The following is an 85,854-nucleotide window of genomic DNA, read 5'->3' as shown; positions in this document are numbered from 1 at the left end:
TCTGGCGTTGACTTTTGGCACGCTGTTGAGTTCTCAAGGAACGGTCGCTTCCTTTGTACTCACCCTCTCGGGCTTTCCTCCGGGCTTCCCTTCGGTGTTTCCGACTCTATCAGATCTTTTTTCGATCCGATTTCCTCGGTGCTTTCCAGGTTCTCGCTCTCGCGTTTCCCTTTCCGGCGGTTCCGACTCTATCAGATCCTTTCGGCGTCTGATTCCCAGTCAGAGGGGGGCTTGTCTTCCCGGCTGTTGGGCCGTTCCGACGAGTGAGACTTTAGCGGATTCCCGGCCTCCGAGCTAATCGGGGGCCACGTCCTTTCGAACGTGGATTCCTCATTTCGCGAATACGCACGGCAAAGCACACGACGACGTATCGCCGAGGGCTGCTAGGTACTTGCGGAATGGCTGTCCGGGGACCGACCGGGGTCGGCGCTCACGTCGGACAACTCGGAGAACACTACGTATCGGGTTGGGGTGTGTCAACTCGCGGTGGAACGGGACCCCGCGGGCGTATCGTGGCCGGCATGACGACTACGCGTACGTGCACCCAGCAGTGGTGGGCCGCCTGACGGCGGCCGCGCTCACGTACGCGTTCAACGGCCGCCGCCTCGGCGGCCGTTCGCGTTTCTCCCTCCTGAGTCCCTGAGGGCCGGCCGCCGGGACGGCGGCCTCGACCAGGAGGTGGAGAGGGAATGACACGGGTCTTCAGCGGGATCAAGCCGACCGGGCACCTGACACTGGGGAACTACCTGGGGGCCATGCGGCAGTGGGCCGCGGTGGACCAGCACCGGGCGGACGCGCTGTTCTGCGTCGTCGATCTGCACGGGATGACCGTCGACCACGATCCGGCGCGGCTGCGCAGGCTCACCCGGCAGGCGGCCACCCTGCTGCTGGCCTCGGGGCTGGATCCGGAGCTGTGCACCGTGTTCGTGCAGAGCCATGTCGACGAGCACACCCGGCTGTCGTACGTCATGGAGTGCGTGGCGACCGACGGGGAGATGCGGCGGATGATCCAGTACAAGGAGAAGGGCGCGGGCGAGGGGGCGCGGGGCCGGGGGGTGCGGCTGTCCCTGCTGACGTATCCGGCGCTGATGGCGGCGGACATCCTGGCGTACGGGACGGACGAGGTGCCGGTCGGGGACGACCAGGCGCAGCACGTGGAGCTGACCCGGGATCTGGCGGTGCGGTTCAACCAGCGGTACGGGCACACGTTCGTGGTGCCGAAGGCGACCGTGCCCACCGTGGCGGCACGGGTGATGAACCTCCAGGACCCGACCTCGAAGATGGGGAAGAGCGACGACTCCGGGCCCGGCATCGTCTATCTGCTCGACGAGCCGGACGTGGTCCACCGGAAGGTCATGCGGGCGGTGACCGACAGCGGGCGGGACGTCGTGTACGACCGGGAGGAGCGGCCCGGGGCGGCGAATCTGCTGGAGATTCTCGCTGCGTGCACGGACGGGAACCCTGAGTCACTCGCAGCCGTTCACGAGTCGTACGGCGCTCTGAAGCGGGCCACCGCGGAGGCGGTGGTGGAGACGCTCAGGCCCCTGCGGGCCAGGCACAAGGAGTTGTGCGCCGATCCGGGACAGGTGGAGGAGGTGCTGCGGCATGGTGCGGAGAGGGCACGGGCGATCGCCCGGCCGATCGTCGATACCGCCTATCGGGCGATCGGGCTGTTGCCGCCGGGTGCCTTCACCGGGTCGGTGGGCGCGGCCGGGCCCGCGTTGAACGCGGCGCGGTAGGCGCGGGGGCTGGTGGCGAGGCGCGCTGCGAAGTGCTGGCGCATCGTGACCTCGCTGCCGAAGCCGGCGCGGCGGGCGATCTAGGGCATGGGCAGGTCGGTGCGTTCGAGGAGTTTCTGCGCGGCGGCGAGGCGCTGGTCGAGGAGCCAGCGGAGCGGTGTGGTGCCGGTCTCCGCGGTGAAGTGGCGGGCGAAGCTGCGCGGGGACATGCCGGCGTGGGCGGCCAGGCCGGTGACGGTGAGCGGTTCGTGCAGATGGCGCAGGGCGTGTTCGCGTACGGCGGCGAGGGTGTCGGCGTCGCGGTCGGCGCGGGGTGTGGGGTGCTCGATGAACTGGGCCTGGGTGCCGGTGCGGAAGGGGGCGGTGACCATCGAGCGGGCGATGGTGGCCGCGGCCTCGGCGCCGTGGGTCCGGCGGACCAGATGGAGACAGAGGTCGATGCCGGCTGCCGTACCGGCGGCGGTCCAGATGTTGTCGTCCTCGATGAAGAGGGCGTCGGGGACGACGGTGACGTGGGGGTGACGGGTGCGGAGGAGGTCGAGCAGGTTCCAGTGGGTGATGGCCCGGCGGCCGTCGAGGAGGCCGGCCTGGGCGAGGGTGAAGGCGCCCCCGCAGAGGGCGGCGAGGGTGGTGCCGCGGGTGTGGGCGCGGCGGAGTGCGTCGAGGACGGGGGTGGGTGCGGGGGTGAGGTGGTCGTCGAGGCCGGGGACGACGACGAGGTCGGCCCGGTCCAGCCAGGCCAGGGTGCGGTCGGGGTGGAGGGCCAGGCCGCCGCGCATGGGGATGGGGGTGGTGCGGTCGGGGGCGACCCTGCGCAGGTCGAAGGCGGGGGCGCCGCGGTCGGTGCGGTCGGTGCCCCAGACCTCGGTGATGACGGAGACGTCGAAGGCCCGGATGCCGGGGAAGGCGACGAGGGCGATGCGCTCGGCGGGGGCGATGGTCGGCACGTGTGGCAGTAAACCATCGATCGCTGGCTTTCGGCGCTCTGGGGAGGGGTGGGTCAGGGCGGCAGGATCGCGGTCATGGGAAACGACACGGAGAGCGGGGCGGTCGCCGTCGCCGCGGACGCGGCGCTGGTGGTCATCGATGTGCAGAAGGGCTTCGAGGAGCTCGGCTTCTGGGGGCCGCGGAACAACCCCGGGGCGGACGACAACATCGCCGCGCTCATCGACGTATGGCAGGGGACCGGGCGGCCGGTGGTGTTCGTACGGCACGACTCGTCGAAGCCGGGGTCGCCGCTGCGCAGCGGGCATGAGGGGAACGACTTCAAGGAGTACGTGGCGGAGCGGAGGGGGAAGGGGGCTGCCCGGGGCGGCGGCGCGGAGCTGCTGGTCACGAAGTCCGTGAACTCGGCGTTCCTGGGGGCGCCGGATCTGGGGGCCTGGCTGGCGGGGCGGGGTGTCGGCCAGATCGTGCTGGCCGGGATCCAGACCAACATGTGTGTCGAGACGACGGCGCGGATGGGCGGGAATCTCGGGTACGACGTGCTGGTGGCGTTCGACGCGACGTACACGTTCGATCTGGCGGGGCCGTTCGGCTGGCGGCTCGGTGCGCAGGAGCTGGCGCGGGCGTCGGCGGTGTCCCTGCACGGGGGCGGCTTCGCGCGGGTGCTGACCACGGAGGAGATCGTGGCGGCCGCGGCGGGGTGAGGGTGGCCGCCCCCGGTCGGGGATGTCAGTCCTTCTTGCCGGAGGCGAGTGCGCGGCTGCGGTCGCGGGCGGCTTCGAGGGCGGCGATGAGGGCGGCCCGTACGCCGTGGTTCTCCAGTTCGCGGATGGCGCTGATGGTGGTGCCGGCGGGCGAGGTGACGTTCTCGCGGAGCCGGACGGGGTGTTCGCCGCTGTCGCGGAGCATCACGGCGGCGCCGATCGCGGACTGGACGATGAGGTCGTGGGCCTTGTCGCGGGGCAGGCCGAGCAGGATGCCGGCGTCGGTCATGGCCTCGACCAGGTAGAAGAAGTACGCGGGGCCCGAGCCGGAGAGGGCGGTGCAGGCGTCCTGCTGGGACTCGGGGACGCGGAGGGTCTTGCCGACGGCGCCGAAGATCTCCTCGGCGGTGGTGAGGTGGGCGTCGGTGGCGTGGCTGCCGGCGGAGATGACGGACATCGCCTCGTCGACGAGGGCGGGGGTGTTCGTCATGACGCGGACGACGGGGGTGCCGGTGGCGAGGCGCTCCTCGAAGAAGGAGGTGGGGATGCCCGCGGCGCCGCTGATGACGAGGCGGTCGGCGGGGATGTGCGGGGCGAGTTCCTCCAGGAGGGTGCCCATGTCCTGCGGCTTGACCGTGAGGATCAGGGTGTCGGCGGTCTTCGCGGCCTCGGCGTTGGTGACCGGGGTGACTCCGTGGCGGGCGCGGAGTTCTTCGGCCCGTTCGGGGCGGCGGGCGGTGACCAGGAGGTCGGCAGGTGCCCAGCCGGCGCGGATCATTCCGCTGAGCAGGGCTTCGCCGATCTTGCCGGTGCCGAGGACTGCGACTTTCTGGCTCATGCGGTTCAGTCTCGCACCGGGGTGCGGGGGGTGTGGTGCTTGTCCGCTGGGCGGGACGTGGGGCGGGGTGCCGGGAGCGGCCGGCGCTAGGGGGTGCGGCGCCGGAGGGTGGCCGCTCCCAGGGTCAGGACCAGCAGGGCGCAGCCGGCGACGATCAGGACGTCCCGGACGAAGGTCGCGGTCATGTCGGTGTGGTGGAGGACCTCGTTCATGCCGTCGACGGCGTAGGACATGGGCAGGACGTCGGAGATGGCTTCGAGGACGGGGTGCATGTCGGAGCGCGGGGTGAAGAGGCCGCAGAGGAGGAGCTGGGGGAAGATCACCGCGGGCATGAACTGGACCGCCTGGAACTCGGAGGCCGCGAAGGCGGAGACGAAGAGACCGAGGGCGGTGCCGAGCAGGGCGTCGAGCAGGGCGACCAGGAGCAGGAGCCAGGGGGAGCCGATGACGTCGAGGCCGAGGAACCAGACGGCGAGGCCGGTGGCGAGGGCGGACTGGAGGATGGCGAGCGCGCCGAAGGCGAGGGCGTAGCCGGCGATGAGGTCGGCCTTGCCGAGGGGCATGGCGAGGAGGCGTTCGAGGGTGCCGGAGGTGCGTTCGCGCAGGGTGGCGATGGAGGTCACCAGGAACATCGTGATGAGCGGGAAGATGCCGAGGAGTGAGGCGCCGATGTTGTCGAAGGTGTGCGGGCTGCCGTCGAAGACGTAGCGGAGCAGGACCAGCATCAGGCAGGGGATGAGGAGCAGCAGCGCGATCGTGCGGGGGTCGTGGCGGAGCTGGCGCAGGACGCGGGCGGCGGTGGCCGTGGTGCGGGAGAGGTTCAGGGCGCGGACAGGTGCGGTGGTGCTGCTCATCGTGCCGTCTCCTCGGTGTCCTCGGTGCCTTCGGTGTCCCCGGTGGTGGCTTGGTCGACGAGGTGGAGGAAGGCGGCCTCGACCGTGTCGGAGCCGGTGCGGGTGCGCAGTGCCTCGGGGGTGTCGTCGGCGAGGATCCGGCCCTCGCGCATGAGCAGGAGGCGGTGGCAGCGCTCGGCCTCGTCCATGACGTGGGAGGAGATGAGGAGGGTGGCGCCGCGGGTGGCGGCGATGGAGTGGAAGAGGTGCCAGAGATCGCGGCGCAGGACGGGGTCGAGGCCGACGGTGGGTTCGTCCAGGACGAGGAGTTCGGGGGTGCCGAGGAGGGCGACGGCGAGGGAGACGCGGCCGCGTTGTCCGCCGGAGAGGTTGCCGGCGAGGGCGTCGGCGTGGCCGGCGAGGTCGACCTCGCCGAGGACGCGGTCGACGTCGGCGCGGCGGGCGGCGGCGGTGCGGGCGGGGTCGAGGACGGCGCCGAAGTAGTCCAGGTTCTGGCGGACGGTCAGGTCGTCGTAGACGGAGGGGGCTTGGGTGACGTAGCCGATGCGGGTGCGGAGGGTGGGGTGGCCGGCGGGGCTGCCGAGGATGTCGAGGGTGCCGGACACCTTGGCCTGGGTGCCGACGATCGCCCGCATCAGCGTCGACTTGCCGCATCCGGAGGGGCCGAGCAGTCCGGTGATCTGGCCGCGCGGCACGGCGAAGTCGAGGCCGCGCAGAACGGTACGGGGCCCGCGCACTGCGGTGAGCCCACGGGCTTGGACGGCCGGAGGCAGGTCGGTTCGGCCGGGGGCCTCGGGCGACTCCGGCGAGTAATTCACCATGTGATGAATAATGCTCGGCGAGGAGAGGAGCGTCAAGGGGAGGCGACGGCAGGCTCCTTGCGAGGACATGGCGGACATGACGCAGGAGCACCCCGCCGGGGAGAGGCACGGGGCAGGCACGGGGCGCTGCTGGACGGACGGCTCCGCGGCAGGGGCGCGCTCGGCCCCGCACACCCGCGGCGGAGCCGGGCGGCGGCGCGTTGACGAAGTCGGCGGCGGCAAGCGCCCGTCGGGCACGCGCGGTCCTCCCGACGGGCGGTTTCACCGCACGGGCCCGATCAGCCCCGCACACCCGCGGTGAAGCGCGGCGCGGCCGCCTGCCGAGAAGGTCCCGGGCCCCCTGGCGGGTGCTTCTCGGCCGCGTTCCACGAGCGGGGAGCCGCCCTGGGTCGGGGTGTTACCTCGCGTCGGTGTTGAGGGCGACGAGGAGCAGGACGTCGTAGGTCTCCTCGATCGTGCCGTCCGGGAAGGACTGGAGGAGGTGGGTGCGTTCCTCGGTCAGGAAGGCGGTACGGCGGTCCTCGGGGGTGACGAGGAACGCGGAGTGGCTGCCGAGGTTGGCGAGGTGGGTGTCGACGGGGACGCGGCGGCTCCAGCGGACCTCGCGGCGGGCGAAGCGGAGCCGTCCGCTGGGGTCGGCGAGGTCCGTGCGGTCGGCGGCCCTGCGTTTCTCTCCGGCGACGTCCACGCCGAAGAAGCCGCCGATGCGACCGGCCTGGTCGGCGATCCAGCCGACGTCGAGGGCGTTCGTGTTCCACCACAGCGCCAGCGCCCCGCCGGGACGCAGCACGCGCAGCGCCTCCGGCACGGAGCGCGCGGGGTCGGTCCAGTGCCAGGCCTGGGCGTAGGTGAGGAAGTCGGCGGTGCGGTCGGCCAGCGGGAGGGCGTTGCCGTTGCCGCGGACGACCGGGACGGCGGGGAGCGTGGCGTGGAACTGCGCCGCCATGCCCTCCCCCGGCTCCACCGCGACCACGTCGGCGCCGCGTGCGTGCAGCAGCGCGGTCGAGATGCCGGTGCCCGCGCCGACGTCGACCACCCGGGCGCCGGTGAGCGAGCGGCCGGCCTCCTCCTCCACGGCGTCGAGGAGGGCGGAGGGGTAGGAGGGGCGGTTCGCGGCGTACTGGGCCGCGGCGGCGTCGAAGGAGCGGGCGCGCACGGCGTGGGAGGCGGCGAGGTGCGGGAGGTCCGGGAGGTTCGACTGGCTCGTGGTCATGCGGCCATGGTCCCGGCACGGGCCGTCGGGAGACAGGGAGTTCGCGGTGGGCCGACCGGCCCGGGTCAGCTCCTGCGCTTCTTCTTCGACGGGTTGCCGGAGCGGCGGGTGGAGCGGCGCCGGTGCTCCTCGACGGCGGTGTCGTACTCGGCGCGGTGCAGCTTCTCGCCGGGGGCCTCGGTGAGGGAGCGGAAGAAGTAGGCGAGGAGGGAGCCGACGAAGCCGATGGCCAGCAGACCGCGCAGGGAGGCCTGGCGTTCGGGGTCGGGGCGCCTGCCGAAGGACTCCCAGGTGTTGCGGAAGGCCAGGGCGCTGCAGATCGCGAACATCACGACGACGAGGACGGTCACGAAGGCGCCGGTGTCGGCGAGCCGCACGCCCTCGTAGGCGAGGCGCAGGACCAGGCAGGAGAGGACCGCGGCGGCGAGCGAGCCGGCGGCGACGGCGATGCGGCGGCCGGTGTAGCCGTCGTCGTGGTGGACCCAGGACGTGCCGAAGAAGCGGAGGGGCTCGGGGCGGGGTCCGCCGGTGGAGCCCGCGGGGGTGTCCGGGGTGCCTGGTTCGTCGCTCACGGGACGATTATGGCGCCGGATGCCGCGGGCCCCGGGTCGGGGTCGCTACGACCGGTCAGGCGCAGCGGTCGGCTATGTAGCCGTCGCTGCCGGTGTTGACGTAGGCGTCGGAGACGTACTCGCCGTTGTCGATGTTGTCCCAGATGTTGGTGGTGCCGTAGTAGCCGGACACCGTCGTACCCGGCGTCTGGCAGAAGATCGGGACCTTGGTGTCCTCAGGGAGTGTGCGGGTGATGCTGTAGCTGGTGCCGGGGCCGCTGCGGACGTTGAGGCGGACGCCCGGGGCGACGGGGTACGTCGCCACGGCGGCGGCCACCGAGGCCGACCCCAGGACCATGAGAAAGGCTCCGGCGGAGCCCGCGAGAAGTACGGAAGCGCGTCTGGCGGGTGTCATCCCGGTCCCCCCTGGACCGGATCAGGAGCAGCGGTCGGCCACGTAGCCGTCGCTGCCCGTGTGGACGTAGGCGTCGGACACGTACTCGCCGTTGCTGATGTTGTCCCAGATCTTCGAGGTGCCGTAGTAGCCGGACACCGTCGTACCCGGCGTCTGGCAGTAGATCGGGACCTTCGCGCCCTCGGGCAGGACCCGGGTGATGTCGTAGCTGGTGCCGGGACCGCTGCGGACGTTCAGGCGGACGCCCGGGGCGACCGAGTAGTAATTCACAGACATGTGCTGCTCCCCCCACTGAACCCATGAAGTGCCATGGAGTCCCGTTGATTCCCCTCATTCGAGCCACGAAACACATGCCGGTAACTCGCACGCGGAGGCTAGCAAGCCGCCTCTGAATCGCACGCGTCATCGACTAGGCTCCGTGCGTCGCGCGCGCGGAGAACAGCACGGGGGTGAACCCATGACGCCACAGCGCAACACCGGAGCGGGAGCGGAAGCGGAACTTCCTGAGTATGCCGGGCACTACCGCCTGGAGTCCTGCCTGGGCTCGGGCGGCATGGGTGTGGTGCACCTGGCCCGCAGCACCTCGGGACTGAAGCTCGCGGTGAAGGTCGTACACGCGGAGTTCGCCAAGGACCGTGAGTTCAGGGGCCGTTTCCGGCAGGAGGTGGCCGCCGCCCGCAAGGTCAGCGGTGCCTTCACCGCGCCCGTCGTGGACGCCGATCCGGAGGCCGCGCGGCCCTGGATGGCCACCCTCTTCATCCCCGGTCCGACCCTCGCCGAGCAGGTGAAGCGGAACGGGCCGATGGCGCCTGCCCAGTTGCGCCGGCTGATGGCGGGGCTCGCCGAGGCGCTGCGCGACATCCACCGGGTCGGTGTGGTGCACCGGGATCTCAAGCCGAGCAACGTGCTGCTCGCCGAGGACGGGCCCAAGGTCATCGACTTCGGGATCTCCCGGCCGAAAGACAGCGAACTGCGGACCGAGACGGGCAAGTTGATCGGTACGCCGCCGTTCATGGCGCCGGAGCAGTTCCGGCGGCCGCGTGAAGTGGGGCCTGCCGCCGACATCTTCGCGCTGGGGTCGGTGCTGGTGCACGCGGCCACCGGGAGCGGGCCGTTCGACTCGGACAGTCCGTATGTCGTCGCCTACCAGGTCGTGCACGACGACCCCGACATCACCGGCGTACCCGAGGAGATCGCGCCGCTGGTGCTGCGCTGTCTCGCCAAGGAACCCGAGGACCGGACGACGCCGGACGAACTGATGCGCGAGCTCAGGTCGTTGGCGGCCTCGTACGACACACAGGCGTTCATACCGACGCAGCGGGCCCTCGGTACCGAGGGCGCCGCGGACCCGGCGGAAACGGAACCGGAGGCGGAGGCGGCGCCGGACGCGTCGGAAGCACCCGCGGACGCGTCGGAGGAACCCGCGGACGCGTCGGCGGGCGGGCCGCCGAAGGGAGCCTCGAAGCGGGGCTCGAAGGAGGGTTCGAAGGACGGGCGGGCGCGGGCGGGGCGCGGGCCGCGTCTCGGCAGACGGGCCGCCGTGGCCGCGGGCGCCGGTGTTCTCGCGCTCGGCGCGGTGGCGGCCCTGGTGTGGAGCACCGGGAGCACCCCGCGACCGGAGGAGAACAGCCCCCGGACCACCGCGGCCGCCTTCGCCGCCTGGCAGGCGAACCCTGTCGGCAAGGGCGCCTCCACCCCCATGTGCGCCGACGGCGACGGGAAGCTGTACTGCAGCGAGGGGAAGGTGACCTTCGCCCTGAACCCGGTGACGGGCGCCGTGCTCTGGCGGCGCTCGGTCGCGGACGCCCGCGGGGACCGGGCCCCGGTGCTCTCCGGCGGGCTCGTCCAGCTCGTCACGGACGAGGCCCGGCGGGTGACGGCGCTCGACCCGGCCACCGGGAAGATCCGCTGGGAGCGCGACCTGCCCGAGAACAAGGGGATGCGGTACGCGGGCGACATGCTGCTGCTCGCCCGCGCGGACGGCACGGTCACCGGAGTGGACAGCGCGACCGGCACCGCCAAGTGGACGAGACCGACCGGGGCCGATTCCACGCCCACGATCGACTTCTTCGCCTCGGACCCGTCGTCGGCGTATGTGACCAGCACCTCCGCGGACGGGACCAGTACCCGGGTCACAGCCGTGGACCCGGCCACCGGGGACGTGCGGTGGGACTCCCGGCTGGACGGCCTGCTGAAGCCGGTCGGCGCCCAGGACGGGGCGGTCTTCCTGCTCGGCGCCGACCCGGTGTACGGCACCGCCGACGCGGTGGTGCGCTACACACCCGGGTCCGGGGCCGCCCGCCGGATCAAGCTGCCCGCGGCCCGCGACGACGCCCGGGCGACGGTGCACGACGGCGTGGTCTACCTGCTGAGCGCCACCGGCTCGCTGGACGCCGTCGACACCGCGGCCGGCAAGCGCGCCTGGCACCTGGAGACCTCCGTCAGCCGGGGCTCGACGCCCGTCGCCGACGACCGGTACGTGTACTTCTCCACCGCCGACGGCCGGCTGATGGCCGTGGACGGGCACACCGGAAAGGCCGCCGGGCAGACCTCGTCCCGCTTCGGACCGGACTCGGGCGGGGTCGCCGCCTCGGTGCCCGCCCCCGTGCTCCTCGGCACCCACGTCTACGCCACCGCCCCCGACGGGACCGTCTTCGGGGTGGACTCGGGGGATCCCGGGGCCTGGTGAGGCCGCGGGGGCGGGGGTGCGGCGAAGGGGCCGCACCCCGGTGTGGGAGGCGGCCCCTTCGGCGGGGTGCGGTGGCGGGTCAGCCCAGCTTGCTGACGTCGCGGACGGCGCCCTTGTCGGCGCTGGTGGCCATCGCGGCGTAGGCCCGCAGAGCAGCGGAGACCTTGCGTTCGCGGTTCTTCGGGGCGTACTCGCCGCCCAGGGCCTCCTCGCGGCGGGCCAGCTCGGCCTCGTCGACGAGGAGCTCGATCGTGCGGTTCGGGATGTCGATCCGGATGCGGTCGCCGTCCTCGACGAGGGCGATGGTGCCGCCGGAGGCCGCCTCCGGGGAGGCGTGGCCGATGGAGAGGCCCGAGGTACCGCCGGAGAAGCGGCCGTCCGTGATCAGCGCGCAGGACTTGCCGAGGCCGCGGCCCTTCAGGAAGGACGTCGGGTAGAGCATCTCCTGCATGCCGGGGCCGCCCTTGGGACCCTCGTAGCGGATGACGACGACGTCGCCCTCGGTCACCTTCTTGTTGAGGATCTTCTCGACGGCCTCCTCCTGCGACTCGCAGACGACCGCCGGGCCCTCGAAGGTCCAGATCGACTCGTCGACGCCGGCCGTCTTCACCACGCAGCCGTCGACGGCGAGGTTGCCCTTGAGGACGGCCAGGCCGCCGTCCTTGGAGTACGCGTGCTCGGCGCTGCGGATGCAGCCCTCGGCCGCGTCCTCGTCCAGCGACGCCCAGCGCTCGGACTGGGAGAACGCCTCGGCGGAGCGCACGCAGCCGGGCGCCGCGTGCCACAGCTCGACCGCCTCGGGGGACGGGGAGCCGCCGCGCACGTCCCAGGTCTTCAGCCAGTCGGCGAGCGAGGGGCTGTGGACCGAGTGGACGTCCTCGTTCAGCAGGCCCGCCCGGTGCAGCTCGCCCAGGAGGGCGGGGATGCCGCCGGCGCGGTGCACGTCCTCCATGTAGTACGTGCGGCTCTTGGCGACGTTCGGGGCGACCTTGGCGAGGCAGGGGACCCGGCGCGAGACCGCGTCGATCTCCGGGAGGCCGAAGGGGACGCCCGCCTCCTGGGCCGCGGCCAGCAGGTGCAGGATCGTGTTCGTGGAGCCGCCCATCGCGATGTCCAGCGCCATCGCGTTCTCGAACGCGGCGAAGGTCGCGACGTTGCGCGGCAGGACCGTGTCGTCGTCCTGCTCGTAGTAGCGGCGGGTGACGTCCATGACGGTGCGGGCCGCGTCGACGTACAGCTGTTTACGGGCCGTGTGCGTGGCCAGGACCGAGCCGTTGCCGGGGAGGGAGAGGCCGATGGCCTCGGTCAGGCAGTTCATCGAGTTGGCGGTGAACATGCCGGAACAGGAGCCGCAGGTCGGACAGGCGTTCTCCTCGATCCGCAGGACGTCCTCGTCGGAGACGTTCTCGTTCGCGGCGTCGACCATCGCGTCGATCAGGTCGAGGGTGCGGACCGTGCCGTCGACCAGGGTGGCCCGGCCGGCCTCCATGGGACCGCCGGAGACGAAGACCGTCGGGATGTTCAGGCGCAGGGCGGCCATGAGCATGCCCGGGGTGATCTTGTCGCAGTTGGAGATGCAGACCAGGGCGTCGGCGCAGTGCGCCTCGACCATGTACTCCACGCTGTCCGCGATCAGGTCGCGGGACGGCAGGGAGTACAGCATGCCGCCGTGGCCCATCGCGATGCCGTCGTCGACGGCGATGGTGTTGAACTCGCGCGGGATGCCGCCCGCCTCGCGGATCGCGTCGGAGACGATCCGGCCGACCGGCTGGAGGTGCGTGTGGCCCGGCACGAACTCGGTGAAGCTGTTGGCGACCGCGATGATCGGCTTGCGGCCGATGTCCGCACCGGGTACACCGGAGGCGCGCATAAGGGCGCGGGCGCCCGCCATGTTGCGGCCGTGGGTGACTGTGCGGGACCTCAGCTCGGGCATCGTCGATCGCTCCTTCAGACAGATAGGGCTGCTATTGAGCGTACGCCCGTCGTTCAGGCCTCGGGACGAGGTGTCCGAAATACGGGACGGGTGTCTCGGGACGGGTGTCTCGGGACGGCGGGGTCGGGGACAGGTCAGGGGCGGGTCAGGGGGCCGGTCGGGACGGTTCAGGGGCCGGTCAGGTGGCCCTGGACCACCGGGGCGATCCGCGACACGATCGTCTCCAGGTCCGCGGAGGCCAGCGGCTCCACCTTGATCACGTACCGCAGCATCGCGCACCCCACCAGCTGCGCGGCCGCCAGTTCGGCGCGCAGCTCCGCGTCGGGCAGGTCCAGCCGTCCCGCGATCCGGCGCAGCAGCTGGGCGGCCATCAGCCGGCGGAAGACGGCCGCGGCCGTGTCGTTGTTGACGGCGGAGCGGACGATCGCGAGCAGGGGCGTACGGGTGGTGGGGTTCTCCCAGACGCCGAGGACGAACCGCGTCAGCCGCTCGCCGACGCCGTCCAGGGGTCCCTCGGCGAGCGCGGCGGGCGCGTTGAGCGCGGGGGCGAGGGCCACCGAGACGGCGGCCTCGAAGATCTGTTCCTTGGTGCCGAAGTAGTGGTGCACCAGCGCCGAGTCCACACCGGCGGCCTTGGCGATGCCCCGGACGGATGTCTTCTCGTACCCGCGTTCGGAGAACTCCTCGCGGGCGGCCCCGAGGATACGGTCCCGGGTGCCGGCGGACTCGGTGCGCGGAGGCCGGCCGCGCCGCCGGACACCGGTGCCGCTCCCGCCCGTGCCGTCCCCGTCGGTCCCGGTGCCGCGGGTTCCGGTCACCGGCGGGGGACCTTCGCGGCCGAGGCCAGGTGCAGGCGGGTGAAGGCGAGGGCCTCCGCGAGGTCGGCCTCGCGCTCCGCGGCGGACAGCGCGCGCCGGGTGTTGACCTCGATGACCACGTGCCCGTCGAAGCCGGTGAGCGCGAGGTGCTCCAGCAGTTCGGCGCAGGGCTGGGTGCCGCGGCCGGGCACCAGGTGCTCGTCCTTGGCGGAGCCGCGGCCGTCGGCGAGGTGGACGTGGCCGAGCCGGTCGCCCATGCGGTCGACCATGGCGAGGGCGTCGGTGCGGGAGGTCGCGGCGTGACTGAGGTCGATCGTGAAGTGCCGGTAGTCGTCCTTGGTGACGTCCCAGTCGGGGGCGTAGGCGAGCATCTCGCGGTCGCGGTAGCGCCAGGGGTACATGTTCTCCACCGCGAACCGCACCTCCGTCTCGTTCGCCATGCGCCAGATCCCCTCGACGAAGTCGCGGGCGTACTGGCGCTGCCAGCGGAACGGCGGGTGCACCACGACCGCGCTCGCGCCCAGCTTCTCGGCCGCGGCCCGGGCCCGCTGGAGCTTGACCCAGGGGTCGGTGGACCAGACCCGCTGGGTGATCAGCAGACAGGGGGCGTGGACGGCGAGGATCGGGATGCGGTGGTAGTCGCTCAGCCGGCGCAGCGCCTCGATGTCCTGGCTGACCGGGTCGGTCCACACCATGACCTCGACACCGTCGTAGCCGAGGCGCGCGGCGATCTCGAAGGCCGTCGCCGTCGGCTCCGGGTAGACGGAGGCCGTGGAGAGCGCGACCTTCGCATCCGGGATACGGACGACGTCCCTTGGTTCTGCCACGAGGGACAGGTTACGGGGTGGGGGTGGGCGGAAAGGGGGCGACTGCGCGCCGTTGTGACCAGGGTCGCGTCGGCGCGCACGGCTCCGTGGTGGCCGGCCGCGCCCCCACCAGGGGGGTGTCTACGAGGAGCCCATGTGGTCCAGGCGCCGCAGGATCACGCCCTCCCGCAGGGCCCACGGGCAGACCTCCAGGTTCTCCACGCCGAAGAGGTCCATCGCGGCCTCCGCCACGAGGGCGCCCGCGACCAGCTGGTTCGCCCGGCCCTCCGAGACTCCGGGCAGGGCGGCGCGCTGGGCGGTGGTCATGGCCCCGAGCCGGGGGACCCAGGTCTCCAGGGAGTCGCGCTTGAGCTCGCGCTGGACGTAGAGGCCGTCGGCGGAGCGGGCCGCGCCGGCGATGCGGGCCAGCTGCTTGAACGTCTTGGAGGTGGCGACCACGTGGTCGGGGGCGCCGATGCGGCTGAACTCGCCGACGGTACGGGCGATCTCGGCGCGTACATGACGGCGCAGCGACCGTATGTCGTCGGAGGTCGGCGGGTCGCCGGGCAGCCAGCCCGCGGTGAGCCGGCCCGCGCCGAGCGGCAGCGACACCGCCGCGTCGGGCTCCTCGTCGATGCCGTACGCGATCTCCAGGGAGCCGCCGCCGATGTCCAGGACCAGCAGCTTTCCGGCGGACCAGCCGAACCAGCGGCGTACGGCCAGGAAGGTCAGCCGGGCCTCCTCGGAGCCGCTGAGGACCTGGAGCTCGACGCCGGTCTCGGCCTTCACCCGCGAGAGGACGTCGTCGGCGTTGCTGGCCTCGCGCACGGCGGAGGTGGCGAACGGCAGCAGGTCCTCGACGCCCTTGTCCTCGGCGGCCTGGAGGGCGTCCTGGACGACGGCGACCAGTTTCTCGACCCCGTCGGGGCCGATCGCCCCGTTGCCGTCGAGGAGTTGGGCGAGGCGCAGCTCCGCCTTGTGCGAGTGCGCCGGGAGCGGGCGCGCGCCGGGGTGCGCGTCCACCACCAGCAGATGCACCGTGTTAGATCCCACGTCGAGGACACCGAGTCTCATGTACGGAACGCTACTGCCACCAGGGCCGGAACCCGTCCTCGGAGCCGTCCCCGAACCCGCCCCCGGCGACTTACCCTGGAGCCGTGCCAAAGACGAAAAAGACGAAGGACCACAAGGGCGCCAAATCTGCCGACGGTTCTTCGCGGGTGAAGCCGCCGAAGACGGCGACGACGTCGAAGAAGGCCCTGGCCGCGGACGAGAAGGGCCTCGACTTCGCGCGCGCGTGGGTGGAGTTCCCTGATCCGGCGGACGACGAGCAGGTGTTCCGCTGCGATCTGACCTGGCTGACCTCCCGCTGGAACTGCATCTTCGGCAGCGGCTGCCAGGGCATCCAGGCGGGCCGCGCGGACGACGGCTGCTGCACGCTGGGGGCGCACTTCTCCGACGAGGACGACGAGAAGCGGGTCGCCGCCCATGTGGCGCGGCTGACGCCGGAGATCTGGCAGCACCACGCGGAGGGCACGAGCGGCGGCTGGATCTCGGAGGACGAGGAGGGCTCCCGCCAGACCCGGCCGTTCAACGGCTCGTGCATCTTCCAGAACCGCCCCGGTTTCGCGGGCGGCGCGGGCTGCTCGCTGCACATCCTGGCGCTGAAGGAGGGCCGCGAGCCGCTGGAGACCAAGCCGGACGTCTGCTGGCAGCTCCCGATCCGGCGCACGTACGACTGGATCGACCGCCCGGACGACACGCGCGTCCTGCAGATCTCGATCGGCGAGTACGACCGCAGGGGCTGGGGTCCGGGCGGCCACGACCTCCACTGGTGGTGCACCTCGGCGACCTCGGCGCACGGCGCGGGCGACCCGGTCTACGTCTCGTACCGCCCCGAACTGACCGAGCTGATGGGCAAGGCCGGCTACGACCGTCTGGTCGAACTCTGCGAGGAGCGCCTGTCGGGCCTGCTCCCCCTCCTGGCCGCCCACCCGGCCGACCCGGCACCCCGGTAGAGCCGCGGGGCCGCCTTTGGCCCACGGCTGTCGCCGCGCAGCGGGCGGGCACCGGGCGGTCTTACGGAGCCGTCGGTGACCCTGTGCCGTCACCGGCCGGAGGGGAGGGCGAGGCCGTAGGGCTCGTGGTGTCCGATGCGGTGGGTGTCGGGGAGGCGGAGGTCGGGGGCTCGCTGGACGAGGGGGTCGGCTCGGCGGTCGCGGAGCCCGTCGCCGTCGGGCCCGGCACGCCCGTGGGCGGTGGCGGCTTCGGCCCCCGGCGCGTCGGCGGCGCCGTGCCGAACCCGTCGATCGACACCACCGCGCCCGCCGGCGCCACCGCCACCCGCGCCGTCCAGTGTCCGGCGGGCTCCCGCAACTGGTCGACGTACACCTTGATCGTGAACGACTCGCCCGGCCGGAGCGTTCCCGACGGACGGGAGAAGTACAGCCAGCCCGCCCCGGTGGACACCGACCACCGCACCTCGGACGGCCCGGACGCGCTGAGCGTGATCAGTGTCGTGTCGCCGTCGTTGTCGGCGCTCACCGCGAGCCGGCCCGCCCCGGCATCCGCCGAACCCGCTCCGGCGACGCTGATCACCTTCACCGAGACGTCGGCCTCGCCGTCCTTCCCGGCGCGCGGCCCGGGTCTGGTGCCGGCACCGCCGGTGTTCCGGCGGCCGCCGCCCCCGTCGCCGTCCAGCGCGTCGGAGCCGGCGGCCTCGCGCGCGGTCGCGGAGGGCCCCTCGTGGCTCTCCCCCGCCGGCGTGCCCCGGTAGGCCGCCCACAGGGCCAGCACCGGCGCCGCCACCACCGTGGCGACGACGGTCGTCGTGACGGCACGCGCGCGCAGCCGGTCGCGGCGGGCCGCGTGGTCCTTGGGGTCCATCGGAAAGCCGCGCCGGTCGAAGCGCGGAACGGCGGCCCCGCGCGCGCGTGGCTGGTGCGCGAGCACCATGTGCAGGGCCGCGCGGGGCGCCTCCAGCACGGGCAGCTCGGCGGGTGTGGTCATCGCGCCGGGCCAGCGCCCGGGGGCCGCGCGCTCGGCGGTACGGCGGCAGCGCGGGCAGTCGTCGACGTGCCGGACCAGTTCGCGGCGCAGGGCGGCACTGAGCACCAGCTGGCTGTCGCCGGTGAGGTGGGACACGCTCGGGCAGCCGCCGGTCTCGACGACGGCGAGGGCCGCGCGGGTGCGCTCGACCTCGCAGGCGGCGGAGGAGAGCAGTTCGCGGGCGACGGCCAGGTCCGTGCCGACGACGGCGGCGACCTCGTGGGCGGCGAGGTGGTGGCGTACCGCGAGTTCGAGCGCCTCGCGCTGCTCGGGGGTGGTGCCGGCGGCCTCGGGCCAGGCGAGCAGGGCGAGTTCGCGGCGCCGCTGCTCCTGGGAGTCGGCGGGGACCGCGGCGTCGGGGGCCACGTGGCGGCCCGCCGCGTGGGTGGCCTGACGTTTCTGCTTGGCCCTGGCGAGGCCGCGCAGACAGGCCCAGCGGGCCAGTGCGTACAGCCAGGCCCGGCGGTCGCCGGCCGCCTCCGGGACGCGCTGGCCCCGCCGCTCGGCGAGGACGAGGACGTCCGCGAGGGCGGCGGTGGCCGCGTCGTGGTCGCACAGCACCGAGAGGCAGTAGGTGAACAGCCCGTCCAGGTAGGGCTCGTAGCGCGCGGGAGGTCGCTGCGCCAGCGCGCGCGCCGCCGTGCGATCACGCGCCGCGCGTGCCTCCCGATGCGCCCGGTGTGCGCCGGTCGTGCGGGCCGAGGTCTCCGGAGTGCTGCTCATCACCCGTGCGACCGTAGGCGGCCCCGTATCGCCCCTTCTGGCGGCTTGAGCACTTTTAATCCGTACGGGTGAAACGATCCCTCATAAGGGGACAGGGGCCCCGAATTCCGTGGCTCGTTCCCGACGGGGATGGCCGGGACCGGTCCACCCGCAGCCGTCACCGGTGCCACCGTGGTCCCGCTGTCAGTGGCGGCGGCTACGGTTTCCGCATGGCCACCCGTACCAAGACCGCGAAGGACCGACCGTCGTACCGCTGCACCGAGTGCGGCTGGCAGACGGCGAAGTGGCTCGGCCGCTGCCCCGAGTGCCAGGCCTGGGGGACGATCGAGGAGTACGGCGCGCCCGCGGTCCGTACGACGGCACCCGGCCGGGTCACCACCTCCGCGGTGCCCATCGGCCAGGTCGACGGCCGCCAGGCCACCGCCCGCACCACGGGCGTCCCCGAGCTGGACCGCGTCCTCGGCGGCGGCCTGGTGCCCGGCGCGGTCGTGCTGCTGGCCGGCGAGCCCGGCGTCGGCAAGTCCACCCTGCTGCTCGACGTGGCCGCCAAGTCGGCGAGCGACGAGCACCGCACGCTCTACGTCACCGGCGAGGAGTCGGCGAGCCAGGTCCGGCTGCGCGCCGACCGTATCGGCGCCATCGACGACCACCTCTACCTCGCGGCCGAGACCGATCTGGCCGCCGTCCTCGGTCACTTGGACGCGGTGAAGCCGTCGCTGCTGATCCTGGACTCCGTGCAGACGATCGCCTCCCCGGAGATCGACGGCGCGCCCGGCGGCATGGCCCAGGTGCGGGAGGTGGCCGGGGCGCTCATCCGCGCGTCGAAGGAGCGGGGCATGTCCACCCTCCTCGTGGGCCACGTCACCAAGGACGGCGCCATCGCGGGTCCGCGCCTGCTGGAGCACCTGGTCGACGTCGTGCTCCACTTCGAAGGCGACCGGCACGCGCGCCTGCGGCTCGTCCGCGGCGTCAAGAACCGGTACGGCGCCACGGACGAGGTCGGCTGCTTCGAACTGCACGACGAGGGCATCACCGGCCTCACCGACCCGAGCGGCCTGTTCCTGACCCGGCGGGCCGAACCGGTGCCGGGCACCTGTCTCACCGTCACCCTGGAGGGCCGCCGCCCGCTGGTCGCCGAGGTCCAGGCGCTCACCGTGGACTCGCAGATCCCCTCCCCCCGCCGCACCACCTCCGGCCTGGAGACCTCCCGGGTCTCGATGATGCTGGCGGTGCTGGAGCAGCGCGGCCGCATCAGCGCGCTCGGCAAGCGGGACATCTACTCCGCGACGGTGGGCGGTGTGAAGCTCTCCGAGCCGGCGGCGGACCTCGCGATCGCGCTGGCGCTGGCCTCGGCCGCGAGCGACACCCCGCTGCCCAAGAACCTGGTCGCCATCGGCGAGGTCGGTCTCGCGGGCGAGGTCAGACGGGTCACCGGCGTCCAGCGCAGGCTCTCCGAGGCGCACCGGCTCGGCTTCACGCACGCGCTCGTACCGGGCGATCCCGGCAAGATCCCGCCGGGCATGAAGGTCCTGGAGGTCGCCGACGTGGGGGACGCGCTGCGGGTGCTGCCGCGCTCCCGTCGCCGAGAGGCCCCACGGGACGCGGAGGAGCGCCGGTAGACTTTGCCCTGGTCTCGCCCGTCCGTACGAACCGCGTGCGGGTGCGGGAGGGCTTCAGAACCTGCGACCGGAGGAGTGCAGTGGCAGCCAACGACCGGGCAGCGGCTCCCGGAAAGTCCGGTGGGAGTGCCGGTTCCGATGGCCTGATGCGCGCCTCGCTGAGCGCCGTGGCTCCGGGCACGTCCCTGCGCGACGGCCTGGAGCGGGTCCTCCGCGGCAACACGGGCGGGCTCATCGTCCTCGGCTTCGACAAGACGGTCGAGACGATGTGCACGGGCGGTTTCGTCCTGGACGTCGAGTTCACGGCGACCCGGCTGCGGGAGCTGTGCAAGCTCGACGGCGGCATCGTGATCTCCTCCGACCTGTCGAAGATCCTCCGGGCCGGCGTGCAGTTCGTGCCGGACGCGACGATCCCGACGGAGGAGACCGGCACCCGGCACCGCACGGCGGACCGCATCTCCAAACAGGTCGGCTTCCCGGTGGTCTCCGTCTCCCAGTCGATGCGGCTGATCGCGCTGTACGTCGACGGCCAGCGCCGGGTCCTGGAGGACTCGGCGGCGATCCTCTCCCGCGCGAACCAGGCGCTCGCGACCCTGGAGCGCTACAAGCTCCGCCTGGACGAGGTCGCGGGCACGCTGTCGGCGCTGGAGATCGAGGACCTGGTGACGGTCCGGGACGTGTCGGCCGTCGCGCAGCGGCTGGAGATGGTCCGCCGGATCGCCACCGAGATCGCCGAGTACGTGGTCGAACTGGGCACCGACGGCCGGCTCCTCGCGCTCCAGCTGGACGAGCTGATCGCCGGGGTCGAGCCCGAGCGGGAGCTGGTGGTGCGGGACTACGTGCCCGAGCCGACGGCGAAGCGGTCCCGTACGGTCGACGAGGCGCTGTCCGAGCTGGACGCGCTCAGCCATGCGGAGCTGCTGGAACTGCAGACGGTGGCGCGGGCGTTGGGATACACGGGCTCGCCGGAGGCGCTGGACTCCGCGGTGTCGCCGCGCGGCTTCCGGCTGCTGGCGAAGGTGCCGCGGCTGCCGGGGGCGATCATCGACCGGCTGGTGGAGCACTTCGGGGGCCTGCAGAAGCTGCTCGCGGCGAGCGTCGACGACCTCCAGACCGTGGACGGCGTCGGCGAGGCGCGTGCCCGCAGCGTGCGCGAGGGGCTGTCGCGGCTGGCCGAGTCCTCGATCCTCGAACGGTACGTCTGACCTCTTGAGCGGTACGTCCGGGTTCGCCCGGCAGCTCGACGGTGGCCGCGGTTCACGTCGTCCCGTGCCCCTCGCGGGGCGCTAGTCGGCCGCCAGGACGAACGACGCCTGGGACTTGCCGAAGCCCGGGGTGGCCGCCTGGAGGAGGTAGGTGCCGGCGCCGGCCGATCCCGCCTCGGGTGTCGCGCACTGGGGGGCGCTGGGCTTGCGGTCCCACTTCAGGGTGTAGGTGATGGCGCTGCCCGCGGGCACCCGGTACCAGCGGCTGCCGGAGGACTTGGGGCAGTCGGCGGAGGACCAGTAGCTGTCGTCCGCGCTGGCCGCGGTGATCGTCAACACCGCGTTCTTCGGGCCGAGGTCGATCTTGCAGTCGCTGGACGACGTGTTCTTCGCGGTGAGTTCGAAGGCCGGCGTCTGCTCCGGCGAGTAGGAGTTGCGGAGGCTCTTGAGGCTCAACGCGACCGACCCGGAGGTGCAGTTGGGCAGGGAGGAGGTCCCCGGCAGGGAGGCGACCGTACCGCCGGACCCCGAGGTGACGTCACCACCGGAGCCGGAGGAGGACCCGGAGGAACCGGAGGAGCCGGAAGAACCCGAGGAACCGGCGGAACCCGACGCACCCGACGACGCGTTGTCGTCCGTACCGCCCGAACCGGAGCCGGAGCCCGAGCCGGACGACGTGCCGCCGCCGCTGGACTCGTCGCGTCCGCCCGGGGCCTGGCTGATCGCCGGTCCGCTGCCGGACGGCCCCGGCGTGATCGTGGACACGGGATTCTTGCCGTTCGAGCCGTCGGCGTTGTTCTTCCCGCCTCCGCCGCCCGTCGTCACCATCCAGGCGATCAGCAGCGCCAGCACGGCGACCACGGACACCATGACGACCCTCCGTCGCCAGTAGATGGAGGAGGGAAGCGGCCCGACCGGATTGCGCAGAGATCCCACGGCCCAAACTGTACGAGAGATCCGTGCACTTCCTCGCCCCACCCGCCGCCCAAACCTCAACTTTTCCGGATCATCATTTCGGCAACTCCCTTCGAGAAGGCCCCTCTTCGTCTCCCGGGACGCCGAACCCGGCCCCGCCGCGGATGACGTCCACCCCAGCCGCCGCCGGACGTGGCAGGATCGGAAGGGCCATGACTGAGAAGCTCCACACCCCTGTGATCGCCTGGTTCGACACCCACGCCCGCGACCTCCCCTGGCGCCGCCCGGAGGCGGGTCCGTGGGGGGTGATGGTCAGCGAGTTCATGCTCCAGCAGACGCCGGTGAACCGGGTGCTGCCCGTCTACGAGCAGTGGCTGGCCCGCTGGCCGCGCCCCGCCGACCTGGCCGCGGAGGCGCCCGGCGAGGCGGTCCGCGCCTGGGGCCGGCTCGGCTACCCGCGCCGCGCCCTGCGGCTGCACGGCGCGGCGGTCGCCATAACGGAGCGGCACGGCGGCGACGTACCCACGGACCACGCCCAGCTGCTCGCACTGCCGGGGATCGGCGAGTACACGGCCGCGGCCGTCGCCTCGTTCGCCTACGGGCAGCGGCACGCCGTGCTCGACACCAATGTGCGCCGCGTGTTCGCACGGGCCGTGACCGGGGTGCAGTACCCGCCGAACGCCACCACCGCCGCCGAGCGCAAGCTCGCCCGTGAGCTGCTGCCGAAGGACGAGGGGACCGCCGCCCGCTGGGCCGCCGCGTCGATGGAGCTGGGCGCGCTGGTGTGCACGGCGAAGAACGAGACGTGCCAGCGGTGCCCGATCTCCGGCGCGTGCGCCTGGCGGCTGGCCGGCAAGCCGGAGCACGAGGGTCCGCCCCGGCGCGGGCAGACGTACGCCGGTACCGACCGGCAGGTGCGCGGCAAGCTGCTCGCCGTACTGCGCGAGGCGCACACCCCGGTGCCGCAGGCGGCGCTCGACCGGGTGTGGCACGAGCCGGTGCAACGCGCCCGCGCGCTGGACGGGCTGGTCTCCGACGGACTGGTGGAGCCGCTCGCGGGCGGTCTGTACCGGCTGCCGCAGGGCTGACGTACAGCCACATCACAGCGGAAGGGGTCGTGTTACGGCCCCGACCGCACGGTAAATCAGCCGATATCCAGGCATACACTCCCGCCCGCTTACCCCGAACCTACTTCCGTTACACAACCGACGGACAGCCGATTGCTACCCGCAGGCTGCTCCGCACAGCCTCGTGACAACCGGTCCGTAGCTTCGTTTCTGTGCCCGCCAGGACCGCGGGACAGCAGGAACTCATGGCTCAGGGCCGGGGACACACGGGGATCGGGAGGCGGTTGATCATGGCGCAGGGCGAGGTGCTCGAATTCGAGGAGTACGTCCGCACCCGGCAGGACGCGCTGCTGCGCAGCGCCCGCCGACTGGTCCCGGACCCGACGGACGCCCAGGACCTGCTGCAGACCGCGCTGGTGCGGACGTACGGCCGCTGGGACGGCATCGCCGACAAGAAGCTCGCGGACGCCTACCTGCGCCGGGTCATGATCAACACGCGGACCGAGTGGTGGCGGGCCCGCAGGCTGGAGGAGGTCCCCACCGAGCAGCTGCCCGACGCCTGCGTGGACGACGCCACCGAACAGCACGCCGACCGCGCGCTCCTCATGGACATCATGAAGGTTCTGGCTCCGAAGCAGCGCAGCGTCGTCGTGCTGCGACACTGGGAGCAGATGTCCACGGAGGAGACGGCCGCCGCCCTCGGCATGTCGGCCGGAACGGTCAAGAGCACGCTGCACCGGGCGCTCGCCCGGCTCCGTGAGGAGCTGGAGGCACGCGACCTCGACGCACGCGCGCTGGAGCGTGAGGAGCGGGAGCGTTGCGCGGCCTGACCGGCGCGGGGCCCAGCAGGAGCCCGGCGAGTGCCCAGGCGGTGATCACGGCGGCGGCCGTGCTCACCGCCCTCGCCCTTTTCGTCGCCGCCTGCGGGACCGGCGGCACCGGCGCCCGTGACGAGGGCCCGGCGCACTCGGACTCGGTCGGCAGCGCGGCGGTCGCCCCCTCCGCGGCACCCGACCCGTCCCAGTCGTACGAGAAGGTCGACGCGGTCGCCCTGGTGAAGGCGGACCCGCAGGTCTCGGCCACGGTCAAGCGCGATCTCAAGCCGTGCGCGGGCGACGAGTACCCGGTCGACGTGACGTACGGCGACCTCACCGGCGGCCCGGTCGAGGACATCGTGGTGAACGTGCTGACCTGCGGAGACGCGGTCGGGATCGGGGCGTACGTGTACCGCGCGGAGAGCGGCGGGTACGAGAACGTCTTCAAGGCCGAGGAGTCCCCGGTCTACGCGGAGATCGACCGGGGCGACCTGAGCGTGACCAAGCAGGTGTACGAGAAGGGCGACCCGGTGTCCAGCCCGTCGGGCGAGAACGTGATCACCTACAGCTGGGTCTCGGGGCGGTTCGCCCAGGAGGACTTCCACCACACCGACTACGGCAACGCCGCGGGCGGCAAGGACGCCACGCCGGTCCCCTCGCCGGCCGGCTGAGCACCGCAGCCCGTACACACGTACCCCCCACCCACGACACGAGAGAGCCGGGATGGCAGACCAGACCCACGTCCTGTTCGTCGAGGACGACGACGTCATCCGCGAGGCCACCCAGCTGGCCCTGGAGCGGGACGGCTTCGCGGTGACCGCCATGCCCGACGGGCTGTCGGGCCTGGCGGCGTTCCGGGCCGACCGGCCCGACATCGCCCTGCTGGACGTGATGGTGCCGGGCCTGGACGGGGTGAGCCTGTGCCGGCGCATCCGCGACGAGTCCACCGTGCCGGTGATCATGCTGTCGGCGCGCGCCGACTCGATCGACGTGGTGCTGGGCCTGGAGGCGGGCGCCGACGACTACGTCACCAAGCCGTTCGACGGCGCCGTGCTGGTCGCCCGGATCCGGGCGGTGCTGCGGCGCTTCGGGCACGCGAGCGGCGGCGAGAAGCCGCACGCGGACGTGGCCGAGGTCTCCGGCGGGGTCCTGACCTTCGGCGAGCTGGAGATCGACACCGAGGGCATGGAGGTGCGCCGGTCCGGGCAGCCGGTCGCGCTCACCCCGACCGAGATGCGGCTGCTCCTGGAGTTCTCCTCGGCGCCGGGGACCGTGCTCTCCCGCGACAAGCTGCTCGAACGCGTCTGGGACTACGGCTGGGGCGGCGACACCCGGGTCGTGGACGTCCATGTGCAGCGGCTGCGGACGAAGATCGGCCAGGACCGGATCGAGACGGTCCGCGGTTTCGGCTACAAGTTGAAGGCCTGAGCGAGGCGGTCATGCGGGGGTTCTCCAGCCGGTACAGGGGTCCGGGACTGCGCACCGGACTCAGATGGAAGCTGAGCGCGGCGATCGCACTGGTCGGCGCGCTGGTCGCGATCGCGCTGAGCCTGGTGGTGCACAACGCCGCCCGGGTCTCGATGCTGGACAACGCCCGCGACCTGGCCAACGAACGGCTGCAGATCGCCCAGCGCAACTACGAGCTGTACGGCAGGGCCAACTTCCCGGACGTCAAGGTCAACGACCCGCGGCTGCCGGACGCCCTGCGCGACAAGGTCGAGGCGGGCCGCCGGGCGACCGACGTCATCGACCTCGGCGGCGGCCCGCCGGACATCTGGGCGGCGGTGCAGGCCAAGGACGGCCGTGTGCTCTCCCTGCACGGCTCCTTCCCGAACCGCAGCAGCAACGTGCTCAAGGACCTCGACCAGGCGCTGGTCATCGGCTCCATCGCGGTCGTCCTCGGCGGCAGCGCGCTCGGCGTGCTGATCGGCGGGCAGCTCTCGCGGCGGCTGCGCAAGGCGGCGGCCGCGGCCAACCAGGTCGCCCAGGGCGAGCCGGACGTACGGGTCCGGGAGGCCATCGGCGGGGTCGTCCGGGACGAGACCGACGACCTGGCGCGCGCGGTGGACGCCATGGCGGACGCGTTGCAGCAGCGTCTGGAGGCGGAGCGGCGGGTGACCGCGGACATCGCGCACGAGCTGCGGACGCCGGTGACGGGGCTGCTCACGGCGGCCGAACTGCTCCCGCCGGGCCGCCCGACCGAGCTGGTGCTGGACCGGGCGAAGGCGATGCGCACCCTCGTCGAGGACGTCCTGGAGGTGGCCCGGCTCGACAGCGCGTCCGAGCGGGCCGAGTTGCAGGACATCATGCTGGGCGAGTTCGTCTCCCGGCGGGTGGCCGCGAAGGACCCGGAGATCGAGGTGCGGGTGGTGCACGAGTCGGAGGTGACCACCGACCCGCGCCGGCTGGAGCGGGTGCTGTTCAACCTGCTCGCCAACGCGGCACGGCACGGCAGGCCGCCGGTCGAGGTGACCGTGGAGGGCCGGGTCATCCGGGTCCGCGACCACGGCCCCGGCTTCCCCGAGAAGCTCCTCGCCGAGGGACCGAGCCGCTTTCGCACCGGCAGCGAGGACCGCGCCGGCCAGGGCCACGGGCTGGGCCTGACCATCGCGGCCGGCCAGGCCCGGGTGCTGGGCGCCCGCCTGACCTTCCGCAACGTACGCCCGGTGGGCGCGCCCGCGCACATCCCGGCGGAGGGCGCGGTAGCCGTCCTCTGGCTCCCCGAACACGCCCCGACGGCCACCGGCAGCTACCCCATGCTTCCCACCCCGCCCCAGCGGAAGGACCGCTGAGGGGCAGGGACAGGGGCAGGGCGGGCAGGGCCTGGGAAGTCAGGTGTGGGCCAGCAGGATTTCTTCGCCCCGGGAGGGGCGGAGTCCGTCCGTGCGGTGGGGGAAGTAGCGGTCGGCGAGTTCCTCCGCGGACACGTGCCGGGTCTCACCGAAGCCGGCCGCCGCGGCCAGCGCCGTGATCCGCTCGGGCGTGTGGAAGCTGAGGAAGGGCGTGCCCGCGGCCCGCGCGCCCCGCACGGCCGCCCGCAGTTGCTCGCGCTGCTCCGGCTCTACCTCCTCGACCGGCCGCAGGAACGTCGTGACCAGCGTCGATCCCGGAGCCAGCCCGGCGATGCGGCGGAGCGTCGCGGCGATGGCGTCCTCGGTGAGGTACATGATGACCCCGGTGGAGGCGACCACGGCCGGCCGCCCCGGATCGAACCCGGCGTCCACCAGCTGCCCCCACCAGTCCCCCTCGAAGTCCACCGGCACCAGCCGCAGCGGCCCCGGCACCCCGTACCCCAGCTCGGTCAGCCGCCGCCGCTTCCACGCCACGGCCCCGGCCCGGTCCGCCTCGAACACCCGCAGCCCGGTCGCGGCGATGTCGTCGGCCCGGCGCTGCGCGAACGTGTCGAGCCCGGCGCCGAGCACGACGTACTGGTCCACCCCGCGCCCGGCCTCCGCCACCACCAGGTCCTCGACGAACCGCGCCCGGGCCACGATGGACGCCCGGATCCGCCGGGTGGCCTCGACGTCCATGTCCGGCCGCCCCCGCCAGTCGTCCCCGGCCTCCGGCCCGGCGAGCCGCAGCCCGACCTCGTCCTCGACGACGTACGGCGGCGCGTCGGCGGCCCGGTGCAGCGCCCGCCACAGCGCGACCCGTACGGCGGTGTGATCGGGGCGGTCGCCCCCGGTGGCCTCGGACATGTCCAGAACTCCTTCGAGAGGTCGGGTTCCGTGCTGCGCCCGGTCGACGGGTACCGGATGCCGTTGTCGCCGAAGCGGGGCCCGGGAGCTGTCAGCTCCCGGGCCCCGTGCGTCGTTCAGGCGGGCGGCCGGCTCAGACGGCCTCGACCACCTGCATCGGCGCCGCCTCGTCCGCGTCCGACTTCTGGGCCCCGCCCCGCAGCGGGATCTCCTTCACGAACAGCGCCGCCACCAGCACCACCACGGCGATCGCCGCGCCGAGCAGGAACGCCGAGTGGGTGCCGGCCGACACCGCGTGCTGGTACGCCTCGCGCACCGCGGCCGGCAGCTTCGCCAGGCTCGCCGCGTCCAGCTGGGCCGACTGCTCGGTGACCTTGGAGCCGAGCGAACCGGCCCGCTCGGACATGACGTCCTTGACCCGGTCGTTGAAGAGCGCGCCCATGATGGCGACACCGAACGAGGAGCCGAGCGTACGGAACAGGGTGGTGGAGGAGGACGCGACGCCCATGTCCCGCATCTCCACGCTGTTCTGCGCGACCAGCATGGTGATCTGCATCAGGCAGCCCATGCCGAGGCCGACGACCGCCATGAACACGCCCGAGGTGAGGCGGGAGGTCCCGGTGTCCATGGTGGACAGCAGGTACAGCCCGACGACCATGAGCGCGCCGCCCGCGATGGGGAACATCTTGTAGCGACCGCTGTTGGTGGTCACCCGCCCGGCGACCATCGAGGTCACCAGCATCGCGCCGAGCATCGGGAGCAGCAGCAGGCCGGAGTTGGTCGCGGACGCGCCCTGCACGGACTGCTGGTAGAGCGGCAGGAACAGCGTGGCGCCGAACATCACGAAGCCGGTGATGAAGCCGATGACCGACATCAGGGTGAAGTTGCGGCTGCGGAAGATGTGCAGCGGCAGGACCGGCTCGGCGGCCTTGGTCTGCCAGTAGACGAACCCGACCAGGGCGACGACGCCGATGGCGATCAGTTCCATGATCCGCGCGGACGTCCAGGCGTACTCGGAGCCGCCCCAGGTGGTGACCAGCACGATCGAGGTGATGCCGAGGGTCAGCAGCCCGGCGCCGAGGTAGTCGATGCGGGACTTGTTCCGCTTCCTCGGCAGGTGCAGGACGGCGCTGATGGCGGCCAGCGCGATCACGCCGAGCGGCAGGTTGATGTAGAAGGCCCAGCGCCAGCCCCAGTTGTCGGTGATGGTGCCGCCGACCAGCGGGCCGCCGATCATGGCGAGCGCCATGACGCCGGCCATCATGCCCTGGTACTTGCCGCGCTCGCGGGGCGGCACGAGGTCACCGATGATCGCCATGACGCCGACCATCAGACCGCCGGCACCGAGTCCCTGGACGGCCCGGAACCCGATCAGCTCGCCCATGTTCTGGGCCATGCCGCTGAGCGCGGAGCCGACCAGGAAGATGACGATGGAGGTCATGAAGGCGCCCTTGCGCCCGTACATGTCGCCGAGCTTGCCCCAGAGCGGGGTGGACGCGGCGGTCGCCAGGGTGTAGCCGGTCACCACCCACGACAGGTGCTCCAGGCCGCCCAGCTCGCCGACGATGGTCGGCATCGCCGTACCGACGATCATATTGTCGAGCATCGCGAGCATCATCGCGATCATGAGCGCGAGCAGTACGACTCGTATGCTCCTCGGCTGTTTCTCCGGTGTGTCCGCCGCTGTCAGGCCGGTACCGGCCGCCTGGGTGTCCGCCATCTCTCCCACTCCCCTTGGCGACCGCTACTTACTTGCCGCCCGGCTAGTTCGTTACACTGGGAAAGGTAGACCTGCCACTAGCCGGTCGTCAAGTAAGTTAATGGGGCGGGCGCCCACGCCGTCCGCCGAGCGGCCGAGCGGCGATTTCGCGGGAGTGCGAGGAGTAAGAGGATGGGCGTCACCATGGACGGCACCAAGCAGCAGCGGCGGGGCAACACCCGGCAGCGCATCCAGGACGTTGCCCTCGAACTCTTCGCCGAGCAGGGCTACGAGAAGACCTCCCTGCGGGAGATCGCCGAGCACCTGGACGTGACCAAGGCGGCCCTGTACTACCACTTCAAGACCAAGGAAGAGATCCTGGTCAGCGTCTTCGAGGACCTGACGCAGCCGATCCAGGACCTGATCGAGTGGGGCAGGGAGCAGCCGCACACCCTGGAGACCAAGCAGGAGATCATACGGCGCTACAGCCAGGCGCTGGCCGGCGCCGAACCACTGTTCCGGTTCATGCAGGAGAACCAGGCGACGGTCCGGGAACTGCGGATCGGCGACTCGTTCAAGGACCGCATGAGCGGCCTGCGGAACATCATCATCGACCCGGACGCGGACCTGACCGATCAGGTCCGCTGCGTGAGCGCGCTGTTCACGCTGCACGCCGGCATGTTCGTCATGCATGACGTCGAAAGCGACCCCCAGAAGCGGCGCGAGGCCGTTCTGGAGGTCGCCGTGGACCTGATCACCCAGGCCCACCGGGGCTCGCACCCCGACTAGAGCCAGGGTTCACACCCCGCTCAGACGGTCACACCCTTGGCGCGCAGGAAGGCGACGGGGTCGATCGCGGAGCCGTAGTTGGGGGTCGTACGGATCTCGAAGTGCAGGTGCGGGCCGGAGGAGTTGCCGGTGTTGCCGGACAGGGCTATGTGCTGTCCGGTCCTGACGACCTGGCCGGCCTTGACGTCGATCCGGGACAGGTGCGCGTACTGCGAGTACTGGCCGTTGGCGTGCTTGATGACGACGGCGTTGCCGTACGCGGGGCCGTCGCCGGCGCCGTTGCCGCCGGTCTTGACGACGGTGCCGCCGTGCGCGGCGACGACCTCGGTGCCGCTCGGCACGGCGAAGTCCTGACCGCTGTGCTTGGCGGTCCACATGCCGCCGGCCTGGTTGAAGGTCGCGGAGAGCGTGTACTTCTTCACCGGGTCGACCCAGGCGGCGGCGCTCGGCGCGGCGGCCGACGCGACCCCCGACCCCACCACGGCCGCCACTCCGACACCGGCGGCCAGGACAGCGGCCCGCTTGCGGAGCGAGGACGTACGGGGGGCACGGAGAGTGGCGCGCAGGGACATCAGAACCTCATGGGCTAGGGAACAGGGAGGCCTTCCGGCGTACCGGCCCGACACGGGCCGCCCACCGGATGGCGCATCCCTTGGTAACCCGCCGACCCGCACCGGCTCAAACACCTCACCTACGAAGGTTCCTAGTAAGAAGTTCGGAAATTGACCCTTTCTTGACACACCTTGCCCTGTTCGGGCAAACCGACCCCGACGTCGGCACCTGAGGCGGAGCGCCGCCCCGAACCCCCCGCCCTCCCCCGCCACACGAATCCACTATCTCCACTAGTAACCGACATTTCACCCGTGCGGTATGTCACCCGCGCCGCCCCTCCGGACCACTTCCGGACCCCCTCCGGGCTCCCCCGCCCCTCTTCCCGGCGCACACCCCTAGCGCCCTACCCGTCGGTAACCCTACGGTTCCCCTCGCGCCACCTGCCTCACTCATCATGCCCCTGACACAGGTACCGCCCGGACGTGAGAGGACACCCCCACCGATGACCGCAAGCTCCTGGACCCGCCGACTGACCGTCACCGCCGTCTCCGTGGCCACGCTGGCCGGGACGGCCGCACCGGCCCGGGCCGCGGCGGAGAGCGGCTCCACCACGGTCGACCACGCCACCTGGCAGCAGGACTGCCAGTCCGTGATGGACCAGGCGCTGCCCTACCTCAAGAGCCGCGTCGCCGCCGCAGCGCCGGGCGAGAAGCAGGCGATCGTCTTCGACATCGACAACACCACGCTGGAGACCGACTACGGCTTCAGCTACCCCCAGCCGGCCAACAAGCCGGTCCTGGAGGTGGCCAGGTACGCCCAGGAGCACGGCGTCGCCCTGTTCTTCGTCACCGCCCGGCCGGGCATCCTCTACCTGCCCACCGAGTACAACCTGACGTACGACGGCTACCAGGTCTCCGGCCTCTACGTGCGCGGCCTCCTCGACCTCTTCAAGGACGTCGCCGCCTACAAGACCGCCCAGCGCGCCGGCATCGAGAACAGGGGCTACGACATCATCGCGAACATCGGCAACAGCGCCTCCGACCTCTCCGGCGGCCACGCCGACAAGACCTTCAAGCTGCCGGACTACGACGGCCAGCTGTCGTGACCCGCCGCTAGGCTCCATCCGTTCGCTGAGATCACGGGGGTGGGCGGATGGAGCCGACGGTACTGGGCGGCAAGCTGGCGTCGAGCCTGATGGGCCCGCTGCTGAGACGGCTGTTCGCGGCCGACGGCCCGGGCGCGGGACTGGTGGACAGGCCGGTACGGCTGAAGAGCCTGGTGTCCTTCCGCGGCGAGAAGCGCGCGCTGGTCGAGCAGGACGTGCACAAGCTCGCCGAGCACCTGGTCCGGCAGGCGGTCGACTCCCCCGGCGAGCCGCCGTTCCGGGCCGACGAACAGCCCGCCGTCGCCCACGCCCTCGCCCGCCGCCTCCTCGCCCTCGGCGACCTGGACATGGACGACGTCCAGGCGGTGCGGCTGGGCCACCGGGAACTGGCCGGGAAGCTGCGGGGCCGGGCCCCCGCGGCCGACGGCCTCTCCGCCGACGCCGGCCACTTCCTCGACACCGCCACGGAGTGGGCCTGCCTCCAGATCCTGGAGTTCTTCACCCGCCGCTCCACCTTCGTGGCCCGCACCCTGGTGGAGCAGACCCGCTCCCAGGCCGAGCTGATCGCCAGGATCGACGAGCTGATCGCCCGCACGCCCCGCCCCGACGCCCGCGACACGGCCTTCGAACGCCGGTACCGCTCCCACGTCGCCGAACACCACGACCACCTCACCATCTACGGCATCGACCTGCGCGACTCCCCCGACCGCTGGCCGCTGGAGGTCGCCTACCTGAGCCTGGAGGCGACGGCCGCCGAGGAGCCCGGCCACCGGCCGGACACCGACGGGCTCGCCCCCGTCACCCGCCGGCTCCCGGCCGAGGAGGCCCTGCGCGGCGACGGCCGCGTACTGCTGCGCGGCGACGCGGGTTCCGGCAAGACCACGCTGGTCCAGTGGCTCGCGGTGACCGCCGCGGGCACCGGCGAGCGCGTCCCGTACGTCCTGCCCCTGCGCACCCTGGTCCGCGCGGGCGCACTGCCCGCCCCCGCCGCCTTCCTGACCGCCTCCGGCTGCCCGTACGCGCCCCCCGAGGGCTGGACCGAGCGCGTCCTGTCCGCGGGCCGGGGCCTGGTCCTCGTCGACGGCCTCGACGAGATCCCGGCGGCGGACCGCCGTCGCGCCCGTGACTGGCTCCTCGGCCTGATCCGCGCCTTCCCGGGCAACCGCTGGCTGCTGACCTCCCGCCCCACCGCCGTACGCCCCGGCTGGCTCGCCACGGAGGGCTTTCGCGAACTGGCGCTGGCTCCCATGCGCCGCGAGGACGTGTCGACCTTCGTCCACCGCTGGCACACCGCGGCCGGGGCCCCCGGGCTGGAGGGCCCGCTCCTCGACTCCCTCCGCACCAAACGCGACCTGGCCCGCCTCGCCACCAACCCCCTGATGTGCGGCCTGATCTGCGCCCTGCACCGGGAGCGCCGGGGCTACCTCCCCACAGGCCGCAAGGAGTTGTACGACGCCGCCCTGGCCATGCTCCTGACCCGCCGGGACCGGGAGCGGGGCATGGGGGCGGTGGACGAGGCGGAGCTGGGCGAGGAGGTGCAGCTGGAACTCCTCCAGCGCCTGGCCTACGCCCTGGTGCTGAGCGGCCGCACGGAGATGGACGTGGAGACGGCCGAGGGGATCGTGGAGCGCCGCCTGCCGTCGCTCGCGCTCTCGGGAGGCCGGCCGGACGCGCCGGCCGTGCTGCGCACCCTGCTGCTGCGCAGCGGCCTGGTCCGGCAACCGGCCGACGGTGTCATGGACTTCGTCCACCGCACCTTCCAGGACTATCTGGGCGCGCGGTACGCGGTCGAGGAGGGCCACCTGGACGTCCTCGCGAGCCACGCGGCCGACAGCCAGTGGGAGGACGTGATCCGCATGGCGGTGGCCCACGCCCGTCCGGGCGAACGCGCCTCGCTCCTACGGCGTCTACTGGCCCACGGCACCCCGCGGCTGACCCTGCTGGCCCTGGCCTGCCTGGAGCACGCGACGGCGCTGGACCCGGGCGTGCGGGCCGAGGTCGAACAACGGGCGGCTGACCTGATCCCGCCGCGTACGAAGGACGACGCGAAACTCCTGGCGCAGGCCGGTCCGTTGGTGCTGGAGCTGCTCCCGGGCCCGGCGGGGCTGACCGACGCGGAGGCCCTGGGCGTCACGGTGACGGCCTCGGTACTGGGCGCGGAGGAGCCGACGGGAGCACTGGGCGTGCTGCGCCGGTTCCGGCACCACCCGGACTTGGACGTCCGACGGCAACTGGTCGGCACCTGGGGGCGGTTCGACACCGAGGAGTACGCCAGGGAGGTGCTCGACGGCCTGGATCGCGGGCAGCTCTTCCTGACCTGCGAGTCGGACGAGCAGCTGGCGGCACTGCCCCGGATGCGACCCTGGGAGTGCCTCGACCTGCGCGGTGAACGCCGGGGCGAGGAGATCCACCTCGCGGTCCCGGCACCCGAGGCGGTGACGGCCCTACAGGTGCGCGACAACCCTCTGCTCCTGGACCTCGGCGCCCTTCTGCCGTTCGCCTCTCTCAACAGCCTGACATTGCTGAGCTGTCCGGCCGCGCGCGGTCTGGCCGCCCTCTCGGAGCTTCCTCTCACCTTTCTCAACTGCGCGGGGATACCGGATCTGACCGGTCTCGGATCGCTGCGCACCCTTGAGCGGCTCTGGCTCCAGCAGGAGATCCCCGCCGGGAGTCTCACCGACCTGCTGCCTCTCGATGCCCCGCTGAAAGCCCTGTTCCTGGCCCACGACAGCACCAGGCGCACCGGTCTGCGCGGGCTGCGGCACTGGACGAGTCTGACAAAGCTGGAGCTCTACTCGCTCAGGGCACCGCTGACAGCCGACGACTGGCAATCCCTGGCCGCGCTCCCGGAGCTGAACGACGTCTCCCTCGATGTGTCGATCGTCAGTGGCCACCCGGAGTCCGTCGAGGCCATGCCCGAGCTGCCGGGGATCGAGACCCTCTTCCTCTCGGTGCTGGACGGGCACGAGGATCTCTCCGTCCTGGCCTCCCGGCTGCCGGGCCTTCGTCAGGTGATCCTGACCGGCCACGCCCACCTGAACCTCTCCGCCGACCCCTACGCCCCCCTCTTCCCGGACGCCACCGTCACCATGACCTCGTTCTGAGCAACGCGAAGGGGCCGGTGCTCCGAAGAGCGCCGGCCCCTTTCTCAGGCGTGACCGCTGAGGGTTACGCCTCCTTGCTCAGGTTGGGGCCCGCTCCGCCGGCCGCCTGCTCGATCGGCGGGACGTCGGGGAGGGAGGACTTCTCCTCGCCGCGGAAGGTGAAGGTCGCGGTGTCGCCCTCGCCCTCCGTGTCGACGACCACGATGTGACCGGGGCGCAGCTCACCGAAGAGGATCTTCTCCGACAGCGTGTCCTCGATCTCGCGCTGGATCGTGCGACGCAGCGGACGCGCGCCCAGCACCGGGTCGTAGCCCTTCTTGGACAGCAGCTCCTTGGCGGACTGGGAGAGCTCGATGCCCATGTCCCGGTCCTTGAGGCGCTCGTCCACCTTGCTGATCATCAGGTCGACGATCCGCAGGATGTCCTCCTGCGTCAGCTGCGGGAAGACGACCACGTCGTCGACGCGGTTGAGGAACTCGGGGCGGAAGTGCTGCTTGAGCTCGTCCGAGACCTTGTTCTTCATGCGCTCGTAGTTGGACTTGGTGTCCCCCGTGGCCGCGAAGCCCAGGTTGAAGCCCTTGGAGATGTCCCGGGTGCCGAGGTTGGTCGTCATGATGATGACCGTGTTCTTGAAGTCCACGACCCGGCCCTGGGAGTCGGTCAGGCGACCGTCCTCCAGGATCTGCAGCAGCGAGTTGAAGATGTCCGGGTGGGCCTTCTCGACCTCGTCGAAGAGGACGACGGAGAACGGCTTGCGGCGGACCTTCTCGGTCAGCTGGCCGCCCTCCTCGTAGCCCACGTAGCCGGGGGGCGAACCGAAGAGACGCGACACCGTGTGCTTCTCGCTGAACTCCGACATGTCGAGGGAGATCAGTGCGTCCTCGTCACCGAAGAGGAACTCGGCGAGGGCCTTGGACAGCTCGGTCTTACCGACACCGGACGGGCCGGCGAAGATGAACGAGCCACCGGGGCGCTTCGGGTCCTTCAGACCGGCACGCGTACGGCGGATCGCCTTCGACAGCGCCTTGACGGCGTCGACCTGGCCGATGACCCGCTTGTGGAGCTCGTCCTCCATGCGCAGCAGGCGGGAGGACTCCTCCTCGGTCAGCTTGAAGACCGGGATGCCGGTGGCCGTGGCGAGGACCTCGGCGATCAGCTCGCCGTCGACCTCGGCGACGACGTCCATGTCGCCGGCCTTCCACTCCTTCTCGCGCTTGGCCTTGGCGGCCAGGAGCTGCTTCTCCTTGTCGCGGAGGGAGGCGGCCTTCTCGAAGTCCTGCGAGTCGATCGCGGACTCCTTGTCCCGGCGGACGGCGGCGATCTTCTCGTCGAACTCGCGCAGGTCCGGCGGCGCGGTCATCCGGCGGATGCGCATCCGGGAACCGGCCTCGTCGATCAGGTCGATCGCCTTGTCCGGCAGGAAGCGGTCCGAGATGTAGCGGTCGGCCAGGGTGGCGGCCTGGACCAGCGCCTCGTCCGTGATGGAGACCCGGTGGTGGGCCTCGTACCGGTCACGCAGACCCTTGAGGATCTCGATCGTGTGCGGCAGGGACGGCTCGGCGACCTGGATGGGCTGGAAGCGGCGCTCCAGGGCCGCGTCCTTCTCCAGGTGCTTGCGGTACTCGTCCAGGGTGGTGGCACCGATGGTCTGCAGCTCACCGCGGGCCAGCATGGGCTTCAGGATGGAGGCAGCGTCGATGGCGCCCTCGGCGGCACCCGCACCGACCAGCGTGTGGAGCTCGTCGATGAACAGGATGATGTCGCCGCGGGTGCGGATCTCCTTGAGCACCTTCTTCAGGCGCTCCTCGAAGTCACCGCGGTAGCGGGAGCCGGCGACCAGGGCGCCGAGGTCGAGGGTGTAGAGGTGCTTGTCCTTGAGGGTCTCGGGCACCTCGCCCTTGACGATGGCCTGCGCGAGGCCCTCGACGACGGCGGTCTTGCCGACGCCGGGCTCACCGATCAGGACCGGGTTGTTCTTGGTGCGGCGGGACAGCACCTGCATGACCCGCTCGATCTCCTTCTCGCGCCCGATGACCGGGTCGAGCTTGGACTCACGAGCGGCCTGGGTGAGGTTCCGGCCGAACTGGTCGAGGACCAGGGACGTCGAGGGGGTGCCCTCGGCAGGGCCGCCCGCGGTGGCGGTCTCCTTGCCCTGGTAGCCGGAGAGCAGCTGGATGACCTGCTGCCGCACCCGGTTGAGATCGGCGCCCAGCTTGACCAGGACCTGGGCGGCGACGCCCTCGCCCTCCCGGATCAGGCCGAGCAGGATGTGCTCCGTGCCGATGTAGTTGTGACCCAGCTGAAGGGCCTCCCGGAGCGACAGCTCCAGGACCTTCTTGGCACGGGGGGTGAAGGGGATGTGCCCGGACGGGGCCTGCTGGCCCTGGCCGATGATCTCCTCCACCTGCTGGCGGACCGCCTCGAGCGAAATCCCGAGGCTCTCAAGGGCCTTGGCGGCGACACCCTCACCCTCGTGGATCAGGCCCAGGAGGATGTGCTCGGTGCCGATGTAGTTGTGGTTGAGCATCCGGGCTTCTTCCTGAGCCAGGACGACAACCCGCCGCGCGCGGTCGGTGAACCTCTCGAACATCGTTAATCGCTCCTCAGAGCGGTCAGGCAGTGGGGGGAACTTCCCCTCCCTGTCCTTCCGCAGCTTAGTCCCGCAAGCGGGGACCGCTCATTCCAACTGCCGACACCGGACCGAGAACCAACACTGCCTCCTGACCCCGAACGCCGACATCTGCTCCAACCCGATGGTGCGAGACGATGTTCCCGCAGGCCAGGCAGTTACCCCTTCCGCCAGTACGCCGATGGCGAACGTGAGACGCCCTCGCCCGCGTGTCGCCCCCTCCCACTAGGGATGTCTTACCCGCTCGCACGGACAGTCCATGCCGTGAGCCCCCGATCCCTCCGCTACGGGCGAACAACCTTGCGTCTCTCCGGACCCTCGTACGCACCCTTTTCCGGCACACTGCGCATTCGCACGGACACCCAGCGTAACTCGGGCGGGGTCGGGGCGGTTGCACTCGGCATGGCTGGCACAGTCCCGTTGGCTGCTTCCACGGTCCCCCACCCCCGTCGTCCGCCCGGTTCCGGCTCCGACGGCGGTTCCGCTTCCGCCGTCGCGCCGGACGGCCGGCGCTCGGGCCGGCTCCGGCACTGGTACGAGAACGATCTGGGCTGGGCGACCGTGCCCGCCGCGCCCGGAGAACCGTTGCTGCTGGTCACGGGCGTGCGTTTCGACGTACTGGACGTGCCGGCCGAGGCGGGAGCGCGGGCGCTGCGGCACCTGGGGGCGGGCTCTCCGGTGGCGGTGCGGGGCGACCGGATGCGGCTGCTGGTGGCGGCGGGCAGCGCGGAGGAGCTGCCGGGGCTGCTGGCCTGGCTGGAGTGGGGTGCGCTGGCCCTGGATCTGCGGGCGCTGGGCGCTCAGGGCCGGATGGAGGCCCCGGCGCGGCCCGAGCCGGTCTGCACGGCCGCCGCCCGGCCGCTCCCGTGCGGCGGGCAGGGCGATGTGTCCCCCGTTGGTCCCGTGCAGGGGGTCGCCCTCTGGTTGCGACCCCCCGAGCCGGGGTGCGAGGTCGAGGCCTCGCTGCCGACGCTGTCGGCCTCGGGGGGCGTTGGGGGCGCCCCCGATCTCGTGCGACTGGTGGACACGGTGGCCACCGAGTGTCACCGCGTCCGCCTGCGGCGCGCGGGCCGCGGACCGGAGAACGGTCAGGCGTTGGCGTCCTCGTAGGCCTGGCGGATCGTCGCCGGGACACGGCCGCGGTCGTTGACCTCGTAGCCGTTCTCCTTGGCCCATGCACGGATCTGCGCGGTGTCCTGGCTGCCGCCGGAGGCCGCACGGGCCTTTCCGCGTCCGCCCGAAGCGCGGCCACCGGTGCGACGGCCACCCTTGACATAAGGGTCGAGAAGACCGCGCAGCTTGTCCGCATTGGCGGTCGTGAGATCGATCTCGTAAGTCTTGCCGTCCAGCGCGAACGTGACGGTCTCGTCCGCCTCGCCGCCGTCGAGGTCGTCGACAAGAAGGACCTGAACCTTCTGTGCCACCGGATTTCCTTTCATCGATAACTTCAGGGCCGGGGGTCCGCGGCGCCCGCCGTTTCGCCGCCCCCCTGTTATATGCAGTACTGCAGTACGTCGGAAAGCAAACCGCTTTTGCGGGAAAAACACAAACCCCCGGGAGAGACCGAGGGGGCTGCTCCCGCCCGGAAACATGCGCGTTTCGGACATAGGGCACCTGGGCAAGGCGGGGTGCCCGAAATAGCGGGCAGATCCCCGCTCATCTCTGCCCCGATCCCTCTTGACGAACCGCGGCGATCACAGATGCAGAAGCATCCGGCTGTTGCCCAAGGTGTTCGGTTTCACTCGTTCGAGTCCGAGGAACTCCGCGACACCCTCGTCATAGGAACGCAACAGCTCCGCGTAGACATCGGTGTCGACAGGCGTCTCGCCGATCTCCACGAAGCCGTGCTTCGCGAAGAAGTCGACTTCGAAGGTCAGACAGAAAACCCGGCGAACACCGAGCCAACGCGCGGTCTCCAGCAACTTCTCCAGCAACTGATGACCGACACCGGCACCCTTGAGGCCGGGCTTCACGCCGAGAGTGCGCACTTCGGCGAGGTCTTCCCACATCACGTGCAGGGCGCCGCAGCCGACCACCTCGGCGTTGTCGTCGCGTTCCGCGACCCAGAACTCCTGGATGTCCTCGTAAAGGGTCACCATGGCTTTGTCGAGCAGGATGCGGTCGCGGACGTACGCGTCAAGGAGGCGGCGCACGGCCGGGACATCGCTGGTCCGGGCCCGCCGGACGGTGATGGCTTTTGCGGTGACTTCGGGACGCATCGCTGACATGAGCGGACGCTATCGCCCGCCGCGATCCGCCACCGAGCCGGGGTTCTCCTCTTCCCGTTCGGGCCGTTCCGGGGTTTCCGGGCCCTGCACGATGCGTACGGCGTCTCTGAGGGCCTGGCGCTGTTCGTCGCTCATCATCCCGAAGAAGGCGACGAGTGCGGCGGCCGGGTTGTCGCTCTGGGACCACGCGTCGTTCATGAGGGCGGCGGCGTAGGCGGCCCGGGTGGAGACGGCCTCATATCGATAGGCGCGCCCTTCGGCCTCCCGCCGCACCCAGCCCTTCTGATGGAGATTGTCCAAAACGGTCATCACCGTGGTGTACGCGATGGACCGTTCCTGCTGAAGGTCTTCCAGGACTTCTCGAACCGTCACCGGGCGGTTCCACTTCCACACCCGCGTCATGACGGCGTCTTCGAGTTCTCCCAATGGGCGAGGCACAGCTCAGAACAATAGTGGGAGATCTCGCCAATCGCGTGCCGGACGTGCACTTTCGCCACCAAAGGCGATCAAAAAGGGCGTACGGCCCGCACGGCACGGGTGACCGTGCGGCGGGCCGTACGCCCTGAGGGGTCCTGCGGGATCAGGCGTCGCCGGCGGTGGGGGCCTGCCGGGCACTCTCCGCGCGCGCGAGGGCGGCGTCGACGGCGGCGTCCTCCTTGGCCTTGGCCGCGCCGCCCTGGGTCTTCACGATCACCCGGACCAGGCCGATGAAGAAGACGGCCATGACGACCGGGGGAACGAGCGCGGAGACGTAGTCCATGGGTCCAGGGTAGCCACGGGGCACCGGGCGAATGGGGCGGGGTGGGCGAACCCCGCCACAACGCCCGCGAGCTGCCGCTTTCTCAGCCGGCGGCGAGTTGCTGCGGAGGCGGGGCGGGGCGGCGCCGGGGGAAGACCTCGCCCGGGGTCGGGATCGGCCGCTTCGGCGCGGCGGGCTCGGGGGCCGCGGGCCGCGGGGCCGGCCGCTCGGCGGGCTTCTCGCGCGGCTCCTTCTCCGGCTCCTGCGCCACACCGCCCGGCAGGGCCGTCAGCCGGGCCCTGGAGACCGGAACGGCGGGCGCCGGTACCCGGCGAGCCCCCTGGGCGAGCCGGGCCCGCACATCGCGCTCGGCGAGGTCCTGGCACCGGTCGAGCAGTGCGGCGGCGCCGGCGTTGCCGCGCAGCGCCCGCAGCGCGGCGAGATCGTCCGGCGTGGGCCGGTGTCCGGCGGCCAGCGCCTCCTCCAGAAGGGTGAGGTAGCCGGCCGCGGTGCCCGGCAGTGCCTCGCGGTACCGGGCGAGATCGGCCACCAGGAAGGCGCGCAGCCGGGCCCCCTCGCGCATCGCCTCGTCGAGCGACTCGGCCAGCCGATGACAGTCCTTGACGTCCTCGGCGGAGGCGGGACCGGGATGGAGGGCGAGGGCGAGAGCACGGCGGAGCACACGCAGCTCCTCCGCACCGAACGCCATGCCGCCGCGGGATCCGTAGGGCGTGGGCATGGACCGAAGATACGCGTAAATCAGACAAACTCGACATAGCGGATGGGGTGTGGCGTCCGCCGTCCACCCGCTCAGCCCTCACACCGGAGGAGGCACGGGGGCGGCGGAGGCGGGAGACCCGCCCCGCGCCGCGCCCCGCCCGCGGCTCACGCCCGCGACACGTTCCGCTCGTACACCAGGCGGAGCCCGACCAGGGTCAGCCACGGCTCGTGCTCGTCGATCACCGAGGACTCCCCCAGCACCATCGGCGCCAGCCCGCCCGTCGCGATCACCGTCACGTCGTCCGGGTCGTCGGCGAGTTCCCGTGCCATCCGGCCGACGACCCCGTCGACCTGCCCGGCGAACCCGTACACGATGCCCGCCTGCATGGCCTCCACCGTGTTCTTCCCGATCACGCTCCGCGGCCGCGCCACCTCGATCTTCCGCAGCTGCGCGCCCTTGACGCCCAGCGCCTCCACGGAGATCTCGATACCGGGCGCGATCACACCGCCGACGTACTCCCCGCGCGCGGACACCGCGTCGAAGGTGGTGGCCGTACCGAAGTCGACGACGATCGCCGGGCCGCCGAACATCTCGACGGCCGCGACCGCGTTGATGATCCGGTCGGCGCCGACCTCCTTGGGGTTGTCGGTGAGGATCGGCACGCCGGTCTTGACCCCCGGCTCCACCAGCACCGCCGGCACGTCGCCGTAGTAGCGCCGCGTGACCTCGCGCAGCTCGTGCAGCACGGACGGCACGGTCGCGCAGATCGCGATGCCGTCGATGCCGTCGCCGAGCTCGTCGCCGAGCAGCGGGTGCATGCCCATCAGGCCCTGGAGGAGCACCGCCAGTTCGTCGGCGGTACGCCGGGCGTCCGTGGAGATGCGCCAGTGCTCGACGATGTCCTCGCCGTCGAAGAGGCCGAGGACGGTGTGTGTGTTGCCGACGTCGATCGTGAGGAGCATGAGGTCACTCCGCCTGGCGCAGATCCAGGCCGATGTCCAGGATCGGCGAGGAGTGGGTGAGGGCGCCGACGGCCAGGAAGTCCACGCCGGTGTCGGCGTAGGCCCGCGCGTTGTCCAGGGTGAGCCGCCCGGACGCCTCCAGCAGCGCGCGCCCGTCGACGATCGCGACGGCCTCCTCGCACTCCATCGGCGTGAAGTTGTCCAGCAGGATCAGGTCGGCGCCCGCGTCGACGACCTCGCGCAGCTGGTGCAGCGTGTCGACCTCGACCTCGATCGCCAGGTCCGGGAAGGCCTCCCGGACGGCCTTGAAGGCCTGGGCGACGCCACCGGCGGCGACCACGTGGTTGTCCTTCACCAGGGCCGCGTCCGAGAGGGACAGGCGGTGGTTGACGCCACCGCCGGCGCGCACCGCGAACTTCTCCAGGGAGCGCAGCCCCGGGGTGGTCTTGCGCGTGTCACGCACGCGTGCCCGCGTGCCCTCCAGCGCGTCCGCCCACGCGCGCGTGGCGGTCGCGATGCCGGAGAGCCGGCACAGCACGTTCAGCGCGCTGCGCTCGGCGGTGAGCAGGTCGCGGGTGCGCGTGGTGATCGACAGCAGCGGCTGCCCGGCCTCGACCCGGTCGCCGTCCTCGACGTGCCGTTCGACCTCGAACTCGTCCGTGCAGACCACGGAGACCACGGCCTCGGCGACCCTGAGCCCCGCGACGACGCCCGCCTCGCGCGCGACGAAGTCGGCGGTCGCCACGGCCTCCTCGGGGATCGTCGCGACGGTCGTCACGTCCAGGCCGCCCGACAGGTCCTCCTGGACGGCCACGTTGGCGATGTCCTCGACCTCGACGGGGTCGAGTCCGGCGGCGGCCAGCAGCTCGGCGAGCGCGGGGTCCAGCCCGCACTCCAGGTACTCCTGCTCGCCGTCGGCCCCACAGGCACAGCCGTCGCCGCAGCCACCGCCGTCGGCGAGGGGAAGGTCGTTGGTGCTCACGTCTGTCACTGCTCCTGTGCTGGCTGATGCGGCCGGGTAGGGGGGAAGTCTGCGGTGTCGGTGGTGCGCACGGCCAGCGAACGGTCCGGATTGAGCCGTACGACGATGTGGCGGCGCCACGCGGTGTCGTCGCGGTCCGCGTGGTCCTCGCGCCAGTGGCAGCCGCGGGTCTCCTCGCGGCGCCGGGCCGCCTCGACCAGCACGCGCGCGACGCACAGGAGGTTGGTGGCCTCCCAGGTGTCCACGCCGGGCTCGGCGGTCTTGCCGTTCTCGTCCAGGGCGTCACGGGCCTCGGTGTGCAGCCGCTGGAGCTGCTCGGCCGCCCTGCGCAGGGACGCGTCGGAGCGCAGGACGCCGGCGCCGTCGGCCATGATCCGCTGGATGGCGAACCGCGCCTCGGCGGCCTGCAACGGGTGCGCGGGCCTGCCGGGGTCCGGGACCGGGACGGGCACGCGCGCGTGGAGGCCGCCACGGGCCCGGGCGGCCGTGATGTCGTCGGCGATGGCCTCGGCGTAGACGAGACCTTCGAGGAGCGAGTTGGACGCGAGCCGGTTGGCGCCGTGCACGCCGGTGCAGGCGACCTCGCCGCACGCGTACAGGCCGGGCACGGTCGTCCGCCCCCGCGCGTCGGTGCGCACGCCGCCGGAGGCGTAGTGGGCGGCCGGGGCTATCGGGATGGGCTCGGTGACCGGGTCGATGCCGTTGGCCCGGCAGGCGGCCAGGATGGTCGGGAAGCGGTGCTCCCACATGTCGGCGCCGAAGTGCCGGGCGTCGAGGTACATGTGCTCGGCGGCCCGCTCCTGCATCCGCCGCATGATGCCCTTGGCGACGATGTCCCGGGGCGCCAGCTCGGCCAGCTCGTGCTGTCCCACCATGAAGCGCACGCCGTCCGCGTCGACCAGGTGCGCGCCCTCGCCGCGCACCGCCTCGGAGACCAGCGGCTGCTGGCCCTCCGCCTCCGGGCCGAGGAACAGCACGGTCGGGTGGAACTGGACGAATTCGAGGTCGCTGACCTCGGCACCCGCGCGCAGCGCCAGCGCCACGCCGTCGCCGGTGGACACCGAGGGGTTGGTGGTCGCGGAGAACACCTGGCCCATGCCGCCGGTCGCGAGGACGACCGCGGGGGCGTACACGGCGCCCACGCCGTCGTGCTGGCCCTCGCCCATCACGTGCAGGGTCACACCGGCCGTACGGCCCTGCGCGTCGGTCAGCAGGTCCAGCACGAGCGCGTTCTCGATCGCGCGCAGGCCACGCGCGCGCACCGCCTCCACGAGGGCCCGGGAGACCTCGGCGCCGGTGGCGTCGCCGCCCGCGTGCGCGATCCGGCGCCGGTGGTGGCCGCCCTCGCGGGTGAGGTCCAGTCCGCCCCCGGAGGACTCGTCGAAGACGGCGCCGGTGTCGATGAGCCGCCGTACCGCGCCGGGGCCCTCGGTGACGAGGATCCGTACCGCGTCCTCGTCGCACAGGCCGACGCCGGCCACCAGGGTGTCCCCGAGGTGCTGCTCGGGGGTGTCGCCCTCGCCGAGGGCCGCGGCGATGCCGCCCTGCGCCCAGCGGGTGGAGCCGTCGTCCAGGCGGGCCTTGGTGACGACGACCGTGCTGAGCCCGGCCGCCTCGCAGCGCAGGGCCGCGGTCAGGCCGGCCACCCCGGACCCGACGACGACCACGTCGGCGGAGATGCTCCAGCCCGGGGCGGGGGCGTGCAGCCGTATGCCGGTGCTGGTGCCTGTGCTGGTGCCTGTGCTGGTCACGAGGCGGCTCCGAGGGTTCCGAAGGTGAGGTGGAGGTTGTCGATCAGCCGGGTCGTCCCGACCCGGGCGGCGACGGCGAGGACGGCCTCTCCGCTGAAGTCGTCGTCGATCTCGGTGAAGTCGGAGGGGTCGACCAGCGCGAGGTAGTCCAGCCGGAGCGGCGGGTCGTGGCGGGCCGCCTCGTCCAGGACGGTCCGCGCGGCCGCGCGGACGGCCGCGGCGGCGTTCGGCACGGCCTTGGCGACCGCGTGCGCGTCGGCTGCCGCGCGGGACTCCCCTATGGCGCTGAGCGCCTCGGCACGCGCCCGTGTGGAGGGCACCTCGCGCGCCCGCGCGCGCAGCGCCTCCTGCGCCGCGTGCCGGTCGCGGCCCGCGAACAGCGCGCGGGACAGCGCGAGCGCCGTGCGCCGCTCGCCGGGCGACAGGTAGCGGTTGCGGCTGGAGAGCGCGAGTCCGTCGTCCTCGCGCACCGTGGGTACGCCGACGATCTCGACGCCGAAGTTCAGGTCCCGCACCATGCGCCGGATCACGGCCAGCTGCTGGGCGTCCTTCTGCCCGAACAGGGCCACGTCGGGGCGGGTGAGGTGAAGCAGCTTGGCGACGACCGTGAGGACGCCGTCGAAGTGCCCGGGCCGCGAGGCGCCCTCCAGCAGGGTGCCCATGGGGCCGGCGGTGATCCGGACCTGGGGGCGGCCGCCGGGGTAGACCTCGTCCGCGGAGGGGGCGAAGACGGCGTCCGCGCCCGCCTGCTCGGCGATCTTCAGGTCGGCTTCCAGGGTGCGCGGGTAGCGGTCGAGGTCCTCGCCCGCGCCGAACTGGAGCGGGTTCACGAAGACCGTGACGACGACCTCGCCGTCCGGGCCCGCGATCTCGCGCGCGGTGCGGATCAGGGTGGCGTGGCCCTCGTGCAGGGCGCCCATGGTCATCACGACGGCCCGGCGGCCGCGGCGCACGCGCGCGTGCAGTTCGTCGGCGGTGTGCAGCAGGGCGGTGCTCATCGGGCGTTCCCCTCGGGGCCGTGGGTGCCGTTCACGCCGTCGGCGCCGTTCGCGAGGACGCCGAGGAGGTCCTCGGCGAGTTCCGGCTTCAGCAGGCCGTGCGCGAGCGCGCGGTCGGCGGTGGCGCGGGCCATGGCCAGGTAGCCGTCGACGGCCTGCGGGGCGTGCCTGCGCAGCTCCGTGACGTGCGCGGCGACGGTGCCCGCGTCCCCGCGCGCGACCGGCCCGGTCAGCGCCGCGTCGCCGGAGCGCAGGGCGTTGTCCAGGGCGGCGCCGAGCAGCGGGCCGAGCATCCGGTCGGGGGCCTCGACTCCGGCGGTGCGCAGCAGTTCCATCGACTGGGCGACCAGGGTGACCAGGTGGTTGGCGCCGAGCGCGAGGGCCGCGTGGTAGAGCGGGCGGTTCTCCTCGGCGACCCACTCCGGCTCGCCGCCCATCTCGATGACGAGCGCCTCGGCGGCCAGCCGCAGCTCCTCGGGCGCGGTGACCCCGAACGAGCAGCCCGCCAGCCGCTGGACGTCCACCGGGGTCCCGGTGAACGTCATCGCCGGGTGCAGGGCGAGCGGCAGCGCGCCCGCGCGCAGGGCCGGGTCCAGCACCCTGGCGCCGTACCGCCCTGAGGTGTGCACGAGCAGCTGGCCGGGCCGGACGGCGCCGGTCTCGGCGAGGCCCGTCACCAGGCCGGGCAGGGCGTCGTCGGGGACGGTCAGCAGGACCAGGTCGGCGCGCTGGAGGACCTCGGCGGGGGGTACCAGCGGGACGCCGGGGAGCATCGTCTCGGCGCGGCGCCGGGAGGTGTCGGAGACTCCGGAGACGGCCACCGGGCGGTGTCCCGCGAGTTGCAGGGACGCGGCGAGCGCGGGGCCCACCCGGCCGGCGCCGACGACGCCGACGGTGAGCCGCGCGGGGCGGTCACTGAGGTCTGGCTGTTGGACTGTACTCACGCGACGGTGGCCTTCCCGTTCCAGTCCGCTCTGGGTACCGGACGATTTCTCGTCATGTTAACGCTATCGGGTTCGGCCCCAGTTGGCTGTCCACAGGCTGTGGGTGACGGGTCACATCGCCGGGACGCACCCGGGGCGGCGGCCGGAGGCCGGACGGAGCGTGGGCCGCCGGGGGCCGGACGGCACACGAGTCGCGCGGGGGCCCGGACGGCGCGTGGGCCGCGCGGGGGTCTGACGGAAAATGCGGGGCCCCGGGGCGACGCGCCACGGCATCATCCACCGCATGAGCGACGACACAGCGACGACCACACCCCAGGACGAGCAGCAGACCGACCCGCTCCCGGCGGAACAGCTGATGCGGGAACGCCGCGCGGCCGCCTACCGGAAGGCCGACCGCCTCCTCGCGCGCACGGGCCTGCGCGCCTCGCTGCGCGAACGGCTCGCGTGGCTCCAGGAGGCGGCACCCGACGTCCACGACCTGGACGAACCGGCGGACATCTACGGCAACGGGATCGTCGAGGCCCTGGAGAAACGCGTCGCCTCCCTGCTGGGAACCGAGGCGGCCGTGTTCTTCCCGACCGGCACGATGGCCCAGCAGGTGGCCCTGCGCTGCTGGGCGGGCCGCACCGGCAACCCGACGGTCGCCCTGCACCCCCTCGCCCACCCCGAGGTCCACGAGCGCGACGCCTTCCGCGAGGTCGCCGGCCTGCGCACGGTCCACGTCACCGGCGAGCCCCGGCTCCCCACCGCCCAGGAGATACGCGACGTGGCCGAGCCCTTCGGGGCGCTGATGCTGGAGCTGCCGCTGAGGGACGCCGGTTTCGTGCTGCCGTCCTGGGAGGAGCTCACGGAGACCGTGGAGGCGGCGCGGGAGCGCGACGCGGTGGTGCACTTCGACGGCGCGCGCCTGTGGGAGTCCACCGTCCACTTCGGGCGCCCCCTGCACGAGATCGCGGGCCTCGCGGACAGCGTCTACGTGTCGTTCTACAAGTCCCTCGACGGCTTCGGCGGCGCCGTGCTGGCCGGTCCGGCGCCGCTGGCCGAGGAGGCGCGGACCTGGCGCCACCGCTACGGCGGAGCGGTCTTCCAGCAGTTCCCGACGGTGCTCGCGGCCCTGGCCGGCCTGGAGCGGGAACTGCCGCGGCTCCCGGACTACGTCCGCCACGCGCGCGTGGTCGCCGCCGGCCTGCGCGAGGGTTTCGCCGCGGCGGGCGTCCCCTGGGCCCGCGTCCATCCCGAGGAGCCGCACACCCACGAGTTCCAGGTCTGGCTGCCGTACACCCCCGAGGTGCTGATGGAGACGGCGGTCCGGCAGGCCGAGGAGACCGGCACCTACCTCTTCCCCGGCTTCTGGGAGGCGAAGGGTCCGGGCCTGGCCATGAGCGAGGTGACGGTGGCCGGGTCGGGCCTGGAGTGGACCGCGGCGGACGTGCGGGCGGCGGTCGCGGACTTCGCGGAGCGACTGCCCCGGCCCTAGGACGCGCCGAGGCGCGCCCAGCGGCTCACCGCGTCGCGGATCCGCCCCCGTGCCGGGCGTCCGGCGACGACCGTGCGGAAGCGCCGGTAGTCGCGTATCTCCCGGGCCGGCCGCGCGCTGCCCGTGCCGGGCGCGGGCGGCGCGGGCTCGTCGTGCAGCCGGGCACGGTAGGTGTCGAGAAGGTGCTGCTGAACGATGCTCATGCCGACCCAGCCTGCGCCGCCTGCGCCCCGAAGTCGCGTCGATTGACGGCCGTCGTCAATCGGCGGGGGCGTTGTCGGTGGCGGGGTGCACGATGGGGACATGAGCGTACGTATCGACATCGCGGGGCTGCGGCCGGAGAGGGTCACGGTCGTGCCCTCGCCGCTGGCCGAGCTCGGCATGGCGCTGCACGCGCTGTCGGAGCCCGGGCACCATCCGGGCCTGCAGGCCTGGGTGACCGGCGTGACCGCCCGGCTGGAGCCGCATCTGGCCGACCGGATGTGCGAGGCGGACTTCCTGTGGCGGTCGACGTTCTCGGACCTGTTCCTGCCGTACGCGGCCGTTCCCGGCGCCGTCCCGGCCGGCACGTTCGCCGAGGAGCTCGACCAGCTGGACAAGCTGACGGACGAGCAGTTCGTGGACGCGGGTCTGGAGTTCACCTGCGCCCAGTCGTACGGCACCCAGGCGCCGCCCCTCCTGTCGGACCCCGCCGTGCGGCGGCGGGCGCTGGACGTGGCGGCCTCGCGCGGTCCGCAGCAGGTGCGCTTCGCCCGGCGGCTGCTGGACGATCCGCCGAGCGTGCGCGCGTGGCTGCGCCGGTTCCTGGAGGACTGCGCCGAGGCGTTCTTCGACGAGGCCTGGGCGCGGCTGCGCCACCAGCTGGCGGCCGACGCCCGGCACAAGACGGAGCTGCTGCGGCGCAAGGGGCTGGCCGAGGCCATGGCCGCGGTCTCGCCCTCCGTGGTGCTGGACGAGGCGGCCGCACGGATCACCGTGGACAAGCTCACCGACGGTCACGCCACGGCCGACGCCGACGGCCTGCTGCTGGTCCCCACGAGCCTGGGCCGGCCCCATCTGATGGTGCTGCACCGCTACGGCTGGCAGCCGGTGCTGCACTACCCGGTCGGCTCGCCGGAGCTGGCCCCGCCCGCGTCGGTGGAGGAGCTCACGCTGCGGATGGCGGCGCTGTCCCATCCCGTGCGGATGCGGCTGTGCCGGTATCTGGCGCGCAGCGCGTACACCACCAGTGAGCTGGCGCAGGTGCACGGCATGTCGGCGCCCGAGGTCTCCCGGCACCTCGGGGTGCTCAAGAAGGCGGGCCTGGTCTCCACGCGCCGCCGCGGGCGGTACGTGCTGCACCAGCTGGACGTCACGGTCGTCGCCCGGCTGGGCAGCGACTTCCTGGAAGGGATACTCCGCTAGGGCCGCCGGGTCCGCCCGGCACCGGCCCGGCCCCCGCTCAGGCCACCCGACCCCCACCCGGCCCCCGCCGGGCCGCCCCGGCCGCACGGGCTCCGTCAGCCGTGGCCGCCGCCCGCCCGCACCAGCCCGGTCTCGTACGCCAGGACGACCACCTGGACCCGGTCCCGCAGCCCGAGCTTGGTCAGGATGCGGCCGACGTGGGTCTTCACGGTCGCCTCGGACAGCACCAGCCGGCCGGCGATCTCGCCGTTCGACAGGCCCTGCGCGACCAGCACCATGACCTCGCGCTCGCGGTCGGTGAGCCGCTCCAGCTCCTGGTGCCGGGGCTCCTTGCCGGCGGACGGCAGCATCGGCGCGAAGCGGTCGAGCAGCCGCCGGGTGGTGGAGGGCGCCACGACGGCGTCGCCGCTGTGCACGGAGCGGATCGCGGCGAGCAGCTCGCCCGGCGGCACGTCCTTGAGCATGAAGCCGCAGGCGCCCGCCTTCAGGCCGGAGAAGGCGTACTCGTCGAGGTCGAAGGTGGTCAGGATGAGCACCTTCGGCGGGTCCGGCTCCAGGCAGATGCGGCGCGTGGTCTCGACGCCGTCCAGCTTGGGCATGCGGACGTCCATCAGCACGACGTCCACGTCGGCGCCCTTCAGCACCTGGAGGGCCTCGACGCCGTCGCCCGCCTCCGCGACGACCTCCATGTCCGGCTGGGCGGCGAGCACCATCCGGAACCCGGTGCGCAGCAGCACCTGGTCGTCGACGAGCATCACGCGGATCGTCATCGGGTCCTCTTCCGTTTCCGTTCGTCTGCTTGCTCCGGTTTTCTCCGGGGCGTGACAGGTGTCAACCGGGGGCGTGCGTCTGTGTCAGTGCGCCGGTTTGAGCGGCAGCAGGGCACTGATGCGGAATCCTCCGCCAGGGCGGGGGCCGGCGTCGAGCGTGCCGCCCACCATGCCGACCCGCTCGCGCATCCCGATCAGACCGTGCCCCTGGCCGTCGGCGCCGCCGTCCTCGTACATCTCGTGCGGAGCGCCCTTGCCGTCGTCCTCGACGAGCAGGCCGAGCCCGTCGTCGAAGTAGACCAGCCGCACGCTGGCGCCCGTGTTCGGGCCGCCGTGCTTGCGGGTGTTGGTCAGCGCCTCCTGCACGATCCGGTACGCGGTCAGCTCGACGCCGCTGGGCAGCGGGCGCGGGGTGCCCTCGACCTTGAAGTCGACCGGCAGCCCGGAGCTGCGGCACTGCTCGATCAGCTCGTCTATCTGTTCGACGTCGGGCTGCGGGACGTACTCGCCGACCTCCTTGTGCTCGCCGGTGCGCAGCACGCCCAGCAGGCGGCGCATCTCGGCGAGGGCCTGGCGGCCGGTGGAGGAGATCGTCTCCAGGGCCTTCTTGGCCTGGTCGGGCGCGGCGTCGAGGACATAGGCGGCGCCGTCTGCCTGGACCACCATGACGGACACGTTGTGCGCCACCACGTCGTGCAGCTCGCGTGCGATCCGGGCGCGCTCGGCGGCGACCGCGACCTTGGCCTGGGCCTCGCGCTCCTTCTCCAGCCGGGCGGCCCGCTCCTCCAGCTGCGCGAAGTAGGCGCGGCGGGTGCGCATGGAGTCGCCGAGCACCCAGGCGAGCACGAACGGGACCGTCTGGAACAGCACGATCGCGATATGGCCGGGGGCGCCGGCGTCGTGCTGCGGCCAGCGGATCTCCGCCAGGGGCGCCGCGCAGAGCCCGGCGTAGAGGCCGAACCGGGACGCCCAGCGGGGGCCGACCGCGGCGTTCGTGCAGACGATCACCAGCATGGCGAAGTTGGCGACGGTCGTCTCCACGTCGAGGACCAGCTGGGCCAGGCCGGTGGCCGCGGCCAGCAGCAGCATCCGCTCGGGGAACCGGCGGCGCAGCGCGACGACGACGGCCATGACGACCGACACCGCCACCAGGGCGGCGGTCGAGCCGTGCTGGTCCCGGCCCTGGTCGAGCCTCCAGGCGCTCGCGCCGGAGAGCCCGAACAGGACGACGGCCCAGAAGCTGTCGACCCATGTCGGGTGCCTGCGGAGGAAGTCATAGAGGCGCTGCACGTAACCCAGAGTAGGGAAGTGTGATAGGTGCAGGGGTCAACCGGAGGGCCGATCCCTGTTCCGCACGTGTACTCCGCAAGGTGGAGAAGGTGATCAGCCGGGCGCCTAGTCTGGCCCGGTGACGGATGAGGCGACGCGTGAGACGGCCGAGGCCACCCGGGGCTGGGGTGCGGCCACCGAAGCGGCCCTGTACGGCCCGGGCGGCTTCTACCGCCGCCCGGAGGGACCGGCCGGGCACTTCCGCACGTCGGTGCACGCGTCGCGGCTGTTCGCCGAGGCGGTGGCCGAGCTGCTGTGCCGGGTCGACGAGGCCCTGGGGCACCCCGAGACGCTGGACTTCGTCGACATGGGCGCCGGCCGGGGCGAGCTGGTCACCGGCGTGCTCGCCGCCCTGCCCGCCGACGTGGCGGCACGCGCGCGTGCGTACGCCGTCGAGATCGCCGACCGCCCGCCGGGCCTCCACGACCGGGTCACCTGGCTGAGCGAGCTGCCGCGCACCATCACCGGCCTGCTCTTCGCCAACGAGTGGCTGGACAACGTGCCGGTCGACGTGGCCGAGGTGGACGCGGCCGGTACGCCCCGGCTGGTGCTGGTCCGGCGGGACGGCTTGGAACTGCTCGGGGAGCGGGTGTCGGGTCCGGAGGCGGAGTGGCTCGCGCGGTGGTGGCCGCTCGGCACGGAGCCGGGGCTGCGCGCGGAGATCGGGCTGCCCCGGGACCGGGCGTGGGCGACCGCCGTCGCCAGCCTGCGCCGGGGGCTCGCGGTGGCCGTGGACTACGCGCACACCAGGAACGCGCGCCCCCCGTTCGGGACGCTCACCGGCTTCCGCGAGGGGCACTCGACGGCGCCCGTACCGGACGGGTCGTGCGACATCACGGCGCACGTCGCACTGGACGCGTGCGCGGCGCTCGACACGGCGCTCCGGCTGCCCGAGGCGCTCCTGCGCACGCAGCGCGACGCCCTGCGCGCCCTCGGCCTGATCGGCGGGCGCCCCCCGCTCGCGCTCGCCTCCACGCACCCCGCCGCCTACGTGCGCGCCCTCGCGGGCGCCGGTGAGGCCGCCGAGCTCACCGCCGCCGGCGGTCTGGGCGACTTCGGCTGGCTGCTCCAGCCGGTGGGCATCGAGAACCCGCTGTCCTAGGGCGCGCGCCGGTCCCGCCCGTCCCCGGCGCGCGCCGGGGACCTCACTTGTCGATGTCGCCCACGACGAAGAACATCGACCCGAGGATCGCGACCATGTCCGCCACCAGCGTCCCCGGCAGCAGTTCGGTGAGGGCCTGGATGTTGTTGTACGACGCCGAGCGCAGCTTCAGCCGGTACGGGGTCTTCTCGCCCTTGCTGACGAGGTAGTACCCGTTGATGCCGAGGGGGTTCTCGGTCCAGGCGTAGGTGTGGCCCTCGGGCGCCTTGAGGACCTTGGGCAGCCGCTGGTTGATCGGTCCCGGCGGCAGGTCGGCGAACCGGTCCAGGCAGGCGTCGGCCAGGTCCAGGGCGTTGTGCGTCTGCTCCAGCAGGCACTCGAAGCGGGCCAGGCAGTCGCCCTCGGTCCGGGTGACCACCCTGAGGGTGTCCTGGAGCTCGCCGTAGGCCAGGTAGGGCTCGTCGCGGCGCAGGTCGAAGTCGACGCCCGAGGCGCGCGCGATGGGGCCGCTCACGCCGTACGCGTGCACCGCCTCCGGGGTGAGGGTGCCGACGTCCCGGGTGCGCCCGCGGAAGATCTCGTTGCCGAGGACGAGGTCGTCGAAGACGCCCATGCGGGAGCGCACGGCGGCGACGGCGGCACGCGCGCGTGCGGTCCAGCCGGCCGGCAGGTCCTCCTTGAGGCCGCCGACGCGGTTGAACATGTAGTGCATGCGCCCGCCGGAGACCTCCTCCATGACGTTCTGGAGCTCCTCGCGCTCGCGGAAGGCGTAGAAGACCGGGGTGATCCCGCCCAGCTCCAACGGGTAGGAGCCGAGGAACATCAGGTGGTTGAGCACCCGGTTCAGCTCGGCGAGCAGGGTGCGCGTCCACACCGCGCGGACGGGCACCTCCATGCCGAGCATGCGCTCGACGGCGAGGACCACGCCCAGCTCGTTGGAGAAGGCCGACAGCCAGTCGTGGCGGTTGGCGAGCATGATGATCTGGCGGTAGTCGCGGGCCTCGAAGAGCTTCTCGGCGCCGCGGTGCATGTAGCCGATCACCGGCTCCGCGGAGACGATGCGTTCGCCGTCCAGCACCAGCTTCAGCCGCAGCACGCCGTGCGTGGAGGGGTGCTGGGGGCCGATGTTGAGCACCATGTCGGTGCTCTCCGCGGCGCCGCCGATCCCGACCGTGGTCTCCGTCGTAGGCGTCATGCGCACAGTCTCCCCTACGTACGCTGGCCTCATGGAAACGGGGAGCGCGGCCGACGCCGGGATGACGGGGACCGAGCCGGTGTGGACGGGACTGCCGCCGGGGCTGCTGCGGATGCGCCGGCTGCTGCTGGTGGTGTGGCTGGGGCTGCTCGCCCTCGCCCTGGGACTGCTGCCGGGCCTGCTCGCGGGTCCGGCGTGGGCGGCCCTCGCGCTGCTGCCGCTGGCCGCGCTGGCCTGGGGCTGGGTGCTGCTCGGCCGCAACTGGCGCTCCTGGCGGTACGCCGAGCGCGCCGACGACCTGCTGATCAGCCGCGGTGTCCTGTGGCGGGAGGAGACCGTGGTGCCGTACGGGCGGATGCAGCTGGTGGAGGTGACCTCGGGACCGGTCGAGCGGTACTTCGGGCTGGCCAGCGTGCAGCTGCACACCGCGGCCGCGGCCACCGACGCGACGATCCCCGGTCTGGAGCCGGCCGAGGCGGAACGGCTGCGCGACCGGCTCACCGAGCTGGGCGAGGCCCGATCGGCGGGTCTGTGACCACGCCGGGCGTCGATGACGCCGTACACCCCCGGCAGGCCGTGGCCGAGCGTCGGCTGCACCCCGTGACGCCGTTCCGGCGGGCGTGGGCGCCGGTCGCGGTGATCACCGGATGGGCGGTGCACGACCCGAACCAGGCCCAGGCCCAGCTGACGAAACTGACCACGTCCATGCTTCTGGGCGGGCTCGTCGCCCTGGTCACGGCGGGCGCCCTGTACGGCCTGCTCACCTGGTGGTTCACCTACTTCGCGGTGACCGACAGCGAACTGCGCATCCGCACCGGGCTGTTCTTCCGGCGCACCGCGCACATCCGGCTGGAGCGGATCCAGGCCGTCGACGTGACCCAGCCGCTCCTCGCGCGCGTGGCGGGCGTCGCCAAGCTGCGCATAGACGTGGTCGGCACCGACAAGAAGGACGAACTCGCCTTCCTGGGCCAGGGCGAGGCGCGTGCGCTGCGCGCGGAGCTGCTGGCGCGCGCCGCCGGGTTCGCGCCCGAGACGGCGCGCGAGGTCGGTGAGGCGCCGGCGCACGAGCTGATGCGCGTGCCCCCGGGCAAGCTCGCGCTCTCCGTGGTGCTGACGGGCGCCACCTGGGGCTCCCTGGCCGCCGCCCTCGTCGTGCCGCCCCTCCTGTGGATGGCCACCCACAGCGTGTGGACGGTCCTCGCCACCGCCCTGCCCCTGATCGGCGCGGCGGCCACGACCAGCGTGGGGCGGTTCGTCTCCGAGTACGACTGGACGCTGGCCGAGTCCCCGGACGGGCTGCGCATCGACCACGGGCTGCTGGACCGCACGCACGAGACGGTGCCGCCGGGACGGGTGCAGACCGTGCGGATCGTGGAGCCGCTGATGTGGCGGCCGCTGCGCTGGGTGCGGGTGGAACTGGACGTGGCCGGGTCGGCGAACTCGGTGCTGGTGCCGGTCGCCCCGCGCGCGGTGGCCGAGTCGGTCGTCGCACGCGTGCTGCCCGGGGTGACCGTGCCGGGCGGGCTGCTGCGGGCGCCGGGCCGGGCCGGGTGGTGCGTGCCGCTGTGGTCGCGCGGGTACGGGCTCGCGGTCACGGACGCGGTGTTCGCGGCGCGGCACGGGCTGCTGCGCAGGCGCCTGGCGCTCGTCCCGCACGCCAAGGTCCAGAGCGTGCGGTTGACACAGGGGCCCTGGGAGCGGCTGTGGCGGCTCGCGGACGTTCATGTGGACACGGGGGCCGACAAGACCGTCACGGCCCGTCTGCGGGGCGCCGAGGAGGCCGCTGCGCTGTTGCGGGAGCAGGCCGAGCGGTCCCGGACGGGGCGCCGGTCGGCGCGGCCGGACCGCTGGATGGCCTGAGCCGGGACACCCCTCGGATGCCCCGGCTCGGGATCGTTGCGTGGCCGGCGGGCGGCCGCGTGGGTCAGGAGGCGGCGCTGTGCAGGCCGCCGACGTTGATCTGCTCCGTCTCGTCGTGCGCGGTCAGGTCGATGACCTGGCCGACACCGCGCGCCTGGGCGTCGGCGGGCTTGAAGTCGGCCTCGGCCTCGGCCTTGTGGAGCGCGAGCGCCTCCTGGCCGACGACGTCCGCGAGGTCCTCGTTGTGCACGGTGTCCAGTTCGCCGGCGGCCGAGTTCTTCTGCGTGCCGAAGAAGTCGAACCCGCCGGTGACCAGCGGACGCGGGATGGGCGCGGCCGGCAGGACGGCCACCGCGGTCGGCACGGTGAAGTGGCCGGTCGGCTTGACGGAGTTGGCGGAGGGGGCCGTCGCGCGGACGTCCTGCTCCGCCGGCGCCGGGGTGGTGTCCTCCGGCTCGGCCACGGTGGTGGCGGCCGTGCGGGCGTGCCCGTCGGCCGCCTCGGGCTGCCCCTGCTCCTCGTCCTCCGCCGCGGACCCGCCCTTGGGCGTCTCGCGCTCGGTCGTCCCGCGCTCGGGCGTCCCGGATTCGGGCGCCTCGGATTCGGCGGCCGCCGTCTCCGCACCGCCGTCGGTGCCGACGGCAGCGCCGGCGCGGGACTGAGCCCCGGCCTCGGAGTCGACGTCGGAGTCGGATTCGGAGTCGGTCTTGGGGGCGTCGCCCTCGTCGAACCGGGCCAGTGCCACCTTGGCCCGCAGGAACAGCTTGGAACCCTCGGCCGAGAAGATCGCGGGAGTCGTCACCTCGACCGTCGTCTCCTCGACCGTCAGCTCCTCGTCGGCCGCTTCGGTCTCCTCGATCACATCGGCGGCGTCGACCGCGTCGGTCTCGTCCGCGGCCGGGAGCTCGTCGGCCGGGGCGGTGGCCTCGATCTCCAGGAGGCGGCGGCCCTCCAGGGCGCTGGCGCGCTCGGTCTCGGCCGTGGCGTAGCGGCGCAGCAGGGCCGCGTGCTCGTTGCGCAGTCCGGCGAGCTCCGCCCGCTTCGCGCGCAGGCGCTGCTCCAGCTTGGTGCGCAGCTCGCGGGACTCCTCGAGGTCGGTCTCCAGCTCGGCGATCCGCTCCTCGTGACGCCACTCGTCGCTCGCACGCGCGCGCGACAGGTCGGCCACATGCTTGCCCGCCTCGGAGTCCCAGCGCCGCATCACGGCGGCACCGACGGCCGCGGTGGCCGCGGCTATCGCGGCAAGGGTGCGCAGCACCGTCGGTTGGGAGAACAACCAGGGGCCGAGAGCGCAGACGAGGGAGACACCGGCGATCGCCGAAGGAGGCAACAGCCTGTGCAAGGGCGGGGAATGACGGTGACGTCCACGTGGCATGGCCAGAAACTTACCGCGCGTAGGCGAATCGTGGTGCCCCGGGCCATAAAAACACGGCGACAACGAAGTCACCGTACGGCGTCGGCCTCGCGCGGATTCAGTGACCGTCCAGTCGGCCGCTGATCCACTGGAGCGCCGCGGGGATCTCGCGGCGCCACGTATTGAAGTTGTGGCCGCCGCTGTCGAGGATGATCGAGGAGATCCGGGTCCGCTTCGTGGCCGCCACGCGCGCGATGAATTCCAGTGTGTCCTTGTAGTTGGTTTCTCCGAGCTTGCTGCTGGTGACCAGCAGGGATGTGTCCGGGGCGGGTTCGTGCCGGAGAAACCACCACAGGTTCGCGCGGTTGCGGAGTTCCCTGTCGCCCTGGAAGAGGTCGCCGGTCGTGGGGTCGGTCGGCGCCTTGTAGGACGCGGAGAGCCCGGCGCCGGCCGCGTACACGCCGGGGTGGTGCATCGCGAGCTTGAGCGCGCAGTAGCCGCCCGTCGAGTCGCCGACGATTCCCCATCCACGGCCGCCCTGACCGCCGTCGACCCGGTAGTGCGCGCGGACGGCCTCGGGCAGGTCGTCGGCGAAGAAGGTCTCGGTGCGCGGGCCGTGCGGGACGTCCACGCACTCGGTGTCCCGGGGCGGCGCGACCGTGGGCCGCAGCATCACCAGGATCGTGGGCCGCATCCGGCCGGCGCGCACCAGGTGCTGCGTGGTGCGCGGGTAGTGCAGCTTGTCGACGAGCGCCCGCGCGGTGCCGGGATAGCCGCTGAGCACGACCACCACCGGGAACGTGCGTGTGCGGTACCGGGGCTGGAAGTACTCCGGCGGCAGGTACACGTACGCGGGCGTGGCGATGCGGGTCGTCCGGCCGACGATGTCGACCTGCTGGATCTGGCCCGCCGTCCGGGGCAGCGAACCGCCCATTCCGTGCACCTCGGAGGTGGACACCACCCGGACCGGACCGCCGGCCGCGTGGTTGACGACGACGCCCTGATCGGTTTCCGTGCCGAACAGGTCCGCCCAGCTCGCGTAGAAACCGAAGGCCTGGTTGACGGCTATCCCGAGGCACCCGAAGAGCGCCAACTGGGTGGCCAGCAAAAGCCCGACACGACCGCTGACGGCACGCCAGTTCCGACGGGCCAGCCGTGGCCACAGCCATACCGTGCCGACGAACAGCAGTACGGCCGACAAGATCGTCAATGCCAGCATCTTATTGCTCGTGAGACCCATGAGCTGCTTCCGCCTGCGCTTTCCCCCGTGACCACCGCTGCTTTCAGCGAGGCTTGCCCCGGGCTTTCCCTGGCCTTTGAACCGGCTTTCCGATGAGGAGTGAACCTCTCCCCCCGAGACACCGTCCTAGAGGGCGCAATGTCGCCGGATGCCCGAATCGGCACCGGAATCAAGGTCTCTCGCAGAACTACGGGATGCGATGTCTGTCAGGATAGATGGGGAAATGTCGGGTGAGGTTCCGAGCCGATCGAGCCGGGCGCGGCGCATAATCCGCGGTCCTCGGCCCGAGGTCGTTCCCGCTCTGGTCGGCAGGGCGTGTGCGGTCGTGGGCGTCCTGGACATCGCGGCGGGTGTGTTCCCGCGCTTCCGTCACAGCCGTATGCACGCCATGGCCGAGGTCCTGCCCGGCGCGCTCGGTCCGTTCGCCGCCGCGCTCTCGCTCAGCGCGGGCGTGCTGTTGCTGCTGCTCGCGCACGGGCTCAAGCGGCGCAAGCGCCGGGCGTGGCGGGCCGCGGTCGCGCTGCTGCCGGCCGGCGCGATGTCGCAGTTCGTGTACCGGCACTCGGTCATCGGCGCGCTGATCTCCCTGGCGCTGTTCGTGCCGCTCGTGATCCACCGCGACGAGTTCCGGGCGCTGCCCGACCCGCGCAGCCGGTGGCGCGCGCTCGCCAACTTCGTCCTGATGAGCGCCGGTTCGCTGGCGCTCGGGCTGGTCATCGTCAGCGCCCACCCCAGGCGCACCATCGGCGACCCGAGCCTGGCCGACCGCATCACCCATGTCATCTACGGCCTGTTCGGCTTCGAAGGGCCCGTCGACTACGAGGGCAACACCTCCTGGACGGTCGCCTTCTCGCTCGGCGCGCTCGGCCTGATCACCGCGGTCACCACCATCTACCTGGCCTTCCGCCCGGAGCACCCCGCCGCGCACCTCACCGAGGAGGACGAGGCCCAGCTGCGCGCGCTGCTGGAGAAGCACGGCGCCCGCGACTCCCTCGGCCACTTCGCGCTGCGCCGCGACAAGGCGGTCGTCTTCTCGCCCAGCGGCAAGGCGGCCGTCACCTACCGGGTGGTCTCCGGCGTGATGCTCGCCAGCGGCGACCCGATCGGCGACGTCGAGGCCTGGCCCGGCGCCATCGAACGCTTCATGGACGAGGCCAAGGCCCATTCCTGGACCCCCGCCGTCATGGGCTGCTCGGAGACGGGCGGTGAGGTGTGGACCCGCGAGACCGGCCTGGACGCGCTCGAACTGGGCGACGAGGCGGTGGTGGACGTAGCGGATTTCTCGCTCGCCGGACGCGCGATGCGCAATGTGCGCCAGATGGTCAAGCGCATCGAGCGGGCCGGCTACGAAACCCGGGTACGGCGCATCCGTGACGTCGGCGAGGCCGAGCTGGAGCGCATCCGGCGGGCGGCCGAGGACTGGCGCGGCACCGACACCGAGCGCGGCTTCTCGATGGCCCTGGGCCGCATCGGCGACCCCGCCGACGGCGACTGCCTGATCGCCACCGCCCACAAGGCGGACGACCGGCCCGGCCCCTACGGCGACCTCAAGGCGGTCCTGCACTTCGTGCCCTGGGGCACCGACGGCGTCTCCCTCGACCTGATGCGCCGGGACCGCTCGGCGGACCCGGGGATGAACGAGCTGCTCATCGCGGCCGCCCTCCAGGCCTCCCCGAAGCTCGGCATCAGCCGGGTCTCGCTCAACTTCGCGATGTTCCGCTCGGCGCTCGCGCGCGGCGAGAAGATCGGCGCCGGCCCGGTGCTGCGCGCCTGGCGCGGACTGCTGGTGTTCCTGTCCCGCTGGTTCCAGATCGAGTCGCTGTACAAGTTCAACGCCAAGTTCCAGCCGCGCTGGGAGCCCCGCTTCGTGGTCTACCGGGCCTCCGGCGACCTGCCCCGCATCGGCCTCGCCGCCATGCAGGCCGAGGGCTTCGTCGACCTCGCCCTGCCGCTGCCGCGCTTCCTGCGCCGCGGCGCCCCGGCCGCCCGCCCCTGCCCGCACCACCCGAGCGAACCGGAGGTACGGGCGGCCTGACCCCCGCCGACGGGCCCGGGTGGGCGCCGCGCTCCCCCTCCGGCCCGCGGCGCCCACCCGGGCCGCGCGGTATCCCGGCAGCGCCCGGGGCCTACGCTGAACGTATGAGCACTCACAGCGGGCGCGGCCTGGTGGCAGGCCTTCCGGCATGGGACCGGTGCGCGGTCATGGGGGTCGTGAACGTCACCCCCGACTCCTTCTCCGACGGCGGCCGCTGGTTCGACACGACGACCGCCGTCAAGCACGGCCTCGACCTGGTCGCGCAGGGCGCCGACCTGGTCGACGTCGGCGGCGAGTCCACCCGGCCCGGCGCCACCCGCGTCGACGAGACCGAGGAACTGCGCCGGGTCGTCCCGGTCGTCCGCGGCCTCGCCTCCGAAGGCGTCGTCGTCTCGGTCGACACCATGCGCGCCTCCGTCGCCCGGCAGGCCCTCGCCGCCGGCGCGGCCCTCGTCAACGACGTCAGCGGCGGCCTCGCCGACCCCGGCATGATCCCCGCCGTCGCCGAGTCCGGCGCCCCCTTCGTCGTCATGCACTGGCGCGGCTTCCTGGAGGGCGGCAACGTCAGGGGCGTGTACGACGACGTGGTCGCCGAGGTGCTCGACGAACTGCACACGCGCGTGGAAGCCGTCCTCGCCGGCGGCATCGCCCCCGACCGCGTGGTCGTCGACCCCGGCCTCGGCTTCTCCAAGGACTCCGGGCACGACCTGACCCTCCTCGCCCATCTCGACCGGCTGCACGCCCTGGGCCACCCGGTGCTCGTCGCCGCCTCCCGCAAGCGGTTCCTCGGCCGGGTCCTGGCCGGGCCCGAGGGGGCGCCCCCGCCGGCCCGGGAGCGCGACGCGGCCACGGCCGCCGTCTCCGCGCTCGCGGCGCACGCCGGCGCGTGGGCGGTGCGCGTCCACGAGGTGCGCGCCACGGCGGACGCCGTACGGGTCGCGCGCGCCGTCGAGGGGGCTCGCGCGGAAGGCAACGCGCCGGGCGCGCACAACGCGTCGCACGCCCCTTCGAAGAGCGCGCACAACGCGTCACGCGCTCCTTCGAAGAGCGCGCACAACCGCCCGCACGACACCTCCCACGGCGCAGAAGGAGCCCGGTGAGCGCCCCCCACATCGACGTCGAGCAGGTCGAGGCCGCCAACACGGCCTTCTACGAGACACTGGAGGCCGGTGACTTCGAGGCGCTGTCCGGCCTCTGGCTGACCCCCTCCGACCTGGGGGTCGACGAGGAGTACCACGACCCGGCGGACACCGGAGTGATCTCCTGCGTGCACCCCGGCTGGCCGGTGCTGACCGGCCGCGGCGAGGTTCTCAGGTCGTACGCGCTGATCATGGCGAACACCGACTACATCCAGTTCATCCTCACCGACGTGCACGTCTCCGTCACCGGTGACACCGCCCTGGTGACCTGTACGGAGAACATCCTCAGCGGGGGCCCGGCGCCCGAGGGCGGACAGGGGCTCGGTCCGCTGGTGGGGCAGCTGGTCGTCGCCACCAACGTGTTCCGGCGCACCCCGGACGGCTGGAAGCTCTGGTCCCACCACGCCTCCCCGGTGCTGTCCGAGAGCGACGAGGACGAGGACGACGACACGCGCGCGTGAACAGGGGCGATCCCTTCTGTCCGCTTCTGCCACCTCCTGCCCTGTCTCGCCCTCTCACGGACCAAGAAGTGGCTGGAATCACGAACTCACCGGTAGGTGCGGGTACCGGCCCGTGAGCCGTGGGGTTCTCCAGGGGAAACGCGCGATGAACCCTGCCGTCCGGGGCGAACGGCCGTGCTCCGCACCCCGGCGCTGTCAGTGCCCGCAGGTAGATTCATGGGTGGCCGGTCCACCGCCCGCACGCGGTGCGGCCCCGCCGTTTCCGACGATTGCAGGAGTGATTCGCGTGGATCGTGTCGCGCTGCGCGGCCTGAAGGCCCGCGGGCACCACGGCGTCTTCCCCAAGGAACGCGAGGAGGGCCAGACCTTCATCGTAGACCTCGTCCTCGGGCTGGACACCCGGCCCGCGGCGGCCGACGACGACCTGGCGAAGACCGTGCACTACGGCATCGTGGCCGAGGAGGTCGTGGCCGTGATCGAGGGGGAGCCGGTGAACCTGATCGAGACGCTCGCCGAGCGGATCTCCCAGGCCTGCCTGAAGCACGAGGGGGTACAAGAGGTCGAGGTCCGCGTACACAAACCGGACGCGCCCATCACCGTCCCGTTCGACGACGTCACCGTCACCATCACCCGGAGCCGAGTATGACCGCATCCTCCCTGCGGGGTCCCAGCGACCCGACCGTACAGCCGGTGCCCGCCTCCGTCGTCGAGCAGGTCGACGCCGCCGACACCACCCTCTCCAACCCCAAACGGGCCGTGGTCTCCCTCGGGTCCAACCTCGGCAACCGCCTGGAGACGCTCCAGGGCGCCATCGACGCCCTGGAGGACACCCCGGGCGTCCGCATCAAGGCCGTGTCGCCGGTCTACGAGACCGAGCCGTGGGGCGTCGAGCCCGGCAGCCAGCCCTCGTACTACAACGCGGTCGTGGTGCTGAAGACCACCCTCCCGCCGTCCTCCCTGCTGGAGCGGGCGCACGCGGTCGAGGAGGCCTTCAACCGGGTGCGGGACGAGCACTGGGGCCCGCGCACCCTCGACGTCGACATCGTCGCGTACGCCGACGTCGTCTCCGACGATCCGCAGCTCACCCTGCCGCACCCGCGCGCCCACGAGCGCGCCTTCGTGCTCGCCCCCTGGCACGACGTGGACCCCGAGGCCCGGCTGCCGCACCTGGGCCCGGTGGCCGAACTGCTGGCCGCCGTCACGCGGCACGGTGTGGAAGCGCGCACCGACCTGGAACTCCGACTGCCCGAGTAGTCGTTAAGGTCGAGACGACCACATCGCTGCGGGGGAGCTGAAGGAACACAGTGAAAGAGCTGCGGATCAGGGTCCTGGCCGGTGTCTTCGTCGTGGCAGCGGTGCTGTCCTGGGCGGCCGCCCGCCTGTGGAACTCGGTGGGCACCCTGCCCAGCGTGCCGGTGGCCGCCCCCATCGTCCTGGCCCTGATCGCCGTGGTCCTGCTCTCCACCGCCCTGTCGCTGCGCGCCCGGCTCAGGGCCCAGCGCGAGCGCCGCTCCGGCGCCAAGGGCGTCGACCCGCTGATGGCGGCCCGCGCGGTCGTCTTCGGCCAGGCCAGCGCCCTGGTGGCGGCCCTGGTCGCCGGCATGTACGGCGGCACGGGCCTGTTCCTGCTGGAACTCCTCGACATCCCCGCCCGCCGCGAGCAGGCCCTCTACGCGGCCTTCTCGGTCGTGGCCGGCGTCGGGGTGATAGCGGCCGCGATCTTCCTGGAGCGGGTCTGCAAGCTCCCCGAGGACGACGACAACGACCGCAGCGGGGCCGAGCCGGTGGCCTGAGCCCCGCCGCCGCGGGTTCCGCGCGCCGTCAGCGCGCCGGTGGCCGTCAGCGCGCCAGGATCAGGCTCATCGCCTCGGCGCGGGTCGTGGCGTCACGCAACTGGCCGCGCACGGCCGACGTCGTCGTCTTGGCGCCCGGCTTGCGGATGCCGCGCACCGACATGCACATGTGCTCCGCCTCGACCACGACGATCACGCCCCGGGCCTCCAGGATGCGCATCAGGGAGTCCGCGACCTGCGTGGTGAGTCGTTCCTGCACCTGAAGCCGACGGGCGAACACCTCCACCAGGCGGGCGAGCTTCGACAGCCCGGTGATCTTGCCGGTGTCCGCCGGGATGTAGCCGACGTGGGCCACACCGTGGAACGGCAGCATGTGGTGCTCGCACAGGGAGACGATCTCGATGTCCTTCACCAGCACCATCTCGTCGTGCCCCAGGTCGAAGGTGGTCGTCAGCACCTCTTCGGGTGTCTGGTGGTTTCCGGCCAACAGCTCCCGGTACGCCCGTGCCACCCGTGCCGGCGTCTCCCTGAGCCCCTCCCGGTCCGGGTCCTCGCCGACCGCTATGAGGAGTTCACGGACGGCGTTCTCGGCACGTTTCTCGTCGAACTCGCCGATGGTGCCCTCGCCGTCCAGGGTCACGGGGTCGGTCATGGGGTGCCTCGTTCCTTAGGTGGGCGGCGTGTGGGCCACGCGCCTCATAAGCGGGCATACCGAAATGCCGCGCCCCCCAGGCTAGAACCTGGGGGGCGCGGCATCCATTCCGGGCCTGGTGAGACCGGTGGGTCAGCTCTCGGGCCGGTCCTCCGGGGCCTTCTCGACCGCCGGGGCGGACTCGGCCGCCGTGGACTTCACGGTGCTGATCGCCGGCGTCGAGCCGTTCGCCCCGTTGGTCAGTGCGAGCTCCCTCGGGGAGAGCACCGGCGGGCGGGTGGACGGCGTACGGCGGGAGGAGCCGGTCCACGCGGGACGCGCGGGCCGCTTGTGGAGCGCCGAGAAGATCTCGGCGATCTCCTCCTTGCCCAGGGTCTCCTTCTCCAGGAGCTGGAGCACCAGGTTGTCGAGGACGTCACGGTTCTCGACCAGGATCTCCCAGGCCTCGTTGTGAGCGTTCTCGATGAGCTTCTTGACTTCCTCGTCCACCAGGGCGGCGACCTCTTCCGAGTAGTCGCGCTGGTGGGACATCTCACGGCCGAGGAAGGGCTCGGTGTTGTCGCCGCCGAACTTGATCGCGCCGAGACGCTCGGTCATGCCGTACTGCGTGACCATCGCGCGGGCGGTGGCCGTGGCCTTCTCGATGTCGTTCGCGGCGCCCGTGGTCGGGTCGTGGAAGACCAGTTCCTCGGCCGCGCGGCCGCCCAGCATGTAGGCGAGCTGGTCGAGCATCTCGTTGCGCGTGGTCGAGTACTTGTCCTCGTCCGGCAGGACCATCGTGTAACCGAGGGCACGGCCGCGGGACAGGATCGTGATCTTGTGGACCGGGTCGGAGTTCGGCGAGGCCGCCGCGACCAGGGCGTGACCGCCCTCGTGGTACGCGGTGATCTTCTTCTCCTTGTCCGACATGATCCGGGTCCGCTTCTGCGGGCCCGCGACCACACGGTCGATCGCCTCGTCGAGCATCTGGTTGTCGATGAGCTTGCGGTCGCTGCGCGCCGTGAGCAACGCCGCCTCGTTCAGCACGTTCGACAGGTCCGCGCCGGTGAAGCCCGGCGTGCGGCGGGCGACCGCCGCGAGGTCGACGTCGGGCGCGACCGGCTTGCCCTTCTGGTGGACCTTGAGGATCTCCAGACGGCCCTGGAGGTCCGGCGGGTCGACCGCGATCTGCCGGTCGAAGCGGCCGGGACGCAGCAGCGCCGGGTCGAGGATGTCGGGACGGTTCGTCGCGGCGATGAGGATCACGCCGCCCTTGACGTCGAAGCCGTCCATCTCGACGAGCAGCTGGTTCAGCGTCTGCTCGCGCTCGTCGTGACCGCCGCCGAGGCCGGCGCCGCGGTGGCGGCCGACCGCGTCGATCTCGTCGACGAAGACGATCGCCGGGGCGTTCGCCTTGGCCTGCTCGAAGAGGTCGCGCACACGGGAGGCACCGACACCGACGAACATCTCGACGAAGTCGGAACCGGAGATCGAGTAGAACGGGACCCCCGCCTCACCGGCGACGGCACGCGCGAGCAGCGTCTTGCCGGTACCGGGGCGGCCGTAGAGGAGCACGCCCTTGGGGATCTTGGCGCCGACGGCCTGGAACTTGGCCGGCTCCTGGAGGAACTCCTTGATCTCGTGGAGTTCCTCGACCGCCTCGTCGCAGCCCGCGACGTCCGCGAAGGTCGTCTTCGGGGTGTCCTTGGTGATGAGCTTCGCCTTGGACTTGCCGAAGTTCATGACGCGGGAGCCGCCGCCCTGCATCTGGTTCATCAGGAACAGGAAGACGACCACGATGAGGACGAAGGGGAGCAGCGAGAGCAGGACGCTGACGAAGGCGTTCTGCTTGGTCGGCGCGACGGTGTAGCCGTCGGGGATCTGCTTGTCCTGGTACTTGGTCTGCAGCGTGTTGGCGATGGTCACGCCCTGGTCGCCGATGTAGCTCGCCTGGATCTTCGAGCTGCCGTCGACCTTCTCGCCGTCCTTGAGCGTGACCTTGATGGTCTGCTCGTCACCGGTGGTCAGCTTCGCCGATTCCACCTTGTTGTCGTTGATCGCTGCCACGACCTGGCCGGTGTCCACCGTCTTGTAGCCGCCGGACGAGCCGACGACCTGCATCAACACGACCACGGCAAGGACGGCCAGCACGATCCACATGACCGGCCCACGGAAGTATCGCTTCACGTCCATCCATACGGAGCGAGACGCCCCGTCCCTCCTGCCATAGTGAGTTTGATAAGACAGTTCTTCTGACGGTACCCCAGCTTTGTTACCCAAAGCCGCACGGAGCGGCTCGGACGGCTGGCAAACGCGTCTCTGCATGCTCCAACGGCGCGAAACCCGCTGGGGTTCCCGATCGTCTTACGCAAGCGGACCCTCCGGCGTATCAACCGGGAGGTCAGCCTCCGTAGACGTGAGGCGCGAGCGTACCGACGAACGGGAGATTGCGGTACTTCTCGGCGTAGTCGAGGCCGTATCCGACGACGAACTCGTTGGGGATGTCGAAGCCGACCCACTCGACGTCGATGGCGACCTTGGCCGCGTCCGGCTTGCGGAGCAGCGTGCAGATCCTCAGGGTCTCGGGCTCGCGCGAGCCGAGGTTGTTGATCAGCCAGGACAGGGTCAGCCCGGAGTCGATGATGTCCTCGACGATCAGGACGTGCCTGCCCTTGATGTCGGTGTCGAGGTCCTTGAGGATCCGCACCACGCCGGAGGACTGGGTGCCCGCGCCGTACGACGACACGGCCATCCAGTCCATGGTGACGGGGGTGGACAGTGCCCGGGCGAGGTCGGCCATGACCATCACCGCGCCCTTGAGGACGCCGACGATCAGCAGGTCCTTGCCCGCGTACTCCGCGTCGATCTTCGCGGCCAGCTCGGCCAGCTTCGCGTCGATCTCTTCCTTGGTGATGAGCACCTGCTGGAGGTCGGCACCCATGTCTTTCGCGTCCACCCGCATCACTTTCGGTCGGTCGTCCCACCGGCCTACCCACCCCGTCGGAGAGGACCTCCGGGGGGAAGGGATTCAGCCTTGCCGAATCACCAGTCTGCCACCCTGGCGCTGGGCGACGACTTTGCCCGGGAGATTGATGGCCCCCTGGCCGCGCCAGCCGGTGATCAGCCGGTCGACTTCCTCGATGTGCCGGGCGAACAGGGAACCGGCCGGCGCGCCCGCGTCGATCGCGGCGCGGCGCAGGATCCGGCGGCGCACGGCGGGCGGCAGGGCGTAGAGCTTGGCGCACTCCAGCAGGCCCGCGGCGTCCCGCACGGAGGCCTCGGCCTGGCTGGCCCAGGTGTCGAGCGCGTCGGCGTCGTCGCGGGAGAGCTGGGCGGTGCGGGCGAGCGCCTCGACGACACCCTTGCCGAGGGCCTTCTCCAGGGCCGGCAGCCCCTCGTGGCGCAGCCGGGAGCGGGTGTAGGCCGGGTCCGCGTTGTGAGGATCGTCCCAGACCGGGAGCGCCTGGACCATGCAGGCCTTGCGGGCGGTCTGGCGGTCCAGCTGGAGGAAGGGGCGGCGGTAACGGCCGTCGGCCCCCGAGACCGCGGCCATTCCGGACAGGGAGCGGATGCCGGAGCCGCGGGCGAGGCCGAGCAGGACCGTCTCGGCCTGGTCGTCCCTGGTGTGGCCGAGCAGGACGGCGGCGCCGCGGTGGCGTTCGAGAGCGGCGTCCAGGGCGGCGTAGCGGGCGTCCCGGGCGGCGGCCTCGGGGCCGCCGTCGCGGCCGACGGTCACGGTGATGGACTCGACGGGGTCGAGGCCGAGTTCGCGCAGCCGCAGGGCGACCTCCTCGGCGCGCAGGTCGGAGCCGGCCTGGAGGCCGTGGTCGACCGTGATGCCGCCGGCGCGGACGCCGAGCCTGGGCGCCTCGAAGGCGAGGGCGGAGGCGAGCGCCATGGAGTCGGCGCCGCCGGAACACGCCACGAGGACGAGCGGGGAGGGGGTCCGCTCGTTCGGGGACTGCTCGGGGATGTCGCCCACGGGGAGCGCGAAGCGGGCACCGGTGCGCCCGACGGCGCGTCCGCCGGTGGTACGGCTCGGACGGCCGTGGTCGGTGATGATGTCGTGGAGGACGCGGCGGACCGCCAGGCGTATCGCCGCGACCGCAGGATGGGGACCCATGTCCGGTTCCCTTCATGAAGTTTTCGGGGGGTGATCCCGACGTCGGTCACTCAGAGTGTGTAGATGGTGACAGAAGCGGGCCGTTCCCCGAGCATTGCACGCCTACCCATCGCTCACGGTCCCTCGGACGGGTGATTGCGGGGGCGTTCGCCTGCCGTGGGCCGGATTCGTCTCACCACGCCCGTACGGGTTCACGACTCCGCCTTGCGGTGCACCCGCGCGACCCAGTCCGCCGGTTTGGCGATCTCCGCCTTGGTCGGCAGGGTGTTCGGGGAGGTCCACACCCGGTTGAAGCCGTCCATGCCGACCTGGTCGACGACGGCCCGCACGAACCGCTCGCCGTCCCGGTACTGGCGCAGCTTGGCGTCGAGGCCGAGGAGCTTGCGCAGGGTCGTGTCAAGGCGGGAGGCGCCCTTGGCCCGGCGCTGCTGGAACTTCTCCCGGATCTCCGCGACGGTCGGCACGACCGCGGGTCCCACGCCGTCCATCACGAAGTCGGCGTGGCCCTCCAGGAGGGACATGACGGCGGTGAGCCGGCCGAGGATCTCGCGCTGGGAGGGCGTCTGCACGAGTTCGACGAACGACCGTCCGCCGTCGTCCTCCTCGGCCTCGGGGCGGCCGCCCGCCAGGGACTGGGCGGCGTCCCGGACGCGTTCGAGGACGGTCATCGGGTCGACGTCGGTCTCCGACAGGAACGACTGGATCTCGCCCTCCAGGTGGGCGCGCAGCCAGGGCACCGCGGAGAACTGGGTGCGGTGCGTCTCCTCGTGCAGGCAGACCCAGAGGCGGAAGTCGTGCGGCTGGACGTCGAGTTCGCGCTCCACGTGGACGATGTTCGGGGCGACCAGGAGCAGCCGGCCGCCGCCGTTCTCGTCCGCGGGCAGGTCGCGGGAGGCGGGGGCGAAGGTCTCGTACTGGCCGAGGACCCGGGAGGACAGGAACGACAGCAGCATGCCGAGTTCCACGCCGGTGACCTTGCCGCCGACCGCGCCGAGGACGGCGCCGCCCGGGGTGCCGGAGCGGCGCTCCTGCATCTTGTCGAGCAGCGGCTTGAGGAGTTCGCGGAAGCCGGCGACGTTCGCCTTGACCCAGCCGGGGCGGTCCACCACCAGGACGGGGGTGTCGTGGACGTCGTCGGTGCCCATCCGGGTGAAGCCGCGTACGTGCTCCTCCGAGGCCTTCGCGTGCCGCCGCAGCTCGGCGACGATGGCCCGGGCCTCGTCACGGCTCACCTCGGGGCCCGGCCGCACGAGCCGGGTCGCGGTCGCGACCGCGAGATTCCAGTCGACCATCCCAGAAGAAGCAGCGCCACCGATGCTCGTCATGCGTCAACCGTACGTGAGCGTTCCCACTTGGGGCAGGCCGTGGGGATTTGCGGGGCGTGAGGGGCGCGCGTGGCGGCACGCCGGGCGCGGGCCGCGCCGGGCGTGCCGCGCGTCAGGCGCAGCCGCATCCCGCCAGTGCCGTCGCCGTCCGGTCGAGCGCCTCCTGGGCCTCGGCCGGGCTCGTCGTGTCGGAGGTCAGGAAGGCGAAGGCCAGCAGGCGGCCGTCCTTGTCGACGACCGTGCCGGCCAGGGTGTTGACGCCGGTGAGGGTGCCGGTCTTGGCGCGTACGACGCCCGCCGCGCCGTCGGTGTAGCGGCCGGCCAGGGTGCCCGTGAAGCCGGCCACGGGGAGCCCGGTGAGGACCGGGCGCAGGCCCGGCAGCCCGGTGTCGGCGGCCTTGGCCAGGAGGGCGGTGAGCAGGTCCGCGGTGAGCCGGTCGTCGCGGTCGAGGCCGCTGCCGTCGTGGAAGGAGGCGCCGGTCATCGGCAGGCCGAGCCCGGTCAGCCGGGCGTCGATCGCGGCCGCTCCCCCGGCGAAGCTGCCCGGGCGGCCGCTCGCGAGGGCCGTCTGGCGGGCCAGGGCCTCGGCGATGTCGTTGTCGCTGTTGGTCAGCATGCGCTCGACGACGGAGGAGAGCGGGGGCGAGGAGACGGTGGCGAGGGTCTCGGCCCGCCTGCTCGCCTTGGAGGTGCCGGGGGCCGAGGTCTTGATGCCGGCGGCCCGGAGGAAGCCGGCGAACCTGCGGGCCGCGTCGGCCGCGGGGTCGCTCACCCGGGCCGCCGGGCCGCTGCTCGAGTCGTCGGTGCGGCCCTCGTCGGCCATGAGGGGGCTCACGCGCGCGAGGTTGTCGTTGACGCCGATGGGGTGCAGGTCGGAGCCGGAGTAGAGGGTGGTGTCGTACGACAGCGTGATCTGTCCGATGCCCCGCGCGGTCAGCGATCTCGCGGTCGCGGTGGCGAGGGTGCGCAGGCTGGCCCAGCCGGCCGCGTCCGCGCGGGCGGTGAGGGTCGGGTCGCCGCCGCCGACCAGGACGACCTCCCGGGTGCCCGGTTCGAGGGCCACGCGCGTGGTGAGGCGGTGGTCGGGGCCGAGGGCGGAGAGGGCGGCGACGGCGGTGGCGATCTTGGTGGTGGAGGCCGGGGTGAGGGCGGTGTCGGCGCCCTCGGCGTACAGGCGCCTGCCGGTGGCCACGTCGAGGACCACCGCGGTCCGGGTGGTGCCGAGCGCCGAGGCGTCCAGAAGGGGCTCCAGGACGTCGGCGACGGCGGTCGCGGAGATTCCGGCGGGCGCGGACTTCACGGTGCTCGTGGTGGTGCCCAGGCCCGTCAGGACGGATCCGGCGCTGGGGGCGGGGGCGGGCTCGCCGTCGGCCGTGACGGACCCCTCGCCGGAGCCGTGATCTGCGCCACCCGTCCGCTCCAGGGCGGCCGCCCGGTCCCGCTCGGCCGTACGCTGGCCGTCGGCGTCCCAGGGGCCCGCCGCGGTCACCACACCGGCGGCCAGGACGAGTCCCGCCGTGGTGGCGCCCGCGGTGTACTGCCAGGTCCTGAGGGTCCGAGGCCGTCGAGGACGAGAGGGGCTGACCAGGGCGGCCAGCCGGGGTCCCGTCGCGCGCGTGAGGCGCGCGAGTTGCGGTCCCACTGCCTGCTTCAACCGCTTGACCTGCGGTTTCGTTGCGGTCGCGACATGTGCGAGACGCGGTCGTACGGCATCCGCGATCTTCCGCACACGCGGTTTCGCGGACTGCCAAGGCCTCAGCTCTGGCACGACCACCAGCCCCTTTCGCGATCACACACCTGCGTGAGGGACACTTAACCACCAGAACTATGTGTTGATCATGGAGGAGCCACCGGTGGAGTTCGACGTCACGATCGAGATCCCGAAGGGTTCGCGGAACAAGTACGAGGTGGACCACGAGACCGGTCGGATCCGCCTGGACCGTCGCCTCTTCACCTCGACCGCCTACCCGACCGACTACGGCTTCGTCGAGAACACCCTCGGCGAGGACGGCGACCCGCTTGACGCGCTGGTCATCCTGGACGAGCCCACCTTCCCGGGCTGCCTGATCCGCTGCCGCGCGATCGGCATGTTCCGGATGACGGACGAGGCCGGCGGCGACGACAAGCTGCTGTGCGTTCCGGCGACCGACCCGCGTGTGGAGCACCTGCGCGACATCCACCACGTGTCGGAGTTCGACCGCCTGGAGATCCAGCACTTCTTCGAGGTCTACAAGGACCTGGAGCCCGGCAAGTCCGTCGAGGGCGCCAACTGGGTGGGCCGCACGGACGCCGAGGTGGAGATCGAGCGGTCGTACAAGCGCTTCAAGGAGTCCGGCGGTCACTGAGACCCCCGCACCCTTTCGGGAGACGGGCCGCACGCACGCGTGCGGCCCGTTTTGCGTGCCCGCCCCCGTGCCCCCGGGACGGGAGTCGGTTTCCGCGCCGTCCGAGCGGTCATGCGCATACTGAGACCTACGTGAAGGTGTTCGTTCAGGGAGCGTTACGACGGTGACGGAGGCGGAGGACCGCAAGCCCCGGTCGGACGAGGCGCGGTACGACCCGGAGATCACGTCCGAGTTCGCCGTGCCGGAGGGCATCGCGGTCCCCGAGGGCGGCGGTGAGCCGGAGACGACGTCGGAGTTCTCGGTGCCCGACGGGCTGGCGGTGCCGCAGGCGCCGGCCGCCGAGCCGGAGGGGTCGGCGTTCAGCACGCCGAGCGTCTACAGCGCCCAGGACGCCCCGCCCGCCTTCACGCCCGCCTCCGGTTTTCCCTCGGTCAGCCTGGTCAAGGACGCGCCCTGGCAGGACCGGATGCGCACGATGCTGCGCATGCCGGTGGCCGACCGGCCGGCCCCGGAGCAGGTGCAGAAGGCCGAGGAGGGCGGTCCCGCCGTCCCGCGCGTGCTCGACCTGACCCTGCGCATCGGCGAGCTGCTGCTGGCCGGCGGCGAGGGCGCGGAGGACGTGGAGGCCGCGATGTTCGCGGTCTGCCGGTCGTACGGGCTGGACCGCTGCGAGCCGAACGTCACCTTCACGCTGCTGGCGATCTCCTACCAGCCCTCGCTCGTCGACGACCCGGTGACGGCCTCCCGGACGGTACGGCGGCGCGGGACGGACTACACGCGCCTGGCGGCCGTGTTCCGGCTCGTGGACGACCTCACCGACCCCGAGACCCTGGTCTCCCTGGAGGAGGCCTACCGGCGGCTCGCGGAGATACGCCGCAACCGGCACCCGTACCCCGGCTGGGCGCTGACCGCCGCGAGCGGGCTGCTCGCGGGGGCGGCCTCGGTGCTGGTCGGCGGTGACCTGCTGGTGTTCGTGGCGGCGGCGATCGGCGCGATGCTCGGCGACCGGCTGGCGTGGCTGTGCGCGGGGCGGGGGCTGCCGGAGTTCTACCAGTTCATGGTGGCCGCGATGCCGCCGGCGGCGGTCGGGGTCGCGTTCGCGCTGGCCCACGTGGACGTCGCGGCGTCCGCCGTGGTCACCGGCGGGCTGTTCGCGCTGCTGCCCGGGCGGGCGCTGGTCGCGGGCGTCCAGGACGGCCTGACCGGCTTCTACATCACCGCCTCCGCGCGGCTGCTGGAGGTCATGTACTTCTTCGTCGGCATCGTCATCGGCGTGCTGACGGTCCTGTACTTCGGGGTGAAGCTGGGCGGCACTCTCAACCCTGACGTGGCGCTGGCCACCACCGAGCGGCCGCTGCTCCAGATCGCGGCGTCCATGGTGCTGTCGCTGACCTTCGCCGTCCTGCTCCAGCAGGAACGATCCACCGTGCTGGCCGTGACCCTCAACGGCGGTGTCGCGTGGTCGGTGTACGGCGCGATGCACTACGCCGGGGGCATCTCGCCGGTCGCCTCCACGGCCGTGGCGGCGGGGCTGGTCGGGCTGTTCGGGCAGTTGCTGTCGCGGTTCCGGTTCGCCTCCGCGCTGCCGTACACGACGGCGGCGATCGGGCCGCTGCTGCCCGGGTCGGCCACGTACTTCGGGCTGCTCTCGATGGCTCAGAACGAGATCGACAAGGGGCTGGTGTCGCTGGCCAAGGCGGCGTCCCTGGCCATGGCGATCGCCATCGGGGTCAACCTGGGCTCGGAGATCTCCCGGCTGACCCTGCGGGTGGGCTCGGCCGGCAAGCGGCGGGCCGCGAAGCGGACACGGGGGTTCTGAGCGCCCCGAGGCAGCTCAGGGGCGGTACTGCTGCTCCTCGTTGTACGGGTACTGCTGCTGGCCGTAGCCGTTCTGACCGTAGGAGTTCTGGCCGTAGCCGCCCTGGTCGTAGCCGCTCTGGTCGTAGCCGCCCTGGTCGTAGTACGGCTGCTGGGGCGGCTGGGGCTGCTGGGCGTACTGCTGCTGCGGGGTGTACGTCGGCTCGATCCGGCGGAGCTGGGTCGTGGCGTCGTCCATGACCGCAGGGGCCGGCTGCTCCTGGACCGGGGCGGCCTTCCTGCTCTGCGCGCGGGCCCGCAGGAACTCGATGGCGATCGGGACGACCGAGACGAGGACGATCAGGATGAGGATCGCCTCGATGTTGTTCTTGACGAAGTCGATCTTGCCGAGCCAGGAACCGAGCAGGGTGACGCCCGCGCCCCACAGGACGCCGCCGATGACGTTGAACGTCAGGAACGAGCGGTACGCCATGCCGCTGACGCCGGCGATGATCGGCGTGAACGTGCGGATCACGGGCACGAAGCGGGCCAGGATCAGGGACTTGGGGCCGTGCTTCTCGAAGAACTCGTGCGCCTTGGCGACGTTCTCCTGCTTGAAGAGGCGGGAGTCCGGGCGGTTGAAGAGCGAGGGCCCGACCTTCTTGCCGAACATGTAGCCCGCCTGGTCGCCGAGGACCGCGGCGAGGCAGATCAGGGCGATGGCACCCCAGAGCGGGAAGTCCAGTGTGTTCGCGGTGATCAGCATGCCGCAGGTGAACAGGAGGGAGTCACCGGGGAGGAAGAAGCCGATCAGCAGCCCGGACTCGGCGAAGACGACCAGGAGCAGGCCCCAGATGCCGAACGAGTCGAGCAGGTTGTTCGGATCCAGCCAGCTCGGGCCGAGGGCGAGCGTCATCACGGTTCCGGGCTCCTGAGGGGTGAGGGCACAGCGGGTTCCTTGTGCGGGCGCACAAAGCTATCAACGTAATGTGACTGCCCCAGGTTCCACCGGTGTCTCCGGGATGCACTGTGCGGCAGCCAGGAGAAGGCTGTGGGTCAGCCCGAGTGCCGTGCCGCGTTGGCCTCGATCGCCTCCTTCAGGTGCTCGGCCGGCCCCGGGGTCATCGAGTCGTGGAACGCCTTGAAGCGCTCGATCCTCACGCCGCGTGAGGTGCAAGCCCGTTCCGCTCGGGATGTTACGCCGGTTTTGTCCGCTTATGGTGGGCCCGTGGCTCAGGAGACCGCGCAACAGGCGCCCGGCACCGCCCCCGCGACACCCGCGCGCGCCCTGCTGCCGCTGATCCTGCCCTCCCTGGTGGTGGGGGTGGTGTCCAGCCTGCTCTTCGTCGGGGTGAGCGAGGCGGCCACCCAGCTCCAGCACGTGCTCTGGCAGAACCTGCCGGACGCGCTGGGCGTCGGGCGCTACTCGGTGTTCTGGATGTTCGTCGTGCTCGTCGGGACCGGCGTCGCGGTCGGCCTGGTGGTGTGGCTGGTGCCGGGGCACGCCGGGCCCGACCCCGCGACCATGGGCCTGAACGCGCCCGCGCTGCCGCCCGTGGTCCTGCCCGGCCTGCTGCTGGCGGCCGCGCTGATGCTGGCGGGCGGTCCCAGCCTGGGCCCGGAGAACCCGATCATCGCCGTGAACGTCGGGCTCGCGGTGTGGCTGGGCCGCCGCGTCTACCCCCGTACCCCGGCGCCGCTGTGGATGGGGCTGGCGGAGGCGGCGACGATCGGCGCGCTGTTCGGCACCCCGGTCGCGGCCGCGCTGGTCATCTCGGAGTCGCTGGCCGGCAAGCCGATGCGGGGGCTGATGTGGGACAACCTCTTCGCGCCGCTGGCGGCCGGGGCCGCGGGCGCGATGACCACCACCCTGGTCTCGCACCCGTCCTTCGACCTGCATCTGCCCCCGATCGGTCACCCGCGCTGGCCGGATCTGGTCTCCGCGCTGGCCGTCGCCTGCGTCGCGGCGCTGCTCGGGATGGGCGCCGTCCACGTCTTCCCGTACACGCACCGCGCCTTCGGGCGGCTGCGCCACCCGATGCTGATGCTCCCGGCGGGCGGTGTGGTGCTGGGCGCGCTGGCGGCCGTGGGCGGCCATCTGACGCTCTTCAAGGGGCTCGACGAGATCACGGTGCTGGCGGCCGACCCGGAGGGCTGGTCGGCCGGGCAGTTCGCCGTGATGACGGTGGTGAAGCTGGCCGCGCTGGTGGTGGCCGCGACCAGCGGCTTCCGCGGCGGCCGGATCTTCCCGGCCGTGTTCGTGGGCACCGCCCTGGGCCTGTGCGCGCACGCCCTGGTCTCCGCCGTCCACCCCGCGGTGGGCGTGGCGGCGGGCGTGCTGGGCATGCTCCTTGCCATCACCCGGCAGGGCTGGGTGAGCCTGTTCACGGCCGCGGCACTGGTCGCCTCGCCGACCATCCTCGCCCTGCTGTGCATCGCCTCGTTGCCGGCCTGGCTGCTGGTGACAGGACGGCCGCAGATGCAGCTGCGGGAGGACGGCACCGCCGTCCGCTGACCCATTTCCCTCTGGAGGCACACGTTCATGCCACTGCACAAAGGACCCGAGAAGCACCAGGAACGGCCGATGTCCGTCAACCCGTTCTTCGGGGAGGCGAACCCGGTCGGCGGCATGACCGAGGCTCCGCCCACGCACCGGCTGCCGGACTCCCCGCTGCCGCCGTCGACCGCGTACCAGCTGGTCCACGACGAGCTGATGCTGGACGGCAACGCCCGGCTGAATCTGGCCACCTTCGTCACCACCTGGATGGAACCGCAGGCCGGGGTGCTGATGGCGGAGTGCACGGACAAGAACATGATCGACAAGGACGAGTACCCGCGCACCGCCGAACTGGAGCGGCGCTGTGTGGCGATGCTCGCCGACCTGTGGAACGCGCCCGACCCGGCGGCCGCCGTCGGCTGTTCGACGACCGGGTCCAGCGAGGCCTGCATGCTGGCCGGCATGGCGCTCAAGCGCCGCTGGATGCGGCGCAACGCCGACCGCTACCCGGGCAGCGCGCGACCGAACCTGATCATGGGCATCAACGTGCAGGTCTGCTGGGAGAAGTTCTGCAACTTCTGGGAGGTGGAGGCACGGTTCGTCCCGATGGACGGCGACCGCTACCACCTGGACCCGCAGGCCGCCGCCGACCTCTGCGACGAGAACACCATCGGGGTCGTCACCATCCTCGGCTCCACCTTCGACGGGTCGTACGAGCCGGTCGCCGACCTCTGCGCCGCCCTGGACGCGCTCCAGGAGCGCACCGGGATCGACGTCCCGGTCCATGTGGACGGGGCCTCCGGCGGGATGATCGCCCCCTTCGTCGACGAGGACCTGGTGTGGGACTTCCGGCTCCCGCGCGTGGCGTCGATCAACACCTCGGGGCACAAGTTCGGCCTGGTCTACCCGGGCGTCGGCTGGGCACTGTGGCGGGACAAGGAGTCGCTGCCCGAGGAGCTGGTCTTCCGGGTCAACTACCTGGGCGGCGACATGCCCACCTTCGCACTCAACTTCTCCCGCCCCGGCGCCCAGGTCGTCGCGCAGTACTACACGTTCCTGCGCCTGGGCCGGGACGGATACCGCGCGGTGCAGCAGACCTCGCGGGACGTGGCGACCGGGCTCGCCGACCGCATCGAGGCGCTCGGCGACTTCCGGCTGCTGACGCGGGGCGACGAGCTGCCCGTGTTCGCCTTCACCACCGCCGACCACGTGACGGCGTACGACGTCTTCGACGTGTCCCGGCGGATGCGCGAGGGCGGCTGGCTGATTCCGGCCTACACCTTCCCGGCGAACCGGGAGGATCTGTCGGTGCTGCGGGTGGTGTGCCGCAACGGCTTCTCGAAGGACCTGGCCGACCTGTTCATCGAGGACCTGACCCGGCTGCTGCCGGAGCTGCGCCGCCAGCCGCATCCGCAGGTCAGGGACAAGGACGCGGCCACCGGCTTCCACCACTGAGCGGCTAGGGGGCCTGCTCCCCCGCCTGCTCCAGGGCCACCAGCTCGAAGGCGGTCCTGCCGTCCAGGGACTCGCGGATGATGTCGGCGTGGCCCGCGTGCCGGGCGGTCTCGCGGATCAGGTGGAGGCAGACCCAGCGCACGGAGACCCGGCCCTCCGGCGGGAACCAGGGCTGCGACGGGAGCGGGAAGGTGTCGTCGAGGCTGGGGACGGAGCGGATGAACTTCTCCGTCTCGGCGGCGACCTGCTCCCAGTGGGCGAGCTGCGAGGCCACCGTCTCGTCGCCGACCAACTGGAAGGTCTCGTGCCAGTTCGACTGGTCGCGCTGGATCGCCGGCGCCTCCTGCCTGGCGCGGGCGATCCAGCTCTGCTCGACCTCGGCGACGTGCTTGAGCAGGCCGGCCAGGGACAGCTCGCTCGCGCTGGGCCTGCTCGCCGCCTGCTCGTCCGTCAGCCCGAGGAGCGCCCGGCGGATACCGCCCCGCTGCTCCTCGATGAAGGAGAGCAGCGCGCCGCGCTCGTCGCCGCGGGCTTCCGCGAGAACGTGAGTGACCATGACCGGCCGCCTTTCGTCGGTTCCCGCCGGGGCCTCGCTTGCCCCGGCACCGACGAAGCTACGGGCCCTTTAGGTCAGATCCTGTCCCCAAGGGCCCGGAAGCCTCCGGAAGGACTAGAAGGGGAAGCCGCTGCGGCCGTGCTGGACCGAGATCCACTTCAGGGTGGTGAAGGCGTCCACGGTCGCCTCGCCGTTCAGGCGGCCGGTGCCGGAGTGCTTCTCGCCGCCGAAGGGCACGAGCGGCTCGTCGTGGACGGTGCCGTCGTTGACGTGGAACATGCCGGTGTCGATCTGCTTGGCGAAGGCCACACCCCGCTCGACGTCCCCGGTGTGCACGGCGCCGCTGAGGCCGTACGGGGTGTCGTTGACGATGCGGACGGCCTCCTCCTCGCCGTCGAAGGGGATGAGGAAGGCGACCGGGCCGAAGACCTCCTGGCGGAGCAGGGCGGAGTCGGCGGGCACACCGGTGAGGACCGACGGCTCGACCAGGTTCTCGGTGGTGGTGCCGTGCAGCAGGGCCGTGGCGCCCTCCGCGACGGCCTGCTCGACCGTGGCCGAGAGCGACTCCGCCTGCTGGGAGTTGATGACCGGGCCGATGACCGTCTGCGGGTCGCGCGGGTCGCCGGCCTTGAGGGTCCGCACCTTGGCGACGAACTTCTCGGTGAACTCGTCGGCGATCGAGCGGTCGACCAGCACCCGGTTGGCGGCCATGCAGACCTGGCCCTGGTGGACGTACCGGCTGAAGACCGCCGCGTCGACCGCGTATTCGATGTCGGCGTCGTCGAGGACCACGATCGCGCTGTTGCCGCCCAGTTCGAGCACCGCGCGCTTGAAGAGCGAGGCGCAGACGGTGGCCACGTGGCGGCCGACCTTGTCGGAACCGGTGAAGGAGATGACCTTCGGGATGGGGTGCTCGATGAAGGCGTCGCCGATCTCGGCGATGTCGGTGACGACGACGTTGAGCAGACCGCCGGGCAGGCCGGCGTCCTCGAAGATCTTCGCGACCAGGGTGCCGCCGACGATCGGGGTGTTCTGGTGCGGCTTGAGGACCACGCCGTTGCCGAGCGCGAGGGCCGGGGCGACCGACTTGATCGACAGCAGGAAGGGGAAGTTGAAGGGGCTGATCACACCCACGACACCGACCGGGACGCGGTAGAGGCGGTTCTCCTTGCCGTCCACCGGGGAGGGCAGGATCCGGCCTTCGGGGCGCAGCGCCCACTGGATCGACTCGCGCAGGAACTCCTTGGCGAGGTGCAGTTCGAAGGCGGCCTTCAGATGCGTGCCGCCGAGTTCGGCGATGATCGCCTCGGTGATCTCGCCCTCGCGCTCCTCGATGATCCGCAGGGCCTTCTCGAAGACTGCACGGCGGGCGTAGGGGCTGGTGGCGGCCCATTCCTTCTGGACGCGGGCGGCCGCCCGGTAGGCCTCGTCGATCTCCTCGACCGCCGCGATGGTGATCGACGCCAGTTTCTCGCCGTCGTACGGGTTGAAGTCGATGATGTCCCAGGAGCCGGCTCCCGGGCGCCACTCACCGTCGATGTACTGCTGGGCCAGTTCGGAGAAGTACGACGACATGTGATCCCCAAATCACTAAGCAGACTTGATCGACATCACGGTCTGATCACGCGTCATCGTACTTGTGTCACAAGGAAGTTGGGGACGGAGAGCGAACTTCTGGGCAGAGCCCTAGGAAAGCTGGAGCAGCCCCCGCAGCAGATCCCGGCTCTCGGCCGGACCCGGGCTGTCCTGCTGGAGTTCCTTCAGCGCCAGCTCGTACTGGGCGACGTCCTCGCGCTTGTCGAGGTAGAGGGCGCTGGTGAGCTGCTCCAGGTAGACCACGTCGGAGAGGTCGGACTCCGGGAAGCTCAGGATCGTGAAGGCGCCGCTCTCCCCGGAGTGCCCGCCGAAGCCGAACGGCATGATCTGCAGCCGCACGTTGGGGTACTCGGAGATCTCGATGAGGTGCTGGAGCTGACCGCGCATCACCTCGCGGTCGCCGTAGGGCCGGCGCAGCGCCGCCTCGTCGAGGACGATGTGGAAGTCGGGGGCGTTTTCGGCCACCAGGTACTTCTGCCGCTCCAGGCGCAGCGTGACCCGGCGCTCCACGTCCGCCTCGCCCGCCCCCTTCATACCGCGCCGCACCACGGCGCGCGCGTACTCCTCGGTCTGGAGCAGGCCGTGCACGAACTGCACCTCGTACGCGCGGATCAGATGCGCCGCGCCCTCCAGGCCCACATAGGTGGGGAACCAGCTCGGCAGGACGTCCGAGTAACTGTGCCACCAGCCCGCCACGTTGGCCTCCCGGGCGAGGGAGAGGAGCGACTCGCGCTCGACCTCGTCGGTGATGCCGTACAGCGTCAGCAGGTCTTCCACGTCCCTCGTCTTGAAGCTCACCCGGCCCAGCTCCATCCGGCTGATCTTCGACTCGGAGGCGCGGATCGAGTAACCCGCCGCCTCACGCGTGATCCCCCGGGCTTCGCGCAGCCGCCTGAGTTGCGAGCCGAGCAGCATTCGCCGCACCACCGATCCGGGCTCTCCCGCGCTCACGTTCGCCAGCCTCCCCAACCGTCCTCAGGGCCCGCAGTCTGCCACTAAAACACTTCGAGCTGTACTCGTCCGGTTACGGAAACGGAAAGCGGCCAAAGTTTAATCACAGGAAAGTGCAAGCAGGTAGTGAGCCAAGGGCAGCAAGTTGGCGGAAAAAATGGCCAACAAGCGGTACGGGAGGGTCCAATTCGGTCGCGTGCACGTGCATCTGCCCTTGCATCTGCTGTACGCATCCGAAACCATGGTCTCGCGCCACCGCTGCATCGCAACGACCGCGAATTCCCGGGAGTGCCTCGCATGGGGACGAATGGATCGACCATGCTCAAGCCATTACGGCAGGGCCTTCCGCCGCTTGATCCCGCGGCCGTGTCCAACGCCGCCTCCTGCGCCCTGCCGGCCCGCTACGAAGCCGTGCGCGAAGCCCGCCTGTTCACCCGCAGGACGCTCGGCCAGTGGGACGTGGGCGACCGCTTCGACGACGTCTGCCTCGTGGTCTCGGAGCTGGTCACCAACGCCCTGCGGCACGCGGTGCCGGGCGAGCCCGAGTGTGCGGTGGCACCGCAGACCCCGGCGGTCCGGCTGCACCTGCTGCGCTGGACGGAGCGGCTGGTGTGCGCGGTGCGCGACCCCAGCCACGCCACTCCGGCCCCGCGCGACTCGGACGACTTCTCGGCGGAGTCGGGCCGCGGGCTGTTCCTGGTCGACTCGTTCAGCGACAGCTGGGGCTGGCACCCGCTCGCGGGCACCCTCAGCGGCAAGGTGGTCTGGGCGCTGTTCCGGCTCCAGCCGGACGAGTAGTGGAACCCGGCGTCTCAGGACGCCGGGTTTCTACGCGCGTTACCGGGCAGTGCGCACCGAATGCACCGGGTTGTCCCCGGTGCGCCGGCGTCAGCCCACGATCAGGTGGTCGAACTCGCCGTCCTTGACGCCGAGGAGCATCGCCTCGATCTCGGCACGCGTGTAGACGAGGGCCGGCCCGTCCGGGAACCGCGAGTTGCGGACCGCCACGTCACCGCCCGGCAGCCGCGCGAACTCGACGCAGGAACCCTGCGAGTTGCTGTGCCTGCTCTTCTGCCAGGCCACTCCGTCCAGCTGCGTGGCAGCCATGCCGTTGTACACGTCAAACCCCCCGTACACGCCGTCAACGTCGAGGTCCACAGGTCGCTCCCCGGTGGTGCACTAACTGGCTGATGTGACCATTGATGTAGTGGTCAACTGACCCGGATCATAACCCTGTTCACGTGCAGATGCATGAGCAGATGCACGTGCACGGGGGGTGTTCCTGCGGTTACAGGTTTGACGTCCGCTTTACCCGAGCCGTTCCAGCGTCTGCCCCAGAGCTGCCCAGACATGCGAGCGCCAGCCCCCGTCCATGATCCTCCGCGCCAGCATCTGCACCGGGTCGTCCGGCTCGAACCCCTGGTGCACTAGGAAGAGACGCGTACCGCGGCCCTCCTGTTCCAGCGTCCAGGTGATGGTCCAGTCCGCGAGATTGGCCGGATCGGGATCGGACCAGCGGACGGACAGCATCCGCTCCCGGTCGTAGGCGAGAACCTGCACGTCGACGACGCCGGAGAAGCGGGTGTGGGGACGCGGGACCGAGGTCATCCGGTACCGGTGGCCGACCTCCAGCCGGAAGTTCTCGGCACCGCGCATCTGCCACTGCACGAGCAGTCCGGGCTCGGTGAGGGCGCGCCAGACCTTGGCGGGCGGATGCGGAAGGAACTGGTCCACGCGGATGGCGGTGAGGTCGTCGGCGCCGGGGGGCGGTTCGCTCGTCATGGCCGCTCGTCGTCGGGCATGCGGTCGAGGAGCGCGCCGAGGTCGAGCAACCGGTCGCGCCAGAACCGCTCGTAGGGGTGGAGCCAGTCCTGGAGGCCGGCGAGGGGGGCCGCCTCCAGGCGGTAGATGCGCCGGCGGCCGGCGCGCTGCTCGGAGACGAGGCCGGCCTCCCGGAGCACCCTGAGGTGTTCCGAGAGGCTGGGGCGGCGCATGTCGAAGTGGTCGGCCAGGGCCTGGACCGGCTGGGGCCCGCCGTCCCGCAGCAGCCGCAGCACCTCACGCCGGGTGCCGTTGGCGAGCGCGGCGAAGACCCGGTCCTCGACGGCGCCGGTCGTGGTCATGCCCGGTTCCTCCTACTGGTCCTGGGCGGCCTCCGTGAGCAGCATCAGGGTGTTGCCGTCCGGGTCCCGGAAGGAGGCCATGCGGCCCCACGGGAACGCGTCCGGCCCCTGTACGCCGGTGCCCGCCGCCGCGAGCCGCGCGCAGTCGGCGTCGACATCGGTCGTCACCCACATGATCCCCCGAGCCGAGCCGGGCTCGGAACCGCCCATGCCCGGACCGGAGAGGGTGAAGACGGTCTGCGCGCCCTCGGGGGCGACCTGGAGCCGGCGGCCCTGGGGCGTTCGGAGGTCCGCGGTGACCTCGAAGCCGAGCAGGTCCCGGTAGAAGCGCAGGGCACGGTCCTGGTCGGCGACGGGGAGGGTGACGAAGGAGGCGTGGGTGATGTGCGTGCTCATGGAGAAAACAATAGGTAGGCGTTTCCCTACGGGTCAAGCGTAGGGAAACACCTACCTATTGACGGACGGATCAGCGGCCGGGCGGCCCGTACGGCAGCAGGGCCATCTCCCGGGCGTTCTTGACCGCCCGGGCCAGCAGCCGCTGCTGCTGGGCGGAGACCCGGGTGACGCGGCGGCTGCGGATCTTCCCGCGGTCGGAGACGAACTTCCGCAGCAGGTCGGTGTCCTTGTAGTCGATGTAGTCGATCCCGGCCCGGTCCAGCGGGTTCGGCCGGTCCTTCACCGGCTTGCGGTCGGTCTTGCGGGGCATGGCGGGGTCAGACCTCCAGGAGGGTGTCGAAGGCGGGCGGGAGCCGTTTCCAGGCGTCGCGCCCGGCGGCGTACTCGGCGTCGGTCAGCAGGCAGGACTCCAGCAGCCGCTCCAGCCCGTCGCGGTCGAGGCCGGGGGACGTGAAGACCAGGTGCTGGCAGCAGTCGCCGTGCTCCGGGTGCCAGTCCAGCGCGGCGGCGGCCCGGCGCACGGGCGGGACCAGTTCCCAGGCCGCGTCGGGGAGGGAGGCCAGCCAGGGTCCCGCGCTCTCCACGCACAGGGCGCCGCCGGCCGCGTCCCAGTGCAGCAGCGCGTCGGGCCGGTCGGCGAGCCAGAACCGGCCCCGGCTGCGGGCGGCGGCGCAGGTCAGGTCCTCCAGCGCCGCGTACAGCCGCTCGGGGTGGAAGGGCCGGCTGCGGTGCCAGACCAGGGTGGCGACGCCGTGGCCGTCCGCCTCGGCGGGCAGCAGGGCGCAGGCCGGATGCTGGGCGGCGGCGGCCGCCTCCACGTCGAAGCCGCCGAGCGCGGCCCGGGCCAGCGTGCCGTCCGGCGTCCCGGCGGGGCCCGCCGGGCCCCCTGGGTGGCCGCCCCGGAGGGGGACCCGGCGGGCTGTCGGATGGAGCTGCGCGAGCAGCTCGTGGTCCTCGTCGTCGGCCTCCGGGGAGTCGGCGACGGCGAGGACGGGGGCGTACTCCAGCTGCCGGGCGAAGGTGTCGGCCACCGTGCGCCGGTCGGTGGCGGCCGCGGCGAGGCCGGCATCGGCGAGGTCGTCGCCGTTGCCCAGGTACGGCAGCAGCAGCGCCGGGTCGACGGCGGTGATCACGCCGGTCACGGTGAGGCCGCCGGCGACGACCACCTCGGCCATCGCCTTGGGCTCGACGGAGTCCCAGAGCTCGACGACCGCGAGGGCGGTGGCGCCGTCCCCGGCGAGCCGCCGCAGCTCGGGCACCAGGTCCTCGCGCAGGGCGCAGCACGCGCAGTCGTCGACCAGGGGCGTGTCACCGGCGGAGAGGATCCCGGTGGCGTCCCGCACGGTCCGTACGACGGTGCCGTCGGCGGCCGTGGAGAGGTCGTGGTGGAGTACGACGCTCCCCGGGACGTCGGCGAGCAGCCGGGCGACGGCGGCCCTGCGGGCGTCGGCGTGCAGCCCGCCGACGATCACGACGGGGAGCGGGGTGTCGGGGGTCGGGGCGGCCGGGGACATCAGCCCTGCTTCCCGTAGCGCCGCTCGAAGCGCTCGACGCGTCCGGCGGTGTCCAGGACCCGGGCGGTGCCGGTGCAGAAGGGGTGGCTGACGTCGGAGATCTCGACGTCGACCACGGGGTGGGTCCGGCCGTCCGCCCACTCGACCGTCTTCTCGCTCGTCATGGTGGAGCGGGTGAGGAAGGCGTGGCCGGCGGCACGGTCACGGAACACGACGGGCCGGTAGTCCGGGTGGATTCCCTTGCGCATGACGGTGGTTCAGCGCTCCTCTCGGAAGTCGACGTGCCGGCCGGCGACCGGGTCGAACTTGCGCAGGGTCATGCGGTCCGGATCGTTGCGGCGGTTCTTGCGGGTCACGTAGGTGTAGCCGGTCCCCGCCGTGGACCGGAGCTTGATGACCGGACGGAGTTCGTTGCGTGCCATGGCTGCTATCTTACTGAAAATGAATCCCATTAGCGCTAACTGAACGAGGAGACGTACGTCACCATGTCCGCGCACTGCATGCTGACCGGCGCCCGGCCCGGCTTCGGCAACCGGATCTCGCACTCCCACCGGCGGACCTCCCGCCGTTTCGACCCGAACATCCAGACCAAGCGCTACTGGCTGGCCGGCGAGGGCCGGCACGTCCGGCTGCGGCTGAGCGTGCGGGCGATCAGGACGGTCGACACGATCGGGGTGGAGGCGGCCGTGGCCCGTATCCGCGCCCGGGGCGTGAAGGTCTGAGGGGGACGGGGAACCGATATGGCGAAGAAGAGCAAGATCGCGAAG

Annotated in this window: 84 protein-coding genes and 1 pseudogene (1 of these 85 running past the window's edge); 33 read left to right on the top strand and 52 right to left on the bottom strand. The window is 72.0% G+C overall.

Going from position 1 to position 85,854, the window contains the following annotated elements:
• Positions 1 to 689 precede the first annotated feature (689 nt).
• Entirely contained in the window at positions 690 to 1,739 is a 1,050-nt protein-coding gene (trpS, locus tag ACZ619_RS10610) for a tryptophan--tRNA ligase (protein WP_469596747.1), read from the top strand.
• Here the strand turns inward: trpS and ACZ619_RS10605 are convergent.
• Positions 1,655 to 2,677, bottom strand: a pseudogene (locus ACZ619_RS10605) (GlxA family transcriptional regulator). The gene trpS and the pseudogene ACZ619_RS10605 sit on opposite strands and share 85 nt — an antisense overlap.
• 84 nt (positions 2,678 to 2,761) lie before the next feature.
• Between ACZ619_RS10605 and ACZ619_RS10600 the strand changes: the two are divergent.
• Entirely contained in the window at positions 2,762 to 3,388 is a 627-nt protein-coding gene (locus ACZ619_RS10600) for a cysteine hydrolase family protein (protein WP_469596744.1), read from the top strand.
• Between the two features lie 25 nt (positions 3,389 to 3,413).
• On the opposite strand, the gene proC is transcribed toward ACZ619_RS10600, so the two are convergent.
• The 7 genes from proC to ACZ619_RS10565 all read right to left on the bottom strand — a co-directional run bounded on the left by proC (position 3,414) and on the right by ACZ619_RS10565 (position 8,356).
• The gene (gene proC / locus ACZ619_RS10595; RefSeq protein ID WP_469596741.1) at positions 3,414 to 4,226 is read right to left on the bottom strand and encodes a pyrroline-5-carboxylate reductase; all 813 of its coding nucleotides are present in this window, start codon (positions 4,224 to 4,226) and stop codon (positions 3,414 to 3,416) included.
• A gap of 86 nt (positions 4,227 to 4,312) precedes the next feature.
• The gene (locus ACZ619_RS10590; protein WP_469596738.1) at positions 4,313 to 5,080 is read right to left on the bottom strand and encodes an ABC transporter permease; all 768 of its coding nucleotides are present in this window, start codon (positions 5,078 to 5,080) and stop codon (positions 4,313 to 4,315) included.
• Complete coding sequence (locus ACZ619_RS10585) at positions 5,077 to 5,901, bottom strand: ABC transporter ATP-binding protein (protein WP_469596736.1); 825 nt, start codon at positions 5,899 to 5,901, stop codon at positions 5,077 to 5,079. The genes ACZ619_RS10590 and ACZ619_RS10585 overlap by 4 nt, the downstream gene beginning before the upstream one ends.
• A 397-nt stretch (positions 5,902 to 6,298) precedes the next feature.
• Positions 6,299 to 7,114, bottom strand: a complete 816-nt coding sequence (locus tag ACZ619_RS10580) for a class I SAM-dependent methyltransferase (RefSeq protein ID WP_469596734.1) — start codon at positions 7,112 to 7,114, stop codon at positions 6,299 to 6,301.
• 65 nt (positions 7,115 to 7,179) lie between these two features.
• Positions 7,180 to 7,686 (bottom strand): EamA/RhaT family transporter, encoded by a 507-nt coding sequence (locus ACZ619_RS10575; protein ID WP_469596732.1) that lies wholly within the window; start codon positions 7,684 to 7,686, stop codon positions 7,180 to 7,182.
• A gap of 55 nt (positions 7,687 to 7,741) precedes the next feature.
• Entirely contained in the window at positions 7,742 to 8,023 is a 282-nt protein-coding gene (locus tag ACZ619_RS10570; RefSeq protein WP_469596729.1) for an SH3 domain-containing protein, read from the bottom strand.
• A 78-nt stretch (positions 8,024 to 8,101) separates the two neighbouring features.
• The gene (locus tag ACZ619_RS10565) at positions 8,102 to 8,356 is read right to left on the bottom strand and encodes an SH3 domain-containing protein (protein ID WP_469596728.1); all 255 of its coding nucleotides are present in this window, start codon (positions 8,354 to 8,356) and stop codon (positions 8,102 to 8,104) included.
• A 181-nt stretch (positions 8,357 to 8,537) separates the two neighbouring features.
• On the opposite strand from ACZ619_RS10565, the gene ACZ619_RS10560 reads away from it, so the two are divergent.
• Positions 8,538 to 10,769: a serine/threonine-protein kinase gene (locus ACZ619_RS10560; protein ID WP_469596726.1), complete on the top strand. Its 2,232-nt coding sequence runs from the start codon at positions 8,538 to 8,540 to the stop codon at positions 10,767 to 10,769.
• A gap of 79 nt (positions 10,770 to 10,848) precedes the next feature.
• Here the strand turns inward: ACZ619_RS10560 and ilvD are convergent, their stop codons facing one another.
• The 4 genes from ilvD to ACZ619_RS10540 form a co-directional block, all read right to left on the bottom strand.
• Positions 10,849 to 12,702, bottom strand: a complete 1,854-nt coding sequence (gene ilvD / locus ACZ619_RS10555; protein ID WP_469596723.1) for a dihydroxy-acid dehydratase — start codon at positions 12,700 to 12,702, stop codon at positions 10,849 to 10,851.
• Positions 12,703 to 12,869: 167 nt separating this feature from the next.
• Positions 12,870 to 13,520, bottom strand: coding sequence for a TetR/AcrR family transcriptional regulator (locus tag ACZ619_RS10550; RefSeq protein ID WP_469596721.1), 651 nt, complete (start codon positions 13,518 to 13,520; stop codon positions 12,870 to 12,872).
• On the bottom strand, positions 13,517 to 14,347 hold the full coding sequence (locus tag ACZ619_RS10545) for a sugar phosphate isomerase/epimerase family protein (protein ID WP_469596719.1): 831 nt from the start codon (positions 14,345 to 14,347) through the stop codon (positions 13,517 to 13,519). The genes ACZ619_RS10550 and ACZ619_RS10545 overlap by 4 nt, the downstream gene beginning before the upstream one ends.
• Before the next feature lie 120 nt (positions 14,348 to 14,467).
• Entirely contained in the window at positions 14,468 to 15,400 is a 933-nt protein-coding gene (locus tag ACZ619_RS10540) for a Ppx/GppA family phosphatase (RefSeq protein ID WP_469596718.1), read from the bottom strand.
• An 83-nt stretch (positions 15,401 to 15,483) separates the two neighbouring features.
• On the opposite strand from ACZ619_RS10540, the gene ACZ619_RS10535 reads away from it, so the two are divergent.
• Positions 15,484 to 16,344, top strand: a complete 861-nt coding sequence (locus tag ACZ619_RS10535; protein WP_469596715.1) for a DUF3109 family protein — start codon at positions 15,484 to 15,486, stop codon at positions 16,342 to 16,344.
• 61 nt (positions 16,345 to 16,405) lie between these two features.
• Here the strand turns inward: ACZ619_RS10535 and ACZ619_RS10530 are convergent, their stop codons facing one another.
• Positions 16,406 to 18,097, bottom strand: a complete 1,692-nt coding sequence (locus ACZ619_RS10530; protein WP_469596712.1) for a BACON domain-containing protein — start codon at positions 18,095 to 18,097, stop codon at positions 16,406 to 16,408.
• Positions 18,098 to 18,306: 209 nt separating this feature from the next.
• Between ACZ619_RS10530 and radA the strand changes: the two genes are divergently transcribed.
• Both radA and disA read left to right on the top strand, forming a co-directional pair.
• The gene (gene radA / locus ACZ619_RS10525) at positions 18,307 to 19,716 is read left to right on the top strand and encodes a DNA repair protein RadA (protein ID WP_469596710.1); all 1,410 of its coding nucleotides are present in this window, start codon (positions 18,307 to 18,309) and stop codon (positions 19,714 to 19,716) included.
• Between the two features lie 80 nt (positions 19,717 to 19,796).
• Positions 19,797 to 20,921: a DNA integrity scanning diadenylate cyclase DisA gene (disA, locus tag ACZ619_RS10520; RefSeq protein ID WP_469596708.1), complete on the top strand. Its 1,125-nt coding sequence runs from the start codon at positions 19,797 to 19,799 to the stop codon at positions 20,919 to 20,921.
• Between the two features lie 81 nt (positions 20,922 to 21,002).
• Here the strand turns inward: disA and ACZ619_RS10515 are convergent, their stop codons facing one another.
• Positions 21,003 to 21,857, bottom strand: coding sequence for a hypothetical protein (locus ACZ619_RS10515; protein ID WP_469596706.1), 855 nt, complete (start codon positions 21,855 to 21,857; stop codon positions 21,003 to 21,005).
• A gap of 191 nt (positions 21,858 to 22,048) precedes the next feature.
• Between ACZ619_RS10515 and ACZ619_RS10510 the strand changes: the two genes are divergently transcribed.
• The 5 genes from ACZ619_RS10510 to cseC all read left to right on the top strand — a co-directional run bounded on the left by ACZ619_RS10510 (position 22,049) and on the right by cseC (position 26,510).
• Positions 22,049 to 22,924 carry an HhH-GPD family protein gene (locus ACZ619_RS10510; RefSeq protein WP_469596704.1) on the top strand — a complete coding sequence of 292 codons (876 nt, stop codon included), beginning with the start codon at positions 22,049 to 22,051 and terminating at the stop codon, positions 22,922 to 22,924.
• Between the two features lie 269 nt (positions 22,925 to 23,193).
• Positions 23,194 to 23,733, top strand: coding sequence for a SigE family RNA polymerase sigma factor (locus tag ACZ619_RS10505; protein WP_469596702.1), 540 nt, complete (start codon positions 23,194 to 23,196; stop codon positions 23,731 to 23,733).
• Positions 23,721 to 24,389 (top strand): hypothetical protein, encoded by a 669-nt coding sequence (locus ACZ619_RS10500; RefSeq protein WP_469596701.1) that lies wholly within the window; start codon positions 23,721 to 23,723, stop codon positions 24,387 to 24,389. The genes ACZ619_RS10505 and ACZ619_RS10500 overlap by 13 nt, the downstream gene beginning before the upstream one ends.
• 52 nt (positions 24,390 to 24,441) lie before the next feature.
• The gene (gene cseB / locus ACZ619_RS10495; RefSeq protein WP_469596699.1) at positions 24,442 to 25,146 is read left to right on the top strand and encodes a two-component system response regulator CseB; all 705 of its coding nucleotides are present in this window, start codon (positions 24,442 to 24,444) and stop codon (positions 25,144 to 25,146) included.
• Between the two features lie 11 nt (positions 25,147 to 25,157).
• Positions 25,158 to 26,510: a two-component system sensor histidine kinase CseC gene (cseC, locus tag ACZ619_RS10490; protein ID WP_469596696.1), complete on the top strand. Its 1,353-nt coding sequence runs from the start codon at positions 25,158 to 25,160 to the stop codon at positions 26,508 to 26,510.
• A gap of 39 nt (positions 26,511 to 26,549) precedes the next feature.
• Here the strand turns inward: cseC and ACZ619_RS10485 are convergent, their stop codons facing one another.
• Together ACZ619_RS10485 and ACZ619_RS10480 are read right to left on the bottom strand one after the other, a co-directional pair.
• A complete protein-coding gene (locus ACZ619_RS10485; RefSeq protein ID WP_469596693.1) occupies positions 26,550 to 27,416 on the bottom strand; it encodes a class I SAM-dependent methyltransferase in 867 nt (288 codons plus the stop codon).
• Positions 27,417 to 27,549: 133 nt separating this feature from the next.
• Positions 27,550 to 29,136 carry an MDR family MFS transporter gene (locus ACZ619_RS10480; protein WP_469596690.1) on the bottom strand — a complete coding sequence of 529 codons (1,587 nt, stop codon included), beginning with the start codon at positions 29,134 to 29,136 and terminating at the stop codon, positions 27,550 to 27,552.
• 171 nt (positions 29,137 to 29,307) lie between these two features.
• Here ACZ619_RS10480 and ACZ619_RS10475 point away from each other — a divergent pair, with 171 nt between their 5' ends.
• The gene (locus ACZ619_RS10475; RefSeq protein ID WP_469596687.1) at positions 29,308 to 29,904 is read left to right on the top strand and encodes a TetR/AcrR family transcriptional regulator; all 597 of its coding nucleotides are present in this window, start codon (positions 29,308 to 29,310) and stop codon (positions 29,902 to 29,904) included.
• A 20-nt stretch (positions 29,905 to 29,924) separates the two neighbouring features.
• Here ACZ619_RS10475 and ACZ619_RS10470 read toward each other — a convergent pair whose 3' ends face one another.
• Entirely contained in the window at positions 29,925 to 30,476 is a 552-nt protein-coding gene (locus ACZ619_RS10470) for a M23 family metallopeptidase (protein ID WP_469596685.1), read from the bottom strand.
• A gap of 482 nt (positions 30,477 to 30,958) precedes the next feature.
• Between ACZ619_RS10470 and ACZ619_RS10465 the strand changes: the two genes are divergently transcribed.
• Positions 30,959 to 31,561: an HAD family acid phosphatase gene (locus ACZ619_RS10465; RefSeq protein ID WP_469596682.1), complete on the top strand. Its 603-nt coding sequence runs from the start codon at positions 30,959 to 30,961 to the stop codon at positions 31,559 to 31,561.
• Positions 31,562 to 31,608: 47 nt separating this feature from the next.
• Positions 31,609 to 34,665, top strand: coding sequence for an NACHT domain-containing protein (locus tag ACZ619_RS10460; RefSeq protein WP_469596679.1), 3,057 nt, complete (start codon positions 31,609 to 31,611; stop codon positions 34,663 to 34,665).
• A gap of 64 nt (positions 34,666 to 34,729) precedes the next feature.
• On the opposite strand, the gene ACZ619_RS10455 is transcribed toward ACZ619_RS10460, so the two are convergent.
• The gene (locus ACZ619_RS10455) at positions 34,730 to 37,255 is read right to left on the bottom strand and encodes an ATP-dependent Clp protease ATP-binding subunit (protein ID WP_469596677.1); all 2,526 of its coding nucleotides are present in this window, start codon (positions 37,253 to 37,255) and stop codon (positions 34,730 to 34,732) included.
• Between the two features lie 441 nt (positions 37,256 to 37,696).
• Between ACZ619_RS10455 and ACZ619_RS10450 the strand changes: the two genes are divergently transcribed.
• Complete coding sequence (locus ACZ619_RS10450) at positions 37,697 to 38,404, top strand: SCO3374 family protein (protein WP_469596674.1); 708 nt, start codon at positions 37,697 to 37,699, stop codon at positions 38,402 to 38,404.
• Here ACZ619_RS10450 and ACZ619_RS10445 read toward each other — a convergent pair.
• The 10 genes from ACZ619_RS10445 to ACZ619_RS10400 form a co-directional block, all read right to left on the bottom strand.
• Positions 38,383 to 38,718 (bottom strand): histone-like nucleoid-structuring protein Lsr2, encoded by a 336-nt coding sequence (locus tag ACZ619_RS10445; protein ID WP_046730878.1) that lies wholly within the window; start codon positions 38,716 to 38,718, stop codon positions 38,383 to 38,385. The two genes, ACZ619_RS10450 and ACZ619_RS10445, sit on opposite strands and share 22 nt — an antisense overlap.
• Positions 38,719 to 38,988: 270 nt before the next feature.
• Positions 38,989 to 39,522 carry an amino-acid N-acetyltransferase gene (locus ACZ619_RS10440; protein ID WP_469596672.1) on the bottom strand — a complete coding sequence of 178 codons (534 nt, stop codon included), beginning with the start codon at positions 39,520 to 39,522 and terminating at the stop codon, positions 38,989 to 38,991.
• A gap of 9 nt (positions 39,523 to 39,531) precedes the next feature.
• A complete protein-coding gene (locus tag ACZ619_RS10435) occupies positions 39,532 to 39,948 on the bottom strand; it encodes a BlaI/MecI/CopY family transcriptional regulator (RefSeq protein ID WP_469596669.1) in 417 nt (138 codons plus the stop codon).
• Positions 39,949 to 40,102: 154 nt separating this feature from the next.
• Complete coding sequence (locus ACZ619_RS10430; RefSeq protein WP_469596668.1) at positions 40,103 to 40,282, bottom strand: hypothetical protein; 180 nt, start codon at positions 40,280 to 40,282, stop codon at positions 40,103 to 40,105.
• An 82-nt stretch (positions 40,283 to 40,364) separates the two neighbouring features.
• Positions 40,365 to 40,970, bottom strand: a complete 606-nt coding sequence (locus ACZ619_RS10425) for a hypothetical protein (RefSeq protein ID WP_469596775.1) — start codon at positions 40,968 to 40,970, stop codon at positions 40,365 to 40,367.
• A gap of 176 nt (positions 40,971 to 41,146) precedes the next feature.
• Positions 41,147 to 41,944, bottom strand: coding sequence for a type III pantothenate kinase (locus ACZ619_RS10420; RefSeq protein WP_469596666.1), 798 nt, complete (start codon positions 41,942 to 41,944; stop codon positions 41,147 to 41,149).
• A gap of 4 nt (positions 41,945 to 41,948) precedes the next feature.
• Positions 41,949 to 42,926 (bottom strand): carboxylating nicotinate-nucleotide diphosphorylase, encoded by a 978-nt coding sequence (nadC, locus tag ACZ619_RS10415; RefSeq protein WP_469596665.1) that lies wholly within the window; start codon positions 42,924 to 42,926, stop codon positions 41,949 to 41,951.
• A 5-nt stretch (positions 42,927 to 42,931) separates the two neighbouring features.
• Positions 42,932 to 44,677 carry an L-aspartate oxidase gene (locus tag ACZ619_RS10410; protein ID WP_469596663.1) on the bottom strand — a complete coding sequence of 582 codons (1,746 nt, stop codon included), beginning with the start codon at positions 44,675 to 44,677 and terminating at the stop codon, positions 42,932 to 42,934.
• Positions 44,674 to 45,675 carry a pantoate--beta-alanine ligase gene (gene panC, locus ACZ619_RS10405; RefSeq protein WP_469596660.1) on the bottom strand — a complete coding sequence of 334 codons (1,002 nt, stop codon included), beginning with the start codon at positions 45,673 to 45,675 and terminating at the stop codon, positions 44,674 to 44,676. The genes ACZ619_RS10410 and panC overlap by 4 nt, the downstream gene beginning before the upstream one ends.
• Complete coding sequence (locus tag ACZ619_RS10400) at positions 45,672 to 46,619, bottom strand: Rossmann-like and DUF2520 domain-containing protein (protein ID WP_469596658.1); 948 nt, start codon at positions 46,617 to 46,619, stop codon at positions 45,672 to 45,674. Before ACZ619_RS10400 ends, panC begins: the two co-directional genes overlap by 4 nt.
• A gap of 283 nt (positions 46,620 to 46,902) precedes the next feature.
• On the opposite strand from ACZ619_RS10400, the gene ACZ619_RS10395 reads away from it, so the two are divergent.
• Complete coding sequence (locus ACZ619_RS10395; RefSeq protein WP_469596656.1) at positions 46,903 to 48,096, top strand: threonine aldolase family protein; 1,194 nt, start codon at positions 46,903 to 46,905, stop codon at positions 48,094 to 48,096.
• Here ACZ619_RS10395 and ACZ619_RS10390 read toward each other — a convergent pair.
• Positions 48,093 to 48,299 carry a hypothetical protein gene (locus ACZ619_RS10390; RefSeq protein ID WP_469596654.1) on the bottom strand — a complete coding sequence of 69 codons (207 nt, stop codon included), beginning with the start codon at positions 48,297 to 48,299 and terminating at the stop codon, positions 48,093 to 48,095. The genes ACZ619_RS10395 and ACZ619_RS10390 overlap by 4 nt on opposite strands.
• Before the next feature lie 100 nt (positions 48,300 to 48,399).
• Between ACZ619_RS10390 and ACZ619_RS10385 the strand changes: the two genes are divergently transcribed.
• Positions 48,400 to 49,500, top strand: coding sequence for a DUF5937 family protein (locus tag ACZ619_RS10385; RefSeq protein WP_469596651.1), 1,101 nt, complete (start codon positions 48,400 to 48,402; stop codon positions 49,498 to 49,500).
• Between the two features lie 95 nt (positions 49,501 to 49,595).
• On the opposite strand, the gene ACZ619_RS10380 is transcribed toward ACZ619_RS10385, so the two are convergent.
• Both ACZ619_RS10380 and ACZ619_RS10375 read right to left on the bottom strand, forming a co-directional pair.
• Positions 49,596 to 50,270, bottom strand: a complete 675-nt coding sequence (locus tag ACZ619_RS10380) for a response regulator (protein ID WP_469596649.1) — start codon at positions 50,268 to 50,270, stop codon at positions 49,596 to 49,598.
• Between the two features lie 84 nt (positions 50,271 to 50,354).
• Positions 50,355 to 51,560: a sensor histidine kinase gene (locus ACZ619_RS10375; protein ID WP_469596646.1), complete on the bottom strand. Its 1,206-nt coding sequence runs from the start codon at positions 51,558 to 51,560 to the stop codon at positions 50,355 to 50,357.
• Positions 51,561 to 51,678: 118 nt separating this feature from the next.
• Here ACZ619_RS10375 and ACZ619_RS10370 point away from each other — a divergent pair, with 118 nt between their 5' ends.
• Positions 51,679 to 52,701: an SAM-dependent methyltransferase gene (locus tag ACZ619_RS10370; RefSeq protein WP_469596643.1), complete on the top strand. Its 1,023-nt coding sequence runs from the start codon at positions 51,679 to 51,681 to the stop codon at positions 52,699 to 52,701.
• Between the two features lie 43 nt (positions 52,702 to 52,744).
• Here the strand turns inward: ACZ619_RS10370 and ACZ619_RS10365 are convergent, their stop codons facing one another.
• Complete coding sequence (locus tag ACZ619_RS10365) at positions 52,745 to 53,896, bottom strand: NADH-quinone oxidoreductase subunit D (RefSeq protein WP_469596640.1); 1,152 nt, start codon at positions 53,894 to 53,896, stop codon at positions 52,745 to 52,747.
• Positions 53,897 to 53,927: 31 nt separating this feature from the next.
• Between ACZ619_RS10365 and ACZ619_RS10360 the strand changes: the two genes are divergently transcribed.
• Positions 53,928 to 54,431, top strand: coding sequence for a PH domain-containing protein (locus ACZ619_RS10360; RefSeq protein ID WP_469596637.1), 504 nt, complete (start codon positions 53,928 to 53,930; stop codon positions 54,429 to 54,431).
• Positions 54,428 to 55,756 carry a PH domain-containing protein gene (locus ACZ619_RS10355; RefSeq protein ID WP_469596634.1) on the top strand — a complete coding sequence of 443 codons (1,329 nt, stop codon included), beginning with the start codon at positions 54,428 to 54,430 and terminating at the stop codon, positions 55,754 to 55,756. Before ACZ619_RS10360 ends, ACZ619_RS10355 begins: the two co-directional genes overlap by 4 nt.
• A 64-nt stretch (positions 55,757 to 55,820) precedes the next feature.
• Here the strand turns inward: ACZ619_RS10355 and ACZ619_RS10350 are convergent, their stop codons facing one another.
• Both ACZ619_RS10350 and ACZ619_RS10345 read right to left on the bottom strand, forming a co-directional pair.
• Positions 55,821 to 57,131 carry a hypothetical protein gene (locus ACZ619_RS10350; protein WP_469596632.1) on the bottom strand — a complete coding sequence of 437 codons (1,311 nt, stop codon included), beginning with the start codon at positions 57,129 to 57,131 and terminating at the stop codon, positions 55,821 to 55,823.
• A gap of 97 nt (positions 57,132 to 57,228) precedes the next feature.
• Positions 57,229 to 58,350, bottom strand: a complete 1,122-nt coding sequence (locus ACZ619_RS10345) for an alpha/beta hydrolase (protein ID WP_469596629.1) — start codon at positions 58,348 to 58,350, stop codon at positions 57,229 to 57,231.
• 223 nt (positions 58,351 to 58,573) lie between these two features.
• Between ACZ619_RS10345 and ACZ619_RS10340 the strand changes: the two genes are divergently transcribed.
• The 6 genes from ACZ619_RS10340 (at position 58,574) to ACZ619_RS10315 (ending at position 63,778) form a co-directional block, all read left to right on the top strand.
• Positions 58,574 to 60,385 (top strand): phosphatidylglycerol lysyltransferase domain-containing protein, encoded by a 1,812-nt coding sequence (locus ACZ619_RS10340; RefSeq protein WP_469596627.1) that lies wholly within the window; start codon positions 58,574 to 58,576, stop codon positions 60,383 to 60,385.
• 104 nt (positions 60,386 to 60,489) lie between these two features.
• Entirely contained in the window at positions 60,490 to 61,485 is a 996-nt protein-coding gene (gene folP / locus ACZ619_RS10335; RefSeq protein WP_469596624.1) for a dihydropteroate synthase, read from the top strand.
• Positions 61,482 to 61,985, top strand: coding sequence for a nuclear transport factor 2 family protein (locus tag ACZ619_RS10330; protein ID WP_469596622.1), 504 nt, complete (start codon positions 61,482 to 61,484; stop codon positions 61,983 to 61,985). Before folP ends, ACZ619_RS10330 begins: the two co-directional genes overlap by 4 nt.
• A gap of 286 nt (positions 61,986 to 62,271) precedes the next feature.
• A complete protein-coding gene (folB, locus tag ACZ619_RS10325) occupies positions 62,272 to 62,631 on the top strand; it encodes a dihydroneopterin aldolase (protein WP_469596620.1) in 360 nt (119 codons plus the stop codon).
• Positions 62,628 to 63,239, top strand: coding sequence for a 2-amino-4-hydroxy-6-hydroxymethyldihydropteridine diphosphokinase (gene folK, locus ACZ619_RS10320; protein WP_469596618.1), 612 nt, complete (start codon positions 62,628 to 62,630; stop codon positions 63,237 to 63,239). The genes folB and folK overlap by 4 nt, the downstream gene beginning before the upstream one ends.
• A gap of 50 nt (positions 63,240 to 63,289) precedes the next feature.
• The gene (locus ACZ619_RS10315) at positions 63,290 to 63,778 is read left to right on the top strand and encodes a DUF3180 domain-containing protein (RefSeq protein ID WP_469596615.1); all 489 of its coding nucleotides are present in this window, start codon (positions 63,290 to 63,292) and stop codon (positions 63,776 to 63,778) included.
• 46 nt (positions 63,779 to 63,824) lie between these two features.
• Here the strand turns inward: ACZ619_RS10315 and folE are convergent, their stop codons facing one another.
• From folE to dacB, 6 genes are all read right to left on the bottom strand, one after another.
• Positions 63,825 to 64,430 (bottom strand): GTP cyclohydrolase I FolE, encoded by a 606-nt coding sequence (gene folE / locus ACZ619_RS10310; protein WP_469596612.1) that lies wholly within the window; start codon positions 64,428 to 64,430, stop codon positions 63,825 to 63,827.
• 132 nt (positions 64,431 to 64,562) lie between these two features.
• On the bottom strand, positions 64,563 to 66,602 hold the full coding sequence (gene ftsH / locus ACZ619_RS10305; RefSeq protein WP_469596610.1) for an ATP-dependent zinc metalloprotease FtsH: 2,040 nt from the start codon (positions 66,600 to 66,602) through the stop codon (positions 64,563 to 64,565).
• A 208-nt stretch (positions 66,603 to 66,810) separates the two neighbouring features.
• Complete coding sequence (hpt, locus tag ACZ619_RS10300; RefSeq protein WP_469596773.1) at positions 66,811 to 67,371, bottom strand: hypoxanthine phosphoribosyltransferase; 561 nt, start codon at positions 67,369 to 67,371, stop codon at positions 66,811 to 66,813.
• 66 nt (positions 67,372 to 67,437) lie between these two features.
• Positions 67,438 to 68,532 (bottom strand): tRNA lysidine(34) synthetase TilS, encoded by a 1,095-nt coding sequence (gene tilS / locus ACZ619_RS10295; RefSeq protein ID WP_469596607.1) that lies wholly within the window; start codon positions 68,530 to 68,532, stop codon positions 67,438 to 67,440.
• Positions 68,533 to 68,723: 191 nt separating this feature from the next.
• Positions 68,724 to 69,857, bottom strand: a complete 1,134-nt coding sequence (locus ACZ619_RS10290) for a zinc-dependent metalloprotease (protein ID WP_469596604.1) — start codon at positions 69,855 to 69,857, stop codon at positions 68,724 to 68,726.
• 112 nt (positions 69,858 to 69,969) lie between these two features.
• Positions 69,970 to 71,631: a D-alanyl-D-alanine carboxypeptidase/D-alanyl-D-alanine endopeptidase gene (dacB, locus tag ACZ619_RS10285; protein WP_469596601.1), complete on the bottom strand. Its 1,662-nt coding sequence runs from the start codon at positions 71,629 to 71,631 to the stop codon at positions 69,970 to 69,972.
• A gap of 79 nt (positions 71,632 to 71,710) precedes the next feature.
• Here dacB and ACZ619_RS10280 point away from each other — a divergent pair, with 79 nt between their 5' ends.
• Positions 71,711 to 72,202 (top strand): inorganic diphosphatase, encoded by a 492-nt coding sequence (locus ACZ619_RS10280; RefSeq protein ID WP_469596598.1) that lies wholly within the window; start codon positions 71,711 to 71,713, stop codon positions 72,200 to 72,202.
• 163 nt (positions 72,203 to 72,365) lie between these two features.
• Positions 72,366 to 74,021 (top strand): threonine/serine exporter family protein, encoded by a 1,656-nt coding sequence (locus ACZ619_RS10275; protein WP_469596595.1) that lies wholly within the window; start codon positions 72,366 to 72,368, stop codon positions 74,019 to 74,021.
• Between the two features lie 15 nt (positions 74,022 to 74,036).
• Here ACZ619_RS10275 and ACZ619_RS10270 read toward each other — a convergent pair whose 3' ends face one another.
• Complete coding sequence (locus ACZ619_RS10270; protein WP_469596593.1) at positions 74,037 to 74,918, bottom strand: DedA family protein; 882 nt, start codon at positions 74,916 to 74,918, stop codon at positions 74,037 to 74,039.
• Positions 74,919 to 75,227: 309 nt separating this feature from the next.
• Here ACZ619_RS10270 and ACZ619_RS10265 point away from each other — a divergent pair, with 309 nt between their 5' ends.
• Both ACZ619_RS10265 and ACZ619_RS10260 read left to right on the top strand, forming a co-directional pair.
• On the top strand, positions 75,228 to 76,514 hold the full coding sequence (locus ACZ619_RS10265) for an ion channel protein (protein ID WP_469596591.1): 1,287 nt from the start codon (positions 75,228 to 75,230) through the stop codon (positions 76,512 to 76,514).
• Between the two features lie 27 nt (positions 76,515 to 76,541).
• Positions 76,542 to 77,951: a glutamate decarboxylase gene (locus tag ACZ619_RS10260; RefSeq protein WP_469596588.1), complete on the top strand. Its 1,410-nt coding sequence runs from the start codon at positions 76,542 to 76,544 to the stop codon at positions 77,949 to 77,951.
• Between the two features lie 4 nt (positions 77,952 to 77,955).
• Here ACZ619_RS10260 and ACZ619_RS10255 read toward each other — a convergent pair whose 3' ends face one another.
• From ACZ619_RS10255 to ACZ619_RS10245, 3 genes are all read right to left on the bottom strand, one after another.
• Positions 77,956 to 78,507 (bottom strand): DinB family protein, encoded by a 552-nt coding sequence (locus tag ACZ619_RS10255; protein WP_469596586.1) that lies wholly within the window; start codon positions 78,505 to 78,507, stop codon positions 77,956 to 77,958.
• Positions 78,508 to 78,621: 114 nt separating this feature from the next.
• Positions 78,622 to 80,082, bottom strand: coding sequence for an aldehyde dehydrogenase family protein (locus ACZ619_RS10250; protein WP_469596584.1), 1,461 nt, complete (start codon positions 80,080 to 80,082; stop codon positions 78,622 to 78,624).
• A gap of 111 nt (positions 80,083 to 80,193) precedes the next feature.
• On the bottom strand, positions 80,194 to 81,018 hold the full coding sequence (locus ACZ619_RS10245) for a helix-turn-helix domain-containing protein (protein WP_469596770.1): 825 nt from the start codon (positions 81,016 to 81,018) through the stop codon (positions 80,194 to 80,196).
• A gap of 333 nt (positions 81,019 to 81,351) precedes the next feature.
• On the opposite strand from ACZ619_RS10245, the gene ACZ619_RS10240 reads away from it, so the two are divergent.
• Positions 81,352 to 81,852, top strand: a complete 501-nt coding sequence (locus tag ACZ619_RS10240; protein ID WP_469596582.1) for an ATP-binding protein — start codon at positions 81,352 to 81,354, stop codon at positions 81,850 to 81,852.
• Between the two features lie 90 nt (positions 81,853 to 81,942).
• Here ACZ619_RS10240 and ACZ619_RS10235 read toward each other — a convergent pair whose 3' ends face one another.
• The 8 genes from ACZ619_RS10235 to rpmG form a co-directional block, all read right to left on the bottom strand.
• Positions 81,943 to 82,212 carry a DUF397 domain-containing protein gene (locus ACZ619_RS10235; protein WP_469596579.1) on the bottom strand — a complete coding sequence of 90 codons (270 nt, stop codon included), beginning with the start codon at positions 82,210 to 82,212 and terminating at the stop codon, positions 81,943 to 81,945.
• Between the two features lie 150 nt (positions 82,213 to 82,362).
• Positions 82,363 to 82,836 carry an SRPBCC family protein gene (locus ACZ619_RS10230; RefSeq protein ID WP_469596576.1) on the bottom strand — a complete coding sequence of 158 codons (474 nt, stop codon included), beginning with the start codon at positions 82,834 to 82,836 and terminating at the stop codon, positions 82,363 to 82,365.
• Positions 82,833 to 83,177, bottom strand: coding sequence for an ArsR/SmtB family transcription factor (locus tag ACZ619_RS10225; RefSeq protein ID WP_469596573.1), 345 nt, complete (start codon positions 83,175 to 83,177; stop codon positions 82,833 to 82,835). The genes ACZ619_RS10230 and ACZ619_RS10225 overlap by 4 nt, the downstream gene beginning before the upstream one ends.
• 12 nt (positions 83,178 to 83,189) lie before the next feature.
• On the bottom strand, positions 83,190 to 83,573 hold the full coding sequence (locus ACZ619_RS10220) for a VOC family protein (RefSeq protein ID WP_469596570.1): 384 nt from the start codon (positions 83,571 to 83,573) through the stop codon (positions 83,190 to 83,192).
• 70 nt (positions 83,574 to 83,643) lie between these two features.
• The gene (rpsR, locus tag ACZ619_RS10215; RefSeq protein ID WP_469596567.1) at positions 83,644 to 83,883 is read right to left on the bottom strand and encodes a 30S ribosomal protein S18; all 240 of its coding nucleotides are present in this window, start codon (positions 83,881 to 83,883) and stop codon (positions 83,644 to 83,646) included.
• Between the two features lie 7 nt (positions 83,884 to 83,890).
• Positions 83,891 to 85,087: a CobW family GTP-binding protein gene (locus ACZ619_RS10210; RefSeq protein ID WP_469596564.1), complete on the bottom strand. Its 1,197-nt coding sequence runs from the start codon at positions 85,085 to 85,087 to the stop codon at positions 83,891 to 83,893.
• Positions 85,087 to 85,335 (bottom strand): type B 50S ribosomal protein L31, encoded by a 249-nt coding sequence (locus ACZ619_RS10205; protein WP_469596561.1) that lies wholly within the window; start codon positions 85,333 to 85,335, stop codon positions 85,087 to 85,089. The genes ACZ619_RS10210 and ACZ619_RS10205 overlap by 1 nt, the downstream gene beginning before the upstream one ends.
• A gap of 9 nt (positions 85,336 to 85,344) precedes the next feature.
• Complete coding sequence (rpmG, locus tag ACZ619_RS10200; RefSeq protein ID WP_184594658.1) at positions 85,345 to 85,509, bottom strand: 50S ribosomal protein L33; 165 nt, start codon at positions 85,507 to 85,509, stop codon at positions 85,345 to 85,347.
• 63 nt (positions 85,510 to 85,572) lie between these two features.
• Here rpmG and rpmB point away from each other — a divergent pair, with 63 nt between their 5' ends.
• Positions 85,573 to 85,809 carry a 50S ribosomal protein L28 gene (gene rpmB, locus ACZ619_RS10195; protein ID WP_469596557.1) on the top strand — a complete coding sequence of 79 codons (237 nt, stop codon included), beginning with the start codon at positions 85,573 to 85,575 and terminating at the stop codon, positions 85,807 to 85,809.
• Between the two features lie 18 nt (positions 85,810 to 85,827).
• On the top strand, positions 85,828 to 85,854 hold the 5' portion of the coding sequence (rpsN, locus tag ACZ619_RS10190) for a 30S ribosomal protein S14 (protein ID WP_469596554.1). 279 nt of this gene lie beyond the right edge of the window; the window shows 27 of its 306 coding nt (coding positions 1-27); the start codon lies at positions 85,828 to 85,830; its stop codon lies beyond the right edge, outside the window.

Source organism: Streptomyces sp. NPDC104367, from assembly GCF_055583825.1.
This window is presented reverse-complemented; position numbering and strand designations above follow the sequence as displayed.

Excerpts from the sequence above, each read along its gene's own strand:
- ACZ619_RS10205 (WP_469596561.1), bottom strand. The coding sequence starts at position 85,335 with ATGCGCAAGGGAATCCACCCGGACTACCGGCCCGTCGTGTTCCGTGAC.
- ACZ619_RS10460 (WP_469596679.1), top strand. The coding sequence starts at position 31,609 with ATGGAGCCGACGGTACTGGGCGGCAAGCTGGCGTCGAGCCTGATGGGC.
- ACZ619_RS10250 (WP_469596584.1), bottom strand. The coding sequence starts at position 80,082 with ATGTCGTCGTACTTCTCCGAACTGGCCCAGCAGTACATCGACGGTGAG.
- ACZ619_RS10585 (WP_469596736.1), bottom strand. The coding sequence starts at position 5,901 with ATGGTGAATTACTCGCCGGAGTCGCCCGAGGCCCCCGGCCGAACCGAC.
- ACZ619_RS10340 (WP_469596627.1), top strand. The coding sequence starts at position 58,574 with ATGTCGGGTGAGGTTCCGAGCCGATCGAGCCGGGCGCGGCGCATAATC.
- ACZ619_RS10560 (WP_469596726.1), top strand. The coding sequence starts at position 8,538 with ATGACGCCACAGCGCAACACCGGAGCGGGAGCGGAAGCGGAACTTCCT.
- ACZ619_RS10380 (WP_469596649.1), bottom strand. The coding sequence starts at position 50,270 with ATGACGATCCGCGTGATGCTCGTCGACGACCAGGTGCTGCTGCGCACC.
- ACZ619_RS10245 (WP_469596770.1), bottom strand. The coding sequence starts at position 81,018 with ATGCTGCTCGGCTCGCAACTCAGGCGGCTGCGCGAAGCCCGGGGGATC.
- cseC (WP_469596696.1), top strand. The coding sequence starts at position 25,158 with ATGCGGGGGTTCTCCAGCCGGTACAGGGGTCCGGGACTGCGCACCGGA.
- ACZ619_RS10230 (WP_469596576.1), bottom strand. The coding sequence starts at position 82,836 with ATGACGAGCGAACCGCCCCCCGGCGCCGACGACCTCACCGCCATCCGC.
- folP (WP_469596624.1), top strand. The coding sequence starts at position 60,490 with ATGAGCACTCACAGCGGGCGCGGCCTGGTGGCAGGCCTTCCGGCATGG.
- ACZ619_RS10220 (WP_469596570.1), bottom strand. The coding sequence starts at position 83,573 with ATGAGCACGCACATCACCCACGCCTCCTTCGTCACCCTCCCCGTCGCC.
- radA (WP_469596710.1), top strand. The coding sequence starts at position 18,307 with ATGGCCACCCGTACCAAGACCGCGAAGGACCGACCGTCGTACCGCTGC.
- ACZ619_RS10420 (WP_469596666.1), bottom strand. The coding sequence starts at position 41,944 with ATGCTCCTCACGATCGACGTCGGCAACACACACACCGTCCTCGGCCTC.
- ACZ619_RS10485 (WP_469596693.1), bottom strand. The coding sequence starts at position 27,416 with ATGTCCGAGGCCACCGGGGGCGACCGCCCCGATCACACCGCCGTACGG.
- ACZ619_RS10455 (WP_469596677.1), bottom strand. The coding sequence starts at position 37,255 with ATGTTCGAGAGGTTCACCGACCGCGCGCGGCGGGTTGTCGTCCTGGCT.
- ACZ619_RS10225 (WP_469596573.1), bottom strand. The coding sequence starts at position 83,177 with ATGACCACGACCGGCGCCGTCGAGGACCGGGTCTTCGCCGCGCTCGCC.
- hpt (WP_469596773.1), bottom strand. The coding sequence starts at position 67,371 with ATGCGGGTGGACGCGAAAGACATGGGTGCCGACCTCCAGCAGGTGCTC.
- ACZ619_RS10210 (WP_469596564.1), bottom strand. The coding sequence starts at position 85,087 with ATGTCCCCGGCCGCCCCGACCCCCGACACCCCGCTCCCCGTCGTGATC.
- trpS (WP_469596747.1), top strand. The coding sequence starts at position 690 with ATGACACGGGTCTTCAGCGGGATCAAGCCGACCGGGCACCTGACACTG.
- rpsR (WP_469596567.1), bottom strand. The coding sequence starts at position 83,883 with ATGCCCCGCAAGACCGACCGCAAGCCGGTGAAGGACCGGCCGAACCCG.
- ACZ619_RS10590 (WP_469596738.1), bottom strand. The coding sequence starts at position 5,080 with ATGAGCAGCACCACCGCACCTGTCCGCGCCCTGAACCTCTCCCGCACC.
- ACZ619_RS10430 (WP_469596668.1), bottom strand. The coding sequence starts at position 40,282 with ATGGACTACGTCTCCGCGCTCGTTCCCCCGGTCGTCATGGCCGTCTTC.
- ACZ619_RS10395 (WP_469596656.1), top strand. The coding sequence starts at position 46,903 with ATGAGCGACGACACAGCGACGACCACACCCCAGGACGAGCAGCAGACC.
- ACZ619_RS10260 (WP_469596588.1), top strand. The coding sequence starts at position 76,542 with ATGCCACTGCACAAAGGACCCGAGAAGCACCAGGAACGGCCGATGTCC.
- ACZ619_RS10450 (WP_469596674.1), top strand. The coding sequence starts at position 37,697 with ATGGCTGGCACAGTCCCGTTGGCTGCTTCCACGGTCCCCCACCCCCGT.
- ACZ619_RS10365 (WP_469596640.1), bottom strand. The coding sequence starts at position 53,896 with ATGACGCCTACGACGGAGACCACGGTCGGGATCGGCGGCGCCGCGGAG.
- ACZ619_RS10540 (WP_469596718.1), bottom strand. The coding sequence starts at position 15,400 with ATGAGACTCGGTGTCCTCGACGTGGGATCTAACACGGTGCATCTGCTG.
- ACZ619_RS10570 (WP_469596729.1), bottom strand. The coding sequence starts at position 8,023 with ATGGTCCTGGGGTCGGCCTCGGTGGCCGCCGCCGTGGCGACGTACCCC.
- rpmG (WP_184594658.1), bottom strand. The coding sequence starts at position 85,509 with ATGGCACGCAACGAACTCCGTCCGGTCATCAAGCTCCGGTCCACGGCG.
- ACZ619_RS10425 (WP_469596775.1), bottom strand. The coding sequence starts at position 40,970 with ATGGCGTTCGGTGCGGAGGAGCTGCGTGTGCTCCGCCGTGCTCTCGCC.
- ACZ619_RS10390 (WP_469596654.1), bottom strand. The coding sequence starts at position 48,299 with ATGAGCATCGTTCAGCAGCACCTTCTCGACACCTACCGTGCCCGGCTG.
- ACZ619_RS10360 (WP_469596637.1), top strand. The coding sequence starts at position 53,928 with ATGGAAACGGGGAGCGCGGCCGACGCCGGGATGACGGGGACCGAGCCG.
- ACZ619_RS10465 (WP_469596682.1), top strand. The coding sequence starts at position 30,959 with ATGACCGCAAGCTCCTGGACCCGCCGACTGACCGTCACCGCCGTCTCC.
- folK (WP_469596618.1), top strand. The coding sequence starts at position 62,628 with ATGACCGCATCCTCCCTGCGGGGTCCCAGCGACCCGACCGTACAGCCG.
- ACZ619_RS10350 (WP_469596632.1), bottom strand. The coding sequence starts at position 57,131 with ATGCCACGTGGACGTCACCGTCATTCCCCGCCCTTGCACAGGCTGTTG.
- ACZ619_RS10345 (WP_469596629.1), bottom strand. The coding sequence starts at position 58,350 with ATGGGTCTCACGAGCAATAAGATGCTGGCATTGACGATCTTGTCGGCC.
- ACZ619_RS10565 (WP_469596728.1), bottom strand. The coding sequence starts at position 8,356 with ATGTCTGTGAATTACTACTCGGTCGCCCCGGGCGTCCGCCTGAACGTC.
- ilvD (WP_469596723.1), bottom strand. The coding sequence starts at position 12,702 with ATGCCCGAGCTGAGGTCCCGCACAGTCACCCACGGCCGCAACATGGCG.
- ACZ619_RS10600 (WP_469596744.1), top strand. The coding sequence starts at position 2,762 with ATGGGAAACGACACGGAGAGCGGGGCGGTCGCCGTCGCCGCGGACGCG.
- rpmB (WP_469596557.1), top strand. The coding sequence starts at position 85,573 with ATGTCCGCGCACTGCATGCTGACCGGCGCCCGGCCCGGCTTCGGCAAC.
- ftsH (WP_469596610.1), bottom strand. The coding sequence starts at position 66,602 with ATGGACGTGAAGCGATACTTCCGTGGGCCGGTCATGTGGATCGTGCTG.
- ACZ619_RS10440 (WP_469596672.1), bottom strand. The coding sequence starts at position 39,522 with ATGTCAGCGATGCGTCCCGAAGTCACCGCAAAAGCCATCACCGTCCGG.
- ACZ619_RS10530 (WP_469596712.1), bottom strand. The coding sequence starts at position 18,097 with ATGAGCAGCACTCCGGAGACCTCGGCCCGCACGACCGGCGCACACCGG.
- folE (WP_469596612.1), bottom strand. The coding sequence starts at position 64,430 with ATGACCGACCCCGTGACCCTGGACGGCGAGGGCACCATCGGCGAGTTC.
- ACZ619_RS10385 (WP_469596651.1), top strand. The coding sequence starts at position 48,400 with ATGAGCGTACGTATCGACATCGCGGGGCTGCGGCCGGAGAGGGTCACG.
- panC (WP_469596660.1), bottom strand. The coding sequence starts at position 45,675 with ATGAGCACCGCCCTGCTGCACACCGCCGACGAACTGCACGCGCGCGTG.
- ACZ619_RS10240 (WP_469596582.1), top strand. The coding sequence starts at position 81,352 with ATGGGGACGAATGGATCGACCATGCTCAAGCCATTACGGCAGGGCCTT.
- ACZ619_RS10505 (WP_469596702.1), top strand. The coding sequence starts at position 23,194 with ATGGCGCAGGGCGAGGTGCTCGAATTCGAGGAGTACGTCCGCACCCGG.
- ACZ619_RS10510 (WP_469596704.1), top strand. The coding sequence starts at position 22,049 with ATGACTGAGAAGCTCCACACCCCTGTGATCGCCTGGTTCGACACCCAC.
- tilS (WP_469596607.1), bottom strand. The coding sequence starts at position 68,532 with ATGGGTCCCCATCCTGCGGTCGCGGCGATACGCCTGGCGGTCCGCCGC.
- proC (WP_469596741.1), bottom strand. The coding sequence starts at position 4,226 with ATGAGCCAGAAAGTCGCAGTCCTCGGCACCGGCAAGATCGGCGAAGCC.
- ACZ619_RS10290 (WP_469596604.1), bottom strand. The coding sequence starts at position 69,857 with ATGACGAGCATCGGTGGCGCTGCTTCTTCTGGGATGGTCGACTGGAAT.
- ACZ619_RS10470 (WP_469596685.1), bottom strand. The coding sequence starts at position 30,476 with ATGTCCCTGCGCGCCACTCTCCGTGCCCCCCGTACGTCCTCGCTCCGC.
- ACZ619_RS10255 (WP_469596586.1), bottom strand. The coding sequence starts at position 78,507 with ATGGTCACTCACGTTCTCGCGGAAGCCCGCGGCGACGAGCGCGGCGCG.
- ACZ619_RS10480 (WP_469596690.1), bottom strand. The coding sequence starts at position 29,136 with ATGGCGGACACCCAGGCGGCCGGTACCGGCCTGACAGCGGCGGACACA.
- ACZ619_RS10580 (WP_469596734.1), bottom strand. The coding sequence starts at position 7,114 with ATGACCACGAGCCAGTCGAACCTCCCGGACCTCCCGCACCTCGCCGCC.
- cseB (WP_469596699.1), top strand. The coding sequence starts at position 24,442 with ATGGCAGACCAGACCCACGTCCTGTTCGTCGAGGACGACGACGTCATC.
- ACZ619_RS10475 (WP_469596687.1), top strand. The coding sequence starts at position 29,308 with ATGGGCGTCACCATGGACGGCACCAAGCAGCAGCGGCGGGGCAACACC.